At 45.4% G+C, this 115343-nt stretch carries 97 protein-coding genes and 2 pseudogenes (2 of these 99 cut by a window edge); 15 read left to right on the forward strand and 84 right to left on the reverse strand.

Features of this window, described 5'->3' with window-relative positions; translation table 11 throughout:
- The 6 genes from BLV33_RS04040 to BLV33_RS04065 all read right to left on the reverse strand — a co-directional run.
- Positions 1–2733, reverse strand: the 5' portion of a protein-coding gene (locus BLV33_RS04040) for an ABC transporter permease (RefSeq protein ID WP_090788512.1). Its footprint begins 63 nt before the window's first position; only the first 2733 of its 2796 coding nucleotides appear in the window; it begins with the start codon at positions 2731–2733; the stop codon falls past the left edge of the window.
- Complete coding sequence (locus tag BLV33_RS04045; protein ID WP_253186965.1) at positions 2733–3821, reverse strand: efflux RND transporter periplasmic adaptor subunit; 1089 nt, start codon at positions 3819–3821, stop codon at positions 2733–2735. Before BLV33_RS04045 ends, BLV33_RS04040 begins: the two co-directional genes overlap by 1 nt.
- Complete coding sequence (locus BLV33_RS04050) at positions 3772–4458, reverse strand: ABC transporter ATP-binding protein (RefSeq protein ID WP_090788514.1); 687 nt, start codon at positions 4456–4458, stop codon at positions 3772–3774. The genes BLV33_RS04045 and BLV33_RS04050 overlap by 50 nt, the downstream gene beginning before the upstream one ends.
- A gap of 18 nt (positions 4459–4476) precedes the next feature.
- A complete protein-coding gene (locus tag BLV33_RS04055; RefSeq protein ID WP_090788516.1) occupies positions 4477–5928 on the reverse strand; it encodes an ABC transporter substrate-binding protein in 1452 nt (483 codons plus the stop codon).
- Between the two features lie 107 nt (positions 5929–6035).
- Positions 6036–7544: a sensor histidine kinase gene (locus BLV33_RS04060; protein ID WP_171909003.1), complete on the reverse strand. Its 1509-nt coding sequence runs from the start codon at positions 7542–7544 to the stop codon at positions 6036–6038.
- Positions 7545–7546: 2 nt separating this feature from the next.
- Positions 7547–8221 carry a response regulator transcription factor gene (locus BLV33_RS04065; RefSeq protein ID WP_090788520.1) on the reverse strand — a complete coding sequence of 225 codons (675 nt, stop codon included), beginning with the start codon at positions 8219–8221 and terminating at the stop codon, positions 7547–7549.
- Positions 8222–8500: 279 nt separating this feature from the next.
- Here BLV33_RS04065 and BLV33_RS04070 point away from each other — a divergent pair.
- Positions 8501–9324: pseudogene (locus tag BLV33_RS04070) on the forward strand (Ig domain protein group 2 domain protein); the annotation flags it as partial.
- Here the strand turns inward: BLV33_RS04070 and BLV33_RS04075 are convergent.
- The gene (locus BLV33_RS04075) at positions 9297–9749 is read right to left on the reverse strand and encodes a DMT family transporter (RefSeq protein ID WP_090788522.1); all 453 of its coding nucleotides are present in this window, start codon (positions 9747–9749) and stop codon (positions 9297–9299) included. The pseudogene BLV33_RS04070 and the gene BLV33_RS04075 overlap by 28 nt on opposite strands.
- A gap of 30 nt (positions 9750–9779) precedes the next feature.
- Positions 9780–10445, reverse strand: coding sequence for a TVP38/TMEM64 family protein (locus BLV33_RS04080; protein ID WP_090788524.1), 666 nt, complete (start codon positions 10443–10445; stop codon positions 9780–9782).
- 267 nt (positions 10446–10712) lie between these two features.
- Between BLV33_RS04080 and BLV33_RS04085 the strand changes: the two genes are divergently transcribed.
- The gene (locus BLV33_RS04085) at positions 10713–11390 is read left to right on the forward strand and encodes a hypothetical protein (protein WP_253186966.1); all 678 of its coding nucleotides are present in this window, start codon (positions 10713–10715) and stop codon (positions 11388–11390) included.
- On the opposite strand, the gene BLV33_RS04090 is transcribed toward BLV33_RS04085, so the two are convergent.
- From BLV33_RS04090 to BLV33_RS04240, 32 genes and pseudogenes are all read right to left on the reverse strand, one after another.
- Entirely contained in the window at positions 11385–11918 is a 534-nt protein-coding gene (locus BLV33_RS04090) for an HAD family hydrolase (RefSeq protein WP_090788526.1), read from the reverse strand. The two genes, BLV33_RS04085 and BLV33_RS04090, sit on opposite strands and share 6 nt — an antisense overlap.
- A 22-nt stretch (positions 11919–11940) precedes the next feature.
- Entirely contained in the window at positions 11941–12981 is a 1041-nt protein-coding gene (locus BLV33_RS04095; protein WP_090788528.1) for an ABC transporter ATP-binding protein, read from the reverse strand.
- A complete protein-coding gene (locus BLV33_RS04100) occupies positions 12974–13999 on the reverse strand; it encodes an ABC transporter ATP-binding protein (protein WP_090788529.1) in 1026 nt (341 codons plus the stop codon). The genes BLV33_RS04095 and BLV33_RS04100 overlap by 8 nt, the downstream gene beginning before the upstream one ends.
- A gap of 28 nt (positions 14000–14027) precedes the next feature.
- Positions 14028–15173, reverse strand: coding sequence for an ABC transporter permease (locus BLV33_RS04105; RefSeq protein ID WP_090788531.1), 1146 nt, complete (start codon positions 15171–15173; stop codon positions 14028–14030).
- Positions 15174–15176: 3 nt separating this feature from the next.
- The gene (locus tag BLV33_RS04110) at positions 15177–16175 is read right to left on the reverse strand and encodes an ABC transporter permease (protein WP_090788533.1); all 999 of its coding nucleotides are present in this window, start codon (positions 16173–16175) and stop codon (positions 15177–15179) included.
- Positions 16176–16246: 71 nt separating this feature from the next.
- Positions 16247–18205, reverse strand: a complete 1959-nt coding sequence (locus BLV33_RS04115; RefSeq protein ID WP_090788535.1) for an ABC transporter substrate-binding protein — start codon at positions 18203–18205, stop codon at positions 16247–16249.
- Positions 18206–18560: 355 nt separating this feature from the next.
- Positions 18561–19706 carry a GntR family transcriptional regulator gene (locus BLV33_RS04120; protein ID WP_090798660.1) on the reverse strand — a complete coding sequence of 382 codons (1146 nt, stop codon included), beginning with the start codon at positions 19704–19706 and terminating at the stop codon, positions 18561–18563.
- Positions 19707–19818: 112 nt separating this feature from the next.
- A complete protein-coding gene (locus tag BLV33_RS04125; protein WP_090788537.1) occupies positions 19819–22179 on the reverse strand; it encodes a glycoside hydrolase family 95 protein in 2361 nt (786 codons plus the stop codon).
- Between the two features lie 44 nt (positions 22180–22223).
- Positions 22224–24011, reverse strand: coding sequence for a right-handed parallel beta-helix repeat-containing protein (locus BLV33_RS04130; RefSeq protein WP_090788539.1), 1788 nt, complete (start codon positions 24009–24011; stop codon positions 22224–22226).
- Positions 24012–24266: 255 nt separating this feature from the next.
- Positions 24267–25049 (reverse strand): alpha/beta fold hydrolase, encoded by a 783-nt coding sequence (locus BLV33_RS04135; RefSeq protein ID WP_090788540.1) that lies wholly within the window; start codon positions 25047–25049, stop codon positions 24267–24269.
- A gap of 153 nt (positions 25050–25202) precedes the next feature.
- Positions 25203–25853, reverse strand: coding sequence for a nitroreductase family protein (locus BLV33_RS04140; protein ID WP_090788542.1), 651 nt, complete (start codon positions 25851–25853; stop codon positions 25203–25205).
- Positions 25854–26067: 214 nt separating this feature from the next.
- Positions 26068–26514 (reverse strand): RrF2 family transcriptional regulator, encoded by a 447-nt coding sequence (locus tag BLV33_RS04145; protein WP_090788544.1) that lies wholly within the window; start codon positions 26512–26514, stop codon positions 26068–26070.
- 129 nt (positions 26515–26643) lie between these two features.
- Positions 26644–27583 (reverse strand): annotated as a pseudogene (gene glsA, locus BLV33_RS04150) (glutaminase A).
- 630 nt (positions 27584–28213) lie between these two features.
- Positions 28214–29380: an oxalate decarboxylase family bicupin gene (locus BLV33_RS04155; RefSeq protein ID WP_090788546.1), complete on the reverse strand. Its 1167-nt coding sequence runs from the start codon at positions 29378–29380 to the stop codon at positions 28214–28216.
- A gap of 152 nt (positions 29381–29532) precedes the next feature.
- Positions 29533–30231, reverse strand: a complete 699-nt coding sequence (locus BLV33_RS04160; RefSeq protein WP_090788548.1) for a metal-dependent hydrolase — start codon at positions 30229–30231, stop codon at positions 29533–29535.
- A 183-nt stretch (positions 30232–30414) separates the two neighbouring features.
- Positions 30415–30819: a RidA family protein gene (locus BLV33_RS04165; protein WP_090788550.1), complete on the reverse strand. Its 405-nt coding sequence runs from the start codon at positions 30817–30819 to the stop codon at positions 30415–30417.
- A 92-nt stretch (positions 30820–30911) separates the two neighbouring features.
- Positions 30912–32171: an MFS transporter gene (locus tag BLV33_RS04170; RefSeq protein ID WP_090788552.1), complete on the reverse strand. Its 1260-nt coding sequence runs from the start codon at positions 32169–32171 to the stop codon at positions 30912–30914.
- Positions 32172–32307: 136 nt separating this feature from the next.
- Positions 32308–32556: a hypothetical protein gene (locus tag BLV33_RS28690; protein ID WP_139305686.1), complete on the reverse strand. Its 249-nt coding sequence runs from the start codon at positions 32554–32556 to the stop codon at positions 32308–32310.
- A 321-nt stretch (positions 32557–32877) separates the two neighbouring features.
- Positions 32878–34113 (reverse strand): pyridoxal-phosphate-dependent aminotransferase family protein, encoded by a 1236-nt coding sequence (locus tag BLV33_RS04180; protein WP_090788556.1) that lies wholly within the window; start codon positions 34111–34113, stop codon positions 32878–32880.
- Positions 34100–35395 carry an allantoate deiminase gene (gene allC, locus BLV33_RS04185; protein WP_090788558.1) on the reverse strand — a complete coding sequence of 432 codons (1296 nt, stop codon included), beginning with the start codon at positions 35393–35395 and terminating at the stop codon, positions 34100–34102. Before allC ends, BLV33_RS04180 begins: the two co-directional genes overlap by 14 nt.
- Before the next feature lie 15 nt (positions 35396–35410).
- The gene (locus tag BLV33_RS04190) at positions 35411–36808 is read right to left on the reverse strand and encodes an allantoinase (protein WP_090788560.1); all 1398 of its coding nucleotides are present in this window, start codon (positions 36806–36808) and stop codon (positions 35411–35413) included.
- A gap of 66 nt (positions 36809–36874) precedes the next feature.
- Positions 36875–37225 (reverse strand): hydroxyisourate hydrolase, encoded by a 351-nt coding sequence (gene uraH, locus BLV33_RS04195; protein ID WP_090788562.1) that lies wholly within the window; start codon positions 37223–37225, stop codon positions 36875–36877.
- Positions 37226–37238: 13 nt separating this feature from the next.
- A complete protein-coding gene (gene pucL, locus BLV33_RS29840) occupies positions 37239–38198 on the reverse strand; it encodes a factor-independent urate hydroxylase (protein ID WP_253186967.1) in 960 nt (319 codons plus the stop codon).
- Positions 38199–38219: 21 nt separating this feature from the next.
- A complete protein-coding gene (uraD, locus tag BLV33_RS29845; RefSeq protein ID WP_253186968.1) occupies positions 38220–38720 on the reverse strand; it encodes a 2-oxo-4-hydroxy-4-carboxy-5-ureidoimidazoline decarboxylase in 501 nt (166 codons plus the stop codon).
- Between the two features lie 33 nt (positions 38721–38753).
- The gene (locus BLV33_RS04205) at positions 38754–39236 is read right to left on the reverse strand and encodes a nucleoside deaminase (RefSeq protein ID WP_090788564.1); all 483 of its coding nucleotides are present in this window, start codon (positions 39234–39236) and stop codon (positions 38754–38756) included.
- A gap of 12 nt (positions 39237–39248) precedes the next feature.
- Positions 39249–39722 carry a (2Fe-2S)-binding protein gene (locus tag BLV33_RS04210; RefSeq protein ID WP_090788566.1) on the reverse strand — a complete coding sequence of 158 codons (474 nt, stop codon included), beginning with the start codon at positions 39720–39722 and terminating at the stop codon, positions 39249–39251.
- Positions 39694–42027, reverse strand: coding sequence for a xanthine dehydrogenase subunit D (gene pucD / locus BLV33_RS04215; protein ID WP_090788568.1), 2334 nt, complete (start codon positions 42025–42027; stop codon positions 39694–39696). Before pucD ends, BLV33_RS04210 begins: the two co-directional genes overlap by 29 nt.
- Before the next feature lie 25 nt (positions 42028–42052).
- The gene (locus tag BLV33_RS04220) at positions 42053–42949 is read right to left on the reverse strand and encodes an FAD binding domain-containing protein (protein WP_090788570.1); all 897 of its coding nucleotides are present in this window, start codon (positions 42947–42949) and stop codon (positions 42053–42055) included.
- A gap of 16 nt (positions 42950–42965) precedes the next feature.
- Positions 42966–43895 (reverse strand): ABC transporter permease, encoded by a 930-nt coding sequence (locus tag BLV33_RS04225; RefSeq protein WP_090788572.1) that lies wholly within the window; start codon positions 43893–43895, stop codon positions 42966–42968.
- Between the two features lie 24 nt (positions 43896–43919).
- Entirely contained in the window at positions 43920–45002 is a 1083-nt protein-coding gene (locus BLV33_RS04230; protein ID WP_090788574.1) for an ABC transporter permease, read from the reverse strand.
- Positions 44999–46546: an ABC transporter ATP-binding protein gene (locus BLV33_RS04235; RefSeq protein ID WP_366414708.1), complete on the reverse strand. Its 1548-nt coding sequence runs from the start codon at positions 46544–46546 to the stop codon at positions 44999–45001. Before BLV33_RS04235 ends, BLV33_RS04230 begins: the two co-directional genes overlap by 4 nt.
- Positions 46547–46664: 118 nt before the next feature.
- Positions 46665–47849: a BMP family ABC transporter substrate-binding protein gene (locus BLV33_RS04240; protein WP_090788579.1), complete on the reverse strand. Its 1185-nt coding sequence runs from the start codon at positions 47847–47849 to the stop codon at positions 46665–46667.
- A 662-nt stretch (positions 47850–48511) separates the two neighbouring features.
- Here BLV33_RS04240 and BLV33_RS04245 point away from each other — a divergent pair.
- Positions 48512–49159 (forward strand): AbiJ-NTD4 domain-containing protein, encoded by a 648-nt coding sequence (locus BLV33_RS04245; RefSeq protein WP_290439070.1) that lies wholly within the window; start codon positions 48512–48514, stop codon positions 49157–49159.
- A 120-nt stretch (positions 49160–49279) separates the two neighbouring features.
- Here the strand turns inward: BLV33_RS04245 and BLV33_RS04250 are convergent, their stop codons facing one another.
- The 19 genes from BLV33_RS04250 to BLV33_RS29190 form a co-directional block, all read right to left on the reverse strand.
- The gene (locus tag BLV33_RS04250) at positions 49280–49744 is read right to left on the reverse strand and encodes a hypothetical protein (RefSeq protein ID WP_090788583.1); all 465 of its coding nucleotides are present in this window, start codon (positions 49742–49744) and stop codon (positions 49280–49282) included.
- A 164-nt stretch (positions 49745–49908) separates the two neighbouring features.
- Positions 49909–50976, reverse strand: a complete 1068-nt coding sequence (locus BLV33_RS04255; RefSeq protein WP_090788585.1) for an XdhC family protein — start codon at positions 50974–50976, stop codon at positions 49909–49911.
- 99 nt (positions 50977–51075) lie between these two features.
- Positions 51076–51999 (reverse strand): C40 family peptidase, encoded by a 924-nt coding sequence (locus BLV33_RS04260; protein ID WP_090788587.1) that lies wholly within the window; start codon positions 51997–51999, stop codon positions 51076–51078.
- Positions 51996–53099 carry a dipeptide epimerase gene (locus BLV33_RS04265; protein WP_090788589.1) on the reverse strand — a complete coding sequence of 368 codons (1104 nt, stop codon included), beginning with the start codon at positions 53097–53099 and terminating at the stop codon, positions 51996–51998. The genes BLV33_RS04260 and BLV33_RS04265 overlap by 4 nt, the downstream gene beginning before the upstream one ends.
- 47 nt (positions 53100–53146) lie before the next feature.
- Entirely contained in the window at positions 53147–54079 is a 933-nt protein-coding gene (locus tag BLV33_RS04270) for a S66 peptidase family protein (RefSeq protein ID WP_090788591.1), read from the reverse strand.
- Positions 54080–54154: 75 nt separating this feature from the next.
- Positions 54155–55786, reverse strand: a complete 1632-nt coding sequence (locus BLV33_RS04275) for a peptide ABC transporter substrate-binding protein (RefSeq protein WP_090788593.1) — start codon at positions 55784–55786, stop codon at positions 54155–54157.
- A gap of 32 nt (positions 55787–55818) precedes the next feature.
- On the reverse strand, positions 55819–56865 hold the full coding sequence (locus BLV33_RS04280) for an ABC transporter ATP-binding protein (protein WP_090788595.1): 1047 nt from the start codon (positions 56863–56865) through the stop codon (positions 55819–55821).
- A gap of 5 nt (positions 56866–56870) precedes the next feature.
- On the reverse strand, positions 56871–57791 hold the full coding sequence (locus tag BLV33_RS04285; RefSeq protein ID WP_090798662.1) for an ABC transporter permease: 921 nt from the start codon (positions 57789–57791) through the stop codon (positions 56871–56873).
- Complete coding sequence (locus BLV33_RS04290; protein WP_090788597.1) at positions 57791–58726, reverse strand: ABC transporter permease; 936 nt, start codon at positions 58724–58726, stop codon at positions 57791–57793. Before BLV33_RS04290 ends, BLV33_RS04285 begins: the two co-directional genes overlap by 1 nt.
- Positions 58727–58741: 15 nt before the next feature.
- Entirely contained in the window at positions 58742–59566 is an 825-nt protein-coding gene (locus tag BLV33_RS04295) for a M55 family metallopeptidase (protein WP_090788599.1), read from the reverse strand.
- Positions 59567–59687: 121 nt separating this feature from the next.
- On the reverse strand, positions 59688–60044 hold the full coding sequence (locus BLV33_RS04300; protein ID WP_090788601.1) for a DUF3870 domain-containing protein: 357 nt from the start codon (positions 60042–60044) through the stop codon (positions 59688–59690).
- Positions 60045–60230: 186 nt separating this feature from the next.
- Entirely contained in the window at positions 60231–61385 is a 1155-nt protein-coding gene (locus BLV33_RS04305; RefSeq protein ID WP_171909005.1) for a serine hydrolase domain-containing protein, read from the reverse strand.
- Positions 61386–61505: 120 nt separating this feature from the next.
- On the reverse strand, positions 61506–63710 hold the full coding sequence (locus BLV33_RS04310) for an ATP-binding cassette domain-containing protein (RefSeq protein ID WP_090788604.1): 2205 nt from the start codon (positions 63708–63710) through the stop codon (positions 61506–61508).
- Complete coding sequence (locus BLV33_RS04315) at positions 63707–64477, reverse strand: response regulator (RefSeq protein WP_090788606.1); 771 nt, start codon at positions 64475–64477, stop codon at positions 63707–63709. The genes BLV33_RS04310 and BLV33_RS04315 overlap by 4 nt, the downstream gene beginning before the upstream one ends.
- A 5-nt stretch (positions 64478–64482) precedes the next feature.
- Positions 64483–65334 carry a CheR family methyltransferase gene (locus BLV33_RS04320; RefSeq protein ID WP_090788607.1) on the reverse strand — a complete coding sequence of 284 codons (852 nt, stop codon included), beginning with the start codon at positions 65332–65334 and terminating at the stop codon, positions 64483–64485.
- Positions 65331–66428 (reverse strand): chemotaxis protein CheB, encoded by a 1098-nt coding sequence (locus BLV33_RS04325; RefSeq protein WP_090788609.1) that lies wholly within the window; start codon positions 66426–66428, stop codon positions 65331–65333. The genes BLV33_RS04320 and BLV33_RS04325 overlap by 4 nt, the downstream gene beginning before the upstream one ends.
- 35 nt (positions 66429–66463) lie before the next feature.
- Positions 66464–66892 (reverse strand): chemotaxis protein CheW, encoded by a 429-nt coding sequence (locus tag BLV33_RS04330; RefSeq protein WP_090788611.1) that lies wholly within the window; start codon positions 66890–66892, stop codon positions 66464–66466.
- The gene (locus tag BLV33_RS04335; protein ID WP_171909006.1) at positions 66889–69450 is read right to left on the reverse strand and encodes a hybrid sensor histidine kinase/response regulator; all 2562 of its coding nucleotides are present in this window, start codon (positions 69448–69450) and stop codon (positions 66889–66891) included. Before BLV33_RS04335 ends, BLV33_RS04330 begins: the two co-directional genes overlap by 4 nt.
- A gap of 12 nt (positions 69451–69462) precedes the next feature.
- Entirely contained in the window at positions 69463–71874 is a 2412-nt protein-coding gene (locus BLV33_RS29190) for a methyl-accepting chemotaxis protein (protein WP_171909007.1), read from the reverse strand.
- 137 nt (positions 71875–72011) lie between these two features.
- Here BLV33_RS29190 and BLV33_RS04345 point away from each other — a divergent pair, with 137 nt between their 5' ends.
- Positions 72012–73490 (forward strand): adenylate/guanylate cyclase domain-containing protein, encoded by a 1479-nt coding sequence (locus BLV33_RS04345; protein ID WP_090788616.1) that lies wholly within the window; start codon positions 72012–72014, stop codon positions 73488–73490.
- A 61-nt stretch (positions 73491–73551) separates the two neighbouring features.
- Positions 73552–73827: a hypothetical protein gene (locus tag BLV33_RS30390; RefSeq protein ID WP_090788619.1), complete on the forward strand. Its 276-nt coding sequence runs from the start codon at positions 73552–73554 to the stop codon at positions 73825–73827.
- 26 nt (positions 73828–73853) lie between these two features.
- Here the strand turns inward: BLV33_RS30390 and BLV33_RS04355 are convergent, their stop codons facing one another.
- From BLV33_RS04355 to BLV33_RS04370, 4 genes are all read right to left on the reverse strand, one after another.
- A complete protein-coding gene (locus tag BLV33_RS04355; RefSeq protein WP_090788621.1) occupies positions 73854–74768 on the reverse strand; it encodes a hypothetical protein in 915 nt (304 codons plus the stop codon).
- A 234-nt stretch (positions 74769–75002) separates the two neighbouring features.
- Positions 75003–75500 (reverse strand): GNAT family N-acetyltransferase, encoded by a 498-nt coding sequence (locus BLV33_RS04360; protein ID WP_090788623.1) that lies wholly within the window; start codon positions 75498–75500, stop codon positions 75003–75005.
- A 102-nt stretch (positions 75501–75602) separates the two neighbouring features.
- Positions 75603–75920 (reverse strand): hypothetical protein, encoded by a 318-nt coding sequence (locus BLV33_RS04365; RefSeq protein WP_090788625.1) that lies wholly within the window; start codon positions 75918–75920, stop codon positions 75603–75605.
- Positions 75921–75985: 65 nt separating this feature from the next.
- Complete coding sequence (locus tag BLV33_RS04370) at positions 75986–76960, reverse strand: aldo/keto reductase (RefSeq protein WP_090788627.1); 975 nt, start codon at positions 76958–76960, stop codon at positions 75986–75988.
- Between the two features lie 202 nt (positions 76961–77162).
- Here BLV33_RS04370 and BLV33_RS04375 point away from each other — a divergent pair, with 202 nt between their 5' ends.
- On the forward strand, positions 77163–78956 hold the full coding sequence (locus BLV33_RS04375) for a DNA/RNA non-specific endonuclease (protein WP_090788628.1): 1794 nt from the start codon (positions 77163–77165) through the stop codon (positions 78954–78956).
- A gap of 106 nt (positions 78957–79062) precedes the next feature.
- Positions 79063–79917 carry a dimethylarginine dimethylaminohydrolase family protein gene (locus tag BLV33_RS04380; RefSeq protein ID WP_090788630.1) on the forward strand — a complete coding sequence of 285 codons (855 nt, stop codon included), beginning with the start codon at positions 79063–79065 and terminating at the stop codon, positions 79915–79917.
- Positions 79918–79984: 67 nt separating this feature from the next.
- Here the strand turns inward: BLV33_RS04380 and BLV33_RS04385 are convergent, their stop codons facing one another.
- Complete coding sequence (locus BLV33_RS04385) at positions 79985–81181, reverse strand: alkaline phosphatase family protein (RefSeq protein ID WP_090788632.1); 1197 nt, start codon at positions 81179–81181, stop codon at positions 79985–79987.
- Positions 81182–81412: 231 nt separating this feature from the next.
- Between BLV33_RS04385 and BLV33_RS04390 the strand changes: the two genes are divergently transcribed.
- The 3 genes from BLV33_RS04390 (at position 81413) to BLV33_RS04400 (ending at position 84541) form a co-directional block, all read left to right on the forward strand.
- Entirely contained in the window at positions 81413–83212 is a 1800-nt protein-coding gene (locus tag BLV33_RS04390; RefSeq protein WP_090788634.1) for an ArnT family glycosyltransferase, read from the forward strand.
- Positions 83213–83346: 134 nt separating this feature from the next.
- Positions 83347–83928, forward strand: a complete 582-nt coding sequence (locus tag BLV33_RS04395) for a class I SAM-dependent methyltransferase (RefSeq protein WP_171909331.1) — start codon at positions 83347–83349, stop codon at positions 83926–83928.
- Between the two features lies 1 nt (position 83929).
- Positions 83930–84541, forward strand: coding sequence for a DedA family protein (locus tag BLV33_RS04400; RefSeq protein ID WP_090788636.1), 612 nt, complete (start codon positions 83930–83932; stop codon positions 84539–84541).
- Positions 84542–84617: 76 nt separating this feature from the next.
- On the opposite strand, the gene BLV33_RS04405 is transcribed toward BLV33_RS04400, so the two are convergent.
- The 4 genes from BLV33_RS04405 to BLV33_RS04420 form a co-directional block, all read right to left on the reverse strand.
- Complete coding sequence (locus BLV33_RS04405; RefSeq protein WP_090788638.1) at positions 84618–85601, reverse strand: aldo/keto reductase; 984 nt, start codon at positions 85599–85601, stop codon at positions 84618–84620.
- Between the two features lie 150 nt (positions 85602–85751).
- Complete coding sequence (locus BLV33_RS04410; RefSeq protein WP_090788640.1) at positions 85752–86135, reverse strand: HIT family protein; 384 nt, start codon at positions 86133–86135, stop codon at positions 85752–85754.
- Positions 86136–86155: 20 nt separating this feature from the next.
- Positions 86156–86623 (reverse strand): GNAT family N-acetyltransferase, encoded by a 468-nt coding sequence (locus tag BLV33_RS04415; RefSeq protein WP_090788642.1) that lies wholly within the window; start codon positions 86621–86623, stop codon positions 86156–86158.
- Between the two features lie 157 nt (positions 86624–86780).
- On the reverse strand, positions 86781–87239 hold the full coding sequence (locus tag BLV33_RS04420; RefSeq protein WP_216234698.1) for a YheC/YheD family protein: 459 nt from the start codon (positions 87237–87239) through the stop codon (positions 86781–86783).
- A 470-nt stretch (positions 87240–87709) separates the two neighbouring features.
- Between BLV33_RS04420 and BLV33_RS04430 the strand changes: the two genes are divergently transcribed.
- Positions 87710–89080, forward strand: a complete 1371-nt coding sequence (locus tag BLV33_RS04430; RefSeq protein ID WP_253186969.1) for an amino acid permease — start codon at positions 87710–87712, stop codon at positions 89078–89080.
- On the opposite strand, the gene BLV33_RS04435 is transcribed toward BLV33_RS04430, so the two are convergent.
- From BLV33_RS04435 to BLV33_RS04445, 3 genes are all read right to left on the reverse strand, one after another.
- Positions 89058–89684, reverse strand: a complete 627-nt coding sequence (locus tag BLV33_RS04435; protein WP_090788644.1) for a LysE family transporter — start codon at positions 89682–89684, stop codon at positions 89058–89060. The two genes, BLV33_RS04430 and BLV33_RS04435, sit on opposite strands and share 23 nt — an antisense overlap.
- 130 nt (positions 89685–89814) lie before the next feature.
- Positions 89815–98010, reverse strand: a complete 8196-nt coding sequence (locus BLV33_RS04440) for a GH36-type glycosyl hydrolase domain-containing protein (RefSeq protein WP_090788646.1) — start codon at positions 98008–98010, stop codon at positions 89815–89817.
- Positions 98011–98179: 169 nt separating this feature from the next.
- Positions 98180–99589 (reverse strand): MFS transporter, encoded by a 1410-nt coding sequence (locus BLV33_RS04445; RefSeq protein WP_090788647.1) that lies wholly within the window; start codon positions 99587–99589, stop codon positions 98180–98182.
- Between the two features lie 187 nt (positions 99590–99776).
- Here BLV33_RS04445 and BLV33_RS04450 point away from each other — a divergent pair, with 187 nt between their 5' ends.
- On the forward strand, positions 99777–100355 hold the full coding sequence (locus BLV33_RS04450; protein ID WP_090788649.1) for a TetR/AcrR family transcriptional regulator: 579 nt from the start codon (positions 99777–99779) through the stop codon (positions 100353–100355).
- Between the two features lie 25 nt (positions 100356–100380).
- On the opposite strand, the gene BLV33_RS04455 is transcribed toward BLV33_RS04450, so the two are convergent.
- The 9 genes from BLV33_RS04455 to BLV33_RS29855 form a co-directional block, all read right to left on the reverse strand.
- Positions 100381–101190: a helix-turn-helix domain-containing protein gene (locus BLV33_RS04455; RefSeq protein WP_171909008.1), complete on the reverse strand. Its 810-nt coding sequence runs from the start codon at positions 101188–101190 to the stop codon at positions 100381–100383.
- A 165-nt stretch (positions 101191–101355) separates the two neighbouring features.
- Positions 101356–102096, reverse strand: a complete 741-nt coding sequence (locus tag BLV33_RS04460) for a YheC/YheD family protein (RefSeq protein ID WP_090798670.1) — start codon at positions 102094–102096, stop codon at positions 101356–101358.
- A complete protein-coding gene (locus BLV33_RS04465; RefSeq protein WP_090788651.1) occupies positions 102074–103222 on the reverse strand; it encodes a 2-aminoethylphosphonate aminotransferase in 1149 nt (382 codons plus the stop codon). Before BLV33_RS04465 ends, BLV33_RS04460 begins: the two co-directional genes overlap by 23 nt.
- Positions 103219–104352 carry a phosphonopyruvate decarboxylase gene (gene aepY / locus BLV33_RS04470; protein WP_171909009.1) on the reverse strand — a complete coding sequence of 378 codons (1134 nt, stop codon included), beginning with the start codon at positions 104350–104352 and terminating at the stop codon, positions 103219–103221. The genes BLV33_RS04465 and aepY overlap by 4 nt, the downstream gene beginning before the upstream one ends.
- Complete coding sequence (gene aepX / locus BLV33_RS04475) at positions 104349–105248, reverse strand: phosphoenolpyruvate mutase (RefSeq protein WP_090788653.1); 900 nt, start codon at positions 105246–105248, stop codon at positions 104349–104351. The genes aepY and aepX overlap by 4 nt, the downstream gene beginning before the upstream one ends.
- The gene (locus BLV33_RS04480) at positions 105245–105991 is read right to left on the reverse strand and encodes a YheC/YheD family protein (RefSeq protein WP_090788655.1); all 747 of its coding nucleotides are present in this window, start codon (positions 105989–105991) and stop codon (positions 105245–105247) included. The genes aepX and BLV33_RS04480 overlap by 4 nt, the downstream gene beginning before the upstream one ends.
- 215 nt (positions 105992–106206) lie before the next feature.
- Positions 106207–106962: a glycerophosphodiester phosphodiesterase gene (locus BLV33_RS04485; protein ID WP_090788657.1), complete on the reverse strand. Its 756-nt coding sequence runs from the start codon at positions 106960–106962 to the stop codon at positions 106207–106209.
- 48 nt (positions 106963–107010) lie between these two features.
- Complete coding sequence (locus tag BLV33_RS04490) at positions 107011–107769, reverse strand: NRDE family protein (RefSeq protein WP_090788660.1); 759 nt, start codon at positions 107767–107769, stop codon at positions 107011–107013.
- A 20-nt stretch (positions 107770–107789) separates the two neighbouring features.
- Positions 107790–108764, reverse strand: coding sequence for a polysaccharide deacetylase family protein (locus tag BLV33_RS29855; RefSeq protein ID WP_253186970.1), 975 nt, complete (start codon positions 108762–108764; stop codon positions 107790–107792).
- Positions 108765–108929: 165 nt separating this feature from the next.
- On the opposite strand from BLV33_RS29855, the gene BLV33_RS04500 reads away from it, so the two are divergent.
- Positions 108930–109511, forward strand: coding sequence for a hypothetical protein (locus tag BLV33_RS04500; protein WP_090788662.1), 582 nt, complete (start codon positions 108930–108932; stop codon positions 109509–109511).
- 487 nt (positions 109512–109998) lie between these two features.
- A complete protein-coding gene (locus BLV33_RS04505) occupies positions 109999–110250 on the forward strand; it encodes a hypothetical protein (protein ID WP_139305688.1) in 252 nt (83 codons plus the stop codon).
- Between the two features lie 25 nt (positions 110251–110275).
- Here BLV33_RS04505 and BLV33_RS04510 read toward each other — a convergent pair whose 3' ends face one another.
- Positions 110276–111298, reverse strand: coding sequence for a redoxin domain-containing protein (locus BLV33_RS04510; protein ID WP_090788666.1), 1023 nt, complete (start codon positions 111296–111298; stop codon positions 110276–110278).
- Between the two features lie 2 nt (positions 111299–111300).
- Positions 111301–111942, reverse strand: coding sequence for a rhomboid family intramembrane serine protease (locus BLV33_RS04515; protein ID WP_090788668.1), 642 nt, complete (start codon positions 111940–111942; stop codon positions 111301–111303).
- 152 nt (positions 111943–112094) lie between these two features.
- On the opposite strand from BLV33_RS04515, the gene BLV33_RS04520 reads away from it, so the two are divergent.
- The gene (locus BLV33_RS04520) at positions 112095–113111 is read left to right on the forward strand and encodes a zinc-binding alcohol dehydrogenase family protein (protein ID WP_090798676.1); all 1017 of its coding nucleotides are present in this window, start codon (positions 112095–112097) and stop codon (positions 113109–113111) included.
- Between the two features lie 66 nt (positions 113112–113177).
- On the opposite strand, the gene BLV33_RS04525 is transcribed toward BLV33_RS04520, so the two are convergent.
- Together BLV33_RS04525 and BLV33_RS04530 are read right to left on the reverse strand one after the other, a co-directional pair.
- Positions 113178–113507, reverse strand: coding sequence for a DUF3892 domain-containing protein (locus tag BLV33_RS04525; RefSeq protein WP_090798678.1), 330 nt, complete (start codon positions 113505–113507; stop codon positions 113178–113180).
- 514 nt (positions 113508–114021) lie between these two features.
- Positions 114022–115343, reverse strand: partial view of an amidase family protein gene (locus BLV33_RS04530; RefSeq protein WP_090788670.1) — the 3' portion only. It continues 277 nt past the right edge of the window; the window shows 1322 of its 1599 coding nt (coding positions 278–1599); its start codon lies beyond the right edge, outside the window; it ends in the stop codon at positions 114022–114024.

Consider the following 115343-nt stretch of genomic DNA (forward strand, 5'->3'; position numbering starts at 1 on the left):
CAGCACCGTTCCAGCCAGCATCATCACGACCACCACTGCATAAAGCTGATTCGTGTCTTTAGCCGCGAACACAATCCGAAACGGCGGAACCTGCTTGCCCGATCCATCGGCGGTTTGCAGGAAGGGCAGAAATAAATAACCTGTCAGCTTTCCCAGCCCAATGCCAAGCGCAATGGATAGCCCTGCGGTAAAAATTTGCTCGATCAGCAGCATCCCCGTCATTTGCATTCGCGAAAGTCCAGTTGCTCGCAGAATGCCGAACTGCACAACTCGCCCTGATAAATTAAAGTACCAATACAGCACATATCCGATAAAAGAGATCAGCACCGAGACCAGAAATCCCAAGCTTAAAATTCCGAACACCCCGCCCTTGGAGGGATGCTGATTTTGCGTGATGAGCTCGTTTCGCACATCGCTCACGGATGCCAATTGAATGCCTTTTGCTTTCAACGCTTCAAATATAGGAGCTACCTTCGCGTCTGGCTTCATCTTCAACCATACTTCATAAGGCATTAACGGCATTTGATCGTAAAGATACGATAAGTTGGTTATAAAAAATGGTGTTTTCTCCGGATATTCATTGGGCCAATAGGGTACAATGCCGACGATCACCAGCTCCACATTTTTCTGTTGAATCGAGACGGTGACCAGATCGCCAACCTTTAATTGACGCTCTTCGGCAAAGGTGGACGAAATTAATGTCGCTTGTTCATAGGAGCCGAGCAATTTCAAATACGCAAACGGATGAGCTGGCGTTAAATCCCGGCGAAACCAGGCCACTTTGGAAAAATCCAGATTGTCTATACCCATGATGCTTCCTCTGCCAACCGACTTGCCTGAAACGGTTACCTCGCCCGTCGTTTGCAATACACGCGCTGCTGCTTCAATACCTTCCAATTTGCGATACGATTCAAAAGACGGCTCGGTATAGATGATCGGATGCTCTGTTTCGGAGCCTGCTCCTCCTGTTGTGCCGTCCTCTTCCGAATAGCCATCCCATACGGCTCTTACAACCACATCGGTTCCATATTGATAAAGCAGCTTATCCGTTGAATTCAAATCGATCGTACGCGCTGCGGACGAATGATAGACTCCCATGCCCAAGGTAAGAATCAAGAGCAGCATGAGGGGGAAATAAGCGGTGGCCGAGCGCGACAATTGCACCAAGGTCAAATATAGCGTGAGCGGCATGAATTTACGTCCGAGCCCATGAATCAGGAGGAGCAGCCATGGGAAAAGTCTTAAACAGAACAACCCCAGAGCAAATATCGCCACCGCCGGGATAAAAAATAACAGGGATTGAATTTGCAATTGGTTTGTCGATAATCCGGTACTAAAGGATAGCAATTGTTTTTGATTAAAGCTATACCAGCCGTAGCCAACAGCTAATAATAAAGCCAGATCAAGAAACCAACGCTGCCAAAACGGCTTCTGGTCGGATCTTGCGAGCTTCATCTTAAAGCCCACAATTGAAGCTCTGGCAAACGACATGGCTGGAATTACGCTGGACACGATTGCGACGACTACTGCGATCGCGCCATAGGCAAGGACATCAACCGAGGCATCGACTGGAATAGCTTCACGTCCGACGAAGGAAAGAAATCCATTCGAAGCTCCGATACATTTTGCCATAAAATAGCCGATAGGCAATCCCAAGACGAGCGAGACTCCGCCCATCCATAGCCCCTCTAATAAAAAAATCCAAATGATTTGTTTCGTGCTCCCGCCACGGCTGCGCAAGACGGCAATATCATTTCTTTGCCGTTCCAGGGCCTGTCTTGCATTCATCACAATATAGTAAAAGACCATAGCAAGCATGGGAGCGGCTAAAGTAAACAAAAGCGCTTGCAGCTGCACGCTTTGCCTACTGAATTCGTTCAGCAATGGAGCGAAAGAAATATCCACTTTGGTGTTTTTCAGTTTTTGAAAAAGCTGGATATCCAAGCGATTCAATGAGCTTTTAAGCGGTGAGAGATCGCTTGCCTGCAGCTCCCGCAAGTCAAAAGCGTAATACCAATTGGAGACGCTTAATAAAGCCTTCTGTTCTTGCAATTGTTTGGAGAACGACGCTTCGCTGATCAGCAAGGAATTGGCAAAGCTATCGATGCCTTGATACCAATAAGCTGAGGCCGCTTGCTTTGGTTTGAAGGCTCCCACAATCTGAATACGCAAGGTTTTGCTGCCGTTTGTCGTTGCTATCGTATATCGATAAATATCCCCGATCCGCAAATCATTTCGTGATAAGGCATCGTCTGACACCACCGCTTCGAGCACATTTGCTCCAGCATCTTCAAACATTCGTCCTTGGGTAATTTCCACATATTGCTTCAACCCGCTTTGGGCCACAGCTGTCATTTGACGACGTTTGTTTGTACTGCTATTGCTTTCCGAGATAAGCTGTGAGCTGCGAAGCGACTGAGTATGAACATAGCTCAGAAAAGGAAAGCGGATTTGCTCTGGAATGGTTTGTGCAATAAATGCATCGACTGCCGTCAAAGCTTTGGACTCGGTAACGTCATTGCTTGCCGCTTGATAGCGGATCAGCAAGGACCCTGCGGGATAGCCCTGGCTTTTTTCCTGAAGGGATTTGGCAATGACCCGTTTCAGAGAACCGTCGGCGTACATCGGAATGCTCGTTGTAAAGGCAACCGCCACGAGTAAACCTACAAACGAGCTGAAGGTCAGCCAACGATTGTTCCACATTTTACGATAAAGAAACCGCAGCATCTGCATTATTTGCCAACCACCTTTTGTCCAGGGGTAAGCCCTTTGATGATTTCTACTTCCGTCGCTGTAGCTAATCCTATTTCAACATCCACCTCGCGTTTATTTCCGGTCCCATCTGCCACCAAAACGTAGTTGCGTCCTCCCTGCGTCTGCAAAGCGGCTAGAGGAATTTGCACAGCATTGGCTTTACTCTCCGTTATGATCGTAGCACTCAGCGGAGTATTTTCAATTAGACCTGGAGGCATTTGGTTCAGTTGAATCACTACATAATCATCTATAGTTTGAGTTGTATTCGTTTGATTGTCATGCACAATAGGCAGTTTAACCACTTTCCCTTTAAATTGACCTGCCGTGTTGATGTCGATAACAGCTTCCATCCCCACAATCACAGCATTCAAATCGCTTGTACTGAATCTGGCAACGACAGTCAACTTGGCGGGATCGGAGATAACCGCAATCGTTTCATAAGCCTTTTTCATATCTCCTTCATTCTTAGCGACATATGTAATGACTCCTGTGAAGGGTGCGACCATTTTGGACTTCGCCAGCTTTTGCTTCAGTTTGGCCAGTTCCTGCTGCTGCAATTGCAAATCAAGCTGATCCAATTTCGTTGCGGATTGATTCTGCTCCGTCACATTGCGAAGCTTATCCTTCATCAACAGCTCGGCCTTTTGCAATTGGATCTCTTTTTGCCCGATCTGGCTTTCCAGATCACCTGTTTCCAGCTCGGCGATCAACTGTCCTTGCTTTACCGTATCAGCAGTTTTTACATGAATAGCTTGAATCCGGTAATTATCACTGACAAAATATAACTGTGACTCCTGCAGCGACATCAGTTTACCGGATGCGCGTACCTTTTGTTCAATGGTGGCCGATACCACATTATATTCCGGTTTTTGGGAAATTTTGGGCGGATCTATTATCGGAACGACTTCTACAGCAACTTCCTTCGGCAGCAAATTGCAGCCCGCTGTCGCTAACAGCGAACAGGTTATGAATAAAGCCATACATCGCTTGGACCAGATACACACGTATTCATTTATTTTATAATTCTTTATCGCTGCTAAATTGTCCATCCACCATCTCGTATACATGATCGGCCACCTCCATTAATGTAGGATCATGTGTCGTCATACAGAGAGTAACATTCTCCTCTGCAATTATTTCTCGAAACACCCTCATAATCTGAGCTCCCATTAGCGAATCCAGCTCTGCTGTCGGTTCATCGGCGAGCAGCAGCAGCGGTTTATGGGCGATCGCCTTGGCAATCGCCACTCGCTGCTGTTCGCCTCCGGATAATTCGAAAGGCCGATGATGCATGCGTTTGTTTAACCCGACAAGCTCCAGGCAATGCTGAACCCGATGCTTCCACTCGACTCGGGGAGTACCCGACATTCGCAAGCTCAGTTCGACATTCTCCCAAGCGGAAAGCAGCGGCATCAAGGCAAACGATTGAAAAATAAATCCTATCTTCTGCTTCCGCAGCTTGGTACGCTGAAGGTCATTCCACATCGAAATCAATTCCTCTTGAAAATAAACCTCTCCCTGGGTCGGAATATCCAGGCCTCCTATTAAATTTAACAATGTCGTCTTGCCTGAACCCGACCTTCCGCGAATGATGATCCACTGTCTTGCATAGAGCTCGAGACGAACTCCCTTCAGCACCTGAACTTGCCGGGAGCCGGCTTCGAAAGTTTTTTCCACCTGGTTGACCCTGATCATTGGTTCCATATGCGATGTACCCCCGGATCAATTAATGAAAATTTGCTGAATACCTCCGCCCATCACATTGCCTTCCTGTTCTTTTTCACCGCTGATATTAGCCTCGGTTAAGGCTTTCTGTCCTTTGTCTTTTATGGCTGCAAGCGCATCGGCCAGCGACTTCGTTTTTGCGATCGCCGCTTTTGTCTCTTCTAAGGTAATTTTGCTGAAGGCAGCTCTGAAGCCTTTTGGATAAAGCTGAGCAGCGGCATCGCTGTTTGGCTTCAGCTTATAGAACGCCTCCAGGCTTCGACCCTGCTTATCTGACGCATATGCACTGCGCGAAATGAGCTCCGGAGATGATTTAGAGCGGATTTTCGCCATTTCGTCGCTGTGCACATATTTGATAAATTCCCATGCGGCTCCAATATGAGCAGACTGCGCGTTAATCCCAAATATTTGCGAGATCGCAAAGGATCCACTTACATCGGGATTTGCCGGATCAACCGGCTCAGTCACCACACCCCAATTAATAGGCTTGGCATCCTTTTTCATATTCTTCATCATATCCATTTGATTGAGCAGGAAGGAATTGTCGATCATCATCGCCGCTCTTCCAGCCAGGAATAGATTGCTGTTTTCATCGATTGTCAGCCTTGTTTTACCATCATCTTTCGAACTGCTCACAACACCGCCAGCAGTAGCAGCGGCATTTCCCGGCTGAGATATCGATTTACTCTGATAACCTGCAACAACCTGCTCAAAGAGATTCTTCCACTCCGGGGTGCTTATCGTCAGATTTTTTCCTTCCGCATCGAGTAAAGACCACGTCTTCGACTGCGCGATCGTTTGGACCAGATCGAAAGGATTTTGCATAAACATCGATTGGGCCAATCCGTAAATCCGTGTTTCATCGGTTCCAGTTGTAGGAAACCGTTTGGCCAGCTGTAGTACCTCTTCCCAGCTCATTTTATCCTTGGGATAGGGAATCCCTTGCTTATCAAATAAATCCTTATTGTAAAATAAAGCCTTTGTCGTGAACGAAGGTGAAAGACCATACAGCTTGCTGCCGCCCTTGTTTTTCAGCAGTTCAATGACACCTGGCACCATGTTTTCCAAATCAAATTTATCCTGCTGAATGACTGAATCCAAAGCATACAGCTTGCCGTCTGCCGAGAATTTCTCGTATTGAGCCTGGCTCATCATGATGATATCCGGCTTGTTCACTTCAACAAGCTTGTCAAATTCCTTGACCGGATCCTTGCCCTCAAGATTGCCCATGCTCGACACCACATCAAAAGTAATGTTCGGGTATTTGGCTTGAAACACATTGCCATACAGGGAGTAAAAAGCCTGCTCGTTAAAATACAAAATCTTCAGCTTCACTTTTTCATCCTTATTAAACTTTGCTTCTGCAGTTTTCGTTTCACCCTTGCTGCAAGCGGGTAATACCAGAACTAAAGCTAATGTCAAACCAAGCCAGCCACTCCATTTATTCATAAAAAAAACCTCCAATGGGTTTATTTCACTGGATTAACAGTGAATTTTTTTGATACAAACCCAATATGAGGAATTTTTCTTAGAATTAGCTTTGAAAGGTTAAACTTTTATCTTCTAAGCGGAAAAGTAAGCAGGAAACGTGTTCCTCGGCCCAGCTGGCTCTCCGCACGAATTTTGCCGCCATGCCTCTGCACAATCCAATGGGCTATTGACAAACCTAGGCCCAAGCTGCCATCAGAACGCGAACGAATCTTGTCGCCGCGAAAAAAACGTTCAAAAATAAACGGCAGATCGGATTCAGGGATTCCGACTCCCGTATCTTCGATGATCAAATTCACGGAATGCGCCGTCCTGTTTGAAGAAATAGAGATCATTCCTCGCTCGGGTGTGTATTTAAGCGCGTTATCGATCAAGATGACCAGAAGCTGATGAATTCGCTCCTCATCGGCCATCATTTCCAGCGGGCATTCCAGCTTCACTTTTAATTCAATTTGTTTCATATCAGCCAATGGCGTAAATTGCAGTACGCATTCTCTAATTAACGAATCTATATCGATCGGTTTCGTCTGGATTTCCATTTGGTTGGAATCAGATCGCGCAAAGGTCAGCAAGCTGGTGATAAGTTTATTGATCCGTTTCGATTCCTTCAGAATGGTTGAGACGTAACCGCTCTCCTGCTCGATGGAATGATCCGGGTGACGGAGCAGCAGCTCCGTATTGGCTTGAATGACAGCAAGCGGAGTACGCAGTTCATGTGAGGCATCCGCTACAAATTGCTGCTGCTTCTCCCATGATTCCCGAATCGGAACCAAGGCACGCTGGGCCAGATAAAACCCTGCAAGCAAGGTCAATAAACCGCTTATCGCAACGCCGGCAATAATAATGATAAATAAGCTGTGCAGCATGTTAAGCCCCGGATCTATATTGCTGATAAACTGCATGGTTGCAACAGGAGATCCGACGAGCAATGTATTAAAAGGCTCATTTGCAAAAGTAGCAAATCCAGACATGATCTTTCCTTTTAACCCAGGCAGTTCTCCTGCGCTGTATCCTGTCACCAGTTCCATTTTTGTATAAACATTTTGCGATACGGTTGTCAAATCCAAGCTATTCAGCATTGGAGATGCTAATGATGGGATAAAGCTTGACCCCGTTAAACTTGTCGGAGGGTTCAACAATTTTAATTGAATAAATGAGGATTTGAATGGGATATTTTTATTCGACACGGCAAGGACACGATAATGGCGTCCGTCCACGACTACCGTTGTTGGAGAATTATCCACAGTTTGCGGTAAAGAAATGGGGACTTCATTCATTTGTTTGCTAAGCACAACACTTTGATTATCCTGGGTTTGGGAGGTAACAGTACCTTTTACATCGCGCGTGATAAAAAATACCCGTGGATCAACGCTATCAGGAGATTGGTAATAGACTTTGTCTCCAATTCCATTTTGCCTCAATTGCACATTTTTTGCTTGCTGCAATAAAGAATCGTCTATTTTGGCATAAAGCTGAAATTTCACATATAAAAACAGCGCAGCGCCGAATAAGCTGAGAATGAGGAAAAAAATCAATGTGTTCAAAATAGTCAAACGCATTCGAGTTTTATAAAACATCCTCATTTCTCCTTTAGCCGATAGCCAACTCCCCGGACGGTATGTAATAAATGCTCACAGCCATGCAGGCTCATTTTTTTGCGCAAATAATGGATATAGAGCTCAACAATACTGTTTGCTGTATCCGAATCAAATCCCCAAATGCGATCAAAAATTTGTTCCTTTGTTAGTATCTGTTCACTATTCAATACCAAAAATTCCAGCAGCTTAAATTCTTTGATCGTTAATTGAAGTGGACTCCCATCTACGAAGGCATCATGCAATTTGGGCTTGATACTGATTATGCCGTAAGAGATCTCCCCTTCAGAGCTCATAGCTCCCTGCCGACGCAAAAGCGCACGAACTCTTGCCAAAAGCTCGGTGATCACAAAAGGTTTAACTATATAATCGTCAGCACCTGCGTCTAAACCGCTTACCCGATCCTCCACACTATCCTTTGCTGTCAAAAATAAAATAGGGGTCGCCATAGACCGCAAGCGCAGCTTTTTTACAATCGATAACCCATTCGTTCCCGGGAGCATAATATCAAATACCAACAAATCATAAATCCCTTGCTCTGCAAGGAATAATCCGTCATCCCCTGAATCCGTGCCATCCACCTGATAGGATTCCTCTTCAAATAGCTCAGTAATCACCTTCCTCAAAGGAAGATCATCCTCAACCACCAATATTCGCATCCCGCCACCCCCTGCTCCATCCATTCTAAATGGCTTTCCTTAAATCAGAATGAATCCTGACTTAATTTTCCATAAATTCAGCGCAGAACTAGTGTATGCTTCAATTATTAGATTTTCATTTGAAAACCTGGCCGGCGATTCTAGCATTCTATTCCTGCTGATGAGTGTTAAGAGAATTTACATTTATTTCATCAAATATTTTCATTTAGGTAAATTTTTCTAATTTAATATATTCCTGTGTACATAAGTACGCAAATTCACTAGATTGGGAGATGTATTATGAGAGTTAGCCGTTTAATGTTTCGTTTGCTTCTTGCTTCCGTGTTAAGCATCAGCGTTTTATTGACCAGCTTGGGCAATGCACCGCAGACTTATGCGGAGGGGCCAAGCGATCCGGCTCCCCAAATTCTCCATGTTGGCCCGGCCAACGGGAAGAAAGTTCTATTCGATAATACACACGCTCAAACAGCAGGTGCAGCGGATTGGGTGATTGATGGGGCATTCTCCGATTTTGGAAATGCTTTGGCCAATCAGGGCTATGATGTCAAAGAATTACGTAAATCAACACCGATCGTCCTTAGTGATCTGTCCGGCTATGACGTCCTGGTCATTGGCGAAGCGACATTCCTTACAAAACGTCCGAGCAAGCAGCTATGCTCCAGTATGTGCAAGGGGGCGGCAGTATTTTCTTCATAGCGGACCATTATAATGCGGATCGGAATAAGAATCGTTGGGATTCCTCTGAAGTGTTCAATGGCTACCGCCGCGGCGCATGGTCGAATCCTGCACAAGGCATGACCGCTGAAGAAAGCAGCTCGGCCGCGATGAGCGGTGTGGCTAGTTCAGATTGGCTGGCTAACAATTTTGGAATTCGTTACAGGTATAATGCCATTGGCGATGTAACCGCAAATCAGATTGTGGCCCCGGCCCAAGCCTTTAATATTACAGCTGGAGTGTCTACAGTAGCGATGCATGCAGGTTCAACACTGGCCATTATCGATCCTAATAAGGCAAAAGGGATAGTATACCTGCCTGCTACTTCCACAAAATGGGCAAATGCAGTCGATCAAGGAGTTTACGCGGGAGGAAGTACCGCCGAAGGCAAACAAAACACGCCGAGCATGATAAGTAATATACTGCCGAATTTGCCTAGGGTAAATGGATTCTTAGGCAATCCCATAAGTCCGAGGTGATCGATAATTGAGGAAGCCACAAGCTGCCCGGCAATGATCAGGATAAAAACGGAGACAGTTCCAATCTTCCCCGTAGCATAGGAGGTGCTGAACATTATGCCTACGCCCAAAATTCCCGCAACCAATATCCAAGGAATGACTTGAAGCTGGAGCGGAGGAGCGGATTTGACACGCCACAATAAAAAAGAGGCAAAGGCGATTTGTATTGCGGAAACACCAATAATCATTCCATACTGTCCCTGAACTTTGCCTATGTACGCATTGATCATACCTTGAGTAACACCCAGTAATCCTGCAGAAAAAGCAAGTATAAAGCTTATTTTGTTTGCTAGCATGTGTCCATTCCCCTTCAATTTCAATAAGCTTTATGGTTGGTTCCTTTCTTCCTGATCATGCATCGGATCAAGCTTTTTTCGAAAAATCAAAGGAATGGCAACAACCGCGGCAATCATCAATATGGCAACGAAGATAGTGTTGATAGATCCTTTCATAAAGCTGGATCCTAGAAAATTGAAGGCAATGGTGATCGGAATGATTCCGATCACCGTTCCAAGTAAATAAGGCAGGATTCGGATTTTCGACAAACCGGCTGCATAACTAATCAAATCAAACGAGATAAAAGGAATTAAACGAATGAGAAGTATATAGAAGAAGCCTTGGGCTTCCAGCCTCTTTTCAAGCTTGCTCCATTTTCCCGTCCATTGTTTATTGACCAGTTTTTTGCCGAAATAACGGGAGACGAGAAACGATAACAATGCCCCGAGTGTAGCTCCAATGATCGTAAATATGGATCCCCACAGAGCACCGAACGCTAGTCCTCCGGTCAACGACAATATGGTTACAGGAAATAAAACAAAGGGCCTGAAGGTAAATAATAATATATACAGGGGAGGAGCCATCCAACCGAAGGACAAGATCCAATCACGGATGTTTTGCGGAGTAAGATGCAAGTAACGTTGATTGATCCAAAGCAATAGAGCAATTACAAAAAGCAGGATTGCGACTATTTTGACAAACGGCTTCTTTTTCAAGTTGCACCCCCTTTGTTACTCATATTTCAGTTACATTGTCGAAAGAATGATTACCTTTTGAATATAACATAAAATGACCAAATCTAATGTGAAGTTAACTTAAATAATAAATGACAGCCAATTGTGTTCAACCCACACAACTGGCTGTCATTTTCGTTACAGTGTCATAAGTTAGAATCCGTTGTCTGCATTCATAAAATCTTATACATTTTATATCATTTTTTTTATGTATAATGAAATTATTAAATTAAAAGGAGAATTAAAATTATGCCAAAAGTCGAGAGCATGAAACCTTCGCTTTGGGAGACTGCACTTCAAGTGGCCCCAGCGCTTTATTTGGATAGCAAAGAACCTTTTCTCCCCATCAGGGTGGGCATCACTATTTTCGAGAATACCGCTCCGTCATTATCATTCAACAGGGTGATTGAAGTCAACCGCGAGAAGATTCATGCGGTTATTGAATACGCGATTTATTGGGACTATGACATCCAGCACCTTTACGATTTGGAGCATGTCTGGGTTTATGTCGGATACGAAGGAGAAATCGTTTCCTGCGAAGCCAGCTTCCATGGAAGGTATTTGCTTGGCTTGCTGCGCGACCGCAGCAACTTGCCAGCCGATAACCGCGTCAAATTATTCGTACAACCAGGCAAGCATGCGATGTCGCCATTGGAGGAAGTATTCCGGCTTCTCCCTGATGTAGAGACGTGCAACAATGAACTGGCTGGCAATGGAGGCGTATTAGAGCCTGAGATGTTTAAGGGACAGTTCAAATCCGGGGATCATATCGATAAAATAGCGGAAGAGCACCTTCGCTCCTTCCGCTTCCAACCAAGCTTTGAATATATACGATATGAATGGCCTGACGACATTTTCGTCACATGGGACGAGCTTCGAGAAGAGATCCCTGTTCGCCAGAGAGCGCTCCTGGAAACTTTATCATGACTGCAGCTTGTCGTTTAACTGTTCCACCAAGTCCAGCAATTCCAACGGTTCACGAATCGTATACACCGGGCGTTCGCTTTCGTCGGCCGGTGTATGCGGATAACGTGAGGTCCAGCTGAGAAAGACGCTGGTGATGCCAAGAGCATTCGCGCCTTTGATATCACGGCTTAAATTATTGCCGACCATCACAATCCGGGAATAATCCATCTCGTTCAGATCAAGCGCCCCTACCGCCGCCTTGAACATCCGCGGACTCGGCTTACTGGCCTTGATCGTTTCCGAATAAATCATGGTGCTGAAGCAATCATAGAGGCCCAACTGAGTAAACATATTTTTGAATGATTGCGCATTGCCATCGGCAACCAGAGCGAGTGTATATCCCCTCTCGATTAAGGCTTTAACCATTACATCCGCGCCTGGAATAACGCTCGCGCTAATGACTATGTCTTCATCATTCCTGATTTCCGTTGTTTCATCGATAATCGTGTCGCCGCTATCCAGAAATATAATGAGCTTCTTCTCACTCATGGTATCGTCTCCCTCGTTTGTTTTAAAACCTCTGTTCGACAGGAAAGGTTTCCGTAATTCCCCTGAGCTTCAACTCATTTGCATAGTGGCACGCCACCACACGTCCCTCGCCTATCTCCTGCAATTCCGGAGCGGTTTGCTCGCACAGCTCTGTTTTATAAGCGCATCTCGGATGGTAATGGCAGCCCGAAGGCGGGTTAGCCGGATTTGGAATCTCACCGCGCACAATAACCCTTTCCTTCTTTCTGTCCGGATCGGGATTGGGTACCGCTGACAGCAATGCCTCTGTATAGGGATGCCTTGGTTGATAGAACAAATCGTCAGTAGACGCAAGCTCGATAATTTTCCCCAAATACATCACGGCGATCCGGTCGGAAATATGCTTGACCACAGACAGATCGTGCGAGATGAAAAGGTACGTAATCTGAAATTGCTGCTGCAAATCCTTAAGCAGGTTAATGATTTGCGCCTGAATAGAAACGTCAAGCGCGGATACCGCCTCGTCGCATACGATCACCTTGGGATTGGTAATGAGCGCCCTGGCGATGCCGATTCGCTGCCGCTGTCCTCCCGAGAAAGCATGAGGATACCGCCTCAAATAACTGATATTCAATCCCGTCTGCTCGGCCATTTCGATCACGCGCTTTTCAATTTCGAATTTTGACAAATGAAATGAAGCCCTGAGCGGCTCACTGATAATGTCGAAGACGGTCATCCGAGGATTTAATGAAGAATAGGGGTCCTGAAAAATCATTTGAATGTTTTTGCGTATAGCTGTGTACTCCTGCTGCTTGGCTTGCAAAAAGTCGACCTTGGTGCCATCCTCCAAGTAATAGAAAACTTGGCCGGAGGTCGCCTCAATCCCTCTGACCAAGCACCTGCCCAGCGTAGTCTTACCGCAGCCCGATTCTCCCACGAGACTAAACGTTTCCCCCTTGCGTAACGTAAACGATATGTCCGAGACCGCCTTGACCGCAGTCGTTTTGCGGGTGAATCCGAAGCCCTTGTGCACGGGATACTCTTTGACTAGATTGTCTATCTGCATTATTGGTTTTTCAGTCATGGCGCTCTCCACTTTCGTTCTTGTTTTCGCCGTAAAGAAAACAGCTAACCGTATGATTGGCGGACAGCTGTGTCTGCGGCACTTGGCGTTTGTCGCAAAGACCTGGAATCCGGTCCTTGCAGCGATCGTAGAATCCGCACATCGGCGGCAAATTCAGTGGAATAGGCACCGTTCCTTCTATGGACTCCAAACGTTCCTTTCTTCCTCCAATCGCCGGAATAGAGTTAAGGAGCCCTCTGGTATACGGGTGTTTCGGATGATGGAATATTTCACTCACGGTCGCCTGCTCGACAATTTTGCCCAAATACATGACGGCGACTTCGTCGCACATTTCCGCAACAATGCCAAGATCGTGGGTAATGAACACGATAGCCATACCGAATTGCTGCTGCAATTGCTTCATCAATTCCAACACCTGGGCTTGGATCGTTACATCAAGAGCGGTCGTAGGCTCATCTGCAATCAGCAGCTCGGGTCCGCAGGAGAGCGCCATGGCAATCATCGCTCTTTGCATCATTCCTCCTGAAAACTCATGAGGATATTGGTCGAAACGCCTTTCCGGATTGGAGATTCCCACGCGCTGCAGAACGTCAATTGTCATCCGCTTTGCTTCATGTTTATTTTTAGTGCGGTGCAGCAATACCGATTCCATGATTTGATTGCCAATTGTGTACAAAGGAGAGAAGGCTGTCATTGGTTCTTGGAAGATCATCGCGATCTTGCTTCCGCGTATAGAGCGAATTTCTGCCCCGTCACGTTTCATCTTGAGCAAATCGGCATCCCCGAGCTTGATCGACCCCGAAGTGACGGAGGTTTTAGGCTGAATGCCGAGAATGGCTTTACCTGTAATGCTTTTACCGCAGCCGGACTCCCCGACAATACCCAGAGTTTTTCCTTTGGAAACCTGAAAGCTGATACCGTCGACAGCTTTTAACAAGCCTCCATCCGTTGGAAAATGAATTTTTAATTCGTCAACTTGAAGCAGGGTTTGAAGATTCTCTTTTACTGCAGTCATCATGATCTTCCTCACAAGTAGAATGTAGATCTTATTTATACGGATCGGCCGCGTCACGCAAGCCGTCCCCAAGGAAATTAAACGTCAGTACCGTAACAATGACAGAGACCAGCGGAATCAATTTCCAAGGATATAAAGCTACGCTCTCCATTCGCTGCGCTTCCTGCAGCAGGACGCCCCAGCTTGCAGCAGGCGAGCGAATACCAAGCCCAAGGAAGCTCATCGCCGTTTCACCGATAATCATCGAAGGGATCGAAAGCGTCATGCTCACAACCAAATAGCTCATGAATCCGGGAATGAGATGAACTGCGATTATTCTCGAGTTGCTGATTCCGGAAATTTTCGCGGCCATTACATAATCTTCATTCTTTATCGAAATAAATTTACTGCGAACCACCCGAGCCAATCCCGTCCATTCGATGAAAGCCATAATGATCGTAATGTACAGGAACATTTGCACTACAGGCACCCTGGGGGGAATAGCCGCCGATAACGCCATCCATAACGGAAGAGTTGGAAAAGAACGAATGATTTCAATGCTCCTTTGAATCATGTTGTCGATTGGTCCGCCAAAGTACCCCGAAATACCTCCTAGCAACAATCCGAGGATAAAGCTTATAAAGACACCGACCAAGGGAATAGTTAAGGAAATTTGACTGCCTAGAACAACTCTGGAGAATAAATCCCTGCCCATACCATCTGTACCAAAAATAAAAAGATGCCCCGGCGCTTTCACGCCAAACAGATGCAAATTGCTCGGAATAACGCCCCAAAATTTATATTCATTGCCTTTCACGAAAAACTGAATGGCATACGTATGCTCTGTGTCCTCGACGAACATTTTGCGCAGCGTAACCGGGTCACGGCCCGACTTAGTACCGTATACGAACGGCATTAAGTGGAATTTGCCGTCTTTATCGATCCAATGCAATTGCGTCGGCTTGCTGTTCACACTTTCGCTGTCGTAGCTGTCCAGCCCTTGTGGGGCAATGAAATTACCGAATAAAGCGACCACATACATGAAAGTGAGCACAAACAGACTGATTTTGGCCAGCTTATGCTTCATCAATTTCCGGGCCATTAGCCGCCAATGCGAGGCCGCGTAATACGATTCTTCCTTCTTTTTTACTGTAAACAGCTTGGAAAATAAGGTGGTGCCGCCTAACTGAGTTTTCATCCTTCACATTCCTTTTCTCTGCAAGCGAATTCGGGGATCTAGCCAGAATAGCAAAATGTCCGAAATCAAAGTACCAAGCACGATGCACACCGCCATAAAAAGCAGCCAAGTGCCGGCAAGATACATATCCTGACTGAGCAGCGCTTGGTATATAACCGGTCCTTGGGTCGGTAAATTGAGTACAATCGCAGTAATGGTACTTCCTGTAAAAATCGATGTAAGTGACCACCCGAGTGTGCTGACAATCGGATTAATCGCTGCGCGAATCGGATATTTCATAATGATTTTCGCTTCCGAAAGCCCTTTGGCTCTTGCGGTCAGCATATAGGGCTTGTCCATCTCGTCAAGCATCTGCCCTCGCATGACGCGAATTAAATCGCATGTGCTTCCTAAGCCGATGACGACGATAGGGATAATCATATGCTTGAGAAAATCGGCAAATTTCGCAATGGACCATGCTTTATCGACAAATTGTGGAGAAAACAATCCCAGCATCGGATCGCCTACGTATATATAGGAAAAGTACATCAAAACAATCGCAAGTAAAAAATTCGGAGTGGCCATGCCTAAAAAGCCGAGTCCTGTTATGAGGTAATCGCCGAAGGAGTATTGCTTAACCGCGCTGTAAATGCCTATTGGTATTGAAACCACATACGTAAACAGCATGGAAACTAGTGAAACGATCATCGTTAGCCCCATATACTGGCCGAGAATCGATAACACCGGACGGTTGTAGCTAAATGAATAACCGAAATCTCCTCTACTCACCATGCCCCACATCCATTTCAAATATTGGATGTACCAGGGTTGGTCCAGGCCGTACGACTCTCGCAACATTTGCATGGTTGCCTTGTCCAAAATTTCTCCTCCGACTGCCATCTTGGCAGCATAATCGCTGATGAAATCGCCGGGAGGAAGCTGGATGATAAAAAAAACAATAATGGAAATGAGCAACACGACTGGAATCATCGTAATCACTCTGCGCACAATATAAGTAAGCATGGTACTCCTCTCTTCATAACGCAAAAACAATGGGGGAGAATTGAACCTCCCCCCATTGTTCAGCAGTTAGCCTATTCTAAGTAGAATTGCTCCGGATGGGCAAGGCCCATTCCTCTGGTCTCGTCGCTTGAGAAAAGCGCAGTCGGAAAGTTTTTCAAATTATTTTTGACGATAAATACAACTGGTGTAGGGCTCGTATAGCCGATAACCCATTGATTTTTTTGGTGAAGCTTAACGATCTCGTTACTCCACTTCGTAATTTCTTCCTTGGTTTTGGCGGCTTTGAGTTTGTCCCAGTACTCCAAGATCAGGGCCACATCGCCTTCCGGCTTAACACCCTCCTTGCCCTTGGAGGAAGTATACAAACCGTAATGGCCGAACCAAGGGGTAATGACGCGGAGCGGAACGAGCTCATCCGGCCTTAAGGCAACGTTCATAACACTTACGTTAGCAATGCTGGCAGGTATTTTGTTGGCATACTTCAGGTCGTTGTAGCTGCCGTTATCGACTACCTTCAGATCGGTTTTGATGCCGACTTGATCGTAATATTTTCGAAGCAATTCTATAAATCTCTCGTCGTCGCCTTTCTGTTCATAGATGACGATAGATAAATCGGAACCGTCGGCATAGGTTCTGTATTTATGGTTACTGTCCCATTTCAACCCGATGTCGTCGAAGAGCTTGGCGGCGCGATTCGTGTCGTAGCCGATCCATTGCTTATCCCAGCCATCCTGGTAGTTTGGAAGGCCTTTAGGCACCGAAGCTTGAGCCGGCTTGCCTTGTCCGTTCGTTATAATTTCCGATACTTGATTGCGGTCTACGGCGACGGAGAGCGCCTCTCTGAATCGAATGTCTTGGAACAAAGCACGGAGCTTCGGAGCTTCGGTCGTTTGATTCAATTCAATTCCCGTACTGGACCAGCTTGTAGCTGACCAAGTAACGACGTGATAATTGCCTTTTTTCTCATTTTCCTTCAAAACCGTAAAATCTTTAAAATCAGCCCCGGTTAATTCAACGTTACCGGCAAACGTTTCAATCATCGTGTGGCTGCTGTCTTGCATTTTGGGCATTACGATGCGGTCAATATAAGGAAGCTGCTGGCCATCTTTGTCCGTCTTGAAAAAGTAGGGATTGCGCTCCAAAATGAATTTGTCGCTGTTGGCGTCATTTTTCGCTACCCAAGCGTTAAGCGTCGGGCGCTGCGGATACAACCAAAAATAGTAGCCAGTCCAAATGCCCAAGTTCTTCGTATCGTTGAAGCCGTATTGTTTGGCAACCTCAAGCGCTTTGTCTGGACCGATAAATTCCGGCAGAACCGTTTTGTAATAATGAGCAGGCGCGAAAAACCATTTGTTGTCGATCGCGAGGCGCTCCAGGAACTGAACGCTCGAGTGTTTGAACTTGACTTGAACCGTGTAATCGTCGACTTTGGTCACTTCGGCTCTTTCTTTCGATCCTGTTGCCGGATCAATGGAGTAATAGCAATCGTAGAGCGCTTTGCCGAACGTTTCCGGAATAAGCATATGCTCCCAATAGAAGAGAACGTCATCAGCGTTGAAAACATGCCCGTCAGACCACTTCATGCCTTGGCGCAAATGTATGGTAAATAAGGTCGAATCGGCGTTCACATCGTAGCCTTTGGCAACGTTAGGTTCTACGCCTGAGCCGTCTTGCTTGAAACGGAATAGCGGTTCTTCCGTCACCATCTCGATTCCCCATTTATCGTTGGGTCCACTCCAAGGATACCGCCATTCGCCGCCATATTTTCCGGTTTTGTCAAGTACCGGCTCAATCATGATATCCTGCTTCGCCGGCAGCCGCTGATCTACTGCTGGCAGCGTACCTGCCTTTGCAAGCGCTTCCAGCATTGGTGCTTCTTTAAACGTACCAGTAGAGGTTTTCGTACTTGCAGTATTCCCGGGTGAAGCGCTGTTCTGTGCATTATTGTTGTTTTTCGATAAACAGCCTGCTAACACGGAAATCGACAGCAGTACAACCACAGTGGTGGTTATCATTTTTTTTCTTGCCATTTGGACACTCCATTCTCTCTTTATATTTCTTTAATCCAAAGCCATTCAATCCTTTAAACATAAGCAGGAATGTTCCATATGTATAGGCGCAGTCATGTTCCCCCTCCAGCAATAAATAAAAATATCAATCGCTTATATTTAGATTATCTTATGTCATTGACATATTCAATAACCTTCCTTGTATTTATTTTGTAAACCTGATATTTGTTAATTTATTAAAAAAGAGGCTGTCCCCAATGGGTACTTCCAACTGAACCAGACCCAAAATAGGAACGAAAAAACCTCCAACTCCACTATAAATTTGGGTAGGAGGTTCGTTTTTGACTCCATATTGCTGACGCTGCTTATTTAGCTTCTACTCTATTTGGAGTGAACGAACGGAGCTTCGTTCGACAATCGAGGTGTTTACTTTTATCGTAATAGCTCCTTGCCTCGAATTGTCCATACGTTGCATGAGCAAATTTACTGCAGCTTCTCCCAATTTCTCCGTAGTTTGTCTACCAGTAGTTAAGGGAACGGGCAGCAGGCTCGCCAATTGAATATCGGTAAATCCGACAATGGACAGCTGTTCGGGGACGGACTTGTTCATATGTATAGCTGTGTAGAGGCAGGAAGCCGCTACGTAGTCATCGGCGCATACCAATGCCGTTAAAGTATGGTTGCACCCGATAAGAGTCTCCAATTGCGGGTTGGATGCGTTCAAGTTGTTTAAGTAATCCTCCGTACACTCCAGGAAGATATTTTGGCTATTGATGGGAAGATTGTGATCAAGCATAGCTCGTAAATATCCCTGATAGCGATCCTCCCTGCTTGTCACCCCATCAAATATCATCGAAACATAGCCTATCTCTTTGTGACCCTTGGCAATCAAATATTGTGTAAGATTATAGGCGCCTTGATAGTGATCGTGATAAACACAATCAATTTGAACTTCACGGAATATTCGATCAATGATGACCAGCGGGTAGTTCAAAAGATTCAGCCTCAACACTTTCTCACTGCATGTCTTTCGCCCACGCGGATACAAAATAATGCCCTCTATTTGATCTTCGTAAAGCTCCTGCAGACACTCGCTTTCATCCTCTTTGTCCGTTGTTATCTTAATAAGCAAATGACAACCGGACTTTCGGGCTTCATTTTCTACCGATGAGATGATCCGGGATATATAATCGTCCATATTTGGCACCAATATAGCGATCCTTTTCTTAATTGGCCGCATTACTTTTGGGGTGTAAGCCGGCAGGTCCTCAGCTTCCCAAACCGAGCCGTTCTCAGATAGAAAAGTTCCTCTTCTTGCAAGTCTATACACGATACCTTGTTTAGCCAATGATTCCAGAGCAAGCTTCGTGGTCATTCTACTAACACCGAACTTCTTTGCCAATTCACCTTCTGAAGGAACGGGATCGTGAGCTCTCAGCTTTCTGCTGCGAATTTCCGTTTTTAGTTTCTCAGCAATTTGGACGTATAGCAGCTGCTTTCTTTCTTTTTCACGATGGAACACCAATTCGGCTCATTCCTTCACTGTTTATCTATATCAGAAGTATACTAACATAAATACTGATATAAATACCATATCAATCATTCATTTTAATCAAATCTTAAAACTCTTCAAATTAAAAAGTGATTATATATCGTTTACCTTTCACCGTCGGAAAGCTGATCAACCCTGGATCAAGAGTTTCTGTTCGAATAGGAACATCAGCATCCCATACCCCCACATTCCCATCAACACGAAGGTTGCAGTTCTCCCCGGCCTCGGACAAAATCAGTGCTTGTCGGATCGAGCCCTCATCCCAAATGAGATCAACTGCAAATCCTCCGCGTGCCCTTAACCCTTTGACCGAGCCCTTCGTCCAACTATCCGGCAAGGCGGAAAGCAGGTGCAGATACCCTTGATGCGATTGTAAAAGCATCTCCGCAATTCCAGCGGTTACTGCAAAATTACCATCAATCTGAAATGGAGGATGCGCATCGAACAGGTTGGCATATACGCCGCCTTTATTTTCGTAGTTTGTTTCGTCTGTTTTTACAAGCTGCAGCAATTTCCCAATCATACGCAAAGCTCGATTTCCATCTTGGAAGCGTGCCCATAAGTTTACCTTCCAGCCTAAGCTCCATCCTGTTCCTTCATCCCCGCGACGTTCTAAAGCTTGCCTTGCTGCTGCAAAGTACAGGGGTTCCTTCGCTGCCGTTAATTGGCGACCGGGGTAAACGCCAAAAACATGAGAGATATGGCGATGATGCACGTCTTCATCCTCAAAATCTTCAAACCATTCTTGAAGCTGCCCATACTTGCCAATTTGCATTGGATAAAGCCGTTCAAGAGCTCGATTTAACTCATCGCGAAACTCTTCGTCGATTTGTAATATTTCCGCTGCTTCGATACAGTTGGTAAATAAATCCCGGATAATCGCTATATCCATCGTCGATGCAATGCTCACAGCAGTTTTACCTTCTTCTGTCACAAATTTATGTTCAGGTGATGTTGAAGGAGCGGTAATTAATCGGCCCGAACCGTCATCCACTAACCAATCCAGACAAAACAGAGCCGATTCTTTCATTAGTGGGTATGCTCTTTGACGTAAATAATCCTCATTTTTGCCAAAAGCGTAATGCTCCCACAGATGCTGGGAAACCCATGCACCGCCCATTGGCCACAAGGCCCAGACAGGATCGCCGGCAACGGGTGCCGTGTGCCCCCATATATCCATATTGTGATGCGCCGTCCAGCCCCTTGCCCCATAATTGATGCGCGCAGTGTCTTTTCCGTTAAGCGCCATTCTTTCGATGAGTGAAAGAAAGGGTTCATGGCATTCTTCCAGATTACAGTTTTCCACCGGCCAATAGTTCATTTCTGCGTTGATGTTCAGCGTCCAGTTGCTGCTCCAAGGCGGGCGTGTCTCATTGTTCCAAATACCTTGTAAATTAGCAGGCTGCGTACCTGAACGAGAGCTCGCGATCATCAGATACCGACCGTAATCAAATATTAATTTAATAAGCCCTGGATCGTTGGCCCCATATTCGATAACTCGCTGATCGGTCGATAGATGATCAGGAGCCAATGTCTCCCCTATGTTTAATTCGACGCGGTTAAATAACCGTTGGTGATCTTCGATGTGGTTTTGGCGTACTGTTTCATAGGATTGTAAGAGCACTGAATCCAAATACTGCTTAGCCACTCTCGAGGGATCTTGTCCTACACTATTTGCTTTATGGTCAGTTACAGTAAAACTTGTAGCCGCACTGAAATAGAGCGTCGCTGAAGTTGCTCCCAGAATATGCAATCCAGTGGAATTAACCTGCAATATCCCATCATCATGCTCAGCTCCAAGACGGCCTTCGAAATGAATGGCTTCGGTAGTCTCCGGTTGTCCGTAAATAATCGGATGATCGGTTGCATGATATTTCGGGTCTACATGTTCAGGGGCAATACCTCGGAATAGATTTTGATTGCCGTCCATTGCTGTTTCATAACGAAGCGGACTATCCAATCTGGCATGAACATTCAGCATGCCCGCATGGCTTGATTGAAGCCGAATCACTATGGCTTGATCTGGATGGGAGGCAAATACATCACGCGTAAAGCTAACTTCACCGATTTGGTATTGAACCCTGGATATTCCCTCAGCAATGTTCAAGCTCCTCATGTAGGAACTCGCAATATTGCCATGATCAAATTGCAGGTGTAGATCGCCAAGCGGTAAATAAGATTGCCCATTGGGTCCTAACATGCCTCTGCTCAATTGATCAGCTTCGAGAAATCGCCCTTCGAATAAAAGTTGGCGCACTTCCGGAAGCAGTTCCTTCGCTCGTGGATTGTTCCAGTCCTTTGGTGGTCCGGACCAGAGCGTATCTTCATTTAATTGCAGAAGCTCTTTTTCCACACCACCGAAGATCATAGCGCCCAGTCGTCCATTACCGATGGGCAATGCTTCTGTCCATTCTTTTGCAGCTGTCTTGTATTTAAGTTCCATTGTATCCTCTCCTAATCCCAAATTAAAAGTTAACTTCTCCTAGTTCATTCGTGATGAATATTCAAGTCTTGTTCCGGCGAAACCAAAACCGATTCTGTCTCCATAAATCTTATTTGGACATTTTTATGTAACTCTGACTCAGTAAAATTATTTCCCTGGATAACCACTTCACTACAGGCAACCAATTCAATTACAAAACGCGCTGCATCTGAATTCCCAGCGAACGCTGATCCGACAACATCATTATTTAGAACTTGGAGTCCCTGCGTACTTTTAGCATGTAAAACAGGATTATCTTTTAAATCAAACTTGTTGTCTACTATACGAATATTTCTATGAACCGGGTTGTCCAAAGCAATCACTTCATTTTCCGGAGCAATGTGGATAACGGGAGTGCCGCAATGGATAAAACGATTATGGCGAATCGTAACATTGTTGACCATGCCTGATTCATACCAGCTTTTTGCATCGTCGCCTATCAAAATCCCGCTCATGCCCATCCCTTCGAAATGATTGTCTTCAATGACAACTTTCTTCCTTGTCATTACCAAAATACCACGTGTAGGGATTCGTAAAAATCGATTATTGCGGATTTCAACTTCAGGCGTCCAGGATGCATTCTCGACCGCATCTCCTGCTTCAAACCCTTCAGGCAAATCTCGTTCCAGTGTCAGCAATATGTCTCGCATGTTAATCTGCTCTGAATGCTTCACCGTATGGGAATCGTAAACCGTAAGCGAATTACCACGCACAAAATCAATCGTATCGCCTGGGAAAAATCCATTAAAACCATACGTTTGTCCATGCATATAGCGCACGACAATTTGCCGGGGAGCCGGCTGATCCACGATTTGTAAATGCGTTCCATGAACATTGACAGCATCATCATGGGCTCCCTCAAAATGGCTGTTCAGAATGCGAACAAACCCTTTGACACTCGAAAAGTGCATAAAATCAGCAAAAGCCGCACAGGTGCGTCCGGTTTCCGGTCTCGGTGCCAAGAGTATGCTGTCAAACATAAGATTTTCGCTGAATTGCCCGACAATACCTATACCGTGCATATAATGGAAACGCAAAGAAGTCCCCGTGATGCTCGTACTTTGATGGATAAATATACCAACCTGATCCCTAATGCCATCGCGCATTTGAAACACGTTTCCAACTTTCGTATCCGGCACATGATCAAAGTGGAGCCGAAGTTTACTAGGTTCAAGCTGCTCTATATTAATTGCAGTCGTCACCAGATTAGGAACACGCCAAGTTGTGTTCTTCAGCGGGTCATATTCCTGTGCGGGTCCATCTGTATAATACCAGCCTTCGCCAATCCAGGACAACTTCCCCTCCTCAAGCGAATACCACGAATCGTCATGTGTTCGAACATCAAGATAGTGGCTCCCCATCTCTTCAACCGTTATTTCCGACATCGTAGGACGTTCGAAATCCGTACTAAAATTATTCAGGATTATATGGTGGCATTCATCCAACACAATCATGGTCATTTTCCCGTGAAACATAAACAGAGAACCATGCCCTTCCACCGTTAAATAACGAATTCCTTTGAAGAGCAGACCAATCGTTTTCGTTATATCAGAGTTTTCTTCCTCTGAAGTGGTGTTCGAAATATAATAGGGTATTTTTGCTGCATGTTGGGGAAAAAAGTCATAGCGTCCTCTGGGAAACTCCAGCACGACAGGGCCGTCGATGGCCTTAACCGCCTCTATGGCTTTCCTCACCGCGATGACAGCATCTTGCCCTGAATCGGTTATGGCTCCATAATCTGTGACACGGATAACCTTATTTGCGTGACCAGAATTGAAATCGTTATTCGGCATTATTGAAACCTTCTCTCCGATGTAAAATTTGATTGACGATAGAGTGATTCAACCTCCGCTCTACTTGAATCATAGCAAATAGCGGACCTACAGCCAATACTTTCTCATTCAGGCCTATTCTCTATACCTGTTCCCTGATGCGATTTATAAACACAATTTAAACCTCCAAGCATTGGATGCGCAAAAAAACCTCGACATTAATTGCCGAAGTCATGATAGTCGTGCCTTTCCGTGGAGGTCCCTATGCAAAGCTGTTCAACCAATAAATTGTGCCAATAACTGGTTAAACTTGTCGCGTTCTTCCCAGAATGGACCGTGACCGCTGTATTGAAACGGTACAAGTTTTGAGTTATTTATTTGTTGATTTAATACCTGAGCTTGTGCAAAAGGAATCACTTTGTCATGTATGCCGTGAGTGATTAAAGTGGGGACCCTTATTTTTGGCAGATCAGCATCCAACTTTTCATCTCTTAATGTAACGATAATTGCCGCGGTTGACCAACCTGCTGCTTGCAATCCCATTTGGTAAAACCAGTTTGAAAATGGGTCGCTAATATACTGAAAGAAAAAGGTTTCTGTTACTCTTCGGATCATCTTAGGTCGGTCATTAAGGGCTTCAGCAAGAAATGTACTGGCAGTTTCTGCTGTAAAACCCGTGGGAGCTGCAGCGTCAATAAGGATAAGCTTGGATACTCCGTAACCATTATATCGGGACATATAACGAATCGCTATCGCTCCGCCCGTAGAGTGACCAGCTAATGTAAAATTGTTTAATTGAAGTGCACCGACTACGGCGCGAATATCATCTGCCAAGCGGTTATAATTGTAGCCGTTCATGGGTTTATCCGATTTACCGAAGCCTCTCCAGTCAATCCCAATACAGCGGTATCCCATAGAGGGAAGTACGTTAAACTGATATTCAAATTGATTATGGTTTAACGGCCAACCATGTAAAAATAAAATCGTCTTGCTGCCCCCGGGGTTTATATCTTCCACATATAAATTAACACCTGATTCTACATTAACAAAGTATCCCACTCCGATTCCCCCCGTTTAAATAAAGTGTCATCAGCTATAAGATACTCAGCCAGGCAAATATGGGTGAAAGCCCATCGGAGATTCCTTTAAACGAAAAATACCTTCGAGAAGCACCTGCGTTCGGGCTGCTACTCGAAGGTAAATTGTTTTTTATTACACTTGAGGCATTTCGTTAAAGAACATCACGTTTTCTATTGGCAGTCTTGTAGTCGTATGTCCAGGCTTAGCGGCCTTGCCAATGGCAATCAGCATAATCGGAACGTACCGATCTGAAACACCGAAAGCTTCCATGAATGCTGCCTTGTCGTATCCGCCCATCGGGACTGTATCGAAGCCTTTAGCACGGGCAATCAGCATCAGCTGCATTGAAATCAATCCGCAATCGATAAATGCGGCCCGTCGGGAATCTTCCGAAGACCGGGTTTGGATTCGCTCGACGAACATATTCGCCGTCTCCTCTGGCATTAACCCCGCTTTGACCGCTTGCCCGTATATCTCCGCTGCCTTTTTGTTGCTTTCCAAGTCACCAAGAACGGTGATGACAGCAGATGCTTCAATGATCTGCTGCTGATTGAAAGCGATAGGAAGCAACTTCTGTTTCAACTCCGGTGAGTCGATGATGAGAAACCGCCACGACTGCATGTTGGCGGACGAAGGGGCCAATGCAGCCAGTTCGAGCATCTCGGTCAATTCTTCGCGCGGGATAATCACCGAAGTGTCGTAGCTGCGGACAGAATGGCGTTCCCTAATGACGTCGAAAAAGTTTTGTGGCTCCAACTGTTGGGGCGCTTGTGAAAGGGTCATCTTATTATCTTCCTCCTGTACTTAGATTCTGTGCTATTTTTTTCACAGTTAATCGAATACGGAATCCGATTGAGCAATTCATCAGAGTTTTCCATATTCTGTGCAATTATTAACACAGTATTAATCAAAAAAAAGGTAATAACTGTGCCTTCTTTTACACAGTATAATATCGTAAATCTACTTTGTCAATATACTTTATTTACTAACCATTACATCATACCTTGGCTTGCAGCCTCTCCGCCAAATCGGCGAGCGTGTAGCGGCTTAACACTTGACGCATGCTCTGCTCCATCTCATCCGTAATTTTTGAGAAGGTCGCTTTCATCTCAACGCCGAACGGGTGCGTTCCCGTTGTTTCCTTGATTCCAATACAAAGAGGACTTCCGACATGAAATGCATCGTAAACATCCGCCAACGTAATCGACTCCGGAGCCTTCTTCAGCCGGTATCCGCCATCACGGCCTTCTCGCGTTTCCAGAAATCCTTCACGGGCGAGGACGGCAAGCACCCGCCGAATAAGGGTCGACTCTGATTGCAAATAATCGGCTATGACGACGCTCGGGCACGTCTGGACATTTTCTTTGGATAAATAGATAAGAGCCTGCACCGCCAGTCCGAACCATTTCGGATGATAATTGCCTGTGCATTTTTCCGCCTCCATTTTATCCTCCCCTTTCGTGACCTGACTTATCCGTGTTTTCTTTAATTGTATCGCGAAACTGTAGGATGGAGCAAGTGGAAAAAACGTTCTGCAAGAACCCCGATTAAGGCTGGTGCAACTTTAACTTCCTTAAAATAAACTCCATTCAAATTGTTGTGAGAGTGTCTCCAAGAGATGAACCCCTGCAACACTGTTGCCCTTATTGTTTAAAGCCGGACCGATAACACTTATCCCATAACGGCCCGGCACCATCGTCAGAATGCCTCCTGAGACGCCGCTTTTGGCTGGAAGACCGACGCCAATTGCGAATGCACCTGAAGCATTATACATGCCGCAAGTAACCATAAAAGTCTTGGCAATCTGAACAAAACGATGGGGGATTAATGATTTTCCCGATATGGGATCGATACCGTTGCATGCCAGTACCAGAGCCATTCGAGCCAGATCGGCGCAAGTTACTTCCACCGCACAATGATGGAAATAAACATCAAGTACTTCCTCTACATCGTCCTTCAGCACAGTTATCCTTAAGAAAATAAGCCAGTGACCGGTTGCGATGAGCCGTATCGAATTCAGATCGGTACACATCAAAATTATAGGAAAGTGTGTCGTTATGGGCCAGTTCACGAATAAATCGAAGAATACGGGCTGATTTCTCGATGGGACTACTCCCCTTGATCAAAGAAGAAATGACAATCGCCCCTGCATTGATCAATGGGTTAAAGGGAATTCCGGGCTCCACAAGCTCTAGCTTGAGCATGGAATTAAAATCATCTCCAGAAGGCTCCATCCCTACCTTGGAAAACACGGCTTCCTCACCATGATCAATAAGCGCCAGAATCAAGGTGAATACTTTTGAGATACTTTGCATCGTGAAAATCAGATGATGTTCTCCTTCTGAGACCGATTCACCGCTAGCATCCAAGATAAAAATTCCCAGTCCATCTTTCGGAGATTTGGAAAGCTCAGGAATGTAAGCTGCAACCTTCCCATGAACATTAAGTGTTCGGCTTAATTCAAGCTTTTCGGGTAGAATTACTTTTAAACGATTAAGTTCATCCGTGGGTATCACATCCCATTTTCCTTCCTCGATTGGGTGAATAGGCTCAATTACTTAATCCCACTCTAATTTACAATTCCGAGCAAGTCAAACATATGATGAAGTGTACAACCTAGGTTGAAATCTAGATTTCTATCTTTATTCTTAAATTAGGCCGTTTGTAATAGCATGTACCCAAACATTTTCGTAAATACAAAAATATAATATAGTATATTGATTGAAAGGAGTGAATACGAATGAGCGCAGTTGGTGGATTTGGTCGTCATTTCGCTTTTGTCTTGGTTATCTTTATTCTGTTAGTTATTATTCTTGCCTCCGGATTCATAATTTAATAGAGTCATTGAAATTAATGGCCCTAATACAAATTATTCTGCTGTTTCAATCTGACTGATATCTGGCTAGTCGAATATTATGGTCAGCCAGTCTGTTCTGGCTGGCTTTTTTTTTGGACGGCATTTTCGCAACCATAGTTTCGTAGGTTCTAAGCTTGTTAATATTATCTTAACACGTTTCTCATGATAATTTCATAATGGAGGGTTATTCTTATAAGTAGACCCCCTTTAATATACAGCCCTGCGACCTTAATAGTCGCGGGGCTGGCTAATTTCTAGCAAGAATAACAGTTTGCTTTCCATTTTATTATTTGACTACGGGCCATTTCTCTTTGCGAAGCGCTTTTATCATTTCCGGTCCTATATGCAAGTTATTCTCTACCAGCTCAAAAGGGGTAAGCGCCATCCATTGGTTTAACGATATATCGACATTTTGGCCGCTCTTGAACATCTCCAAAAACCACAGCGTTTGGTTGCCGGTATTCTGAATATAGTGCCCAAATGCAAAGGGTACATATCCGACATCACCGGCTCTATAATCAAAGGTGCGAGTTGCACCTTTCCCTGCAAAAACCGTCATGCGTCCCTGTCCGGTAAGGTAATATTGCCACTCGTCATTATTGGGATGCCAATGAAGCTCTCTCATTGCACCAGGTTCAATCTCAACTAAGGAAGCAGCAATAGTTTTAGAAATAGGAAAGTTGGAAGAGTCCACAATACGAACACTTCCACCAGGAGATTTAATTGGTTCTTGCGCGAGCAGCTGATGCTTGAAGCTTTGTGGAGCTGTCCCGTAATTGGGCTGATCTCTCTGATTTACCAGCGAACCGGGAATATTACCCTGGAAAATATGGAGCTTTTCTGAACTGATGTTGGAAAAGGCACCCTCGGGTACGCCAAAATTAGCGGACAGCACATCTTTTGGAGTATGCACAAACCAATCGGAGAAGGAAAAGGTATTATGCTCCGAAAAATTACCGTCATCGAAGACAAGCAGAAATTCGCATCCTTCCTCCAGCCCCTGAATGGAATGTGGAAGTCCTGCGGGAAAGTACCAGAGATCACCAGGTCCGATGTCTTCATTGAAAATTCGACCCTCCTGGTCTAACAAGGTTATGTGTGCCCGCCCGTACAGCATATAAGCCCATTCCGCTTGCTGATGCCAGTGAAGTTCACGCACACCACCCGGTGTTAAGCGCATATTAACACCAGCAAGCGTGGTCGCTATCGGCAGCTCCCTTACGGTGACCTCCCGGGACCATCCCCCGTGACTTAATTGCATATAACTATCTGAGAATGAAAATTTCAAATTAGGGGTCAAGCCGGCATCAGTATCCGGTGGGACCAGCATGTCGGGGTTCTCCATATCCCGCATGACGTCCCGAGGACCAAAATCCGGCGCTCCGGCGCCATCATTCCTTATGGGCTGTGGTACATTACCGTCCGCGGCTTTAGTCCTGGGTCGATTTTCCATGATTCATACTCCCCTCATTTGGATTATATCAAGGAGATTTCTGTTTCCTCATTCAAGTAATTTATGAGATAGGTTCCGTTCATATGAATGAATAATGGAGATACCCATCAACAAGACGGATACCTCCATTTTCTATGTTTATCTATATGACTTCATCTTCCGTCCAGTTTAAGGCTGTCGCCTGATTCCATCACAATGCCCTCAATTTGGTGTTCAGCCAGCGCTTTGGCAAAGGCATGTCCGTCTTGAGCGATTAACGGAAACGTATTGTAATGAACAGGCACAACTTTTTTGGCGCCTAACCACTTTGCGGCCAGCACCGCATCTTCCGGCCCCATCGTAAAGTTGTCGCCAATTGGCAAGAAAGCCAAATCGATATCGTTTAGTTCCCCGATGATCTTCATATCCCCAAATAACGATGTATCTCCGGAATGGTAGATCGTTAATCCGTCCACATAGAGAAGCATCCCTGCCGGCATACCCATGTAGACAATTACTTTCTTGTCCGGGATTTCGTAGCCAGATCCGTGAAACGCTTGGGTGAGCTTGACTTTGCCGAATTCAAAGGTATGTGCACCGCCAATATGCATCGGATGCACTTTGCAGCCCTGCCATCCCATATATACAGCCAATTCATTGGGGGCGACCAGCAGTGCGTCATTGCGTTTGGCTATGTCTGCAGCGTCTCCGACATGATCTCCGTGTCCGTGAGTAAGCAGAACGGCATCGACTTTCAAATCGCTAGCGGACACCTTGGCTGCAGGATTACCGGTTATAAAAGGATCGATAATAAGCGTATGATGCTCCGTCTGCAATTGCACACAGCTATGTCCTAAAAATGTGATAATCATCATATATCTCCTTATATTTTGAATTTTCGGGAAGCCGGTTGACTTCCTCTCCTATATTATCCGATATCTATCACAATTAGTCTAATCCAGCGGTACTCCATCTATGGAATGAATTCACCGCTCTTGGTAAAAGTAAAAACCAGCCGCTCTATACGATAGAATCGGCTGGTTATTGTTACTCCGTTATTTTGAGACGGCGATCGCCTCGATCTCGATCAAAAATTGTTCTCTGAACAGTCCGCTCACTTCAACGACCGTACCGGCAGGCGGTTTTGACGTATTGATGTATGTATCGCGGATGTCCCTCACGACTTGGAATTGGGAGATATCGGTGATGAAATACGTCAACTTTACCACTTCGTCAAAGGCAGCATCCGTCGCTTCCAGCGCGGACTTAATATTTTCGAAAACTTGTTTCGTTTGCGCCGCCAAATCCCCGATCCCCACTACCTGTCCTTCCCGGTTCAATGCAACCTGTCCGGCAATATAAATCGTTCTTCCGCTCCGTACTTCCACGACGTTCGTATAGCCGTTAGGCTTTGGCATGGTATCCGGGTTTATAAATGTAACAAGTTTATCTGCAGCCATTGGTTACACACACTCCTTTCATTCTTATGTCTGGCATATTGGAAAAGTACCTGCTTTAGAATAAAGACGTTTGTCGCTAAGGCGTGCCCATGTCAGTCAGCTGTGACCGGCTGGGAGTCCTGCGACGTCTCTGGCGCATTCTGGCTCATGATCGGGATCAATGCAAATGCTCCGAGAATGAACAGTATGCCTGCGCCTGTATAGATTGATACTAGCGGGTAAGCGTTCTTCAACATGCCGGCCAATGACATGGAGATAACCATCATTCCTATGAACATCGGAGTCAGTACACCATTGACCCGACCGACAATAGATTCGTGCGACCATTTCAAGATCATCGTACTGATTCCTATATGGATGCACGGGAACACGAGTCCGTTCACAAACTGTACAACCAGTGTGAGAGGCACACTCGTCGAGTAACCGACGATGACCGTGCATATGGCTCCTACCAGCATTCCGATGGCCAGCAATAATTGCGGTGCGACTCTCTTCGCAAAAACGGCGATGATGCCGCCTCCTATCAACATAGCAGCACCATTAACCATGAGAATGTACTGCAGAAATTCCTTAGACTGTCCGAGTCGCTCCGTTACGATGAACAGGCTGAGTGCTTGGGCGAGGCCAACGGCGAGACCTGCCAAAATGAATACGGCTCCCAGCATCCGAAGTACTGGACTTTGCCAGACGTAATGGAAGCCTTCATTGAACTCCTTACGGAATTGGCCTTTTATCATTGGCGGCTTCTGCTCGTCCTTGTCCTTGGGCAGTCGCAGCAATGTGAGCGCGGACAGCAGGAACACAACCCCCATAACGGCAATTGACGTCTTCAGGCCGAAAGTGCTATATGCGAACGTACCCAGCATCGGTCCAAGCACCATGAAGATAGCCATCAATGACTGGAACAACGCCATCCCCTGTTGCAGCTGATCTTCCGGAACATGCTGCTTGAACAACCGCATACTCGAAGGCTGTGAGAACTGTGATAGAATCGCTGAGATGAAAGTGACTAGAAAGACAGACTGCCAGGATCCGAATTGAATCATCAGCAGCACGACGAATACCGAAACTGCTGACAATAAGTCGCACCAGATCATAGTTCGCTTCGGCCGCCAGCGATCGGCGAAAGTTCCGCCTATAAACGAGAACACGAAGATCGGCGCGAATTCGGCGAGGCTGATCAAGGATATGGCATATGGATTGTTATTTGTTTTGTCCGCGATAAAGAGCAGAATGGAAAAATTCCTCACCCAGATGCCAATTTGCAGTAAAATGTTGGACAACAGTACAGTCTGAAGGAAACGGTTGCCGAAAAGACTAGGGGCTTTAACGGCGTTTTGATGAATAGCCAAGCTTCAACACTCCTTTTTTTTCATGCTAAGTTTTGATTTATTCTGGAAACAGGTTGAGGCAGCTTTTAATAATACGAAACAACCAAGCTGCAAGTTTCGTTAGTAAACGTTAAAAAAATATGTTCTAATTCTTTCCTTAATTTGCTTTATTCCATTCGTCTAGAACAACTTCTATCGGTCTTTGTGTTGTTCGCTTATTTATTGTAATTTTAATTAATTTGGCTTTACCTTTGATAAACAGTTCAAATTGATCAATTCTTCCTTCAACAAAAGAGTAACTCAAGATATTCTCTTTAGGAATGAACTCATCATGAATCTTTATTCCATTGTCACCGAGGTAAACCCGTTCGTTTATAAACATAATAATGATTAACAATAAAAACAAAAAATACTTTCCTATACTATCTAACGTGATGATAAGAGGAAAAATAAATAGGCAAATTATTATCATAAATATGTTTTTGTAATTACTAGCACCGATCAGTTCAATGCTTCTTACTTGTTGTTTAGCTTTTATTGATCTGTAACTCTTAAATACCATATAAATAAAAAATACAAGAACAATAAGATAGGAGATCTTCAGTACAATCACATCCTGACAATGGTTGGAGTTACAATTTATTATTTATATTACCACAATTCGGTAATTAAGTTAATTGCAATAAAAAAGCCGCTCATGAGAGCGACTTAAATGATCTTTATCTTTTTATTCATCACCTACGTATACATCCAAAGCCGCTTGTATGCCTTGACCTTGGCAGGCCGGGAACCCATGCCGAATCAAAACCGCTTCGAGTGCGCAGAGAGTAATGAGTACATTTCTCTTATTACAGCTGTAGCCCATCGTCCCGATTCGCCATATTTTACCTTTCAATGGGCCAAATGAACTGGCAATTTCAATTCCAAACTGCTCGAGCAGCATGGAGCGTATCGATTCCCCATCAATCCCTTCAGGAATATTAATGCATGTTACGACAGTGAGCTTACAGCCGGGATCACCATACAATGTCAGCCTCATCGCTTCAAGTCCGGCGATTAATGCCCTTTCATGCAGCTTGTGGCGATCATATCTGGCTTCCAGCCCTTCTTCCAAAACAAGCCGCAGCCCTTCTCTTAATGCATAAATCATGGAGGTCATCTCGGTATGGTGATTCAGGCGGGCTGGACTCCAATAATCCTGCAGCTGGCTTAGGTCTAAATAATTGCTTTGAATCCGGTTAGGTTTCTCTGGCAAATGGCTATCATTTACGGTAAGCAGTCCGCGTTCAACCTTTTTCCTGTGCAGCAGTTTTTTTTCCACACGATGATTATAGGTTATAGGCGCCATACCTGAAGGCACGGATAAGCATTTTTGTGTCCCGCCAATGACAGCATCCAGCATCCAATCATCGGTCTTGACTGGAATGCCCCCAATCGTTGCTACAGCATCAACAACCAGCAATACATCCAGCTCACGGCAAGCCTTGCCAATTGCTTCTAGGGGCTGTACTCGACCTGTTGAGGTTTCTCCGTGGACAATAGCTACAATGGCCGGCTTTATAAGACGAATAGCGCGAATAATTTCTTGAGGGTCAAAAACGGATCCCCATTCTTTTTCAAGGGTGATGACTTCGGCATCGCAGCGTTCAGCTATTTCTTGCAGCAGGAAGCCAAATCTCCCATAAATGGGTATGAGCACTTTTTCGCCTGGCTCGATTAAGCTCGTTAATACGGCTTCAATTCCGGAGCGGGATGTTCCATCAATAGGATAGGCCCACTGATTCTCTGTTTGAAAGACATGCCTCAGCATCTCCATGGATTCATTCATCAATTGCGTGAATTCCGGATCAAACTGGCCCAGGATGGGATATGACATAGCTCGAAGCACTCGAGGATCAACTTCAACGGGTCCTGGAGTCATAATGATTCGCGGCGATGGAGATAAATCTCTATAGGTTTTCATCCAAATTCTCCTCATAGCCTAAATGATAAAGTAAATCTATTAATACTAAAATTCCATCTGCCATACTTTCCGGTGAGGAAAATTCCAGAGGGGAATGGCTGATACCGCGAAGACTTGGCACAAAAAGCATCACGGTTGGACAATGCGGCTGAAAAATTTGCGAATCGTGCCCCGCGCCGCTCACCATCCGATGGTGTGAAATATCATGATTCCGACAGATTTGTTCCAGCTTCCCGGTCAAATGATCGTTTAATTGCACAGGCTTTTCGTCCATCCATTGATGACAATCTAGATGAAGCTCCCGAGCTGCGGCAATTTCCTGAAAACGGCTGATCATTCCTATGCAAAATTGATTTAGATCGTTTTCCGCGGTGTGCCGCACATCGACGGAAAATGTGACTTTTCCGGGGATTACATTTGAAGCGTTAGGTTCAGCAGTGATACGGCCGACGGTAGCGACGAGTGGTTTGCCCACGCGCAAAGCTGTTTTCTCCAGCTGTAAAATCATCTCAGCAGCACCGGCCATAGCATCTTTACGAAGAGTCATAGGCGTTGTGCCTGCATGTCCAGTTTCACCTGTGATTGTAAAATTGAACCGCTTTTGCCCGACGATGGCATCCACGATTCCGAGCCTGTACCCTCGACGCTCAAGCACAATACCCTGCTCAATATGCAACTCGATAAATGCAGCAATATCATTTCTGTGAGTCGGTTTTAGGGAAGGATCACCATAGCCGGACTCTTTCATAGCTTCCATAAATAGAATTCCATCTGTATCTTTCATTCCCTTTATTTGCTCAAAGTTATGATGACCCGTTATATTTCCAGAGCCCCAAAAAGTTAACGGGAACCGGCTTCCTTCTTCTTCACAAAGGGCCACAACTTCAAGACTGCGTTTGGGTGATCCATAGGTTTGAAGTAAGTAGTTTAAAGCTATCATTCCAGCTATAATACCATAGGCACCGTCATATTTTCCGCCATTGTTGACGGTATCCAGATGCGATCCTGTAATTATTGTTTTACTGTCAGGAAGTATACCATCTAATCGTCCGAATACATTACCTACGCGATCGTCATATACATTTAAACCGTATTCCCTCATTTTAGCCGCAACTGCTTGCTGACCAGCCAGCCATTCTTGGGTATAGAGCAATCGGGTCACGCCGTCATGGCTATCGCTGCCAAAAACAGCCAGCCATTCAATTAGCTTTTCTGCTTCAGCAGCCAGATCACGCTTTAGATTATTATCGTTTGTTTTATTCGCTGCTTCTGTGTTGTCCACCCGCTCAGCCTCCTTCTAATCAGCGTTAACAGATGCTTCCTGCTGCGGACTCAGCCATTGGCCTAATCCCGTTTGAAGGATTCCCCGACCTGCTTCGTAAACTACGATTCCTCGACATAGAGTTGTGATTACTCGGCAATCAAATGACCTGCCCAAATAAGGACTATGCGGATGCCGATATAATATATCCTCCTGCCGCAAAACATACCCTTTGTCTAAATCCATTACGACTAAATCTGCATCAGCTTGAAGCGTTATTTCTCCTTTACTCGGAAGCAAACCAAATCGCTTGGCCGGTTCATAGGACAACATGCGGGAAATTTGCGTCAAAGGAATGCCTCTGCGAAAGAAGCCCTCGTGAATCATTAGCTCCATACTGCTTTGAGCGCCTGATATCCCACCCCAAGCTGCGAAAAAGTTGCCGTCATTTTCATTTTTTAAACGAGACGGGCAGGGAGAATGATCAGATGTAATCATATCAATTCGACCTTCGCGGAGGAGTGTCCATAATCGGTTCTGCTCCTCCAAATCGCGCAGCGGCGGCGCGCATTTAGCAACGGGACCAAGCCGCTGCATATCCTCTACTGTCAAAGTTAAATAATGCGGACAGGTTTCCAAGGTTACATTCATGCCGGACTTCTTGGCAAGGTCAATGACTTCCACGGCCTGCGGACTGCTGATATGAACAAAATGCAAGGCGCAGCCCGTCTCTTTGGCATAAAATAAAGCTCGATTCACCGCCTCAAGCTCAGCAATGATCGGTCTCGAATCAGCGTAATCCTTGGCAGATAAACGGCCTTCTGCTATTTTACCAGCGGCCAGCTTGGATACCAGCGGTTCGCTTTCCGCATGCAGGGCTAAAATCCCGCCAAGCTCGGCGATTTTCTTCATCCCCACATAAAGCGTTATATCATCGGCTTCGCGAAAGATATCCTCGCCTTCACCGCCAGGGGAGGACATAAACGCTTTGAAGCCAATAACTCCACAGGCGGCCAATTCTTCAAGCTCAGCGATATTTCCAGTCTGAAGGCCACCCCAAAAGACATAATCAACAGCGGATTTGTCCTTCGCCGCTTCATGCTTTTGTCGCCAGGCATCGGCGTTAATGGTCGGCGGAACTCCATTTAACGGCATATCTGCAAAAGTGGTGCAGCCTCCCGCAGCCAAGGCGGCCGAACCGCTCTCAAAGCCTTCCCAATCCGCTAAGCCAGGCTCGTTAAAATGCACATGAACATCGATCATGCCTGGAAGGACATACTGGCCTGCCGCATCAATGGTCGAAGCGTCTAACGCATTTATAGATTCTGCAAGAGCGGCAATTTTCCCGGATCGTATGCCTATGTCCAACTGGCGAATCTCATCCCGCAGCACGACATTGCCTCGCTTGATCACCAGATCGAATGGTGTTGCCATTGTAACCCTCCTCAGAGTTTTGCTTTAGCAAAACTGACTTCGTAAGCATCATCTTAAAGTTTTGGTTTAGCTTCCCCTATAAGTGCTATAGCCTCCAGGCGCGACCAGCAAAGGAACATGATAATGCGATTGCGGATCAAGGATTTGGAACCGCACGGGAACCTGTTCCAGAAATAGACTTTCGATTCCTTGCGAACGAAAGTAACGCCCGACCTCAAAAACAAGCTCGTAGCTGCCGCTAAGCATCGTGTCTTTTTCCAGCAAAGGGGCCTCCGTCCTGCCGTCTTCATTCGTTTCAAAGCTGTATAGAATCGCTGCTGCTTCTCCCTGCAATATCCGCCACAGTTCAATTTGCATGCCTCGTGCAGGTATGCCGCGAGACAAATCCAGCACGTGGGTGGTTAATCGTCCAGCCATAGCTTATCCTCCCCTATTCCTTCAAATCTTCACGTGTGACGGAAAACCCTTGAAAGCCAAAGGGCGGCCGAGGCTCTGTAAAGACCTTTCCTTCTGAAGTAGAAATGGTCTCAACAATGGTATCCCATGTACGGTTATTGGATTCAAAACGAACCTCGGACAACTGCTGAAAACGAGACAATACCTTCAGACCAATTTGATAAATCAAATTTTGAATGGAGGGTGTTTTATTCTCGTGAAAGATCGTTTGGGCAATGTCGCGAACTTGCTCCGAAGGCACGTAATACGCGTTATCTCCCGAAAGGCCATAGGAAATATGCGCATACTCCCAATAAATATTCAAGAAAATATAAAGCGGCCGATCAAAAGTTTCCGGCAGTGTTGTATATTCATCACGGATGAAGCCGTAGAAGGAGCTGCCGTTCACTTTGATCAGCTGCAAGTCCATCAGACTGCTCATAAGAGAGTTAATCACCACACCTGAAGCGTCTTCCGACCGTGAAATCTCCAGACTTGCAGAGCTGTAATCATTATGTGATCTGCGATAAACGAGTCCGCTTTCCGAGAAGCTTCCCTGTGTCTGTGCAGGAACTTCTACCGGAACGAAAGGCAAACGGTCACCAGTAATTGCAATAGAAGTGACGTGAGGATATTTTTCTAAAAACCGTTCACTGACAAAGGCTAAAAAGCCTTCGATGGTATTACCTTCAAACTCTGCGGCCTGACGAAGGATAAAGTTTTTCATCGAATCCGTTGCCACAACAAAGGTATTGTCACCTTCAGTGAATGAAGTCAAAAATACCTGGCCATAAACAGTGAATTTAACATTTAAAGCAAAAATGACATTATCATTGCCTGTAAAGCTTGACTCATGTATCGGCTCAATGCCTGTTAAAGGCTTGGCAAAGGTGCGATAAACGAATACATCAGCTTTGCCATAATATAGGGTACGTTCCTTTAATTTATCTAACATAGGTATGAACCTCCCGCTCAATTATGCTTCTAACAAATCCGCTAAACGAAATTGCGTGATTTTGTAAATCTCCTGCAAGGCTTGTTCATGTTCCGCTTCAAGTGTATTAGTTAAACGCTTTTCCATCGCTGATAAAATAGTTTCCTTGCTCTGACCACGAACAGCCATAATAAAAGGAAAATTAAATTTCGCGACATATGCATTATTGAATGAATTGAATTGATTAAATTCTGCGGGAGACAGTCGGTCTAAACCAACCCCCTGCTGCTCCAGCTGTGAAATTTCGCTCATTTGCAGTCTTGTAGCCAAGTCGGGATGAGCTCGCAGAAGTGAAACTTGTTCTTCAGCTGTCTTTTCCCGCACAATTTGAGTCATGGTCTGATGCAAATGAGTTAATGAAGCAAAAGGCCGATGTACCCATGCTTGCTCCGCGACCCATGGCGAATGCTCGAAAACCCAGCCCAGCAGCTCCACAAATGGATCCTTCTCTAATCGATTAATATGATCTATTGAATAACGCATACAGCACCTGTCCTCTATCACCTTTCAAACACGTTAATCCCAATATCCCTCATGAACAGCAATGACTTCCACTTCCACCTCCGGAAAGGGTCCGACCACCTTGATCGGTTTATTGCCTCTGGCAAACACATCGGAGCAAGGCAAATCCAGCGTCGGATTGACTTCGCTTTCTCCAGTGAGCTCTGCCAGCTTCTTCTCGGAAATGCCATAGACCACTCTGCCGACATTGCCCCAATAAATCGCGCCCGCGCACATGGCACAGGGTTCAACGGAGGAATATAAGGTACAATTCCACAAAAAGCTTTTGCTGAAAAGCGCAGATGCGGCAACCATCAATGATGTCTCCGCATGACCCGTACAGTTCTTTGTCGTGATTTCAATATTCCCTTGCTCTAATAAAATTTTGCCCTCATGATCTACCAATATAGCGCCAAAAGGTGTGTTACCCTGCTCTCTCGCTTTTTTCGAAACTTCTACACATTTTTGCAAATAAAAAGTATGCTCGTGATAGTTCATTGCTGCCAGCTCCTATTTCACCAATTTTTCTACGGCGCGCATAATGCCTCCATACCCGGTGCAGCGGCATAGATTGCCGGATAAGCCTTCTTCAATTTCGCTTTGACACGGGTGTGGATTCTCAGTGAGCAGCGCTTGGACCGAAATGATCATTCCGGGCGTACAGTAACCGCATTGAAATCCGCCTTCTTCTAAAAAAGCTTGCTGGATGGGATGCAGCGTTTCGTTTCCTATGCCTTCAATTGTTGTGATCTGTTTATCGGCACATTGATAAGCCATGATCAAACAAGAATTGACCGCCTTGCCATCTACCAGAACCATACACGCGCCGCACCGGCCCATTTCACAGGAAACCTTGGTTCCCGTCAGCTCTAAATCATCCCTTAAAATATTCAATAATCGTTTAGAAGGCGGAATATGCAGCACTACGTCCTTGTTATTCACATGACTGCGCCATTCACTGGATACTGCTTGCCTCGTGCTCATCGTTAAACACTCCTTTCGGTATGATAAAATCCTGCTGCAGCTCTTCAGGACTAATCGGCAGCTTGTTGATTCGTTTGCCCACTGCGTGGTAAACGGCAGATGCAATAGCTGGAGCCAATACAACGGTTCCGACTTCTCCAACCCCGCGAGGTCCATACGTATCTTCCTCAGGCAATTCCTCAATGGCCTCCAATTCAAAATCACGATGAATATCGCTTGCCGTCGGAATCAGATAGGTATCCAAATTCCTGGTAATGTACTCACCGGCATGCATTTGCGCATCCTCTGTCAAGGTGAAGCCCAAGGCCATGATGCTGCCGCCTTCAATCTGACCAAGGTATCCTTGCGGATTAGCGACAGGTCCCGCTGCCACAGCATGAAATTGATCGAGCAGCCTTACTCTCCCTGTCAGCGTATTAACCTCAACCTTTACGGCTACTGCAGCATAAGTGTAAAGAAAATGGCCTCCCATAATCGGGTCAGGCGTTATCGGATAATGAAACTTGGTTTCTATGGCAATTGGCTCACTCAACTTGGCGGAAATGTCTTGATAACTTATAAGCGGCGAGCTTGAATCGCGACTTGCTTGCAGATCCGCTTTGCGCCAAACTCCTTCGGGACCTGCGGTCAGCAGCTCGATGGCTACGCCGGTGTAATGCGAAGCTGCCGTCAGCAGCTGCTGCAGAAAAAGCGGCTTGAGTCTTTGCAGCGCCATCCACATCATGCTTGTAGCACGGGACGCTGTGCTGGAACCGCTCTGCGGAACAAGGTCCGTATCGCCGATCAGCAGACGGAGGTCGCTTGCCTGGCAGTCAAAGTGCTCGATCAGCATCAGCTCCAGAGTTGCGATGAGCCCTTGGCCAAATTCCTCAAAGCCAAAAACGACCTCAATTTTTCCGTCATGACTCAAAACTATGCGTCCGCCTGAATCATCGGGAATACCGTAGCCTAACCCTGCGCCGTGCATCGTTAATGCGGCTCCAATCCCGTATTTAAGCCACGGCGCAGACGGGCGGTTCCCGCTTACCGAAGTAAGCTGCGTTCGGCTGGCCCAAAGCTCAGACCGATCAATCATGTCCCATACCTGGCTGGCTCCATCTGTAGGCGCGATCCGTTGACCGAGCGGTCCCAGAGTATGCTTATCCCTGAGATTGATTTGGCGCAATGCCCATGGGTCCATTCCCAGTTTCTCTGCCAAGCGATCCATCTGGCACTCCAAGGCAAAAATCGCCTGATTGCCGCCAAAGCCGCGAAATTCGCCGGATACGCCGTTATTGGTAAAAACCGAGATGCCTTCAACGGCAACATTCGGCATCGTGTAGAGGCCGATCATATGCTCTGTGGCAAAATTAAGCACAGGCCCGCCCAGTGTAGCGTATGCGCCAGTATCGGCAACGATTCTTGCCTGATGCGCCATAATTCGGCCTTCGCTGTCCACTCCTGTTTTTACATGTATCTTCATCGGGTGGCGCTTGAGGCCTGCCCTGAAGGATTCCCATCTGGAATTGTGAATCTTCACTGGTCTTCCACTGATAACCGCAAGCAAAGCTCCGTAAGGCTGCACGTTCAATTCGTCCTTGCCGCCGAACGAGCCGCCGATGGGGCTGGACACGATACGAATCGCGGTTTGCGGGATGGCCAGAATACGGGACAGCTGAAATTGGTCCATATAGCCATGCTGGGTAGCCGAGTAAACCGTTAGCCGGCCATCCGCCTCCGGTATAAATAAGCCGCCTTCCATTTCCATATACGTATGCATTTGTCTTGGAGTAGAATAGGTTTCCTCCACGATAAATGCGCTATTAGCGAATCCTGTTTCTATATTTCCAACCTTATGATTGGTGCGGTGCAAAACATTGCCATTTGGATGAAGCTGAACGGATTCCTGCAGCAGGGCTGCTTCCGGATCATCAATAACGGGAAGCAGCTCGTAATCGACTTCGATTAAAGTCAGGGCATAGTCTGCAAGCTCCTCAGTTTCGGCAGCAACAGCTGCAACAGCATCGCCAATATAACGAACGCGATCTTCACACAGCACCGGTTGATCCGGTGTTTCGATCCCGAACCGATTTAAACCGGGAACATCCAGATGGGTAATAACAGCGTGAACGCCTTTGAGCATCGAAGCTTTTTCTATCCGAATATCTTTAATGACCGCATGCGGATGAGGACTTCTCAGCACCTTGCCATAAAGCATCTCGGGTGCCTGCAGATCCGTTAAATATTTAAGCTGACCTGTTACTTTTTCCATACCATCCGGACGTGTGCGCCAACGTTTTCCACTCGTTAACCGGTTTATTCGCATCGTTCTCACCCTTTCTACCGCAGTCTTAACTAGAAGCTGCTAACTCACTCCAAAGACCGGAGCTAATTAGGTTCGCGGCTGTTTTCTTACGGTATGCTGCTGAGGCGAATGGATCCGAATAAGCAATCATTTGTTCTTGAACAGCCTGCTGCAGCTGTTGCAGTAAATTCGGGGTTAACCGGCTTCCATTCAGTAATGCTTCCGACTGGGTCAATCGCAGGCAATAGCTTGAACCGCCTCCAGCAGCGATATGAAAATCAGCTAATCCCCCATCAGCATGGATCCATCCTTGAAAAGCAGTTGTAACTATTGAAGGCGTAAATGCTTCTCTTCTTCCTATTTTTTGATAAAAGGATACATATCTTCCTAAACGCTCTGAACTCATCTGAGGCAAGCTCACTGATATCAACAGCCGCTTCTCCTGATAACCGGGTTGACTGATTGCATATACCCAATCCTGGAGCAGCTCCGTTTGACGGGAGCTTCCACCATACCAATTCAACACAGCACCGCTCACAAGCAGTGCCGGAATGGAGTCTCCCACAGCTGAAATTATATTGCCGCCAAGCGTTGCCATATTGCGTATCGAAGGAGCGGCAATACTGCGGATGGCCTGCACAAGATGAGCAAACTCCGCTTGGATATGCGGATGCTTGGCGCATTCCGATAAAGACACAGCGGCACCGATCACTGCCTCATCCGCTTTGATTTGAATGGCTGACATTTCGGCAATAGCTGCAACACTTATTAAATGATGCGGCATTTCACTAATACCTGATTCCCATTGTGTCCGCAGTAAAGTGCCGCCTGAAATAAACTTGCTCCCCAATCCTAACATTTGCTGCAGCCGCCATGCCTCTCCTATCGAATCAGGCTCCCAAACGCTTGGTGCTGGAGCATAACTTTCGTTGCTAAGAGCCATAATCAAGCCTCCCGGATTAGAATCGTTGCTCTCGGATGTAAGGCTCCCCCACTGCTTCCGGCTTGCCTGTTAATTTGTTGCGATTCCGCCAGCCTGTGAACATCAGGACTAGGATGGTGATCACATAAGGCAGCATTTTCAAAAAATAGGAAGGTATTTGGCTGCCGATCAATTGAATTCGGAAGCCTAATGTATCTAGTCCGCCAAAAAAATAGGAAACGGCCATCGCACGGAGCGGGTTCCATTTAGCGAAAATTACCAAGGCAACGGCAATCCAGCCTCTGCCTGCTGTCATGCCTTCGATCCAGCTCGGCGAATAAACCAGAATGAGATCGGCGCCTGCAAGACCAATCAGCATCGAACCCGCAACCACATATAAATATCTGTTTAAAAAAACGCGTATACCCATGACATCAGCTGTACCGGGGCTGTCGCCAATCGCTCTTAAGTGCAGTCCCCATGAGGTTTTGAATATAAACAGGTGCATCGCCGCTGCAAGAAGTATGCTGGCCCAGGTAAGCAGGTCTAAATGAGCGAATATTTGACCCAAAAAAGGTATCGGCTCAATCCAGCTCAAATGCAGCTTGGGAACGGATCCCGCAATAGGCATACCGGACACCGGCTTACCTAAGTAAGCGCTCAGTCCAGTTCCGAATAATGTGATGGCCAACCCGCTCACGACCTGATTCGCCCGCATCGTGATGCTTAAAAAGGCATGAAGCAAGCCAAGTAATGCACTGGATCCCAATGAAGCTAACAAAGCTAATACCAGGCTTTCCGTTTGGATATAGACCAGGCATGTCGTTACAGCTCCGATCAGCATCAGTCCTTCAGCTCCGAGGTTGATAACTCCCGCCCGTTCACATAGAATGCCGCCCAAAGTCGCAAGCAGCAGAGGTGTTCCTGATGATATAGCAGCTACAAGCAATTGCATTATAAAGTCCACAGCGCTGCCCCTTCCTTTAAAGTCTCACCGATTGAATTTCAATCGCAGACGACCGATTGTTTCACCGCCTATGAGGAAAAACAAGATTGCGCCTTGCAGCATAAGCGAAGTCGATGAAGGCAAACCAATGGTTTGAACACTAAAGCCGCCGACAATCAAAGCGCCGAATAAAATGGAGGAAATGATTAAACCAAGCGGATTTAATTTGGCCAGCCATGCCACAATGATGGCCGTATAACCATAACCGGGGGAGATGCCGTACATCAACCGATGCGTAACACCTGACACCTCGCTCATACCTGCCAGCCCTGCCAAGCCTCCGCTTATCATCATCACAATTAAAATATGCTTGTTAATATGAATTCCTGCATATTTGGCAGCAGAGGGATTGGCGCCAATCAAGCGCAGCTCATACCCCCATTTGGTATAGTGGATAAAGAAAGCATAAAGCGCGACAGCGATTAATCCATAAATCAAGCCAAGGTGCAGCCGGGTTCCGCCTATAGTCAACAGCTGCTCATAGGTTTCGAACATCGGAGTCCCGGGAAAATTAAAGCCTTTGGGATCCTTCCACGGACTGAACACAAAGTAATTCATCAGCAATAAAGCCACATAATTGAGCATCAACGATGTAATTAATTCATTCACCTGAAAATAAGCCTTTGGTATGGCTGTCAGTAAACCCCATACAGCTCCGCCAAGCGTACCCATGATTACCATAGCTGGAATGACCAAGGGCTCAGGCATATTAGGCCAATATATCGTTATCGATGTAGCCGCTATTGCCCCAATTGCAAACTGGCCTTCAGCACCGATATTCCATATTTTAATTCGGTAAGCAATGGATACGCCTAAGCCGCACAGCAGCAGGGGAATCGCTTTTACCAGTGTTTCGCTAATACCGTAGCTCGAGCCGAAGGCGCCATTTGCCATTTTCAGATAAATCGTTAATGGATTCATTCCATTGAGGCCAATAAACAATGCGCAAAAGATCAATGCCAGAATAATCGATAGAAACGGAACCCACCAGGCGTTTTCCTTTTTCTGCGTGTCTATCACCAAACGGAACGGAAAGCGAAATCTGCCCGCAGCCTGCTCTTCATTCATCCAGCAGCACCCCTGTCATCCTTCAAATCATGGATGCCAGCCATCCACATCCCGATTCGTTCTTTGTCCAATTCCTCTCGCTGCATTTCACCGACAATTTTACCGTTGTAAATCACAAGTACCCGATCCGATAATTGCATGACCTCATCCAAATCCTCCGAAATCAGCAGAACACTGCTTCCTTCATTTCTTAAATCGTATAATAACTGATGCACGCCGTCTGTTGCGCCTACATCCAGACCTTGGGTAGGATGAACGGCTACCATTAGCAGCGGGTTATTATTAATTTCTCTGGCGAACAACAGCTTTTGTTGATTGCCGCCTGATAATTGGCGTGCGGGTGTGTCCAGGTCAGGTGTTTTGACGTCAAACTGTTCGACTAGCTGCTGGGACCAAAGTCTATTTTTGTGTTTTCTTAAAAAACCAAACCATGACCGGTCAAATGTTCGATATGATTTGATCAACAGATTATCTACAATATTTAAACTGCCGGCCAAGCCGCTTTTCATGCGATTCTCGGGAATATGCGAGATGCCGAGATCGATGGCTGCCCGCACGGATGCGGATTTCATTTCCATTCCGTTGTAGATCACGCTGCCACTTCGTCTTGGTCGAAGTCCCGTCAGCACTTCAGCAAGCTCCTTCTGTCCGTTGCCCGCAACGCCAGCAATTCCAACAATTTCACCGCGCCTAAGCGAAAATTCAATCCCATTCAAAGCACGGCTTCCGTGGTCGGCAATCGCTTCAAGATTTTTCACAACGAGTAATGCTTCTCCGGATTTATTTTCACGCACCTGCCGGGATAGGTTGAGTTCATGCCCCATCATGATCCGAGCCAAATCACGTTCATTAGTCTCCGTTTTTTCCAATGTTTGAATCATTTTGCCTTTACGCATCACAGAAATTCGATCTGCTGTCATCATGACTTCCTTCAGCTTATGTGTCGTGATAATGACAGTTTTGCCGTCCTGCTTCATATGGGCCAGCGTATCGAATAATTGCTCGGCTTCCGCAGGTGTAAGCACAGAGGTCGGTTCATCCAAAATAATGATCCGAGCCCCTCGATACAAGACTTTGACGATTTCCACACGCTGCTGTTCTCCTACGGAAAGCTGCCAAATCGGCAAATCCGTTGGAAAAGACAGCCCAAAACGGCGCGCCAGCTCATCTATGGCATCTCGCTTCTTTTTCATCCAGGTCCTGCCTCGCCAAACGCTCCCTTTTTCACCTAAAATAATATTTTCCGTGGCTGTTAAGGTCGGTACGAGCCGGAAGTTTTGAAATACCATGCCAATGCCCAACTCCATGGCATGCTTGGGTGAGCGGATTTTAACCGTTTGCCCCTGAATCCTGATCTCTCCGCTGTTTAAACGGTAAACGCCCGACAGCATGCTCATCATGGTGCTTTTTCCCGCCCCATTTTCTCCCAAAAGCGCATGAATTTCACCCTGTTTGGCGTTAAAATCAACATGATCGTTAGCGACCACTGAACCAAAGATTTTGACAATTTGCTTCATTTCTACTGCATTTTCAGTAATCATCATGGCTTCCTCCCTAAGATGAGCGCAAAAGCTGCAGAGCTTTAGAAAGTCCCACTTATACCAACAAATCTCTTGAGACTCCAAGAGATTCGCTGGTGTAAAGGCTATGAACATTTCAAAATTATTTCGGAATGGTTCCGTTTACCCCTTTAACAAACCAATTGATGCTGTAAATATCCTTATCGCTCATGTTGGATCCCTCGGGAACCTTTACCGTACCTGCCGCATCCGTGATCGGCCCCTTGAATACGTTCAATTCTCCGCTCAAGATTTTGGCTTTTGTATCAGCAACCAATTTTTTGACATCATCCGGTACTTTTTTGCCTAGCGGTGCGATATCGACCAAGCCATCCTTCATATCACCCAGGTATTGATCATTTTTCCAAGTGCCGTCCATGACGCTTTTGACAACCTTGGTATAATAAGCTCCCCAGTTCCATGTTGGATTCGTTAAATAAGCATCCGGCGCAAAACGGCTCATATCGGAATCGTTACCGCCTGCCATCGCTCCTCTTTCATTAGCCGCCTGAATCGTTGCCGGCGAGTCCTGATAGGCCATCAGCACGTCAGCGCCTTTATCCAGCAAGCTCACAGCCGCCTGTCTCTCAACAGTAGGATCAAACCATGTGTTACTCCAGACTACGTTGACTTTCACAGCTGGATTCACGCTTTGCGCTCCGAGAGTGAAAGCATTGATATTATAAATAACTTCGGGGATTGGAAAGGCACCAACATAACCCAACACATTTTTCTTGGTCATTTTGCCCGCTGCTATTCCCGCCAAGTAGCTTCCCAAATAATTGCGTCCAAAGTAAGTTCCCATATTCGGCGCGGTTTTATAACCCGCATTATGCATGAATATGACTTTTGGAAACTTTTGAGCGACATTAAAGGTGTAATCCATATAGCCAAAGCTTGTTGTGAAAATAAGATCGTGATTCTTCGCCAGCTCAGTCATGATCCGTTCCGCATCAGCGCTCTCCGGTACATTTTCAACCGTATCCGCTTTTATATTTAATTCCTTTTCCATCGCCTTTCGGCCCTTATCGTGCTCAAACGTCCAACCGCCATCGCCTGGAGGCCCGATATAAACAAAGGCAACTCGTGGTGATTTAATTCCTCCTGGAGCATCAGAGGGCTTTGTTGTGGCAGCAACTGTGGCCATAGCCGTTGCTGTTGGAGCTGTTGAATCTGTCGGCTTCACCGTAGTTGAATTTGCAGATTTTTGCGAGCATCCTACAAGTGAACTAACTACCGCAATTAAAAGAATAATACCGACAATCCCTGCTTTTCTCATTTGTCTCATACAGCTCCTCCTTTTTTCTCCTATGGCATGTACTCATGACTTAGCGAATAAATTTCGCTGATCATACTGCTATGGACTTATTCAAACTATAAAATAGCGGGAACATTGTGTCAATTTAATTAACATAAATTTGTTATAAAAACATAAATTATTATGCATTTCTTAAAAAAGTATGATACTTATGTTATATAACATGACAAATATATGCGGTAAGTTGTGTCGCCTTTATTTGTAACCATCCACGGTCCATACTTATGCATGTCTAATGTTAACTGAATCAATCGCCAAACCCCCGATGATGTTATTGAAATACAATAAGCGCCGACTCATTTGTCAGCGCTCATTCTTATCCATCTATAGCTTTATATTGCGGTGTTACTGCGGATTTATGTCGTTTCCTACTATTTAATTTGTCTATCAATATGGTACAATTGTACATATTTTATAGAGGGGCTGGCACAAAAATATGGAATCATTTTCTGAACGAATGGGCATTGTTCAAAGGAAATCAATAATGCAGAGAGACGGTATAGACAATGATTTAAGAACTGCTCTACTTAATGTTTATTATACCGATTATTTTCCTGTTCTAGGTCCCAGTGGTCAATTTGATTTGGCAAAAGAAATGTACGTCAAACTATTAAACAAACCATGTAGACGAAATTCCCACTAATATTGATAAGGTTGCTTTAATGATTAGAAGCTTATTTATAAATGCTGAGTGGAATTTAGTTTATGACTTAATACAATTTTTAGTGAATTCTAGGACTGGACAAGACAGGAGAGTGAAGATTGTTTATTTCATACATAAATGTAATGAAGCACTTGAAACTCATATGTCATATTATCGATTCATAAATTACATAATCTGCCCAATATCTTCCGACGACGAGATCCAAGCAATACAAGAAGCTACAAATTCTTTTTCTACTGTTAATAAGCATTTAACAGATGCATTGAAAAAGTTATCTGATCGTGAAAATCCCGACTATAGAAACTCAATAAAAGAATCCATAAGTGCTGTAGAGTGTTTGTGTAAAATCATAACAAATGATGATAATGCTTCTCTGGGAAAGGCACTCGACTTAATCAAAAATAAAGGACACATAAACATTCACCCTGCTTTAAATGATTCTTTTAATAAGTTATATGGATATACTAGTAACGAAAAGGGAATAAGACATTCTTTTGGCTTATTAGATGAAGATAATCTTAATTTTGAGGAAGCAAAATTCATGCTCGTTTCTTGCTCCGCTTTCATTAACTTTTTAAATGTAAAAGCTTCAAAGGCAGTTATTAATATTACATAAAATTTGCTAATTATTAGGATTTTCTTCATTAGTTTTTAAGTGTAACTTCATGATAGATGTGTTATCTTTAATTATCCAGCCCTCCACTAAAGATATTATTTGTATTGGGTCTGCCCGGAATCACTGAAACTCTGCTATTCTGCTGGGCGAGCTCATGCATACCTTGCTTCGAAGCGGCAGCTTGGTATACACTTTGTTGATCTTCCGACGATAGTTTGGAAAAGGCTTCATAGACTTCCGAAGGCGCTCCTGGTGGAGGAAAAATAAACATGTTGGCTTGTCCGATCGAGATATTTCCATCCCATTCAAATCACGAAGGTCGTTCGTTTCACTGACCAGATTATGTGCACCTTCATCACTCAGCTGTGAAGTTTGAATATCGAATGCCAACCCATGAAAAGTGCGAAGGGTTTCCAATTGATCCTTATTCAGCGAATTCAAAAATTGCTTATCTGTGACTCCCTTAGTCTGGCTGCGTTCTACTGTGATCTGCTCAAATTTTTGTCTGACTTGATCGCTTACCCCGCGGTTTAGTCGACCTTGCTCTAGTGGATTGAGTTGAGAAAATGTAGGATTGATTTTCAACTAAGAACACTTCGTTTCTTTTTTGCACTATATCGGATTATAACCATAAAAAGTTAACCCACAAAATAAAGAGCCGGGTCATCCCGGCTCCCTATACAGACTGTTCGGTGCTCTGCACCGATCAAATTGCGAATTCCATTTCCGCATCTATTCCGCTTCGCAGTTTATCCTTGTGCAGCTTGATGGTAAGCTTGGGCAGTCTCTTCCGGCTGCTTCTCCCTGCGGCCAAATATATCACTGCTATATTCAGCTTTAAGTGGTTCAGCTTCCTCGCTGTTCACCCTTTCATTACTCCGAATAATGCTGATTAATTCAGCCATAATGCTAATTGCAATTTCGTCTGGTCCTTCGGCGCCGATGTGAAGACCAACCGGGGTATGAAACCATGGGGGTACCGACATGGCTTCCAACACGCGGATGGTTCTTGCTTTTGATCCCATGATTCCCACATACTTAACACGTTTTGAAAGCATATTCTGTACAAATTCACGATCCCAGCGCAATTGATGGCTCATCACGATGACATAGTCTTGTTCAGTTAAATTCAGATGCATCAATGACTTCTTCGGGAAACCAATAATAAACGCAGCATCCTCAAAACGCTCATTTGTACATAATCCAGCGCGCCAATCAGCTATAATTATCTGAAAACCTACTCGACGAGCAAGCTGGGCAACAGGTATTGCGTCATTGCCAGCACCAAAAATAATCAGTCGGGGCTTAGGAGAAAACAATGTGGACACAATCAATTCCTGCTCATTTAAACTGCGCATCTGCTGATTCTCAAACCCAGCGGAATGAGCGGAAATCAGCTTATATCGAATAGATTTGTTTTCTTCTATGATGAACCGCTTCAAGCTTACGGCGATGTGCTGATCTAACCTGCGCTTAACCTCCAGCAAGTGCTCCAATAATACCCCCGTTACCGGCTCTAACAGCACGCGGACCGTGCCTCCGCATCCTATCGCTTCACCCCAGGCAGCGTCATCTTCCGATTTCATATCATATTCAACAAGCTGATGGGTGTTGGATGCAAGAATTCCTTCTATCCGCTCCATTAGATCAACTTCCATACATCCCGGACTGATACTTCCGATAGCCGATCCATTTTCCAGGAGCAGCATCATCGCTCCAGATTTGCGATAAGCATGGCCTTCCACAGAAGCAATAGTAACCAAGACAGACCGGTGATGGCCGTTAGCAATTTCCTGCAAAATGTTGTGTACATCCATCCAAATTCCACCTGCTTCCTGAACTGAGTTTATGTTATATATTATCACATATACTCACTAAGGGTAAGAATTAAATGTATTGTGTTTTTTATATGACAATTAGCCCCAATACCGCCTGGATACGCAGTGTTCTTTGGCCAGCTTGAAGCTATCCAAATCTACAATTTCAATTGCTTTTATCGATTCAGGGGAATGGATCATCCGTTGGTCTCCGGCATAAATCCCCACGTGGTGAATAGCTCCCTTTCCTTCTTCATGAGCGAAAAAGAGCAGATCACCAGGTTCCAACTGTTCCTTTTCAATCAGGGCTCCCTGTATGGCTTGGTCAGAGGTGTCTCTTGGAATCGAAATCCCGGCAAATCTGTGCATACTGTAAGCGAAACCGGAGCAATCGTAGCCGAATGAAGACATTCCGCCCCATAGATAAGGCAGATTGAGAAACCTTTTTCCCTGCTCCACGATTCCGCGTCCGATATGGCCTTCAATTGACTTAAGTGCCGAAGGAGCTTCGATCAAGCGAACTTCATCCGCTTTTAAATATGCGATGCCTTCCGGGGTCTGCACTTTCACCCACTCCTCCGTTTCTTCAAGCACAGGAAGAGAGGTCAGAAAGCTCAATTCAATCAAATGTTCGGAGGGACTCCTGTACAACCATGCATGTCCGGAGATCACTTCTGCCATCTTCGATCCGGCAGGAGCTTCCGTCTCATTAACCAACTGGCATCTTGGCACCCATCCAGGATAGCCCAATGCTTCCTTGCGGGTTCCCTGCTGCGGGATGAGCACCTTTATCCAATCTTCCTGTTCTTCCACTACGAGAACGGAAGTCCCATACAGAATTTGAGTCTGAACCCGATTTGCTTCACTCAAGTCCACCTTATCCTTTACCGTCATACGGCGCCGCCACTCTCTTATTTCTGCCGGATGCTTCAAAGCAGGCTCATCCAAAGACCGGGGGGATTCGGGCTTCGTCCAAACTGTTGCGACGGAAACAGCTGCTGCCATTCGTTTCAACTCGTTCATGATCCCACTCCGATACTTTGGCTGTGGGCCACGTCGCGAATCCCAAGGCCGGCTTCATGAGGGAAGGTCATCATCCTTCCATTGTACTGCACACCGCCAACCACGATATCGTTGAGCATCATCAGAGGGGCATCAAAATCGAAGCGGGTAATGTTCTTCTTGCTTGCCGCAAGATGAGCTGCAGCTGTAACGGCCACACGGGATTCAATCATACTGCCTACCATGCACTCGACACCAAATTCTTCAGCAATATGGTTAATAATTTGCGCTTTGTAAATTCCGCCGGACTTCATCAGCTTGATATTAATCATATCGGCTGCACGGCATTTCAGCACCTCGAAGGCTTGTGCGGGTGAAAACACGCTCTCATCCGCCATGACTGGAGTCTCCACCGCATTGGTAACTGTCTTCAGTCCTTCGATGTCATGAGCTTTCACCGGCTGCTCTACCAATTCAATGTCAAGCCCCAGGTCCTCCATGCGCCGGATAGTGCGGATCGCGTCCTTAACTTGCCAGCCCTGATTCGCGTCTACGCGTATTTTGACCCCGTTCCCGACGCAGCTGCGGATTTCCTTAATTCGCTCGATATCTTCCAGGATGTCATCTTTGCCTACTTTAATTTTCAGAACATTAAACCCTTCCTGCACATAACGGATCGCGTCTTCTCCCATTTCCTTAGGCGAATTAACGCTAACGGTGAAATCCGTCTCGATCTCATCCTTATATCCTCCAAGAAACTGGTATAGGGGCAGACCGCAGTACTGCGCGATCAGATCGTATATGGCCATATCCACAGCCGCTTTGGCACTGCTGCTGCCGATCATCGAATGATGAATCTCCTGCAGAATTTGTTCATAAGCCAGCAGGTTTTTGCCGATCAAGAGTGGGGTGAGCGTATGTACAATAGCCGAATGGATACTGTCCAAGCTGTCACCGGTTATGACGATGGTCGCTGGAGCTTCTCCCCAACCGATCCTGCCGTCGTCAGCTTGAATCCGGACTAAAACTGACTCCGCGTTATATACAGTGCGCAGTGCTGTTTTGAACGGCTTTTTCAAACGAGTGGACTGCCTCATTACTTCAATGCTTTTAATGTTCATGTTCGCTGCCTCCTCTTATGCCACAAAACTACTTCTGAAGCATATGCTCATGCCTCTACACCGGGTTCTTTACATTCCAGCGACTTATCATACGTGCACAATCTTGCTTCTATGCCGATCGGAACGGCAATATTCGGAGAGCAGTGGCCAATCTTAAATCCGGAAAGCGTCGGCTTTCCTGCGGAAACAATTTGATCGTCAATAATTTGCTCCAAGGTAAGCGATAATTTACGTTTGTTCGGTATACAATTATTAAAATCACAGACCATAATTCCAGCCGCATCGGCAAATTTTCCGGCTTGTCTCAATTGGTTCAACATCCGGTCCAACCGATAAGGTTCTTCGTCAATATCTTCTATAAAAAGGATTCTCCCTCTCGTGTCCAGCTCATAAGGAGTACCGAGCGTGCTTGCGATCAAGGAAAGGTTCCCGCCGACTAAGGGTCCGAAGGCCTCTCCTTCCACTAAGGTCTGTAGAGGGGAAATCGCTTCGGTATAGCGAAGAACGGATGGGCGAAACAGCGTTTCAAAATTTTGAACGGTCAGCAGGTTTAAATCCTCTTTACCCAAATCGATCAGCATAGGGCCGTGGAAAGTAACCAAACCTGCGAATCTCCCGATAGCAGCGTGCAAAAAGGTAATGTCACTGTAGCCCCAGAAAATTTTTGGATTAGCACGGATAAGATCATAGTCGAGCCTATCGGCAATTCTCCCGCTGCCGAATCCACCTCGTGCGCAAATGATCGCATGGATGTTCGGATCAGCAAACATGGCATTCAATTCCAAAGCCCGTTCCTCATCGGTTCCTGATAGGTAACCATGCTGCTTAGAAAGAGTGTCTCCGACACATACATGAAGTCCCAGATTTTCAAGATAGACAGCGGATGCTATCATCTGATCTCTGTCACCCCAGCTCGCTGGAGCCGTGATGCCAACTGTATCTCCGGGTTTTAAGCTTCGAGGCTTGATAAGCTCAATCATTATTAATGCCCCTTCCTCACTTGAAAAAAAGGGGAGGAGCACCCGTACAGGTGCACACCCCTTTGAAATCCGAACTTATTTCAAATTCGCCAATTTGAAGTCAATGAAACCGAAAGCATGTCTGACGACGCCTTCCAATTTATCGCTTTGCAAATAAGCCGTGTTGTAGAAGTAAAGCGGCAGAATCGGTGCTTCGTCCATGAGGATTTTCTCTGCATCATGCATCATTTTGAAACGTTTGGCCTCATCTGGTTCACTAAATGCATCTTTAATTAATTTATCATATTGCGCGTTAACCCAACCTGTTCTGCTGAAAGGGTTGGTCGATTGGAATCCGTCCAGGAAGTTGATCGGATCTGCAAAGTCCGGAAGGAAAGAAGAACGGGACAATTGGAGCTGCAGCTTCTTTTGTTCGGCTGTCATCACTTTTCCTTCTTTGTTTGCCAGTTTCACATCAATACCCAGGTTTTCTTTGAACATGGCTTGAACTGCTTGAGCAATTCTTTGACTGACATCGTTGGTATTATAAGTCAATGTAACTTCAGGCAGTGCTGCATAGCCAGCTTCCTGCATCCCTTTTGTCAAAAGCTTCTTAGCTTCGGCTGCGTCGAACTTGATCAGGGTTCCGCCCACTTTGCGGAAATCTCCGCCTGCTGGATCTTTAAGTCCAGGAGATACAAACCCTTCAGCAGGCTTCTGCTTTTGCTTCAATACCAAATCAACAAGCTTTTGTCTGTCTACGGCCGCAACGAACGCTTTACGGATGTTGGCGTTGGTGAAAGGTGCCATTTTCGTATTAAAACGGTAGAACGCCGTTCCTGCAGCATCCTGGACCGTCACTTTATTCTCTGAAAACAATTTATCGCTCATGTCAGCCGGGATGGTTTCGGTCGAATGAAGCTCTCCAGTGGAGAAGAGCTGGTAAGCAGTGTTGGAATCATTGATCATTTTGTAAGTGACGCCATCCAGCTTCACATTGGCAGCATCCCAGTATTGGGCGTTTTTCACCATTTTCAACTCGCTGTCATGCTTCCATTCCGTAATGGTGAACGGTCCATTGCTGACAATCGTTGCTGCTTCGCCAGCCCATTTCGCACTCTTATCCACGGCAGCTTTGTTTACCGGGAAGAACGCGGGGCTGGATACCATGCCTATTAACCAGGAAGCAGGCTGTGCCAAAGTAATTTCAAGTGTCTTGTCATCAACAGCTTTAATTTTTACGCCATCGGCTGTACCCTTACCGGAGTTGTAGGCTTCCGCGCCTTCAATCGGATAAGCGAGGAACGCTGCATCAGAGGCTGTTTTAGGATCAAGCAGACGCTTCCATGCATACTCAAAGTCGGCAGCTTTCACTGGATCTCCGTTCGACCATTTAATGCCGTCACGCAAGGTAAACGTGTACTTTTTGCCGTCAGGAGTGACTTTCCACTCTTTAGCCATAGCCGGCTCCGGCTGATGGGTCTTACCCAGACGTGTCAGTCCTTCAAACGCGTTGTTGACAATGTCGTAAGAAATTTGGTCAAATCCGATCGGAGGATCGATGGACGTCGGTTCTTTTGAATTGTTGTACAGGACGATTTTGGGCTTGGTTTCTTTTCCGGTATCCGTCGTCGTTTTGGCTCCTGTGCTTTGATCCTTGGTGCACCCTGCAAGTACCGTTCCGAAAATCAATGCGCAGCTGATTAGCAATGCTGAAACCTTTTTCATGAGCACAACTCCCTTTAATATAGTGTGATTATTTATCCTAGAGCCGTCTTGAGGTTAATCTTGATCGGCTGCTTGAATACATGTTTGGCCCTGGGATCCTGCAGCCAGCAGGCTGTTGAGTGGCTTTCGGATACAGCTGTCTGCTCCGGCTGGTACACTCCGCAGACCTCCATGGCATGGCTGCAGCGCGCAGCAAAAGCGCAGCCTTGCGGCGGTGCGAACAGATCCGGCGGCGTTCCGGGAATCGGTGTGAGCGGGAGGTTCTTATCCGTGTCCAGACGCGGCATGGAAGCGAGCAGCCCTTTGGTGTAGGGATGCTGCGGATTGCTGAACAGCTCATTCACTGTTCCTGCTTCGACGATCTTTCCGGCGTACATGACATTGACCCGATCGGCAATCTTGGCTACAACGCCAAGGTCATGCGTAATGATGATGATGGCGACACCGGTTTTTCTCTGGAGCATCTTGAACAGGTCGATGATTTGAGCTTGAATGGTGACATCCAGCGCCGTTGTCGGCTCGTCCGCAATGAGAACGGAAGGATTGCAAACCGCTGCGATGGTGATCATAATCCGCTGTCTCATGCCACCGCTGAACTCATGCAGATACTGCTTCATCCGCATCTCGGGATTAGATATGCCTACCAGTTCAAGCATTTCGACGGCTCTTTTGCGAGCTTGCGAACGTGTTATTTTCTGATGGCGAAGGATCCCTTCCATAATCTGCTCACCAATCGAGATGGTGGGATTCAGGGCTGTCATCGCATCTTGAAAAATCATTGAGATTTCAGAGCCTCTCAGCTCCCTAAGCTGCTTCTCGCTCAACTTGACCAAATCTTCGCCTTTGAAGCGGATGCTGCCTTGGCTGATCCTCGAGCTGTACTCGGGGAGCAAGCGCATCAAGCTGCGGGCAGTCACACTTTTACCGCAGCCGGATTCTCCCACGATCGCGAGAGTCTCACCCTTGTCCAGCGTTAAGCTGACTCCGCGGATCGCTTTGACTTCTCCGCCGTGAGTGGTGAAAGAAACATGCAGATTCTCGACAGCCAACAGAACATCGTACGGATTCGCAGATTTCATAATGGCTACCTCCTCCTTTGCTTCGGGTTAAATGCGTCATGTAACCCATCGCCCACCAGATTAAAAGCAAGCATCGTCATCGAAATGAAGAATGCCGGATAGAACAGGCGCCACCATTGTCCGGACAAGATGGTCGGCAGACCATCATTGGCCATGACGCCCCAGCTCGCCAAAGGAGGCTGAATACCGAGGCCGAGGAAGCTTAGAAACGCTTCCGCGAAGATCGCCGACGGAACGGAGAACGTCACCTGCACAATAATGACGCCGAGCGCGTTGGGCAGCAAATGCTTGCGAATAATGTAGCCCGCGCCTCCGCCCAGCGTCCGAGCCGCCAATACGTACTCTGAGGTTTTCAAGCTAAGCACCTGTCCGCGTACGATCCGGGCCATTCCGATCCAACCGGTGGCGCTTAATGCCACGATGATCGTCAGAAGGCCTGGACCCATGACAACCATCAGCAGGATGACGATTAGCAGATAAGGAATCCCGTATAGAAGATCGACGAAGCGCATCATAAGGTTGTCAACTCGACCGCCTAAGTAACCGGCAATGCCCCCATAGACAATTCCGATTAGAAAATCGATCAAAGCAGCCATAAGGCCGATAAACAACGAGATGCGAGCTCCGTAAAGGATACGGGCGTATACGTCGCGACCCAGCTCATCCGTGCCGAACCAGTGCGCCGCCGTTGGTTTCTGGTTGGCATCGAGCAGCACCTGCTTGAAGTAGCTTTGATCGGTAAGCATCGGGCCGAAGATGGCAAGCAGCGCCATGAATAGGATGACGATCAATCCAGCGATTGCCAATTTATTGGAACGCAGCCTGTTCCAAGCCTCCTGCCAGAACGACAGCCGTGGCCGGATAATCGTTTCCGCCGTACCTGGACTATTCAGCATAGGTACAAATAGGGAATCCGGAATGTTCATCATGATCCCTCTCTCCTGTGCAGCTTGATTCGGGGATCAATGAGGCCGTAAGCAATATCCACCAGAAACATCATAAAAATCAAGAGTGCGCTATAAAATACGGTCGTGCCCATAATGATCGCATAATCGCGGTTATTGATGCCGTCGACAAAATATTTGCCCATTCCTGGGATGGCGAAAATTTTCTCGATGACGAAGCTCCCCGTAAGGACATTGGCCACCAAGGCGCCAAGCAGAGTTATAACCGGCAATACTGCATTGCGGAGCGCGTGCTTGAGGACAATTGTTGCAGGTGAGAGCCCTTTGGCCCTGGCCATTTCGATATAGTCGGCCGTAAGCACTTCCACCATGTTGGCCCGGGTTAATCTGGCGATAATCGCCATGGGTCCGGTTGACAGAGCAAACGCAGGCAGGATTACATGCTTCCAGCTTCCCCAAGTGGCTACTGGAAGAAGCCTCCACTCTACTGCGACATATTTGATCAGCATGGTCGCCACTATGAAGTTAGGGACCGCTATACCGATAACGGCTAGAATCATCGCGAAGTAATCGATCATGCGGTTCTGCCTGAGTGCAGCGACCGTCCCGAGCGCAATGCCAGATACGATGGCAAATACGATGGAGACGATGCCAAGCTTGAACGAAACCGGAAAGCCCCGATCGATCATGGAATTGACACTGTCCGGAAAGTGGCCGATGGAAGGTCCAAGGTCCAATGACAGCAGCGATTTTAGATAAAGCAGGTACTGGACGGGAAGCGGCTTATCCAAATTATAAAATTCCATCATGTTCTGAACGGCGGTCGGATTCGAATTCTTGCCTTCCTTCTCGAACGGCGATCCCGGCACAGCATGCATCAGGAAAAAAGTAATCGTAATAATGAGCCACAGTGTGACAATCATGGATATAAATCTGCGAAAAATATATGGCGCCACGCTCTCACCCGTTTCTTAACAAAATGAAGTTCTCATTGCCAGTTCAGTCATGACCAGCATTGCTTGGTAAGCTTTCAGAATGTTTTTGGCCTGGAAAGTAACAATCGGGCTGTTCTCATCTATAGCCGTTCCCGGCATCAAGTGAGCCCACTCGGCTTGGCCGTAGTTGGCGAATTCAATCGTCAGCACCGGATGATCCGGCGGCACGAGCGGCTTCACTTTACTGCGGTTCGCCAGCGCTTCCCTCGTTTTCTCCCGAAGCAGCTGCCCGCTTTTTGCCGGAGTCAAGCACAGTGCTGCAGTCCGCGAAATCCGCTTCTTTACGATCGCTGTCGTCACTCCCGGAATGAGCTCTTCCGCTTCGATCGCCGTCTCATCATCCCCTGCGACCATTAGAACAGGTACGCCGTAATGTCCGGCAACATACGCATTAAAACCGAGTTCACCGATTGCAATATCGTTTATGTACATATTACGCACGCCGAAAATCATCGTATGGCTTAGTACACCTCTCCTGGCAGCTCTTGTATGGTAGCCCAGAAAAGCCGCTCCAGCGAAGGAAGAGTCCAGGCCTTGTACCATGGAAAATGGTTTTACATCTCCGGAGATCAGCTGTGTATCGGGATGGAGCTTCTCGATTAACAGATTGTTCATCTTGGAGTGGCTGTCGTTGACAATGACTTCCCTGCATCCTCCTTCAAAAGCGGTTTCGATCACATGATTCGCTTCTTCCGTCATCATGTGCTGCCCTCGCGTGTAGTTGTACTGTCTTGAATCGACAAATGTGTTATCCACCAGTCCGGTAATGCCTTCCATATCAATGGAGATATACAGCTTCATGGGTCGCTCTCCTTTATTGTAGAATAAAAAACCCAGCAAACAGCTTCAGGATCTACATCCCGAATAACCATTTGCTGGGTTTTATTTACGTGTATGTTGCCATACGGATAAATAAAGCAGCTTACACTGTACCGGAAGCATGGAATCCCGACTCTTCCCGGCCGTTAAGTGCTAATTTGTATTTTTTTTGTGCGTCCTTAAACGCTACAATCAGAGCCTTTTGGGAAGATCCGTGATATCTGCGGCGGATCTCCTCCGCTATAACTTCAAAGAGAAGCATACTGTGGCCCATGAAGATGGAGCGAACAAAATCCGATGTGAGCGGAATGGTGGACGAGCATCCTGCATCGATGATCTTATGGCTCGAAGTATCCACGACAAGTGCGATAAAAAACGCGCTGTATTGCTGTGTAATCGGATTATTTCCGGGAGCCTGGGCATCTCCGATAATATAAATGGTGTCTTTGTCGTATAACATTCGCTCACTCTCCTTAGAGATTTGCGGAGTATTACCTGCTTTCAAAGAATGCGCTTAGCATTATGTCCAATTTCTGTACGGGATGTGGGAAGAGGTGCTTCCAACGACCGCCAGATGCCAGAATACTAAAGATGTAATATAGTCTAACATCACATTGACATGTTGTAAATAACGAATCACCGATCGCTACTTTAAGAAGTTGAAATGCAATAGATGTGCAAGCTCTTCTTCCGCCTCAAAATAGACACTTTGCCCTTTTCTTTGATACAGGCCGTTCATCACCAGGATGAGGCCCCATTTCTCTTGTTTATGGAAGTACATATCACTGAGCAGTCCATAAGCATCACCGGCATGTCCAATGAGCCTATATCCCGGGATCAGATCGTCAGTAATCTGAAACTGGAGCCCGCTATTGCGAAAGAAGCCATCCCGCCGATGTCCTGACCAATGAGCGGTATGCATGAGATCCGCCGTCTCCGGCTTCAGGATCCGAATCCCGCCCAGCTCGCCCGCTTTCACATGTGCTTCCAGAAACCGGGTCAAATCATGCACAGTCGTTCGAAGTCCACCCTGTGGGCTGAACAGCGCTCCGTTGGTACCCGGCACATAGCCGCTGTAATCAATGGGATCCGGCTTCCTTCCGCCAAAATCATCGGTTCCGACAATAAAGCGGTTATCTGCCTCTGAGTATTCGTAAAGCACAGCAATGGAATCCATATCCTCAAAATCACCGATATTAAAGCTTGACTCGTTCATTCCAAGCGGTTCGAACAGGTGCATCCGGCAGTATTCGTCGAAGCGTTCATTGGAAAGCTTCTCAACAATTGCAGCCAGTATAACAGCTCCTAGATTCGAGTATTCAAAGCTGTCCGGATCCCCTGGCTGTCCATCGCCCCAGAGGCTGTCTGTATAATAAGGCCCATCCGGCATCAGGATATCCGCGAGCCTTATCTTGGGCGGGTTCTCACTGCGCGAATCAACGACAAATCGTACATATTCGTCTTGTAGACCCGAAGTATGGGTCATGATGTGCTTGATCGTAATCGGAATATTCGGATACTTAGGACTTCTTACAGGAAACCCGAGTATCTCTCCCACATCCTGATCGATTCCGCATAAGCCCTTTTCCACAAGCTGCATGATGGCCGTTGCGACCACTGTCTTGGAAATAGAAGCTATCCGGAATACGGTATGATCCGTTACAGGTATACGCCTGGCGATGTTCGCCCAACCATACCCTCCACTCCATATCTTCTGCCCTTCATGTATCACGGAGGCTGCTAAACCAACGATCTTATGCTTGTCGAGCAGCTGCCTGATCCGATCATCCAAAGAAATCAAGAAAAGCCTCCTTCGTGCAAAGCATTTGTAAATAAAATATGAATTCTACTTACATTATAATAAAGCCTGTCCATGCTGTGTAGATTTTTTTTCCATTTATTTTAAAAATGAATTTCGAAATCATCGAGCCGTTTCTTTTAACATCTCAGATTCGACGGCTTGAGAATGGGTGCGCTCTAACCTTTGCTGGTATGAGGCTTCTAACTGTTCTCGCAGAAAAGGTGACTTTTCCAAAGCGATTTGAAACATGTCTCTATGGATCTTAAGGAACGTGCAAAGCGTTAATGTCCGAATCGTAGCCGTCCTTGGAATCTGCTTCAATAAAGCGATCTCTCCAAAATGGTCACCATCCTCTAATACAGCTATTCTGCGAGACTCTTCCATATCCCGGCTATGCAGCACTTCCACCTTGCCCCTTACAATGATATAAAACCAATCCCCAGGCGCACCTTGTTCGATTACGGTAACTCCCGGGTTAAAGTTCTCTGTCATCATATATTTTTGGACATCTTCTAGAACATCGTCATCCAATTCCATAAACAATGGAATCTGTTTTAACCGATCGAGCGTTATTCCCGCATCTCTCCCGTCGGAGCTTACTTTAAAGCCGCTTTGCTTTGCCCAAATGCTTCGATAAATATCGGATTTTTCCAGCAGCTCTTCATGAGTGCCGGAGTCAACCATCTCACCGTCGTTCATGACGAAAATCCGAGTCGCGCCTCTGGCGGTATGTAAACGATGCGTGACGGAGATAATTGTTTTCGATGATGATACTTGATGAATGGTTTCATGAATGGCCATCTCTGTATCCGGATCAAGTGACGAAGTTGCCTCGTCCAGCACGAGTATATCGGGCTCGCGCAGTAGAGCTCGAGCTATGGCGATACGCTGCTTTTGTCCCCCTGAAAGATATTGTCCCCGCTCCCCAACTATAGAGTCATAGCCATTTGGAACTGAAATAATCCACTCATGAATACCTGCAGCCCTTGCAGCGGATTCAACTTCTTTGTTATCCGCATCAGGCTTACCTATCCGGATATTCTCGCCAATGCTCATATTAAACAGGGTTATTTCCTGTGGCACATATCCGGTTAATGCCCGAAAAGAATGTACAGAGATTTCCTTTACATCGATTCCATCCATCAGTATGCTTCCTTGATCAGGCTCATAAAATCTCAGAAGCAAGCTTATAAGTGATGATTTTCCTGAACCGCTTTTGCCGACGACTGCGCAATACGATAAAGCAGGCAAGGACATGTTAATGTTTTTAAGTGCTTTTCGTTCAGGCGTATATCCAAAAAACACCTGTTTTAAATGAATTCCTTCCGAAAAACGAATCGCTTTCGAGGGGTATTTGTTCAAATCCTGTTCCTCGCTCGGTTTTTCGGCAAGCACAGCGTCAATCCTCTTGAGGCTGATTGTGGCGCTAACGAATTGAGGCAAATTCTGGGTAAGAGATGCAGCGTATCTGCTCATTCCGATATAAAAGCTTTGAAATGCAACTAACATTCCTACCGAAATCACATTTCCAACCGTGAGGAAAGCTCCCACGGCAATGATCAGCATATTCAATAGAACCAGTGTTTTGGTAACCGCGTTATGCATTAATTTATTCAAGAACTGCGCCTGAGTCCATAGCGGCGAAATGCGATCTGAAGCTGACTTCATTCGCTGATATTCCCAGTCTCTTAGTCCGTAAGTTCGGATAATTTCATGGTTTTCCACACTTTCCAAGAGTAACTGCCCATAATTTTCTTTTGTTCTGTAGGTTTCGTTTGCTTCTGTCGCTTTTTTATTCAGGAATCTAGGCAGTAGAAAACATAATGGAATTCCAAATAAGGTAAGCAATGAAAACCGCCAATTTAGTGTAGCAAGAAATATCGTTGAAATTAGCAATCCAGCCAAAGAATAAACTACCGTTTGGAAACTAAGAAATGACGCGTGTATTTGATTTACGTCTGTAGTGAACCTCGAATGGATGGAATTTGCAGCTGTTTTCTTGTAATAGGACACGGAAAGAGATTGGAGATGAGAAAATAAAAAATGGCGCAGATCGTTTTGCACTTGTACTCCTATCTTTATTAGCAAATGATCCTTAATCAAGTCACTCAGCGAAGACGCCACTGCTCCTGCTATCAGGACGAACAAAAAAACAGTTAAAATCTCGATTTTTCGCGGAATTAAAATATTATCAATTAAATATTTAAAACTGAGTGAAAAGGTAATTTCATAGGTCAGAGTGAACATCATTAAAAATAATATCAAAACAGATTTCCATCCGTATTTTGCGTACTGTAACACTAAAAATGCAATTAAGCGTTTCATTTGGACGTGCTGCTCCCATCTGCATGCCTAGTCATCGCAATGGCTTGAGCAATCATACCCTCATCAAACGGTTTTTTTAGGAAAGTGTTGATCCCGATTTGCTTTGCCTTCTCTCTATGGTCATCATGGTCTTCAGCGCTCAAAATTATGATTTTTGCCTCGTTGTTCATTTTCTTAATCTCTTCGGCTGCTGTAAGCCCATCCATGATCGGCATTGTAATATCCATGATTATAAGATCGGGTAATAAGCGATGATACAAGTCAATCGCTTCCTCCCCATTCATAGCATCGCCACATATAACATAGCCTTTCTTTTCCAACATATTGCGCAACATTCGGTGAATGACGAGAGAATCATCGACAAGAAGGATTCGGTTGATGGTTTGTTTATGATTTAGTCCCTTCAACATTTTCTTATGTAAATCCTCTACCGAGAACGGCTTGACCATATAATCGCATATCCCGGCTTTGTAGGCTTGAACAATGTTGCTTTTTTTGCTCTCGCTTGTGAGCATAATCACCGGTATATGCTGAAATCTGCTGTCACTTTTGATTATCTCCAGCAATTGCAAACCATTCATCCCCGGCATGTACCAATCCAGAAAAATAAGCTCGATTTTATCCCGATGCTTTTTCAAAAGTTCTAGTGCTTCCTTACCGTCTAACGCTTGCAAGATGCTTCTGCCGAATTTTTCTATCTCATGATTGATCATTCTGCCGATCAATGGAATATCGTCTACAACGAGGATATAAATCTCTTCAGGCAACGCTATCACCTCTTCACTCGATAATATGTAACGTCATTTGCTTCGACAAGTTCAAATAATTGTTTATTGACGAAAAACAATTCGGTATTGCCTAGGAAGAATACGCCTCCGGCATTCAATATATTCGCCATTTTATGGATGACTTCTCTTTTTAAATCTTCATGAAAATACAGCGTCACATATCGGCAAAAGATCATATCGAACCGGCCTAACGACTCGAATGGGCTTTTCAAATTGAACTTCCGGAATCTTACGGCATTTTTTATCGATTCGTTTACGAGCCAGGCTGTATTATCTTGAATAAAATATCCATACCTGAATTTGCTTTCCAACCCCCTTGACATCGTATGGTTGTCGTATTTACCTTCTTGGGCAAAACGCACAGCTTTCGCAGAAATATCCGTAGCTACAATCTCGAAATCGGATAAGCGGATATCGCCTATTTCATGACTAGTTAAGTAATGGTCGATGCACATCGCTATCGAATAAGGCTCCTGACCGGTAGAGCAAGCTGCACTCCAAATTCTTACGGAAGTGCGTTTGCCTTCGCGAAATTCCCTGATATAGGCTGGAAGCAGCACTTCCTCAAAGAGCCGCCAAAGTTCCTTGTCCCTGAACCACAGAGTTTCCTGTGTAGTGATCGCATCGATAACCTGTTCGGACAACAAGTTATCGAATTTACTTTGATGCAATTGATAATAAAAATCCTCGAAATTTTTCATGCGGGATTGGGCTATCAGCTCTTCCAGTCTGCTTTCAATTAAATAAGCTTTATCCCGGCTGATATAAATGCCGCATTGATCCATAATGTATTTCTGCATGAGCGTAAATTCATAATCGGATAAATACGTTCTCATCGATATTCATCCTTACTCGCAACAACTTCCTGAATGCAGGCGGAAATCGATTCCAAATCTTCGATTCGATCGGCAAGACCGGCCTCTACCACGCTTTTAGGCATGCCGTAAACGACGCATGTCCTTTCACTCTGGGCAATGCAATACCCGCTGCCTTTTTGTTTAATTTCTTCGACGCCAAGCTTCCCATCCGAACCCATACCTGTGAGGATGACACATACGACGAGTTCGCCTTCATAGGCATTAGCCACGGATTTGAGCGTCACGTCTGCGGACGGCCTGACACTGTGAATCGGGGGAGAAGTGTCCAGTTGAACAACTTTATTATGTCCATCCATAACCCCTACGGTTAAATGATAGCCTCCTGGCGCAATCATAATTTTGCCTGCTGCGATTAAGTCCCCCTCCTTCGCCTCAACAACCGGGAGTACGCATTTTTTACTTAACGAATTGGCCAGATCCTTGGTAAATTCCGCAGGCATATGCTGCACAATTATAATGGGTATTGGAAAATCAGCGGATATTCCTTTGCAGATCGTTTCCAAAGCCGTTGGACCGCCTGTGGAGGAAGCGATGACCACTAACGACACACGCTCGTTTGACTTCTTCCTGTAAAGGGGTTTAACTGCGGGAGAAGTATTTTCGTGTTTATTTGTGAATGATGTGCTCATTATGGATTGTGTGGTCATGATTTGTGTAAACATATTTTGGAGCAGATCGCTGATTTTTTCGATCCCATTTGGAAAATATTCACGAGATAAATTTAAAATATAGTCCAATTCACTTAGATCAGAAACTTTTACAGATTTGTTCACCTGTCCCAAATTATCGATACTAAACAAGATGATGACCAATTCTGGATGAAGCGAACGCAGCTGACTCAGTGTTATCTTCCCGTTCATATCGGGCGAATGCATGTCCAGTAATACGACGTCGATTTGATTTTGTCTTAACCTTTCGAATGCAAGAGAAACATTGGAAGCGATATGCTCCACCTGTCCAATTTGTGTTCCTTCCACCGCTTCCCGGAGCACTCTTTTATAATTGTTCACAGCCTCTACAATCAGAACTTTTATCTTATTGGCACTGCCCATAACAACATTCCTTTTCGATATCCTCCACAAGTCATTCACAGTTGATATATAAATTGAGGATTGATGACCATCAGAAGCTGATCTTTCAGTTTAACTACTTCACTAACGTATTCATGAAGTGAATGGTTCATATTTGCAGGCGACGGCTCGCAATTATCTTCTTCAATATCCAAAACCGATCCGGCGCGGTCAATTAATAAACCAACGTAATCGGGTTCATCAGGCGTATTTTTCAGAATGATACATGTCGGGCTGCCGCTGTCATTCAATTGGGGATGGTTCATCAGTTTGGCAAGATTAAATAGAGTGACGATTTGGCCTCTCATATTCATTAAGCCGACTATATACTCCGGAGCGTCTGGAATCGGCGTATATTCAGCATGGCGGCCAATTTCCTTTACCAGCTTAATATCAAGGCCATAGAGACTACCGCATAGATAAAAGGTCAGGACCTTTCCTCTCATATGGCCTTCCTCCTGGTTTGCAATACGTTCTGGAGCTGTTCCAAGAGCCGATATTTATCTAGTTTAGCTACAAAGTCATCGAAACCAGCATCCATATTGTCCTGCAAATATTGATTAGTGGCTATAGTTGTTAGAGCGATAACAGGTATAACCTTCAGCCGTTTATCACTCCGGATTCTTTTTACAAGTTCAAATCCATCCATGATGGGCATCTGCGTATCGCAAAGCACCGCATCGATCTGCTCCTCTTGCAAAATCCTCCAGGCTTCCTTGCCGTTTGCCGCTTTCAATATGGAATAGTTTGCCGATATTAAATAATTTTCAATTGTTTTCGTATAAAATGGTGTATCCTCTACGAGTAAAACTGTTTTTTCAGGTTTTTTCTTACTTTCTTTCCACGGATAATGTTCCGGAACTGCCATTTCAAACAGCTCGTACATATTAATTAGCTGAACCAACCTGTTGTTCAAAATCGTTGATCCGATCAACCCTTTGGCTTTTATCTCTTCACTGGTGAATTGAATACTCGTCACAATCGTATCGTGAACTTGTTCGATAAGAATCCCAATGGGTTGCTTGGCAATTTTGGGTATGATGATATAAAGCTTTTGCTTGTTATTTTCAACTGAGTTGATGGGGAGGTATTGCTCTGGCCGAATAATCCTAAGCGCATCGCCCCTGAACTGGATATATTCCTTTTGACCTATTTGTTCAATTTGGCTGGAATCGATTTTCTCCACTCTAACGACAAATGAAAGATCCACACAAAGAATTTCAGGACCGGAACAGCTGAAAAGAAGCAAATTTTGCTGTTCATCGATTTTTTCTGTCGCAATCACAGATTCAAGAGCTGTTTCTTCATGGAACCGGAGTTTGACTTTCTCGGCAATGCCCTCCGGATCCAAAATCATAGCGGATTTACCGTCTCCCATAATCGTCACCCCGAAATAGCAGGAGGATTGATGAAAGAAACGCGGCAACGATTTTACTAGTATTTCTTCTCTGTCATGAATAATATCAACCGCCAAACCAAATCGTTTAGAGCCGGTTTTTAACACCAATACGCGGTAAACTTCACTTAATTTGTCAAAAGAATCGCTTCTTATGCCAAGGACATCCGCGAGATGTACGATGGGAAGCAGTTTCCCTCTTAGGCGAAGCACCCATGAATCGCGAATCTTTTCGAGCTTTCTAGTGGGATCATTTTGTTTAATACGCAGCATTTCCTGGAGATTGACTTGCGGGAGTGCAAATTTGTTACCTTCCACCTCCACTACAAGCGAGGGAATAATGGCTAAGGTCAGGGGGAGAGTCAAGCGGAAAGTGGATCCCTTCCCTGGTATGGTCATGATTTCTACATATCCGCCAATCTTCTCAATGTTCGTCTTGACCACATCCATACCAATTCCTCTGCCTGAGATGTTCGTCAACTCATTGGCAGTTGAAAAACCGGGATGGAAAAGAAATTTCATCAGTTCTCTATCGCTCATTTCGGAGGCTTCGGCCGATGTAAGAAGACCTCTTTGAATAGCTTTCTTTTCAATTTTATCGACTTGAATCCCTGCTCCGTCATCCGTCACATCAATCGTAACATGATCGCCTTCGTGATATGCTTTGAGCATGATGATTCCGGTTTGTGATTTCCCGAGCTTTTCCCGCATATGCTGCTCTTCGATCCCATGATCAATCGCATTTCTAACCAGATGGTTAAGAGGATCCGTCAGAGCTTCAATCAAAGACTTATCGAGCTCAACTTCTGTTCCTTCCATGTACAATTCAATTTCCTTGCCGAGTTCCTTAGACAGCTCCCTAATGATTCGCGGGAATTTATTAAACACTTTCGACACAGGCTGCATTCGTGTCTGCATGATCTTCTCCTGCAGCTCTGTGGTTGTGGTGTCTATATGCTGAAGAACGGAATTTAAATTCGGGATCGTTTTACGGTACGATTGCAATATCCGGAGCATCTGGTTTCTGACAAGAACCATTTCACCAGCCATATCCAGCAGATCGTTGAGCAGAGATACTTGCACGCGGAGCGTATCATCCGTATGAACCTTTTGCAGTTTCTTCACTTCTTTAAGGATGGGGAGATTACTAGCAGGAAGTACCTCTGGCTTTACTTCCTTGACTTCTATGATTTCATTTATTTCTCTGATGTCCAGTTCCTTCTCTGCTGCTTCTTGATCATCCGGATGATCTGATAATTCTGACAGCATTGAGGCAATATCCTGATCATCGCTGGTTTCTACATCCATAATCATCGCTTTCAAAAGATCGCTTGCGCGCAGCAAGCGATCTATTAATTTTCCATGAACAGGCGCCTGATTATGTTTCATCTCACCCAGTCTCGATTCCATAATATGGGCTAATGCTACAACGTTTTTGAGCGAGAAGAAACCTGCTGTTCCTTTGATGCTATGTACAGCCCGAAAAATGGTATCCATGATTTTCGGGTCCATACTGCCTTCTCCGATTTGAACCAATCCCATCTCCAAACTGTCCAGATGGCCGATGGATTCTTCAACAAAGTCTGTGATGAATTCACGATTTTGCAAAATGTTCACCTCTTATATTTGAAACTGCTGTACTAGAATCCCCATCTCTTTCGCCATCTCAGCCAATTCTTTGGCAGTTTTTGCCGTTTCTTCAGCCCCTGAGAAAGAATCCGTAGATGTTTGAACGATCTCATTGACATTGTTCGAGATTTCAATAGCTTTGTTTGAAATCTCCGTGCTCGATTGAGCAACCAAGTTGATCTGTACAGAAGCAGCTTCTGTCTTTACTGCGACGTCTGAGGCTATTATAGATAAATTCGAGGTGGTATGGGCTATTTCCAGAACGCCTTTTGAAGATTCCGAAACACCGCTTGATACCTGAACGGAATTGGCCGCAATTTCGCTGATTTCCCGGCTGATCAAATTCACTTCGATCGCTGCAGTTGCAACTGCAGTAGAAATTTCACTTGTACTGGAAGACTGCTCGGTAACAGCAGAGGCAATGTTGTTTGAAATCGATGTAATTTCCGTAACAACATCGGCAATGGTATCCACTGCTAACACGGCACTGGTCATGTTTTGCTGCATAGCTTCAATTTGCTGGCTGATTTCATCTGTCGCCTCAGCCGTTTGCTTGGCCAGTTCTTTGACCTCATTAGCTACAACGGCAAATCCCCGCCCTGCTTCTCCGGCTCCGGCTGCTTCAATGGCGGCATTCAACGCAAGCATATTAGTTTGCTCCGCTATTTCATTAATGACATTAACAATTTTGCCGATTTGTTTGGAGGAAAAATTAAGCTTCTCGATAATCTCTTTTGTATCATTCGCTCTTCTTTCTGCATTATGGGTAATATGCATCGAGCGCTCGCAGTTTCTGCTGATTTCATTAAGCGACAGATTGATTTCCTTGACGGCTGTGGCTACGTTGTTTACGGAAAACGAGACGTCTTGCGAGGAGCGGGAAACCGTATGGATACTGCTTGAAATTTGATCTACCATGTGGCTAACCTCTTCCGAGCTTGACGAAACCTGTTGCGAAGCCGCTGCCAGAGTCCCCATGCTGGCGGACATGCCTTCAATCGCTTGAAAAATGCTTTTCATATTTTCGTTCGTACTCAAAGTACCGGCTGCCGTATCGGAGATTCGAACCGTAATCTGTTCCACTGCACCGCTGACAATGCCTGTTTTACGATTCATTTCATCAATTTCTTGATGATAATCGGTCATATCATTGGAAATTTTGATCAGATCGTTAGATGAATGATTCAGTCTCATCGCCGCTTGATAGATATCTGTTATCATTTTCCTGAAGCTGTCCGCCAACTGATTAAACGAATGGGCTATGGACTGCATCTCATCGCGTCCTGGCAGTTCCACTTTGGCCGTAAGATCGCCATTTGCCAATAATCCCGTAGAGATCTTTATTTTTTTGATCGTTTCTCGAATGGAATAAGCAACAGCCAAGAACAGATAGGTGGAGAGCGCAACCCCGATTAAAGTGCCAAAGATCGACAATTGTTGACGTTGTTGGTAGTAATCGACTCTAGCTTTAATGATTTTACTCAGCTCAGGTGTACTTAAGTCATAAACTTGGTAAGCCGTATCGTAGGCCAAGGATGCAGAATCAAGGAAAGAAACGGCTTTCGTGATGTCGCCGGAGTCAAGAATTAAATTGTTTATGTTTTTGTAATACTCGGTTGTGGTGGTAGTTAACTTGCTTAAAGCCGTATTTAAGGCCGGGTTAATGCCGGAATTCTTATTGTAAGCAACGCTTATACCGGTATTCATGGCATCCATATTGACTTTCATTTCGGCAGAGAGCGTAAGGAGATTGTTCTTCTCCTCAAGGCTTAGCACTCCCTTCGTCTTTACATTATTAATGATCGATTGGCTATGGGATATGGCATCCGTTATGGAAGGCAATTTACCTATGACCGCGTCCATTATGTAATAGCTATCGAGAGCTTGATCCAATATTAAATTGGAAGCATCCCCGACATCAGAGTTCAGTGATATCAATTTGGCCAAAATCAACGTTAGCCGATCGAATTTCTCTTGAGGCTGCAGATTGGCTTCGACATTTTTGTAGTTTCGCCATTCTTGTTTTAAATTTTGCCATTTATCCGTGCTATTCATATCTTTCCCTAACTTTTGAACGACGGCATCAACCTTTTGAATGTTTTGCTCGACTCTATCGTTTATTGCATTGGTCTGTTTTTTCATCGAGGCATCCCCATTGTCAAGCACATAGGTTACCGTTCGATATCTTTGAATTTCTTCCATTAACCCCCGGATAGGAACGATATGTTCAATACCTTTAATTTCTTTGCTGTTAAAATCGATCGAGCGATTTAATTCTGAATTCAGAAGGTACATGATAACACCAATAGAAGAGATCAGAATTAATCCAACTAAGATAATTTTTTTGAGATACGTCATTCGGTTAAGAAAGTATAGAGCTGGTTTATATACAATATGTCTCACGAAATGCACTCTCCCAATTTTCATTATTACGACATCATTATATAAAATTCGATAAATAATGTATACTTCCTTTTTAAGTGATAATATTTGACATAAGGTATAACGTATACTTTATTTTGAAGGAGACGAAGCTGCGTATGATGCATGAATATAAATCGAATTATCCAGATGCTAGAGTAGTCATCATCGACGATCAAAAGACGATAACCATGCTATTGTCTAAATTTCTAAAAAATGCTGGATATAGTTTCATTACAAGTGTGAATGAACCATTGCAAGCCTTCAAGGTTTGTCAGGAAGTCATTCCTGATGTCATCTTTTTAGATATTAATATGCCATTTTTAAGCGGTTTTGATTTGCTGGAGTTATTTCAAAATGACACGCAGCTAGCTCAGATTCCGGTCATTGTATTAACCTCTGATCAGGAACAAGAGACTAAATATAAAGCATTGACGCACGGAGCAATTGATTTTTTACCCAAACCATTCGAAGAGCCAGAATTTCTAGTTCGTCTCAATAATGCGCTTGAAATTTACTATAAGCGAAAAGAGCTGGAAAATAAGCTCAATGAGCTTCAGCTTGCCATGAATGAAATTAACAGCTTAAACAACCTTCTGCAAGTCCGCAATGATTTTATTAAAGAAGCGTTCGGACGATATGTTTCGGATGAATTTGTTAATGAACTGTTTGAAAACCCCGACTCGTTGGCATTGGGCGGTGAAAAAAGATGGTTGACTGTGATGATGACCGATATCAGAGGTTTTTCATCCTTTTCTGAGGAATTAGCGCCTGAAGACGTTGTATCGATGATCAATCACTATTTGGAAAAGATGATTGATCTCATCATGAAGCACAAAGGAACGGTGATAGAAATACTTGGGGATGGCATGTTGGTCTTGTTTGGAGCACCGATTAAAATAGAAGATCATGCCGCTAAGGCGGTAGCCTGTGCCATTGAGATGCAGCAATCCATGGATGAGATCAATATGTGGAATAGACAAATGGATTTACCTGAATTGGAAATGGGGATCGGCATACATACGGGCTATGTTGTTGTTGGCAACATTGGATCCATGAAACGAACCAAATATTGCGTAGTCGGGCGAAATGTGAATTTGACCGCAAGAATTGAGTCTTTTACAACTGGCGGGCAAATCCTCATTTCTGAAGCCACGAAGGAACAGGTAAATGAATCGATTGATATCGCCAAGGAAATGGAAATACATCCAAAGGGAGAAAAAAATCAGATGACTGTTTATGATGTGGCAGGGATTCGTGAGCCTTATTTTCTATCCATAAATAAAGAAATTGAGCTGCTTATTCAGTTACCGGAAGAGATCTCAGTAGAGATAAGTCTGCTTGAAGAGAAAAAATACACGGGAACTCTTTTTCACGGCAGTATTACGAAGCTATCGAGAAAATCAGCAACCATCTTTATCGATAAAGATCTTCCTGTGATGAGTAATTTGAAGATGAGCCTTTTTCACGAAGATTTTTTCCATGGTAAAGTCGTAGAGCTGGTTCAAGGTATGACAGGATATTATGTCGTAAAATTCACATGGTTACCGCTCAAGGTAAGAGAGTACTTTATGAAATCTATTGGGCATGACCATTGATTTTGATGTATCCATGACTTTATTATCAATACGTTATTTACGTCCAGGTGGAGATACATTGATGATCTCTAATCCTGAACTGGTAGCCGACGCATGTGATGAATCCCGCTTTGACAAAAGTGCAGGCGGAGATCTCGCCAAGGTCCGCGCATTTGCGTACTTGACTTGCTGGATAAATACGAAGCCTGCCAGCTGCCATTCGAACGTTTTATTCAAATACTTCCTGAACTTCCTCAGGTTGCAGGTGTTTAATGCTTGGAAAAAACAAATAGCGTTCGAAGGGAGAGGGGACGACTTTCATCGTCCCCTCTCCCTTGTTCGCCTTACTCATTCCTAGCTCACTTTTAAAATTGTGAAACAAGCTTACTCCTTTAAGGTTGACCAGCTTTCATATTCATGAACGGCGTATCCGGTAAATACAGATTTGCTTGAAAAGGCTTGAACTACTGCAGATAATTCACTTTGCATTTGTGAATTTCCTTTTGTATAAAAACTGCTGTGCGGTTCGTTATTATTGAAGGTTTCTACTCCAATGACGACTGGCGTGCCTGCTTTTTCAGCTTCATCCATCTCATTCGAAACAGATTTGATGATATCAATGGCGTTATCGAGGTAGGCCATCAGGGAGACTTGATCCAGCTTCTGAATCATCCAATTCGAAAGCGTAGTTTTGCCGCCGTATCCGTCCTGTATGCTAACCTTATTCAGCCACACCGGCAAATCCGCTCCGACAGTTAAATGTGTATCCGCTCTAACCTGCTGGACGAAACCGCTAACCAAGTCCCTCCAAAGTCCTATTGTCGTATCCGGGTCACTTCGCCATTGGGGAAGCACATAAGGCTCTACATCGAGATGGATGCCGTTAAAACGTTCAGTGGGCTTGACGCTATTGTTATAGGTGTTCACCCAATCGATGAAATGGTACAGCTTTCCGCTTTGTTCAGGGAGCACCCAGCTCGGGTCTCCGCTTAGGGCATGAACATCAATGCCGCGACTGGCAGCTTCACTTATAAAGGTACTATAAATCCCGGCAGGTATATCTTCATCAATTTGCAAATATAAAAGATTGACACCTTTGTGTGCTAGAAAATCAAGCGTTTTGTCTTTTTCCTTCCAAATCGAGTATGTATTCCAGAGCCAAGTGGCGACGATTCGCTTACCTTCAGCATACGCCTTATTCGTGATTCCAGTATGTGCCGGAAGGAACATTAAGGATTGTACAACAATAAGAAGTACAACGATTGCTTTTGCAGCAAGGCTAATGGTTGATTTTTTCATCAGTCTCCCCTTTAAAGAATGTATTTGTTGATTACTTCAGTTCATTATAAGTAATGGATTAAACTTTATAAAGAACAGTAAGCTGTTGAATAAGTTTGGAAATGGCAGAATTATGGGGATTTCGCGCATTATTTGTCGACTAAGTAAACATTTCGATATTTTTATTTATTTGAAAATATGTTATGCTCAATAGTTTCCTTTAAAAAGAACAGTGAAATGTTATTCAGTTCGTCATCACAAGAGTTTCGACATGTAATACTCATCTATGTATGTTCCGTTTACAAAAAGAGAATTCCTTTTTGTTCCTTCGATTTCAAATCCTGCTTTTTTATAGAGGGAGATTGCCCTTTCATTATGATTCATAACCGTTAATTCAAGACGGTGTATCTTATGTTGAACCGACCATTCCTGTAATTTCTCAAACAATTTTGTTCCAATTCCTAGTCCCGAAAATTGTTTCAAAACTCCAATAACAAGGTATGCAGAATGCTTATTTCTAATTGCACTGCCGCCAATAACCACCAGATATCCAACTAATTTATCAACATTTTCCGCAATGAAAATCGTAGAATTTTCTTCCAGTTGCATAGATTCAATTCTTTTAAACTGTTGTTCAAGTGTAATTTTTCTTTCATCAGGCTCGAAGAGCATAAACTCAGATTCCTTTTCAACCTGTTTTACAAGATTAATAAAATTTGAAGCATCATCTTTGGTAATTTCCCTGATGTTCATCTAATCTCTCCCTGATTATTCAAGTTTCTAGAAAAGCTATTCAAAACAAAAAAGGCGGCTGAATTATTCAGAAGCCTTTAAAATATCAATATGAATTTCGTTTTAGAAATTTTCCAGTATCTTTTCGATAACATTTGTTTCGTTAATTGATTTGTCGCTGCACAGCATCTTACATTTCTTCTCGGACAGGAATTTTCTGGCGAGCTCTTTATCCTTAATAATGTACTTAAGCGAATGATTATCCGATTCTGGCAAATAAGTGGCCATTTTGTAGGCATTATACTCTGCTGATGTGATCTCTCTGTTAAGGTCTCTGACTACTAATTCAGATTCTTTAAAACCCGTCATGATGAGTAATGACGTATCTTCGTTATACCCTTTTTCCGGTTGATCTCCAGACATATAATAACATTTTACCATTAGCTAAATCCTCCTTATGTATACCTTATTTTTGAGATGCTTGGAAAAGAATATAATCGACCCTCTTATCTTCGACGTGCTGCACTTCCAAACGAGTTTGCGTATATAAACTGCTCACTTGCTTCATCGAGTGCTTGAAGAACGTCATCGGAGAGGACGAGGTCTACTGCTTTCATGTTCTCATCGATTTGCGCTTCACGGGTGGCACCGGCGATGACCGTGGATACTGCAGGCTGATGCATTAACCAAGCCAGCGAAAGAGCAGTCGCCGATGTGCCTGTCTCAGCCGCAATTTTAGCCACTCGATCACCTAATTCCAACCGATCAGTGTCCATCCGTTGTGCAAAATTCGGGTTTTTCTCCAGCAGCGATCCGCTTGGAATGGAACCTCCGGAATATTTACCTGTCAGGATGCCTCCTGCGAGTGGAAAATAAGGAATCAGACCTATTCCTTGGTCCAAGCAGAAGGGAACGAGCTCCCTTTCCACACCGCGATCAGCCAGCGAGTACCCCGGTTGAACAGAAACAAACTGAACAAACCCTTGACTCTTACTAATAGCCAGTGACTTCATCATTTGCCAGGATGAATAGTTCGAGGCTCCCACATACCGCACTTTACCGGATGTAACGAGATCGTCCAAAGCACGGAGCGTCTCTTCAAGCGGAGTATTGGGATCAAACCTATGGATTTGATACAGATCTATGTAGTCGGTCCGTAAACGGCGCAGACTCGCTTCAAGTTCCCGCATAATATGCTGTCGTGAGGAACCGCCCTCGTTTGGACCTTCTCCACGCTTTAGGCCTACTTTTGTCGCAAGAATCACATCTTGACGCCGACCTTCAAACGCCTCACCGATAATTTCTTCTGATTTCGTACCTGTGTAAACATTCGCAGTGTCAATGAACGTGATCCCACTCTCAACAGCATGGTGCAGAACTCGAATTGATGTATCTTTATCTGCACGACCACCGAATGCATTCGTACCCAATCCCAAAACCGAAACTTGCAATCCGCTGTTTCCCAAATTACGATATCTCATACTCATTTCCTCCTGAATCTAGTTTTTTGAAATAGTATACCACATATCTGGAATGCATAAACTCCTGATTTCAATTGTCCTATGGGTACACAAAAAATTGATTCGTTCTACCGATGAACGCAATTATTAAATGTGATTTAATAGTAGAGGAAAGCCAGGCTTGTTTCATCATATAAAAATATATTCGAGGAGTGGATACCAAATGTCAAAATCACATTCGGACCAATTGCCGCAGATGAATGTAGATCTTATTACGATGCAGCAGCAGCAGGCATTACAGCGATATATGGATCGAACTGATGAACGAGAAAAAATCGCACTCGAGCTCCGATCCAAAAGTCCACTGGAAGTCGATACTCAGGAACGCGCCTCTTTTCGGCAATCCATCATTAATCCTCTGGACGGTATGGCTTTTGAACGAATCATCGGGAATAACGATCTGTTTCCAATCTCCTATCTGGAAGCCGGTTTACGTGCAGGTAAAGCGGTCTGTCGAATCGAAGTGCGGGATCGCATAGGAAGGGTCCTTGGTCATGGTACCGGATTTCTTGTTTCTCCCAGCCTGCTGCTAACCAACAACCATGTTTTGGAGAACGAAGACGCTGCTCTGTTCAGTCTGGCCCAATTTAATTATGAGCTTGATCTCGACTTGAGGGAACGCCAGGCTGTGAACTTTCGTTTTGAACCCGGCCGATTTTTTATGACCGACACCAAGCTGGATTTTACATTGGTCGCGTTGGAGGTGCAATCCACGGATAGAAGACCACTAAGCGAATTCGGATTTTTGCCGCTGCTAAGGCCATCGGGAAAGGCGCTGATAGGTGAATGTGTATCCATCATCCAGCACCCGGGAGGATCACCTAAAGCCGTAACCATCCGAGAAAATAAAATAACAGATGTTGTGGACGATTTCATCCAATATTCGGCGGATACGATGGAAGGCTCGTCAGGATCGCCTGTGTTTAATGACGAATGGATTCTTGTTGCACTTCATCATGCAAGCGTACCTGATCCTAAAGGCAGCGGTCAATTTATTTCCAACGAAGGCATCCGTATCAGCAGTATTATTGAATTTGTCCGGGGCCGGCAGTTCGGGCTTACGGATGATCGAAAAATGCTTCTCGACGCCATGATCAAGCAGTGGCAAATCATTGAGAATCAGACTGAAACGATGCAAGTGGAAGAATTAAGCATCGATAGCTATAATGGCTTAACCGGATATGATCCAGCCTTCCTCGGTGAAACATACACAGTTCCCCACCCAATGTTTCCAACCAATAAGGAACAAGATCTGGCTCCCCTTAGCAGCGGCGGCACTATTTTACACTATACCCACTTTTCCATCGTGATGAGTAAATCCCGCAGGCTTGCCTACTACACTGTCGTAAATATCGACGGCAATCAATTAATCGATGTGCCGCGCGCTAATGACAAATGGTATTTCGATCCTCGTATTGAGAGCCGCTACCAATGCGGTCCTGAACTGTACAGCGGTAACTCGCTGGATCGGGGTCATCTGGTGCGAAGACGCGATCCGGATTGGGGAGATAAGGCTGAGGAGGCCAATCGAAATACTTTCCATTTCACGAACTGTTCTCCTCAACATGCTTATTTGAATCAAAAAACGTGGTTGGAGCTTGAAAATTATATATTGGATCACGCGCAAAACGATAAACTTAAGGTTACTGTATTTACCGGACCCGTGTTTCGGACGGATGACATGGTTTATCGCGATGTTCAAATCCCTGCCGAATTCTGGAAGGTAGTCGTGATGGTGAAAGAAGACGGTAAACTGTCCGCTACCGCCTACCTTCAGACGCAGAAGAACCTGATCGACAACCTGGAATTTGCGTATGGAGCCTACAAAACATATCAGGTGCCCATCACCCACATCGAAGAATTGACTAGCCTGAAATTTGGTGAACTGCGAAATCACGATCCTATTGACTCCCTGACCGTTCATGTTGTTGAGATAGCTCGCGATATTGTGGTTTGATGAACATTTTGGCCGCGGCGCGACTTACAGCTGTAAGTCGGTTAACATTCGCCAATTCAGGGAATACTCCCCATAAACTAAACTTGATAAGGGGCATGTTATTGGGATGAACATCGGGCATTCAAACAGACTCTCCTGCGTCAGTGAATATCATTCTTTGAAAAAAGTACTATTGTGCGAACCCCAGCATATGACGATCAGTGAAATCATCAATGAAACCCAAAGGTATTACCACAAGGAAAATATTAATACAGAGTTGGCGGTCAAGCAACATGGCGATTTTGTCCAAGCCTTGCGCGACCAAGGGATTGAGTCGATCCTGCTTCCGCACGCAGAAGAGTATCCAGAGCAAGTGTTTACCCGGGACATAGGATTCACAATCGGACAACAGCTGTTCGTATCGCATATGGGGATGGGAATCAGACAGGGTGAAGATAATATCTTAATAAAATGGTTGAAGGATCATGCCTACCCCTTTCATAACTTGCAGCAGGACAGTATCGAAGGCGGAGACGTCATGATTGACTTCAATACCGTATTTATCGGTGTCAGCGGGCGGACTTCAAAAATTGCAGTGAAACGTGTAAGAGAACTGCTTCCGGACTATACAGTGATACCGATTGCGATCGAACGTTCCTACCTTCATCTGGACTGTGTGTTTAACCTATTATCGCCTTCTGAGGCGCTTGTTTACTCGCCTGCCCTCCATCAAGGTGATCTAAAAATGCTATCAGCTCGTTATGAGCTAATTGATGTCACTAAATCCGAACAATTTACAATGGGAACCAACGTGCTCTCCATCGGCGGAAAGCGAGTGTTTAGTTTGCCTTTGAACAGAGAAGTTAACCGTCAACTGCGCGAAAGAGGATTCGAAGTCATCGAAACGGATATATCGGAAATCATCAAATCGGGGGGATCGTTCCGCTGCTGTACATTGCCGATTGTAAGAGAAGAGGCTTAAATAAATTTCATAATATCAAAAAGACATACTGCACTGCCTGCAGCATGTCTTTTCGCTTTAATCAGCCTTATTTCCATATGGATGTTATGGGTTCAATTTGCTGAATATCTCTAAGCAGGGGAAGATGATATACTTCCTCAATCGTTCGAAGCACATTTGTATGAGTGACATGTTCATCATACTTCCCTGATTTGACCATGGGACCGACTACAATCAAGGGAATATGATTATCCTTTGCAAAATCGTCCTCGTCCCACGTAACAATTAATAAGCTATGATGAGTCTCCGCCCAGTTGATATACGCGTCCAAATTTGTTTTCAACCAGTCATCTGCTTGCTTGACCGTACCATCATGCATATCATTCTGATGATTGGGAATGACAAAAGATACGGTGGGCAGCTTGGAAAAGTCCTGCGGGAAGCTAGACAAAGGCTGATTAGATTCGGCGGGAACGTTCGTAAATTGAACCCACGGATTATGTTTGCGCGCATAGCCTTTTGTGGAACAGCCTGTATAGCCTGCTTTGGGCATATCTTCCGAATACCCCGTGAACGTCAGCTTAGCGTTGAACAGCTCACTCGCCAGATTGGTCCCTGTAAAAGGCTTTTTACAAGAGTCATCCGTGACTCCCTGTGTGGAGCCTGAAAACAGGGCCAGATAATTCGGTTGACTTGGATGAGTTATGCCATGGGCATTGGTAAACAATGCTCCCTTTTGAATGAGTGATTGCATATAGGGGGCGTCTGAGCCTCCCACAATTTGATTGTAGGAATGGTTTTCTTCAACCACAACTACTATATGCTCGATCGGTGATGTCAAATTCGTCAGCTTATTTATAGCATTGTTATTTAAAAAAACAGAGGATACGGACGGCTCCCAATTAACCTGCAGACCAAGCTGCTCAGCTAGAAAGCGAACAGGAAGCATGGAATTCCCAGCTGTGATATAAGGGGCGACTTCTAGGGTTACCTTGCTGCCATTGACTGCAGCTTCCAGGTTTCCTATCGTAAGCTCGATGGTTTTATCCGCTTTTACAAGGGTAACTTTACGCAGTTCATTGTTCCAGCTTACTTTGAAGCCCATGCTTTCAGCAATCGCTCGTAATGGCACAAAAGTGGTCCCATTATTAATTTGCGGACTGACCTCAGCGTTTATTTTACTTCCATTGATAAAAACTTGAACGGGGTTGTCAGCATGGATAACATGGGGTAATAGAAAGGTAAAAAAGCAAAACAGTGTAACAATGGACAGCAGCTTCTTCATGATGCACCTCGTGTAAGTTATTTTGTTGCAGCTACTTCATTTTAAACTTTTAGAGGTAATGTTGCATGAAAAAGTTGCTCACTTTTATTAAATTTGTCCATAATTATCAGAAATAAGTCGAATGTAATGGTTACAGGGACCTAGTCATCTCCTTCTGACGATTCTTTCATTTTGTTTTCATATTAATATGTTATTTTTTAGGGAGCAGATCAATTGGAGGGCCAAATTTCTATGAAAACAATTTCCTTGTTCAGGGGCATTCGGCGAGAACCCAAGATACTTACGCTAATCGTCTTACTGGCATTAGCTTTAAATACCATACATCTGGATCGGGAAGGCTTCGGTAATCTCTACTACGCTGCGGGTGTCAAAAGCATGCTGTTAAATTGGCATAATTTCTTCTATCTGTCCTACGATCCAGCGGGCTTTATTTCCCTCGATAAGCCGCCGCTCGGGTTTTGGCTGCAAGCTGCAAGCGTTGCTTTATTCGGATTTCATGGGTGGGCCTTGATGCTTCCGCAAATCATTGCCGGTGTTCTTTCCGTGATTATGATTTATCACTTGGTCCATAAGACATTCGGTTCCACAGAAGGTTTGATTGCCGCGCTCATATTGGCGATTACCCCCATCTCCGTAGCAGCTGCACGTAATAATACGATTGACAGTCTCCTTGTACTGACTGTGCTGGCAGCGGCTTGGATGCTGCACAAAGCCATGGAAGGACACCGCAGCCTTCTTTGGACGATTGCCGCTGCGGCAATGATCGGTCTCGGCTTCAATATCAAAATGATGGCTGCCTATCTGGTGCTGCCTGCCTTTATTTTGCTGATCATGCTCTCACCGCGCTTCACTAGGACGCAGAAACTGAAGCAGCTTATTTGGGCTGCTGTAATTCTAGCCATTGTGTCGCTATCGTGGGCGATCATTGTTGATCTTACTCCTGCGGCTCAAAGGCCTTATATTGGCAGTACCGCACATAATTCCGTATTGGAGCTCGCCCTGCAGCACAACGCAATGGGTCGTTACAATGGAATTCATAATCCCTTGAGATTAGTGACCCCTTATCTTGGGGGTCAAATCAGTTGGCTTCTCCCTCTCGTTCTCTTAAGCGCAGTTCTTCTTCTTTGGAAGGCTCCGCTGCTTCGTCCTATGCTGCTGAATCTGCAGCAGCGAACCGTTGTTTTTTGGTCTGTTTGGCTTCTGCCAATGACCCTCTCTTTCACAACGGCTACCTTGTTTCACCGTTATTATACGGTCATGATGGCTCCCGCAATAGCGGCACTGGCTGGGGCAGGCATGGTTAAGCTTTGGCAAGCCTCGATTCAAAGAGAGAAAGCTGGCAAACTGCTGTTTGCTGCGCTTCTAGCAACTGGAGCTTTTGCGATCGTGATCGCGTGGAGTTTTCCCGCTGTGCGCCTTTCTCTTTCTGTCACTATTGGCGCTCTCACTATAGTCTCTCTGTTTGCATGGGTTGCAATCTTTCGATTGGAAAACTTTCAATTCCGCGTTCATCTGAACAAAATCGCAAGTATTACAGGCCTGCTAGCTGTTCTCTCAGGACCTGCCGTCTGGGCGGTAACGCCTTCCGTTTACGGTAATTCCGGTTCTGATCCAGCGGCCGGACCTGAATTAATAAGCCGCCAGACCTTCAATATGCATTCCAAGGAGCATGAAAGCTTGACTGCATTTCTGCAAGCGCAATTCAATCCTGGGAAATATCTCGTTGCCACGCCATCTGCTGAGACTTCCTCTCCTCTTATCCTGGACACCGGCCTTCCTGTCCTGACAATGGGTGGTTACAGCGGCTCGGATCCGATCCTGACGAGTGACCAGCTGCAGGGGCTTGTGCAAACAGGAAGAGTGAAATACTTTCTTCTGCCTGTAGAATCAGAAACTATTAAACTTCCTTATGTACAATGGATTCGGCAGCACTGTCAGGTTGTAACCTCTTTTAGCATGCGCGAATTAAGACCCGCACTCACACTAGAATCATCAAATCCGAATGTTTTTTTATACCAATATATGGGTTAATTACATTCTTGTCTTAAATTTCGTGTTTCTTTCATCTTTTTATTATTTATAGTATGCTTTAATATATATCCAAATACAGGTGATATGAATGATCTTATAAGTACAGAAAGTTTTAGATGGGTGGAGTAAAAGTGATGACTATAAATGCCAAATCATTGATTCAGGAAAAATATTTATTTTTAAAAAAATTTTTACTTTCACCCGGACAAATTGGTAGCATTACTCCAAGCTCAAAATATTTGGCACAAAAAATGATCGACTCCGTTGCCTGGGATGAAGTGAGAAATATTGCAGAACTCGGTTCCGGAACCGGAGCGATCACTAAATTCATCCAGAAATCCAAACACGAGAACGCTCAAGTCCTTTTGTTTGAGAAAGACCCCTGTCTGCGGCAGGAATTGGCCCATCAATTTCCTGAGTTTGGTGTTTATTCGGATGCAAGCCAGCTATATACGTCCATGTCTCAAAAAGGAATTGAGCATCTGGACTGTGTGGTGAGCGGACTTCCGTTTTTTAATTTTCCTCAATCCATTCGCGACCAGCTTTTGGAACAAATCACCTTATCCCTTAAACCCAATGGATACTTCGTAGCCTTCCAATATTCTTTACAAATGAATAAACAATTCAGCCAACACTTCGTATACGATACAATCAAATTTGTACCCTTGAACTTTCCTCCCGCTTTTGTCTATGTTTGCCGGAAAAGGCCAAGTTAAGATGAGTTACGACAATCTCATTGAACTTATTCAACATTTTGGATATGCTGCGTTATTTTTCGCTCTGTGGCTTGGGATTGCAGGCATGCCGATACCGGACGAAGTCGTGGTCATGACAGGGGGAGCTGTCACCGGGACGGGAGTCTTGCTTGCGGTACCTGCTTTTTTCGTCACTTATTTAGGTGTCATCTCCGGATTGACTCTAGGGTATGTATTGGGAAAATACATGGGAGCACCTGTTTTAGCCAAGTTGACTCGAAAGAAAAAGATGGCCCGATACATCCAGCAATCCGAAAGCTTAATCAGCAAATACGGCAATCTCGCCTTATGTTTCAGTTATTTTATCCCTGTTGTTCGGCATGTCATTCCGTACTTGGCCGGCATTAATAAAATGACATTTCGTCGTTACGCCAGTTACTCCTTTACGACTGGATTTGTTTGGACGTTAATCTTTTTTTGGTTAGGCAGGTCTGTCGGAAGCCATGCTGAGCAAATAGGAAATCTGATTTACCATTACGGTATATCTCTCCTGTGGCTGATTTTGGCTCTAGCCGCAGTTTATTTTATTGTTAAATATCTCCGAAACAAGACTCAGAATCGGGAAAAACTCTAAATAAGACAAAAAATCCGCGGTATACGCGGATAGGAATCGGACAATTATTCATGTCTCCAGACGGCAGATGCGTGCATTAATGCGTTTCTGGCAGCCCGCAGATGTCGTTTACTTGTTCCATCTCTTCATGCGATAAGGTTTCGCCCGAAATCTTGATCGCATCCAGGATGTGTTCGGGTTTGGAAACCCCCAAAATAGCGGATGTGATTACCGGATTGCTCAGCACCCAAGCCAATGCGAATTGTCCCAAAGTCCAACCTCGCCGTTCAGCCAAAGGCCTCAGTCTGTCCACGATGTTATAATTGAGATCCTCCGCCATCAAAGCTTTCAACCGCTGTTCACCTGATGCACCTCTTGTGCCTTCCGGCGGAGCTTCACCGGGACGATATTTGCCGGTAAGGAAGCCTCTTCCCAGCGGACTGTATACCAGAACTCCCACTTGCTCCGACCGGCAAAAGGGCAGCAGCTCGCGTTCGATTTCTCTGGCAATAATGCTATATTGGGGTTGGACACTCTCATAAAGATGCAGCCTTTGAAGAGCGCTGATTCCATGCGCTTTGGCGATTTGCCAGGCGCTGAAGTTGGAGCAACCGATATAGCGGACTTTCCCTTGATGGATGAGGTCATCCAATGCCCGCAGCGTTTCATCGAGCGGCGTCTCCTCATCGAAACGATGAACCTGGTACAGATCGATATAATCGGTCTGCAGCCGCTTAAGGCTGTTCTCCACCGCCTGCATGATGTGATAACGGCTTTGACCCGAATCGTTCACTCCCGTCCCTACACGTCCATGCACTTTCGTAGCAAGGATCACGCGCTCCCTCTTGCCTTTTAACCAAGGTCCTATGATGGCTTCAGATTCGCCCGATTGTCTTGGGTCCCGATTGTCCATTCCTTTGCCATACACATCAGCCGTATCAAATAACGTGATGCCTGCATCCAAAGCAGTGTCCATAACCCTGAGAGATTGGGCTTCATCGATCCATCGGCCGAAGGCCATGCACCCTAAACTGATTTCCGACACTTTCATTCCCGTTCTGCCTAACTTGCGATGGTTCATGATTTTCACTCCTATTGATTTTTTTAATGTATGTGCTTGTCTCGTGTATTAGATATTATATGGCATAAAATGAGGCTGCATAAGAACTGAAAAAAACGTGCCTTAGTTACTTTCAGTAAAGTGTCCCTTTTTGCATCTTCTTCACCATCCCTAAATCCTATCATTCTCTTTGCTCTTCAATAAATATCGTATCCCTTTACCTGCAAAAGGTTCATCCGAATATCGAGGTATGACGTGGAGATGTGAATGAAATATATGTTGACCTCCAACATGCCCACAGTTCCAGCCCACATTATATCCATCCGGTTTATATTTCTTGTCGATATAGCCTTTTACCTCATGTAATAATTGATAGGTCGATGTCCATTCATTTTCACTTAGATCAAATACTGTTTCTTTATGACTCCGCGGGACTATTATTCCCGCCCCCCTGATTTCCTGTTCTTTCATTAATGAATAGATGCAAAAGTCATTACTTAAAATAACTTCATGATCGCTGGTTTCAGACATATTACAGTAAATACAATCCTTCATGTGACACCTCTTTAGCTTATTTACAAATCTAATCTGTAAAACAGCATCTTCTTTTCGTTCATTAGATACGTATATAAAGGATCTTCCCCATTTACTTCAATTAATTCTTTATCCTGCACAAATCCAAATCTTGAATAATATTGTTCATTCATTGGATTACTTGTCATTAAACTGATCCTCTTACATTTCTTATTTCTCGAGCTTTCAATAAATTCATTCAGAAGCTTTTCACCAATTTTGTTTTTACGCTGATCTTGCCTTACAAATAAATAATGAAGATAAGCATGATCAGGGTCAGTTTGGTTAATCAACCCTAACGCAAATCCGACCAATTCATCATTCACATAGGCGAGTCTGCAAGTATCCCTGAAAAATCTATAAAACAAAAAATAAATCGAATCTCGTTCCTTAGGTAAAGGAGAACAATCAAAGTCCTTTAATTTCAAGATTCCTTCTGAATCTAATTCTGTAATTATAAGATCGTTCATATTACACCTCGTTTAACGGCTCTAACAGATTAACAATATGATACTTTTGGCGGTATTTCCATAGTAGGACTCAATTAGAATGCCGATTGGCATTATTGATCCTTGTCTATTCCTTCATACCTCTCATCATTAATGATAAGGAGAATAATTAAAACTCTCACCTCAAAATAGGAGCATACGAAAGGAAATGCAAATGTGAGTCGGTTTGAGAGAGATAATAAGCATATTCCATTGGTCTGCTGTAAATTATCTTTTTGAGCTTAAAACTCTTAATATCTTTGTATAAATTTTTTTGGGGTTTTCCGTTAAGTTCAATAATCCAAAGTTTACTTTGATCGTCTAATACAAAATCCACACTCAATTCTCCCAATGAACCCATTTGAGATTCTGCTTCTTGCGCGGCCCTTACACTTACCTCATACAGAGATTGAAGGATTTCATTCATTTTTTCCGGTGAAAATAATCGGGGAAGAATTTTCGCAATATCATAAATAGTTCCGCACATGCTCGTATTAAAGTAATTCTCATAAGCCACTCTACTGGTTATGGCGGTAATTTGGCTGCAATTGGCACTTATCAGGTCTTGTTTCAAGTGAGCGTGACCGAACCGGGCCAACTGATTTTAACCCTCAATGGCGCTGACCTAGCCTATACGGTGGTCGGGCGAGCAACAGGTACTTCTCAGATCGTAGAAATGGCTCTTGTGCAAACATCAGTCATCAATTCAATACTCACTGTACGAAATCCTGCTGGCAATTCCCCAGCACTAACCATTACTCCTCTCGCAGGAGGAACAAGGCCTGTTTCAGCACATCTTGTTATCACACGACTCGCATAGACGGAATAGGCTTTCTCGATTAGCCGCATTTCGGGTATGAATGAGGGGTATGAGTTCAATATATACCTACCTTCAACATTACATCCGGACAAACTGACTTTTTGTCAATTTGTCCGGAACAAACGAACTAAGCACTGCAGAGTCCCATAGTCTCACATTACATAATGCTTCAAAATAATAGAATTCCAAAAAAATTCTGGAATAATTCGCCCTAAATAAGGAAAAAACAAATGTTGGCAGTATAATTAATGTTTCAAAATAAACTGAAGGTGATGATCAGAATTGCAAACAAGGAATTAAAGCAAAAAGGTAAGCTTTCATGGCAGCGGCTCACCTTGTTCGGATTGGGTACTACAACGGGTACCGGATTCCTGCTTGGTTCCAGCCTTGCTATTGAGAAAAGCGGCTTTTCAGTTATTATAAATTTCTTCTTCGCCGCTTTCGGAACATATTTCGTATTCAACGCATTAGCTAACATGATCGCCGAGCATTCGGAGAAGGGTTCCTTCCGTACCTATTCCAGGAAAGCGTTTGGCCACTGGGCTGGCTTTAGCCATGGTTGGGTTTACTGGACCTCCGAAATGTTGATTGTCGGCAGTCAATTAACGGCCATCGGACTTTTCACGAGGTTCTGGTTTCCTGGTATCCCGTTATGGATCCTTACCAGCGTTTATGCAGCCCTTGGTGTCGGTATAGTACTGCTTGGAACAGCTTTGTTCGAGAAGACTATGAACATCCTGGCCGTTTTTAAATTAGGTGCTATATTCATGTTTATCCTGCTGGCTTGCTTGGTTATTCCCGGTGTATTTGGTACAGAGAATGCACATATGCATACTCCAAATCATATAGGCGATGTCTTCAAGGACGGTCCTTTGGGACTGTGGACAAGCTTCATATATGTGTTTTTTTGTTTTTCGGGAATTGAAGTCATGGGAATCATGGCCGCTGAATTACACAATCCCAAGGAAGCTCCCAAATCTGGACTATTTATGATCGTAACGATTACTGTATTATTTATTCTCTCGATCGGATTGGCGTTATTAGTAACCCCTCTTGAGCAGATCACAATACAGGAAAGTCCATTCGTAACGGCGCTAAAAGATCTAAATTACCATTTCCTGGTGCACATATTTAATGGAGTTCTGATTATTGCCGGCTTTTCGGGTTTGGTCGCATCCCTGTACTCGGTCACACTGACGATGTCCATGATTGCAGACGATGGCGATGCGCCAAAGCTGTTCACAAAAAGAACCCGCAAACGCCATTTCCCCTACGCGGCGCTGGGATTGACGATTGCAGGCTTGATTGCGTCCATCGTAGTTGCCCTGCTCATGCCAAAGGGAGTATATGAATACATAACAACGGCAGGCGGCCTTATGCTGCTTTACACATGGCTATTCATTTTGTTCGCCTCTCGAAAACTGCTGAAGCTTACCAAATGGGGGCATATCAAATCTATTTCGGCCATAGTCCTCATAATGATTGCAATATCCGGAACTATGTTCGATCATACAAGCAGACCCGGCTTATTCATAAGCCTCGCGATTCTCTCTACTATTGTCGTTGTCACATTGTTCTTAAGAAACCACTGGAAGGCTATAAAATCAGGAGCTCAATAGCTTGCCACCCGAAATAACCTCCGAAAATGATAAGACAAACACCAGCAGCCCGAGAGATAAATATAAGGATGCTTTCCTTAAAATAGTTTTGGAATATACTTGAAATGGCAGCCATCACAACGTCCCACAAAAGCAGACCAATAAAGATGCCCGAGCTGTAAATAAGCAGGTCCCATGCGCCGAAGCTCTCCGCCGTTTTGGCCAGGATGGAGCCGTATATGCCCAACCAGAAAAGAATGCTGACCGGGTTGGAGAATGTCATGATGAAGCCTGAATAAAACGATTTGAAATGGGACTCCACGCTTCGACTGGATGAACTCGAGAGTTCGTTGACGTTCTTGATGCTTTCCACGCCGGTATAAATGAGAACGAAGCCGCCGAACAACCATAGGAATGTTTTGGCAAACGGGGTCGCCAGAAAATGAGCAGAGCCGAAGTAAATAAGGAGCATGAAAAGTGCATCCGCTAACATGGCGCCCAGGCCTACTAACCAGGCATGCAGAAATCCAAACCGAATGCCTTTGTCGAGCTGCGCGGCATTCACGGGACCAATTGGAGCAGCCAAGGAAAATCCTAACAGGATATAGCTTATGTAGATATTCATATTAAGAGAGACACCCCTTAATTCTTGGATTACTTTTACATCTTATTAAGGGCTTGTCTACTATAGAACTCTTAAAATAAGCCATCCCTTTTGCATGGTTATGCTAGAGGATGGCTATTAAAAATAAACTCTACAACGTCAGCTCAACACGGTGTATCTGGTTATCATCAATCAATCGTACGAAAGGACCCTCTTGTGTGCAGTTTTCGGCAAGGTCGACCTTTTGTCCGTCCATCCATAAATCACTATGTCCGCTTGACTTGTGGGAAGGATTCTTAACGGTTATGCGATACTCTGATCTTCCAAACCGATAGCTGATGGAAAACTCCGGCCATTCCCTTGGAATACAAGGGCAAATGAACAGCCTCTCCCTTCTTCGGCGCAGACCGAGAATCCCTTCAATCCCTGCCTGATACATCCAGCCCGCTGCGCCTGTATACCATGTCCAACCGGCACGGCCTCTATGAGGCTCCTCCGTATAGATGTCGGCCGCCATAGCATAAGGCTCTCCGGCATACCTCTGGACTTCCGCAGGTGACTTTGTATGCATGATCGGGTTGAACATGTTGAACAACTCGAATGCTTTGTCCCCATCCCCAAGCCCGCACCAAGCTATAATACTCCAGATGACACCGTGGGTATATTGGCCGCCGTTCTCACGAATACCGGGAGGGTAACCCTGGATGTATCCAGGGCTTGGCTCCGTCCGATCAAATGGCGGATACAAAATATGCGCAACCGACAAGCGGCGGTCCACCAGCTCGCGATCGAATGACCGCATAGCCTGCAAGGCTTTGTCTTGCGGCGCCATTCCTGAGATGACGGACCACGATTGGGCAATGGCATCAATTCGGCATTCCGCATTATGAATGGAACCGAGCCATTGTCCGGCATCGGTGAAAGCCCGCCGGTACCACTGTCCGTCCCAGCTCTCTTGATCGAGGGAAGCAGTAAGCTGCGCATGCATAATCCGGTAATGATCCACCCGCTCATGATCGCCACGATGTTCACACAGATCGGCTACTCTCCTCAAAACATCGCCCAGGAACCAGCCGAGCCATACGCTTTCGCCGCGCCCTTCCGCACCTACCCGGCTCATCCCATCATTCCAGTCTCCAATTCCTATTAATGGCAGTCCATGCTCTCCAAAACGCAGTCCATAGTCTAAAGCACGTAAACAGTGCTCGAAAATCGTACCGCTTTGCTCGGATAATACGGTAGGTTCATATCGTTCATGCTCCTCTTCACCAAGAGGTTTACTGTGCAGATACGGCACGATTTCCTCCAGCAGACCATCATCTCCGGTATGCTCGAGATATCGGGACACAGCATATGGCAGCCACAATAAATCATCGGAAAAACGGGTGCGGATGCCGCGGTCTGTCTCCTCATGCCACCAATGCTGCACATCCCCCTCCTCATATTGGTGCACGGCATGGAGCAGGATTTGCGCCCTGGTGAGATCGGGACGACTGTGCAGCAAGGCCAGCGAATCCTGCAGCTGATCCCGGAAGCCATAGGCTCCGCCTGCTTGATAAAAGGCGGATCGCGCCCACATCCGGCAGGAAAGCGTTTGGTAAAGCAGCCAGTTATTCAGCATCATGTCCATCTCCGGGCTGGGTGTCGAAACCGTAACGGCTCCCAGAACTCCGTTCCAAAATTTTTGCAAATTCTCAAATTCACGTTCGCAAACTGCAGATTCCCGGTATTTCTTTGCAAGCTTTCCAACCTGATCAAGGGAATGATCGCAGCCGAGCAGGATATAGACGGTTTGTTCCGAATGAGGCTCTATCAGAAATTTGGCTTGTAGCGCTCCGCAAACATCATAAGACGGTCCTGTTTTCCCGGAGAGATGAAGTCGATGCATGGCCGCAGGGTGCTCGATATTACCGTTTCGGCCTAAAAACTCCATGCGATCCCCTGTCCATGACGTTTCCATGAACGTCCTCTGACTGCTAAGTTCATCCGGCGATTTCACGAGTGGATTCACAGCTAAAAAGGCGGTTGCATTCCGGAAATTTTCCTGGTATGTGTTGTGTGCCGTCAATAGTTCATTTTGCTCATCCCACTCCGTGACGACAAATGAAGAATTTCCTTCACGATGAACGCCCAAAACCCATTCGGCATAATAAGTAACGGATAATCTCCGCAGCTCGGCGGTCATATTTTGCAGCCTCAATCGGATGACCTTGACTGGATCTTCGAGCGGTACAAAAACAGTCATTTCCTGCTGAAGACCATGGCTTACTTGCTGATAACGCGAATAACCCCGTCCGTGCGCAACCTTATAGGAGGACGCTGCATACGGATGGGCCGGTGCCGTCGTCCAATACTCCCCGCTTTCTTCGTCTCGCAAATAACACACTTCCCCGGGCTGGTCAAGAACGGGATCGTTCGACCATGGGGTCAATTTGCATTCTCTACTATTTTTCCACCATGTGTAACCCGTATATAATTCGGAAGCGATACAGCCATATCGCGGATTGGCCATCACATTAATCCACGGTGACGGTAAGCAGCTGCCATTTTTCAGAACGATTTCATACTCCCTGCCGTCCTGAGAGAAACCTCCCCAACCGTTGTAAAAAAGGGGGGCGTTCGTTTCATCTGCGTGAACAGGAACGAAGCGATTCGGCGTTGCCGTTACGGTTAGAGGTGGCGGCTCCACATGCGGATAGCTTCGACCTGCTGCTTTAAGCTGTGTCCTCAGACTCGGGCCGTCAGCACGAAGCACAATGCGGGCAACTGCAAAAAACAACAACTTGTGGTCTTCCGATAACTGAGCAGCGGGCAAAATGTGGACCCCATCATCTCCTGCAGCTTGTCCTCCGACAATTTGTTCCATTGATCGCCGCAGGTTTTCCTGCAAGTCCTGCTGATACCCACCTTCCGACTCGTTTAATATGACCAGATCGATAAACAGTCTGTTATGCCGCAAATATTCATAACCAACAAGAAGCTTGGTTATAAATGACAGGTTCGTCGAATCCGAAATTCGTACCATAACAATAGGCCGATCACCGGAGACTCCGTATGCCCATAGTCCCTGCTGCCCTTTTTTGTTGGCAATAATACTTTTTTCACGTTCTGCATGTAGTGGTGAGGCATACACCACACGTCCCGCTAACAATCGAAAAACGGCCAATTCAGCGGATGTAATGCGCAAATGCTGCAGTTCGATTTGACTCCGTGTCCAGGCAAGCTGGAAATACCTCTCCACTTGCTGTTCCTGACAAAGCTGCTGTACGATTTCTACCGATTGCTCCTTCGTCTCAGCTACGCCTGTAACAGCGGTCAGGTGGACGCGTACTCCAGGCTCGATTATTAAGCGCCTTCGCATGACAAACGCTGGATCAGCAACTGAGCCTGTCGTGTTGCCAAGCCGGGATTCGATCCCTATGGGTCTGGCTAATGTAGATCCTCTGCCGATAAAACGGGAGCGATCGGTTTCATATTCCACAGGTCCGAGAGACCCTTCGTTGGTCATTAAAGTATGAAAGGCCCATATGGCTTTCTCTCCGGTATCACGTGGACGTTTGCGCGCGAACAGGCATTCCGCACCCGACTCAAAGTCCGTTTCGATGAATAGCTTGGTGAAAGCCGGGTGAGCTTTGTCCGCATCTGAAGGCGCTAATGCAATTTCAAGAAATGTCGTCACCTCTATGATTCTGGCTTCGCTTCCAGTGTTATAAAGTGTCAACTTGCGCAGCTCAAGGTTCGATTCGGGCGATACAGTAATTTCAAGCGTTGTCTGCATTTCCCCGTCTTCACTCAGGAAAACAGATCGCTCTTGCGAAAACTGCACACGCAGTTTGTCCGTCGGTATTCGACAAGGCTGAAAGGTTGGAGACCATACCTTGTCCCTTTCAACATCCCGAATATACATATAGCTGCCCCAAGGGTCTGCCACCGGATCTTCTCGCCAGCGCGATACATTCATGCCTTCGTACTTGATAAATCCGCTGCCGCTATTCGTGACAACCGTCGTAAACGATCCGTTCGAATGTACATTCACTTCAGGCACTGTCGTTTGGGCAGGAAGATATTCCTGCTGCCGGGAAGATTCTGCAAGCTTCGGCTTCTGGATTCGCGTCTGCACGGTTATGTCCCGATTATAATTGGAAGTCCCGTAAGGTATACGCTCTTTTAACAGCAGTTCGGCCGCCTGTACACGTTTATCGTTATGAAAATGATCATACATTTTACGCGGCAGCAGCAAATTGGCAAGCGTCAGCAGGCTCATTCCTTGATGATGTGCCATAAAGCTGCGGATAACCTTGCAATTATCGCCTTCCGGCATTCTCCCTGCAGTAAAATCAATGGCCTCGTAAAAGCCATATTGCCCGCGTGCTCCGAGCTTCTCCATCCGTTCTAAATCTTTCATCCCTTCACATATTGAAAAAGGCAGTGCCATCACCGTCGCATAAGGCGCCACAACCAGGTCTTCTTCAAGTCCGCGTTTGAAGCCTAGTCCAGGAACTCCGAATGCACGGTATTGGTAATTCAGTTGATAATCGAATGCGTAATAGCCGGATTCCGAAATGCCAAAAGGAACCCCTCTTTCACGAGCGTATTCGATTTGCCGCTTGACGACGCCGCTATACGTGCTGTGCCATATGGTGTTCCAATAGCTGCGCATGGTCAACCAAGGCATCATATATTCAAACATAGTACCTGACCACGAAATCAGTACGGTTTGTTTCCCTAGTTTTTTGACTGTGCGGCCAAGCGCTAACCAGTGAGACGCGGCAACTTGCCCCAGGGCGATGGCCACAAAGCTGGTTTGTCTTGCTTCAGATGCCAAAAGATCGTAAAGAATGTTGTCACGTTCACCGGTTCCCACATGGTATCCCAGAATGAATAATTTGGCTTTATGGTCATAAAGCGGACGAAAATCCGTTGCCGCAATCAATGCCTCCAGACGGTCGATCAATTGGTTGCCTGTCTCCAGCCAATTGTTAAAAGCAGGGTGCTGCTCATCGGAGCGTTCTTCCGCACCCATTACTGTGGAGTCGGTCTCCATCCAATGCGCTAACCCTTGCTTGACCGTCATCAGGCTGGCAACAAAATTGCCTGAGTCCACAGTTGAGACAAAGGCCGGCGGCAGCATAGCGAGCGAGAGGGTATCGTACCAGTTATAGAGATTTCCGTTCCATTTGTCCAATCGTTCAACAGTACTGACAGTTCGCTCCAAACGCTCTACAAGCTGCGGTGTATTTATAAATCCGAAATCACGTGCAGCCAGGGTCGAGGTAAGCAAAAAACCGATATTGGTTGGAGACGTACGATGCGCAACACCGTTGGGAGGATCGATTTGAACGTTGTCCGGCGGCAGCCAATGGTCCTGAGCACCCGCAAAATGTTCATAAAACGCCCAAATTTGTTTGGCCAACTCCCTCAGTTGATCTTCCTCCGCTGGTGTGATTGGCTGCTCTTCGATTGCAATAGGCTGGTCTAACCAGCGGATAACAAGTGGAGCAAGAACCCAAATTAATCCAAGCGTAAGGCTTGACCACATCATGACCTGATTGCTCTGCATCGCAGCAGCCAATGCAAAGAGGAATATTAATAAATATCCGCCGCGTGTGCCGAGCAAAGTCGAATGACGCTTCCCCCGGTTATTGCGCTCAATATGAGAGGAGCTGGTCCATTCGAGCAGATGACGCTTGCTGATCCAGAGCCGGTAAATAGTTTTTCCGATCGCATCAAGCAGCACTGCCGTTTGAAACGGTAACGTCAAGATGGTGATCAAGACATGTACAGCTGCAGACCCTACTCTGCGGGGATGCCAATTGTCTCTCGTACTTGCAAAGATCAGTCTGATCACCGACAAGAACATAGTTGCCAGCACAAGAGCAAACCAACGTATCGGGGAACCCGGAAGAATGCTAAGAGAGAGTATAATAATAGTAAAATACGCTATCGGAAGCAGGCTGCGGCGAAGATTATCGATCATTTGCCAGCGTGTAAGAACGGACAGATGGACTGGCCTCAGCGTCCCCCGGCGATCGCACACACGGGTAAACAGCCAGCAAAGCAGCTGCCAATCACCGCGTACCCATCTGTGCATACGTTTCTGATAGGACATGAAGTTGGATGGATGGTCATCGATCAGCTCAATGTCCGACAGCAGTCCTGCCCGCAAAAATCCTCCTTCGAGCAAATCGTGACTAAGCACAATATTTTCGGGGATACGCTCGCACAATAACTCGGCAAACACATCGACATCGAAAATACCTTTTCCGGTAAATATACCTTGATCCAATGCATCCTGGTATGGATCGGAGGCGGCAAAAGCATAGGGATCCATTCCCGGCTCCGACCAGAACCAAGCAAAATGCGATTGCATGGCTGACTCATGGCTTATACCGATACGCGGTTGAAGCACACCATAGCCTTCAACCACCCGCGTACGTGCCTGATTTAAGCGCGGCCTGTTATACGGAAGATGCAGCGTGCCGATCATCCGTTGGGCGCTCCCCAGGGGAAGCTGTGTGTCAGCGTCCAACGTTATAATGTAGCGAATGTGAGAAAGCACAGTCGTATCCCCTGTGGTGAACTCATAACTCGTGTCCGTCTTTCCTCTAAGCAGCTCGACAAACTCCACCAATTTTCCGCGCTTTCGTTCCCAGCCCATGAAGACCCTCTCCGTTGGGCACCACTGCCTGATGCGCTGATAAAAGTGAAAGGTCGTTCCTTCCGGGCCTCCATACCTTTCGTTTAATTTCACGATTTTTTCTTTTGCAATTGCAACCAGGTCTTCATCTCCCGGAAGCTTACTCTCCAGCGCATCGATAAAATCCCCCAAGAGGGCGTAATGAATATTAGGATCCCGATTGGCCAAATAATGGATTTCCAGACGATCCGTAAATTCCTTCACCTCTTCAGGCGTTGACCATATTGCAGGGATGACGACCATCGTAGCTGCTTCAGCCGGTACACCGTTTGAAAAATCGTAACGAAGCAATGGCCGGGGACGGCATAACTTCTCGATCCCAAAATGAAGCCATGTGATGACCCACTCGCTTACAGGAAGACACAATAACAGTAGTACGGCAATCCTCGCTGCTATCGTAAAACCGCGTCCACTGCTGATCCAATCGCTAAAGGCTATCAAAATCAATAAAAACAAACCTATCAACAATGCAAAATAAGTTCCTGCCGGACGGTTGAAAAGATGGCTTACCGGTGAAAATCGGGGTGTGCTGCATTGTCGAAGGGATTTTGTCAGTTGCTTGATCCCTTCTGCTTCGAATATATAATAGGCCGCAAACTCCGATCTCAGAGGGTCATTCAACTTCTCCTGAGTTTCACGGACCCTGTCTTTCACATCCTTTGCAAGATCTATGGCCTGACTCGCAATCAAACCTTCAGGAACATGCATACGCCTGGCTAGTTTACTCACACCTTTAAGCATCTCAATACGGCTGGAAGCATCGAGAAGCGGATAAGTTCCTGTGCATTCTTGGCGAAATGTTCGGTCAATCAAACTGTTCCGTTCGAACAGGTCACCCCAATCCCTGCGCTCGTTATTACGCAAACTGCTGATCAAATTGCCTGCAGTCAACTGATAGGAAGCCTGAAGCTGATGCTCATAGGAGATGATGCGATCGAGGTCTTCCGAACCGTTCTCCATATTGCATATCAACCATTCGCGCACAGTAGCGGAATCGTCCGCAAATTCCCGTAAGTGACTGATCAATTGAACGATCCATGGTCCCGATAATGGAACGGTTTGCCCGGCCGATTCTAATTCTGCGCTGATCGATTCCGGATTTAATTTGGACGACTCTATTCGTGAAAGCATCCGTTCCACTTGAATGCAAACCTCCCGGCGTTCACGAACAAGCGACATCGTTCCTGCCAATCTTTCGATCAAAGCCATCCGCAGAAAGAGTGGAATGGACCAGTTCTCATTAAGCGATAATGCAGAAACCTCCTGATAGGCATTAAAATAAGTAACAACAGTCTCCTCATCCAATACCCCTTCGACCTGTTCCAAATAATCTTCACATAGAGATTGTATTCTCAAATCATCGTTCTTGCGGAGGCGGGGCAAGTAACCAAGAGCTCGGTCAGACAAATGAGCTTTTACCTCCAACGCCTGTTCATCAATAAAATCAGCGTTATCGAGCAGCCATTCTTCGGCAGGTTGGGCACAGCTTGCTGGTTGGTTTTGCAAGGAATTTGCAAATTCCCTTAAACTTTTTATATGTTGTTCGAATTGATTCCATAAGTATTTGGGCTGGGAGCGCACTTCTCTGGTTGAATGCTGCAGTGCAAGTTCTCTTGCTTTTATGCAAAGCTTATTCATATTATAAGCCATAGGTCCCTCCGGAAAATCAGATGTCCAAATTATTTACATATTTGCATGATTTTATTAGTGAGGTTGATTTCACCTCATCCGGTCCGTTCATTTAGACAAAAAAAATCCCACCTCGGCTTAGCACCAGAGGTGGGATTTTCGATATAGGGGTTTGCGACAGCAGGGAATTTTAGTTTGGATTTGTGACTGTTTGCGGGACCTTTTTACCGAATGAAAAGTAATATAAGAGCGCGCTCGCTACGACAATCAAGCTTAGGATCAAAATAAGATTGCCGTACATGAACGCATGTGAATCCGAAAGCAAAGGATGAAGCGGAAAAGCGAACAGCTCTTTCTCTATCGCCTTTGCAACCAGTGCTGTCACGACCGCCCCAGCAATCGTCGATGCCATATTGAAGAAACCCATTCCGACACCGATTTGGTGAGGAGGCAAAACTTGCGCTATACTTTCGGTTAATGCGGTCTGCATGAAGGAAAACCCGATATACATCATAATAAGGGCGGCTCCAATATACCAAACCCAAAGCCCGATGGATGAAGATTGCAGAAGAAGACTCAGCGCGATTAAAAACAGTCCAAGATAGACGACGAAATGACTTCCCCGCTTGACCGTCATATTGCCGGCGACTCTTCCGAATATAACAGCGCTTATAGCTCCCGGGAACATGATAAGCCCAATACTCTCCGGGTTCAAGCCGTACATTTTATTCAGCATAAGCGGGATTACAAACATCACGGACATCACAGTGCCAAAAATAAAAAATCCAATGATGAGACCGTTTCTGTATAATGTATTGGTGAAAAGTCCGGGTTCTACAAAAGGCTCCTTAGCTCGTCGGATTTGAACGATAAATAGGATCAGCGAGATTATAGCAATGAGTAAATAAATCAAGCTTGTATTTGTTGTAAACAAAATCACCATCGATACAAAAATACACAGCAGCAGCGCTCCAATAAAGTCCAATTTTCCTTCTTTACGCTGCTCTACTGGCAGGAATTTTTGGAAAAAAGGGATGGCGACAACTACGGGTATCGCTATAAGAAACAAATAGGACCAGTGGAATGATCCTGCGATGTAACCGCCGAGTACAGGTCCGATCCCAACCGCAAATGATACGGTCGATGTGATGATTCCAAACAATTTCCCCCGTTCCTCCTGCGTAAAAAATCTCGCCACGATGACAAAGACCAATGCGGGGATTGCTGATCCGCCTGCCCCTTGTATAGCCCGGGATAAAATAACTCCGGGGTACCAGGATTGCAAAACAAATCCCAAAATGGAACCCACGCTGTAAAGGACGATTCCGATTGTAATCAGTTTCTTGACGCTGAACATATCAGATAGTTTTCCGAAAATGACCATTCCCACACCGAAGACGATAAAAAAGATCGTCACTACCCAGCTTACGCCGGCAGCATCCAGTGCGAATTGCTTGGCAATGTTGGGGGTGGATACATTGAACACCGATTCATTCAGTACGGCAAAAAAGATTACGTAATAAATCCAAGGAACACTTTTCTTTATATCTGAAGTGTCCGCTATAGATGGGGTATTACTGTTACTCTCCACAGTATTCATTTCTCTATCAATCCCTCCTGTTTTTATGATTGTCCGCTACCTTACTTTAGCATATAACAAAAGACAAAATTTCTTTTCGATTGCTATATTCTCCTTTCTTTCTTATACATACAGGTTAGTATACAATCACATTGACATTATACAGACAGATCTGTATAATGTCAACTAATAAGAGAAGAGGGTTATCATGATAAAAGTAGACGGAAAGAAATCAGCTGCACGCGAACAGATCCTGGAAACCGCATGCAATTTATTTTTTCAAAAAGGGTTTCATGCTGTTGGTGTCGATACGATTGCAGCTGAATCGGGAATTACAAAAATGACTATGTACAAGCACTTCCCTTCGAAGGATCACCTCATTGTTGCTATTTTGGAGCGTTCAAGCGAGTTCTACTGGGAATGGTTTGAGAAAACGATTGATGAAATTACAGAACCGGAACAGCAGCTCATCGCGATCTTCGAGTCTGTAGCAAAGCAGCAATCATCATGCCCCCAGTCGATGTTCTGTCTCAACCAGGCTGTTGCAGTAGAGTTCCCTTCACAAGAACATATGGTGAATGAAGCAGCTGTGCAGCATATACAATCCATCATCAAGCGGTTGGAATCTATTTGTGAACAAGCCGGATTGAAATCACCTCAGCACCTTGCCCGGCAGCTGTTCATATTGCTCGAAGGGAACTCGATGTGTTCCAGGTTTTTTGGCGAAGATGGCACTGCAGCAGATGTTGTTAATGCAGCCATCACATTGATCAAGTCATATCGCTAATCAACACAAGCACGGTTAGATCATATCAATGGCTGTGTTGAATAACTTGATTGAGGAAATTATTCATCAATAGAGGCAGGGAAATCAGGATGGGAGGATCGTCCGGATGAGGAACATGCAGCGTAAGCTTCTGATGGGGAACAGTTGAAGAGTGTCCGACTATGATCGGCTTCTTCGATCGGGTGCGCAAGGTTGTCCGCGGAAGCAGAATATCCATGGCCTGCATACCCCAAGAGACCGATGTAGCCATCAGGTAATAAGTGCCTGGTTTCACACCATCAAAGCAAAATCGCCCTGTTGAAGAAATCAAAGTACCATACAGAGGTAAACCTTCAGGAATGGGCTTGGCAAATAAGCCGATGAGAATGACTCCCTCGAAAGGTGCTTCAGCTTTGATCGTCCCTTCTATTCTGGCATGCGGATTGAATGTAAGCGGTGAAGTACCCCAATCCTGAAGCTTCTGCAAGGAACGCAGCTGATTGTCCGCTTGAAGCGCCGAGTTCCGAAAGTCGGATGGCGATACACCTACACGTTCGGTAAATCGAGTGGTGAAGGTACCCAAACTCTGTTGACCAATCTCCAATCCAATATCGCGAATGCTCAAATTTGTGTTCAGCAATAACTCTTTTGCCCTCTGCAGTCGGAGGGAAGAAACATAATACAGTGGGGATAAACCGATTCTTTCTTTAAAAATACGCATGAAATGATACGGACTATAAGCCACATGATCGGCCAATCGGGAAAGCGAAAGCGGCTCATAAATATTTTGATGAATATAAATTATCGCCTCGTCTACCTCTAAATACCGGTCATTCACCTTTCCCACACCTTCCATCCGCCATGCTTCCTTTATAATTTGGATACGGATACTATTATTTTATATGTTCATTCGGAAGTTTTCAAATTTTCAAACAAGTGTTCTCGTTTATTATAGAACATTTGTTCGATTAATTCAACCATCAAATAAAACAAAAAGACCGCAATTTTGCGATCTTTATGCTCAATCAGATTTATATGAGGTGATTCGACGATACATGGTTTTATCCTTCAGCTTGAGAAAATGGGACATCGCCGGAAACAAATTCGCTTCAATAATCCAGATATGCCCTCTTTGGTCAGGACCCATATCCATGCCGTATATTCTATGGCCTTTGAAATAAGCGGCTAATCTTCGGGTAGCTTGTAAAGCGACTTTATCTATTTTTAGCAGCAATTTTCGTTTGGATAGATGATGGATTGAGGATTTTCGAAGAGCTTTATTAACCAAAAGCATCTCTCCCCCGCTCCTGGTGTTGTTGGAAACGATATAACCTTCGCCTGCGACTTTGGCAACTTTCGCTGTGACCTTCCATACGGGAGAATTTCTTCTGCGTTGTGTGATGACCCGCATGTCAAAGGGACGTCCATCGATCGTCGGTCGGGAGATTAGGCGTTGAACCATATAGGGATCGGAACCGGTAATGCTTGTTATATATTGATAGGTGCTGTCTTTCCCCTGTAAAGTGATTTTTGTTTTCTCATAATGCAAGACATATTCATGATTTCCAAGGGAAGTTACTTGTATGACACCGCGCCCCCGGCTGCCATTTATCGGCTTGGCGATGACTTGACCATATTTGGAAATAAGCTCCCACAGAGACTTCTGTGACAGCATCAGTGTTTCCGGCAAATAGCGGCTTAAACTTCCTGCTCTTTTCAAATACCTATATTTAAACCATTTATTTGTTTTCGCTGACTTCATTGACATTCACCCTTCTCCCTTCAAAGCCTATGCTAACAAGATATCGATCAAGCAGCTCCAAAAACGTTTCAATATCCTTATAGGTGATGTCTCCCATAGTTGATATCCTGAATGTTCGCCGTCCATCGAGTTTGCCGGGATATATAATGATGCTATTTTTATAAAAATAATCGTGCATGGTTTGGAAATCATAACCTTCACGATCTGGCTCTATAATGGAGGTGACGATTTTGGAATGACAGGATTCAGGGATCATATGCGTCAGCCCCAGCCGGGTGATGCCATTAATTAAGGTATTCCACGACTGAGTGTACCTTTCATATCTTTTCAACACAGTTTCCTGAATTAACTCGTCTATCGCCTGTTTAAGCGCATATAAGGTTTGGACTGGAGGGGTAAAGCGCATTTGCCGATGTTCTGAAAAATACTTATATTGATCATACAGATTTAAATAGTAATTCTTCGGCTTCAAGTATTTTAGACGGTCCAAATTGCTTGTTTCTGCTATGACAAAAGAAACCCCTGCCATACCTTGAATGTTCTTGTTGGAGCTTGAAGCCAAATAACGAATATTCATTTCTTTCATTTGAATCGGTATGGCCGCATATGAACTCATGGCATCCACAATCATATCGATCCGGTACCGCCCGCATAGGTCTCCAACTGCCTTGATATCGTTCAACAACCCGGTTGTTGTCTCATGATGCACGATAGCAAGATGGGAGAATCTCTTTTCAGACGTTTGAATATAGCTCTCCAAAGCATCCAAATCAATTACATTGTCGGCAGGGCTCTGAAATTCCATGTAATTCAACCCATAAGCTGCCCCGATCTCACACATTCGTTTTCCATAAGCTCCGTTATTGATGATAAGCAAAGCTTCATGATCCAGGACCGAGCTAAGTATGGATTCTACCGCTGCAGTGCCGGAACCGCCGAACAAAATCGTTGTGTAAAGGCTCGGATCGCCTGCCAAGCGGGTGAGCTCTGTTGAGACATATTCCAATAAACAGCCAAATTCCGATTCTCTGGGACACATATCCGGAACCACCTGCGAATATTTCACGCTGTCGGTTGTGGTCGCTGGACCGGGATTAAGCAGAATGGTTCTCTTTATCGCCTTCATAAATCCACCTCATCTTGACTCCCCGAAGATGGATTTATTAAGAAGCGCTGAAGGCGTTCTTTGACCTCATATGGTTTGATATGGGGCCGGCCAAGCTCTTCCTTGTCCTTTTTGGAAATTTTCATATACAGGAAGGTCAGCCCTTTGGATTGTTTCCACTCATTCAAGCAAGCTTCCAACTTTTCCAGGCTGTCAACCTTTAGAGACTTTGCATAGCCGCAGGAAGCAGCAATCTCGACGAAGCTGATATTGGGAGATACCGTACTTTGTCCCCCGGTAGATCCATGTACTTGGTTATCAAGCAAAATATGAATCATATTGGGCGGATGGTAATAGCCGTTGGTAGCCAGGCTTCCCATGCGCATGAGCAAGGAACCGTCCCCGTCGATAACGACAATATCCTTGCTTGTTTGAGTCAGCGCCAATCCAAGCCCAAAAGAACTGATACAGCCCATGGAGCCTACCATATATAAATTATTGTCAGCATCTTCGATTTCAAATAATTCCCGCCCGGTTTTTCCAGTGGTGGCAAGCTGTACCGTTCTCGAATCCATGCAAGAATGAATGACAGTCAGCGCTTGATACCGCGCAGGCAGTTCACTCTCTGAAGGGTCCATTATGCGGGTTTTCAATACTTCATCATCAAACGTTCCTTTTCTGACGACAAAGAAAAAAGATCGATTCCGGGCAATATGCTGATCGGCCTGCAATAATTGATGCTCCGCCTCTTCTGGATCCATGGACAAATACTGCCACTCTATTTCCATTAAATCCAGCAATTGAGTAGTGATTCGGCCCATCAATTCATGCTGTGGTTCATCGGGAATACCTGGTTCACCACGCAGACTGACAAATCCGAGCAGGGGAATCCGGAAGGGGTAGGTTAGAGAGGTCAAGGGTGAAACGGCGTTCGTCAGACCCGAGTTTTGCATGAGAACGACAGGCTTTTTTCCTCCCATGCATGCAGCAGAAGCAATGGCTACAGCATCGCCTTCATTCGCAGCCGCCACGTATTCACATTCGTTGATCGCATAATTGATTAAACTTTTCAAGAAAGAGCACGGAACACCGCTAAACAGAGTAAATCCTGATTTTTTCAGCTTTTCGCCAAATACCCTTGTATTGATCATAAGTCCTCACCCGAATCTTTTTTCATGGAAGGAAAATATTTTTGTTCTGCCGCCTGAAGCTCTTCCGCTCTCTGAAGCCGGAACACTTCTTCGACGGACGCGATGCTGTTTTCGATATGGACTAGGCTTTCCTCCTTGAATATTTGACTGGATATTTTTTGCATAGCGTCTATGGATGCTCGCAAATTATGGTTTGCCCAAATTACGAGGCTAATCTTAAGCTCCTGAAAACGTTTAGTCGGTATGGAATAATATTTGGTAGGCACAATAACAACCGGCAATCGCCCGCCCCACTCTTTCATAAACGACTCAATCTCCACCAGATCCGGCCTCTTGCTGTGAATAAGCACCGCATCGGCACCCGCACGCCGATAAGCCTCCGCACGCTGCAAGGCCTCCTCCAGTCCCCATCCCGAAATAAATGCTTCCACTCTGGCTACAACTATAAAATCATCGTCGAGCTGAGTATCCTTCATGGCTTTAATTTTGCCGCAAAATTCATCGATATCGGCAAGCGGTTGAGCCGTGGAATTTATGAAGGAATTGGTCTTCGGAAACTGTTTATCTTCTATGCACACCCCAGCAATTTGGCGTTGCTCCAGCTTGCTGACCAGCCTCCTGGCATTGTTGAAGTTTCCGTAGCCCGTATCCCCATCAAGCAGAATCGGAATGGAACTGGAATCGCTCATAAATTCCAGAACCTCCAGGACCTGCGTCCAGGAAGCCTCATTATTGTCCCTGAGGCCCATGGCTGCCGATATGGATAATCCGCTGGCCCAAATCCCTTTAAATCCTGTCTCTTCAACAATTTTAGCCGACAAGCCGCTGTGGGCTTCCATAATAAAATCCAGATTTTGCGATTGAATGATTTGTTTTAATTGACTAGTTTTTTTCATGGAAGCTCACTCCCGCTACTGTAAATCAAATGCTTATTTTCCAAAATGGTATTCAGCTCGGATTTATCGCTAAGCTGAGTGAACAGCATATGGCCAGGCTTCGAATTGGCTTCGATGATCCATATACGTCCGTTCTTTTCAATGGCAAGATCAACCCCCAGTTCACGCAGAGAATGCTGTTTATCAAGTGTTTTGGCAATGATATAGGATAGTTGTTCTATTCGTTCCAGTCGACTATTCACTTTATTACCGCTATTTGGAAAGAGGGTCGAGAGCACTTCTCGCAAGGATGCCGCATGCCCTCCCTTTTGGAAATTGGTCACAAATTTACGCGGTGAGGCCACGCGAGCAACCTTGCCGGAAATCATCCATTCTGATTCCGGCTTCTGCATGTAAATACGCACATCAAAAATGGCGCCCTTGTACTTGGCCAATCGAAGACCTCTCTGCACAAGATAGCGTTGGGACGGCTTTCTGAAGAACTTAATCACTTCATATATGGATTGTGCTCGAACATATTTACGTTCTTGATTGCAGCGTACCTCATACCTTTCTCCCTTTCTCTTGGCTCTGATGATCCCTGATCCTCCACTGCCTTTATCTGGTTTAATGAAGATGGAAGAATAGGATCTCAGCATTTTTAAAGTCCTTCTGCGCGTTAGCCAGTGAGTTTCAGGTAAATAGGGGCGAAGTACGTGTTGTTGCATCATTTCTTTGTATTTTTGCATTTTTCCAATGGACACCGCAATCCCACTCTTCTGTTATTTTTTTGATCATACATACATATGTGAATCCTCTCATCTTGAAAACGGCACTTCTGTACAAGTCGAAAAAATAGTAAAAAAGCCCCTTTGGAAATGTGAATGGAGCTTGGTTTAAATCCATATTGAAAATGGGCTCTCCCGCAGATCTTTACAGACCTTTGGGACAGCCCATTTCGCTTTGGCTTTCGTTTGAGTTAACGTTGCATTCTCTGTTTTAATTGCACCAGTGCAAGGACATTGCGAGTTGTAATCGAGGCCACGCCCATTTCGGCGTACTGTTTCATCAAGCTTTCTTCATTCACGGTCCAAATATAAATAGGCAATCCTTTGGAAGAAGCATACTCCACAAGTTCCGGACGGACAGCAAGGTAATGGAGGTTAATCCCGTAACAAGCAGCATCCAGCGCATCCTGGCAAATTTGTTCAACCATATCTTTGTATGCCATGGATAAGTAATTGCGAGCATCCACATTAAGCATTTTTCGTATTTCCGGGTTCGATTGCTGCGCCTTCATAGCTCGGTCCTTCTCGCATCCGGAATAAAAAGCTTGTTCCAAAAGACCGTGCTTTTTCAATAAAGCTGCCACGGGCTCGATGCTCTGATCGTCCTTCAGGTCCAGATTGGCGATTTTTCCCGAAGCTTGGATCAATGGAAGCATCTCTTCAAGCTTATATATGCGAGTCGTCTCTCGATGATCTCCCTGTTTCACTTCGAATTGGAGAAGACTGATCTCCTCAAAGGTCGATTGGGAAATTCTGTACTCCCAGCCAGCCGGTGTAGTCCAGATGTCATCATGGGAAAGCACAGGGACTCCGTCCTTAGTGACCATAATGTCTTCTTCGATGACGTCTGCCCCCAGCTTGAGCCCGGTTTCAACAGATAGCAGCGTGTTGTCAAGTGTATTCATGCATCCGCTATGGGCGGTAATGATTGGAAATGGATGGTTCATGCTTATCCCCCTTTCCCCGTGATAATAGCATATATGAGGATCAGGTTACTATTGAATCGGCATTGAATACTTATGGTCCTTCATTCCATCATGTGAGTAAACCAGCTCCCTGACACTAATCTCTTCATCCGAAATCAACAGCACAGTCGAACTCCTTGTTCCATAACCTTCACTTTTAATGAATATAGGAGAAAGAATTCGTTCCCATTCCAAGGCGACTCCCGTATTTGGAAGCATTTCATCGGGGGCTTGATCAGCCTTCTGGAGAAGGTTTAAAATCCGTTCATCCATTTCAGGGTTGCTTTCCGTGATTATTTTTGACAATCCTACTTTACCTTTTGTAACCTTGGGCCAATCGGAATCCAATAAATGGTTGCTGATCCCGTAAATACCCGGCTCCAGCTTTTGGACTTTATTATTTGTGTTCGAATAATAATAGAGTCCATTCGCATCCCCTGAGAGCAAATTATAGCCCGGGTATACATTGCGTTTTTTTGCCATTTCATACATATAAGTTTCAGGATGCTCATTGTTTTTTAAAAAATCTGCTGCCAGCTCTCCGCGGGAACGTTTTCCATCAGTTTGTTCCTTAGGGTTTCGATAATTGGTTAGAGCTGCAAAACGACCAGCAGTAGTCACACCCATCCATGTACCCATTTTAAGTAAATCCCGACCGGCCAGAATATTCGGATAATCCTCCCAAAAATGAACAGGTGCTGTCGGTCTCTCATAAAATTCATCACGATTGGCAGCCATGATGAGCTTATATTTGTCGTGTGCCTGATATGCGAATAAGATTAAACACAAATGGATTCCCAGCCTTCATCTTAAAGTTTTTTACTCCATTGTAGCAGACTGTCCTCACTATTCACATAAATACGCTTCAGATGAAAAGGATCTTGAGATGATGTCGTTCTCCCCTGTCTTATGGTAAACGCGTAACGAAACCCTTCTTCTTTCAAAATCGCCAGCGTCTGTTTATTGAATTCTCCGTATGGATAGCAAAATATATCGGCTTTCGTTCCGAGCTGCTGTTCAATCTGTCGGCGTGATTGCGTTATTTCACCCTTCTGCTCCGCAGCAGTAAGCTCGGGGAGATGAGGATGTGTCATGCCGTGCGGCTGTATATCCCAGCCTGCTTCATGCATTTCTTTTAGCTGCATCCAATTCACTTTGCCTTCTTGCCCAATAGTTCCGGGAGAAATAAAGATCGTGGCCGGAAAACCGTGCCGCTTGAGGATCGGCATCGCTTGCTCATAGTTATCTATGTAGCCATCGTCAAAAGTGAGCAGCACAGGCTTAGCGGGGGCTGGTTTCTTCTTTTCTAACATGAGTATAAAATCAGATAGAGTGAGCGGACTGTAGCCCTGCTCTGCCAAATATTCCATCTGCTGTGTAAGTTTCTTCGGATCGAGCACAAGCGTATTGCCCTGCGTGACTCCAATACTGTGATAATTAAGAACAGGTATGGACACTTCCCCTGATTGATCCGGTAAAACAGAAGCTATGGGAGCAGGAACGGAATGTGAAGAGGCTGGTAAAGCAGTTGGTGATGCAGTTGGTGAGACAATTAGTGAAGCAGTTGGTGTAGGAGAAGGCGTGAAAGCAGGAATCGCTGCTACTTCTTCGACCTTTGGTTCTGGGATGTTTACATGGGGTTCGAAGTTAATGGGTAATGGATAAATAGACACTTCAGCTTCAGTGTCGACAACTTCACGTATTTGGGGCTTGCATCCTAAAGTAAGCAAACAAATACTAAGTATAATGATGATCGTGAAGGCAGCCGAAAGCTTACTTTTCATATACGTCCCCCTATGGAAGATGACCAGAAGAATTAGCGTCCAAGTCTATTCTATGAAAGGGAGATTTTGATGATGTGTAAACGGCTAAAATAATCTTCACAGATCATTCATAATAAAATATAGTTGTTATAATTAGTCATTCCAATATAGAAAAATGGTGGGTTTATGAGAACGATTATAAAATTAGTCCGAATTTCTTTTCTGTTCGGAGTATTATTCCTGCTCTCGCTCGTTTTAATATCGCGACTTGATGCCCCGGCTTTGCCTGCACTCGCAGTGGCTAAGACACTAGACGATCTGGCTTGGTGGAAAGAGCAAGCTGTTGAAGCTGATCTTGCGGGTTTTTCTGAAGTGGAAGCCGAATACAAAGCTCGTGCGGAGGCATTCATCAAGTTTCAGTCCGCACCTTCGTCATTACCTCTAGAACCTGTTCCCTCCATGAAGACCGAATTGTATATCAAACAAGACAGGGAAAAAAAACCTTCTTTACCTCTCGCTAAGCATGAACCCGTTTCGGGCGTTTACCTTGGCATGTTGGGAGCCGACCGCAGGGTTGGCTATGATATCACAAAAATTGAAACGGTTTACGGACGCAAGCACACCATATTTTTGTCTTATGTTGGTTGGCGCAAGGTTCAAACTGCAACGGATACGTATTTTCCAAAACAAAATGCCGATCGTGCAAAAGCATTGGGCGGAGCCCTGCAGATTGGCTGGGAGCCTCGTTATGGTCTTGATGATGTGTAAGAAATGTCATCTTCCCGCCAGCGGGTAATTGTCCGGAACCAACAGGCTTATAAGTAAAAGGAACAGGGTCTGCTCCGAGTTCGATACCGGGCAAAAACCATTCCGAGCGCACTAAATGTTTATATAGCGCATCGGAAAGAGGGTTTTCACCAAGGTCAAACACATACTGACCATTCGTTCGAGCTGCTTGAGCACGGCTAAAATTGAAGTATGTGATGGCTTTTACCTGAGGATATATTCTCGGGAGTACTCCATACAGATAACCTAGCTGAGCTTCTGCCCAATCTGGGTATGATTTATTGGATGGCAATACGGTATGTGCAACGGCCGCTTCTGAAATTATGATCGGCTCATCTCCAGGATAGTAGTCATGGATGGTGTCGAGAGGCCTGAAATTTGGAGACCACACCATCGCCACATTCGGTGCTTCTTCTGCCATAATCTTATGAATCAGTCTAAATTTTTCAATGTATTTCTGCGGATCACCATGCCAAGGCACCCAGGCGCCGTTCATTTCAGAAGCATATCTCAAAAAAATCTGTTTTCCAAATTAGAGGACGGCAGCAGACCGTTTGCTTTGGGTCTGTTCAAAGGCGGTCGAAAGCTGGGCATAGCCTTTGAACCCCATTGGGAAGTCGAAGTCGATCTCCTGCTGCAGAATGCTTCCGAGCCGCTTCAAGTGGTTGCCTACAACCGAAATATGGATGTCATCGGTCTTAGCCAATTTTCTGTAAACTAGCAGGTCTGGTTGTAGAAGCAGACGATTACCGCACTGCTTCCTTGAGCATGGCTTCATTCATTGGACCCTGATGCTTTAATCGTATGAGGCCTCCGGGCTGAATGACGTAAGTCGAAGGAAATGCGGCAATCCTATAGGTTTGGGTGAGATCTCCTTTGGAATCAAAAAGAACAGGGAACGTGTATCTTTTCTCCCCCAGCCAATCTCCTACTGAACTTATACTTGTTTCCGAATTCGTTGCATTTACGGCCAGGATGATGACGTTATTATCACTGATATGCTCATAAAATTTCTGCATCTCCGGCATTTCGGTACGGCACGGCGGACACCATGTCGCCCAGAAATTAAGCACCACCGTTTGGTCTCGATAATCGGACAACTTAAACAACTGACCCTTCCTATCCGTTAGTTCGAAATCAGGCGCCTTCTGCCCTATTTTAAGGCCGACAGTGGAAGAAGTCGCGGCAGCTTCCGCTTTTTCCCAAAGATTGCTCCCCAATGTGGAAATAAATACATGTCCTATGGCAAATATAAGGATTAGCTGTATGGCAGTCATAGCGCTTCCCTGCATTTTTCTATACATCCAGCGGAAAAGAACCGCCAACCCCAGAAACACCAACAGCCCCAGTGTCAGTCGGTTTCCATCCCCCCAAATCAAAAGAAGTAGCGTTCTTGCCGAGTAACCTCCCAGTAAAAACACCAGAACCGAATCGAGCATCGTCTCTTTCGTGATCGAATTCTTTCTGCCTGCAGTATACAAATATACGATTGTTAATGCACTAGCCAGCCAAGCTCCCCTACCTCCGCCGTGAAAATAAAGCAGTGCAAGCGGCTCCTTCCATAGAATGGAAGGATCAAATATGAATGAGCTCAATTTCCAGCACAGAAGCCAAATAAGGAGAGAATTAGTCAGCAAAGATGCGAGAATTTGAGCTTGTTCACGTCCTCTTACACTAACTCGGTGTACTCCGATACCTGCCAGAGCCGATAATACCCATATAAAGATAGAAATTGTAATATTGAATGGACCGATCGCTATCGTTTCCATGGTTATGACTCTTCCGACAGCTGATCTTCACTGAACTCTTTATGCTTTCGTTCGATGAACAATGTCATCAAGGCAGTAAGCGCCAATCCCCCAAGGAAACCTCCAAGATGTGCGTAGATATCAACATGAGGAGCCACAATTGAGTATATGAAACCGATCACGATTATGGGGATTACGGTTTGTCTCGTCTCAAATTCAATCATATCCTTGCGAAAGATCGACAAATACAAGTAAGCGCCGTATACGCCGTAAATTGCACCGGAAGCACCAGCCCCGATATAAATGCCGCTGTGGAGTTGAGCACTGACCAGATTTCCGATAATACCGCAGGCAATATAAAATAAAAAGTACCGCGCAAGGCCGAGCATTCTTTCAAGAGGTGCGGCAAAAACATACATCGCAAAGCTGTTAAACAGCAGATGCTCCCAGCCTATATGTATAAAAATGGACGTTACGTATCGCCAAGGCTCAGGATGCATGTCTGGCAGGTTGAACATGGCTCCGAACCGAAGCAAGGTGGTGCTATCCTGCGACGAGCCGTACCATTCCATGGCCGCCATGACAAGCAATTGAATCACAATCATTGAGAAAGTGACAGGGTACTTCTGTATGTACTCATTCAAGCTTTCTCTTCGGGCAAACATGTGCAGGCCACTTCCCTTCTGCGATCTGAAGATATGTTCTCTTATTATAGCGCAGTTGAAGATGTATCCGTCATTTTTTTCTTCAGTTTTTCTATGGTAAAATAGCACTTAGGTTTAACACATGAAGTAAAGGAGTGCTTTATTTGAATACCATGAAAGCCATAGGACTTACTCGATACCTTCCGATTGAGAATACAGAAAGTTTGATTGATCTTACTGTAGAAAAGCCAAAAGCAAATGGACGTGACCTGTTGGTCAAGGTGATTGCAGTCTCCGTCAATCCCGTTGATACCAAGGTTCGTTCACCTAAAGAGAAAATCGAAGAAACGCCAAAGATATTAGGTTGGGACGTGGCAGGCATTGTGGAAGAAGCGGGAGAAGACTGTTCTCTTTTTCAGCCTGGGGATGAGGTGTTTTATGCCGGCAGCATCTCACGGCAAGGCGGCAACAGCGAATATCATCTGGTGGATGAGCGAATCGTCGGGCACAAGCCAAAGACTTTAAACTTTGCAGAAGCAGCGGCTCTGCCTCTAACATCCATCACGGCTTGGGAAGCGCTGTTTGAAAGAATGAAGATCTCCCAGGAGCCGAGGGCCAACGAAACAAAGTCCTTGCTAATCATTGGAGCTGCAGGCGGCGTAGGCTCGATTGCCATCCAGTTGGCGAAACATGCAGGTCTTACCGTCATTGGTACAGCTTCCCGCCAAGAAACAGTGGATTGGGTAACATCCATGGGCGCGGATCATATTGTCAATCATCATGAAGCTTTGCTCCCACAGCTCCAAGCATTGGGATTTTCGAGCGTTCCCTACATCTTCTGCTTGAATGCTTTGGAGAAACACTGGCAAGGCATCAGTGAAGCGGTCTCTCCGCAAGGTGTTGTCTGTGCCATTGATGATCCAAAATCACCGCTTAACCTCAATCTGCTCAAGCGAAAAAGCGCAACCTTTGTTTGGGAGTTCATGTTCACACGCTCTCTCTTTGAGACGGAAGACATGATCGAACAGCACATCTTGCTCAATCGCATCGCTAAGGCTGTGGATGCTGGCACGTTGAAAACAACTTTAACCCAACGCCTGGAACCCATCACAGCAGAGAATCTTCGTCACGCTCACGAACTCCTGGAGAGCAACAAGATGATTGGCAAATTGGTGCTGGAGCATTTTTAGAGTTTCTGATCACACAAGAAAAAAAGAGCCCATTGATCGCGATCAATGGGCTCTTTTTGGACTTCCCTAGAAAGTGGGGAGGTTATCCAGATTGTTTTCTTTTACCCCGTCGGGTTCACTTCGCAGGATATCACGTCCATAACGGTGGAAAACGTCTACATTAGCCAAAACCCCATCTTTCGCTTCATTCAAAGCAGATATATAATCCAACTGGCGCCCTGATGACGTTTGAATCGCAATAATATCACCGTCATCATTTTTTCGCACAGCTACAATGGACTCTTTGCCATCCGAGGCAGCGGCCTGCATTTGATCCTGCTCTGCCTGCATTTCACCCTGCTGCCTGTAATTCTGATAAATTTGTTCGAAATTTTCATTGGTAGGACCTTGATTCATCATAATCACCTCGTCCATTATGATGCACAGAATTCACCTTATTTATCAGGCCGCTTGTGGTTCCAAAATCTTTGACTCAATTTTTGAACTTAGCATTTAAGGGTTAGTAAACTAAAACTCACAAACAACAAGTCTAGCCTCAGTAATTTACAGCTTAACCTTTAGATAACATGCCATAGTCATCTAAAACTCAGTATTAGTGAACCCAACTTACCTAGTAAGGACATTTGGTTCACTGTAGCTCGCTGCCAAAAAAAATAGCGGAAAATAGTGACTTTGGAGTCATTAAACCTGACTATAACCTCATTAAATGAAATCGGGAAGGATAAAGATCTCCTATGCCGTCATTGCCCTAAGGTGCACCCAGGCTATTGAGAAGATCTCGACGGTAAACAAAAAGAAACCCGTCGTCTTGAAAAGACGCGGGTTTCTCTCCGAGATGACTCCTGATAAATCAGAAGTCATCTCTTGACAGCATAGGTCAGGGTATCTTTTGCAAACTTTGCTGCAATGCCTATTTAAGGACTGGAGTGCTGAGTGGAACTTTGCGTATCTTCGCCGTTTGCTCAAAGGAATAAGCAAGGGAGAGCAGCAGCGGTTCGCTGTAATCGCGGCCGAGCAATTCGGCGCCGACCGGAATACCGAGCGGTGCTGTTTTGGTCGGGGTGGAGAAGCCGCCAGGGAACGTCACGGCCGGGAAGCCGGTGCCGTTGGACAGTGTGCCGTTGCGCTCAGGCTGGTCCGTTTGGCCAGTCGGCGCGACGAGCACCTTCTGCAGCGGGTACAGGATGGCGTCAAGCTGGAGTTCGGCCATCTTCGAAGATACGGCCAAGCGCAGTTTGTCACGGTTCAGTGTGCGGTCTTTATATGTCTGGTTGTTCAGGCCGTCTTCCACGGCAATTTCGGATTCAAGCGTTTTCTGGATATCCGGCGACGCGGTTTTGGAATCCACCAGCTGTCGGAAGCTTTTCACGGGAGCATTAGATCCGAGTTCAGCAAAATATTTGTCCATAGCCGACCGGGCTTCCCAGTTGGAGGTGGCGACGACCGGGGACAGCTTGTCATATTCCGGCAGTGTGAAGTATATGATAGTCGCACCTTTGTCTTTCATCGTTTCGATCACTTGCTCCATGACTTTATTGACCTCTGCGTGGCGTTCTGCATCACCGTACAGGTTGGTCATGACGCCGATTCGCGCGCCTTTTAAGGAATCCGCATTCAACCCTGCCGCATAGCTGACGGGAGTCCTGCCGACACCGAACGCAGTGATCGGATCTTTGGGATCATAGCCAACCATGACATCGAGCAGTTTGGCTGCATCATTCACCGTACGGGTGATCGGACCAACTTCGTCCTGCGTGAAGCTGTTCGGCATAACGCCAGCACGGCTGACCAACCCTCTTGTCGGGCGAACGCCGACCAGACTGTTGGCGGAAGCGGGTGACCGGATCGATTGCCCGGTATCGCTGCCTGTACCCAGCACAGCAAAGTTGGAGGCAATCGCTGCGCCGGTTCCTCCGCTGGAACCGCCCGGTGTACGGGTCAAGTCATACGGGTTCAGGACTTGGCCGCCAAGGCTGCTGATGGATACGCCTCCGCGCGCGAACTCTTGCATGTTGGATTTTGCAAGGATGATAGCTCCGGCGTCGCGCATTTTGTTGACCGTGAAGGCGTCGGAGGTCGGTACCGAATCTTTCATGGCTACATTGCCTCCACTTGTAGGCATGTCATATGTATTGAAATTGTCCTTAAGAATGACAGGAATGCAATGCAGAGAGCCGACGCGGCCTTTGCTATCCTTGTACTGTTCATCCATCTTCTCTGCAATTTTCAGGG

It is taken from the genome of Paenibacillus sp. GP183 (assembly GCF_900104695.1).
Classification (GTDB): Bacteria; Bacillota; Bacilli; order Paenibacillales; family NBRC-103111; genus Paenibacillus_AI.

Bases quoted from the DNA above. Each gene is read 5' to 3' on its own strand.
- BLV33_RS04100 (WP_090788529.1), bottom strand. From the start codon at position 13,999: ATGATGACTGCAGTAAAAGAGAATCTTCAAACCCTGCTTCAAGTTGAC.
- BLV33_RS04270 (WP_090788591.1), bottom strand. From the start codon at position 54,079: ATGATTGAGCTTATCAAGCCTCGAAGCTTAAAACCCGGAGATACAGTT.
- BLV33_RS04390 (WP_090788634.1), top strand. From the start codon at position 81,413: ATGAAAACAATTTCCTTGTTCAGGGGCATTCGGCGAGAACCCAAGATA.
- BLV33_RS04130 (WP_090788539.1), bottom strand. From the start codon at position 24,011: ATGCCGAATAACGATTTCAATTCTGGTCACGCAAATAAGGTTATCCGT.
- BLV33_RS04410 (WP_090788640.1), bottom strand. From the start codon at position 86,135: ATGAAGGATTGTATTTACTGTAATATGTCTGAAACCAGCGATCATGAA.
- BLV33_RS04515 (WP_090788668.1), bottom strand. From the start codon at position 111,942: ATGTTTGCCCGAAGAGAAAGCTTGAATGAGTACATACAGAAGTACCCT.
- BLV33_RS04295 (WP_090788599.1), bottom strand. From the start codon at position 59,566: ATGAAGCTGTATATCTCCATTGATATGGAAGGCATTACCGGACTGGTG.
- BLV33_RS04300 (WP_090788601.1), bottom strand. From the start codon at position 60,044: ATGTTATACGACAAAGACACCATTTATATTATCGGAGATGCCCAGGCT.
- BLV33_RS04500 (WP_090788662.1), top strand. From the start codon at position 108,930: ATGAGAACGATTATAAAATTAGTCCGAATTTCTTTTCTGTTCGGAGTA.
- BLV33_RS04285 (WP_090798662.1), bottom strand. From the start codon at position 57,791: ATGAACATTCCGGATTCCCTATTTGTACCTATGCTGAATAGTCCAGGT.
- BLV33_RS04260 (WP_090788587.1), bottom strand. From the start codon at position 51,999: ATGAACGAGTTGAAACGAATGGCAGCAGCTGTTTCCGTCGCAACAGTT.
- pucL (WP_253186967.1), bottom strand. From the start codon at position 38,198: ATGTTAGATAAATTAAAGGAACGTACCCTATATTATGGCAAAGCTGAT.
- BLV33_RS04435 (WP_090788644.1), bottom strand. From the start codon at position 89,684: ATGAATATCTACATAAGCTATATCCTGTTAGGATTTTCCTTGGCTGCT.
- BLV33_RS04060 (WP_171909003.1), bottom strand. From the start codon at position 7,544: ATGTTTTATAAAACTCGAATGCGTTTGACTATTTTGAACACATTGATT.
- BLV33_RS04510 (WP_090788666.1), bottom strand. From the start codon at position 111,298: ATGGAAACGATAGCGATCGGTCCATTCAATATTACAATTTCTATCTTT.
- BLV33_RS04045 (WP_253186965.1), bottom strand. From the start codon at position 3,821: ATGTATACGAGATGGTGGATGGACAATTTAGCAGCGATAAAGAATTAT.
- BLV33_RS04370 (WP_090788627.1), bottom strand. From the start codon at position 76,960: ATGAGATATCGTAATTTGGGAAACAGCGGATTGCAAGTTTCGGTTTTG.
- BLV33_RS04430 (WP_253186969.1), top strand. From the start codon at position 87,710: ATGTTTCAAAATAAACTGAAGGTGATGATCAGAATTGCAAACAAGGAA.
- BLV33_RS04505 (WP_139305688.1), top strand. From the start codon at position 109,999: ATGCCAAGGCACCCAGGCGCCGTTCATTTCAGAAGCATATCTCAAAAA.
- BLV33_RS04230 (WP_090788574.1), bottom strand. From the start codon at position 45,002: ATGAATGAAGAGCAGGCTGCGGGCAGATTTCGCTTTCCGTTCCGTTTG.
- BLV33_RS04160 (WP_090788548.1), bottom strand. From the start codon at position 30,231: ATGATTATCACATTTTTAGGACATAGCTGTGTGCAATTGCAGACGGAG.
- BLV33_RS04055 (WP_090788516.1), bottom strand. From the start codon at position 5,928: ATGAATAAATGGAGTGGCTGGCTTGGTTTGACATTAGCTTTAGTTCTG.
- BLV33_RS04050 (WP_090788514.1), bottom strand. From the start codon at position 4,458: ATGGAACCAATGATCAGGGTCAACCAGGTGGAAAAAACTTTCGAAGCC.
- BLV33_RS04415 (WP_090788642.1), bottom strand. From the start codon at position 86,623: ATGAACGATCTTATAATTACAGAATTAGATTCAGAAGGAATCTTGAAA.
- BLV33_RS04180 (WP_090788556.1), bottom strand. From the start codon at position 34,113: ATGAAAACCTATAGAGATTTATCTCCATCGCCGCGAATCATTATGACT.
- BLV33_RS04165 (WP_090788550.1), bottom strand. From the start codon at position 30,819: ATGGCTGCAGATAAACTTGTTACATTTATAAACCCGGATACCATGCCA.
- BLV33_RS04520 (WP_090798676.1), top strand. From the start codon at position 112,095: ATGAAAGCCATAGGACTTACTCGATACCTTCCGATTGAGAATACAGAA.
- BLV33_RS04325 (WP_090788609.1), bottom strand. From the start codon at position 66,428: ATGGGCAGTGCCAATAAGATAAAAGTTCTGATTGTAGAGGCTGTGAAC.
- aepY (WP_171909009.1), bottom strand. From the start codon at position 104,352: ATGATCAATACAAGGGTATTTGGCGAAAAGCTGAAAAAATCAGGATTT.
- BLV33_RS04525 (WP_090798678.1), bottom strand. From the start codon at position 113,507: ATGAATCAAGGTCCTACCAATGAAAATTTCGAACAAATTTATCAGAAT.
- BLV33_RS04265 (WP_090788589.1), bottom strand. From the start codon at position 53,099: ATGAACATTAAAAGCATTGAAGTAATGAGGCAGTCCACTCGTTTGAAA.
- BLV33_RS04255 (WP_090788585.1), bottom strand. From the start codon at position 50,976: ATGGATGTACACAACATTTTGCAGGAAATTGCTAACGGCCATCACCGG.
- BLV33_RS04085 (WP_253186966.1), top strand. From the start codon at position 10,713: ATGCCAAAAGTCGAGAGCATGAAACCTTCGCTTTGGGAGACTGCACTT.
- uraH (WP_090788562.1), bottom strand. From the start codon at position 37,225: ATGGCTGGACGATTAACCACCCACGTGCTGGATTTGTCTCGCGGCATA.
- BLV33_RS04105 (WP_090788531.1), bottom strand. From the start codon at position 15,173: ATGAAAACTCAGTTAGGCGGCACCACCTTATTTTCCAAGCTGTTTACA.
- BLV33_RS29855 (WP_253186970.1), bottom strand. From the start codon at position 108,764: ATGAAAAGTAAGCTTTCGGCTGCCTTCACGATCATCATTATACTTAGT.
- BLV33_RS04445 (WP_090788647.1), bottom strand. From the start codon at position 99,589: ATGAATACTGTGGAGAGTAACAGTAATACCCCATCTATAGCGGACACT.
- BLV33_RS04205 (WP_090788564.1), bottom strand. From the start codon at position 39,236: ATGAACTATCACGAGCATACTTTTTATTTGCAAAAATGTGTAGAAGTT.
- BLV33_RS04455 (WP_171909008.1), bottom strand. From the start codon at position 101,190: ATGGAAGGTGTGGGAAAGGTGAATGACCGGTATTTAGAGGTAGACGAG.
- BLV33_RS04210 (WP_090788566.1), bottom strand. From the start codon at position 39,722: ATGAGCACGAGGCAAGCAGTATCCAGTGAATGGCGCAGTCATGTGAAT.
- BLV33_RS30390 (WP_090788619.1), top strand. From the start codon at position 73,552: ATGATCTCTAATCCTGAACTGGTAGCCGACGCATGTGATGAATCCCGC.
- BLV33_RS04395 (WP_171909331.1), top strand. From the start codon at position 83,347: ATGACTATAAATGCCAAATCATTGATTCAGGAAAAATATTTATTTTTA.
- BLV33_RS04365 (WP_090788625.1), bottom strand. From the start codon at position 75,920: ATGGTAAAATGTTATTATATGTCTGGAGATCAACCGGAAAAAGGGTAT.
- BLV33_RS04360 (WP_090788623.1), bottom strand. From the start codon at position 75,500: ATGAACATCAGGGAAATTACCAAAGATGATGCTTCAAATTTTATTAAT.
- BLV33_RS04345 (WP_090788616.1), top strand. From the start codon at position 72,012: ATGATGCATGAATATAAATCGAATTATCCAGATGCTAGAGTAGTCATC.
- BLV33_RS04465 (WP_090788651.1), bottom strand. From the start codon at position 103,222: ATGAAGGCGATAAAGAGAACCATTCTGCTTAATCCCGGTCCAGCGACC.
- aepX (WP_090788653.1), bottom strand. From the start codon at position 105,248: ATGAAAAAAACTAGTCAATTAAAACAAATCATTCAATCGCAAAATCTG.
- BLV33_RS04355 (WP_090788621.1), bottom strand. From the start codon at position 74,768: ATGAAAAAATCAACCATTAGCCTTGCTGCAAAAGCAATCGTTGTACTT.
- BLV33_RS04485 (WP_090788657.1), bottom strand. From the start codon at position 106,962: ATGAACCATCCATTTCCAATCATTACCGCCCATAGCGGATGCATGAAT.
- BLV33_RS04385 (WP_090788632.1), bottom strand. From the start codon at position 81,181: ATGAAGAAGCTGCTGTCCATTGTTACACTGTTTTGCTTTTTTACCTTT.
- BLV33_RS04075 (WP_090788522.1), bottom strand. From the start codon at position 9,749: ATGCTAGCAAACAAAATAAGCTTTATACTTGCTTTTTCTGCAGGATTA.
- BLV33_RS04155 (WP_090788546.1), bottom strand. From the start codon at position 29,380: ATGGAAAATCGACCCAGGACTAAAGCCGCGGACGGTAATGTACCACAG.
- BLV33_RS04320 (WP_090788607.1), bottom strand. From the start codon at position 65,334: ATGAGAACGTATTTATCCGATTATGAATTTACGCTCATGCAGAAATAC.
- BLV33_RS04375 (WP_090788628.1), top strand. From the start codon at position 77,163: ATGTCAAAATCACATTCGGACCAATTGCCGCAGATGAATGTAGATCTT.
- BLV33_RS04310 (WP_090788604.1), bottom strand. From the start codon at position 63,710: ATGAAACGCTTAATTGCATTTTTAGTGTTACAGTACGCAAAATACGGA.
- BLV33_RS04095 (WP_090788528.1), bottom strand. From the start codon at position 12,981: ATGACTGAAAAACCAATAATGCAGATAGACAATCTAGTCAAAGAGTAT.
- BLV33_RS04450 (WP_090788649.1), top strand. From the start codon at position 99,777: ATGATAAAAGTAGACGGAAAGAAATCAGCTGCACGCGAACAGATCCTG.
- BLV33_RS04275 (WP_090788593.1), bottom strand. From the start codon at position 55,786: ATGAAAAAGGTTTCAGCATTGCTAATCAGCTGCGCATTGATTTTCGGA.
- BLV33_RS04330 (WP_090788611.1), bottom strand. From the start codon at position 66,892: ATGAGAGGAAAGGTCCTGACCTTTTATCTATGCGGTAGTCTCTATGGC.
- uraD (WP_253186968.1), bottom strand. From the start codon at position 38,720: ATGCGTTATTCAATAGATCATATTAATCGATTAGAGAAGGATCCATTT.
- BLV33_RS04140 (WP_090788542.1), bottom strand. From the start codon at position 25,853: ATGACCCTTTCACAAGCGCCCCAACAGTTGGAGCCACAAAACTTTTTC.
- BLV33_RS04405 (WP_090788638.1), bottom strand. From the start codon at position 85,601: ATGAACCATCGCAAGTTAGGCAGAACGGGAATGAAAGTGTCGGAAATC.
- BLV33_RS04440 (WP_090788646.1), bottom strand. From the start codon at position 98,010: ATGGCTTATAATATGAATAAGCTTTGCATAAAAGCAAGAGAACTTGCA.
- pucD (WP_090788568.1), bottom strand. From the start codon at position 42,027: ATGCGAATAAACCGGTTAACGAGTGGAAAACGTTGGCGCACACGTCCG.
- BLV33_RS04400 (WP_090788636.1), top strand. From the start codon at position 83,930: ATGAGTTACGACAATCTCATTGAACTTATTCAACATTTTGGATATGCT.
- BLV33_RS04380 (WP_090788630.1), top strand. From the start codon at position 79,063: ATGAACATCGGGCATTCAAACAGACTCTCCTGCGTCAGTGAATATCAT.
- BLV33_RS04090 (WP_090788526.1), bottom strand. From the start codon at position 11,918: ATGAGTGAGAAGAAGCTCATTATATTTCTGGATAGCGGCGACACGATT.
- BLV33_RS04065 (WP_090788520.1), bottom strand. From the start codon at position 8,221: ATGCGAATATTGGTGGTTGAGGATGATCTTCCTTTGAGGAAGGTGATT.
- BLV33_RS04125 (WP_090788537.1), bottom strand. From the start codon at position 22,179: ATGGAACTTAAATACAAGACAGCTGCAAAAGAATGGACAGAAGCATTG.
- BLV33_RS04220 (WP_090788570.1), bottom strand. From the start codon at position 42,949: ATGGCTCTTAGCAACGAAAGTTATGCTCCAGCACCAAGCGTTTGGGAG.
- BLV33_RS04190 (WP_090788560.1), bottom strand. From the start codon at position 36,808: ATGGCAACACCATTCGATCTGGTGATCAAGCGAGGCAATGTCGTGCTG.
- BLV33_RS04235 (WP_366414708.1), bottom strand. From the start codon at position 46,546: ATGATGATTACTGAAAATGCAGTAGAAATGAAGCAAATTGTCAAAATC.
- BLV33_RS04460 (WP_090798670.1), bottom strand. From the start codon at position 102,096: ATGAAGTCAGCGAAAACAAATAAATGGTTTAAATATAGGTATTTGAAA.
- BLV33_RS04110 (WP_090788533.1), bottom strand. From the start codon at position 16,175: ATGCTTACTTATATTGTGCGCAGAGTGATTACGATGATTCCAGTCGTG.
- BLV33_RS04240 (WP_090788579.1), bottom strand. From the start codon at position 47,849: ATGAGACAAATGAGAAAAGCAGGGATTGTCGGTATTATTCTTTTAATT.
- BLV33_RS04280 (WP_090788595.1), bottom strand. From the start codon at position 56,865: ATGAAATCTGCGAATCCGTACGATGTTCTGTTGGCTGTCGAGAATCTG.
- BLV33_RS04145 (WP_090788544.1), bottom strand. From the start codon at position 26,514: ATGGAGGCGGAAAAATGCACAGGCAATTATCATCCGAAATGGTTCGGA.
- BLV33_RS04115 (WP_090788535.1), bottom strand. From the start codon at position 18,205: ATGGCAAGAAAAAAAATGATAACCACCACTGTGGTTGTACTGCTGTCG.